Annotated in this window: 92 protein-coding genes and 4 pseudogenes (2 of these 96 cut by a window edge); 11 read left to right on the top strand and 85 right to left on the bottom strand. The window is 42.2% G+C overall.

The features are described from left to right. The 6 genes in view from M1L66_RS14750 to M1L66_RS14725 are tightly spaced (at most 43 nt apart) and all read right to left on the bottom strand, a layout consistent with a single transcriptional unit that may run on beyond the window. On the bottom strand, window positions 1–717 hold the 5' portion of the coding sequence (locus M1L66_RS14750; RefSeq protein WP_434693745.1) for an inositol monophosphatase family protein. 63 nt of this gene lie to the left of the window's left edge; 717 of the gene's 780 nt are visible here — the first part of the coding sequence; its start codon is at window positions 715–717; its stop codon lies off the left edge, out of view. Continuing rightward, window positions 698–1,723: a ComEC/Rec2 family competence protein gene (locus M1L66_RS14745; protein ID WP_434693742.1), complete on the bottom strand. Its 1,026-nt coding sequence runs from the start codon at window positions 1,721–1,723 to the stop codon at window positions 698–700. The genes M1L66_RS14750 and M1L66_RS14745 overlap by 20 nt, the downstream gene beginning before the upstream one ends. Window position 1,724: 1 nt before the next feature. Further along, window positions 1,725–2,600 (bottom strand): carbohydrate ABC transporter permease, encoded by an 876-nt coding sequence (locus M1L66_RS14740; protein WP_434693739.1) that lies wholly within the window; start codon window positions 2,598–2,600, stop codon window positions 1,725–1,727. 43 nt (window positions 2,601–2,643) lie between these two features. After that, a complete protein-coding gene (locus M1L66_RS14735) occupies window positions 2,644–3,963 on the bottom strand; it encodes an extracellular solute-binding protein (protein ID WP_434693737.1) in 1,320 nt (439 codons plus the stop codon). A gap of 42 nt (window positions 3,964–4,005) precedes the next feature. Next, on the bottom strand, window positions 4,006–4,920 hold the full coding sequence (locus M1L66_RS14730; RefSeq protein ID WP_434693734.1) for a carbohydrate ABC transporter permease: 915 nt from the start codon (window positions 4,918–4,920) through the stop codon (window positions 4,006–4,008). Window positions 4,921–4,937: 17 nt separating this feature from the next. Continuing rightward, a complete protein-coding gene (locus M1L66_RS14725; RefSeq protein ID WP_187020686.1) occupies window positions 4,938–5,648 on the bottom strand; it encodes a GntR family transcriptional regulator in 711 nt (236 codons plus the stop codon). A gap of 179 nt (window positions 5,649–5,827) precedes the next feature. On the opposite strand from M1L66_RS14725, the gene M1L66_RS14720 reads away from it, so the two are divergent. Continuing rightward, window positions 5,828–6,004, top strand: a complete 177-nt coding sequence (locus M1L66_RS14720) for a hypothetical protein (RefSeq protein ID WP_434694376.1) — start codon at window positions 5,828–5,830, stop codon at window positions 6,002–6,004. Here M1L66_RS14720 and M1L66_RS14715 read toward each other — a convergent pair. The 6 genes from M1L66_RS14715 to M1L66_RS14690 form a co-directional block, all read right to left on the bottom strand. Then, on the bottom strand, window positions 5,965–6,309 hold the full coding sequence (locus tag M1L66_RS14715) for a GDSL-type esterase/lipase family protein (protein WP_434694255.1): 345 nt from the start codon (window positions 6,307–6,309) through the stop codon (window positions 5,965–5,967). The two genes, M1L66_RS14720 and M1L66_RS14715, sit on opposite strands and share 40 nt — an antisense overlap. Then, window positions 6,192–6,800: a hypothetical protein gene (locus M1L66_RS14710; RefSeq protein ID WP_434694374.1), complete on the bottom strand. Its 609-nt coding sequence runs from the start codon at window positions 6,798–6,800 to the stop codon at window positions 6,192–6,194. The genes M1L66_RS14715 and M1L66_RS14710 overlap by 118 nt, the downstream gene beginning before the upstream one ends. A gap of 27 nt (window positions 6,801–6,827) precedes the next feature. Next, a complete protein-coding gene (locus M1L66_RS14705; protein ID WP_434693732.1) occupies window positions 6,828–8,243 on the bottom strand; it encodes an MBOAT family O-acyltransferase in 1,416 nt (471 codons plus the stop codon). Window positions 8,244–8,876: 633 nt separating this feature from the next. Next, window positions 8,877–9,914 (bottom strand): aldo/keto reductase, encoded by a 1,038-nt coding sequence (locus M1L66_RS14700; RefSeq protein WP_434693730.1) that lies wholly within the window; start codon window positions 9,912–9,914, stop codon window positions 8,877–8,879. A 66-nt stretch (window positions 9,915–9,980) separates the two neighbouring features. Then, window positions 9,981–10,742, bottom strand: a complete 762-nt coding sequence (locus M1L66_RS14695) for a carboxymuconolactone decarboxylase family protein (RefSeq protein WP_434693727.1) — start codon at window positions 10,740–10,742, stop codon at window positions 9,981–9,983. A gap of 78 nt (window positions 10,743–10,820) precedes the next feature. Then, window positions 10,821–11,324, bottom strand: coding sequence for a flavodoxin (locus M1L66_RS14690; RefSeq protein WP_434693725.1), 504 nt, complete (start codon window positions 11,322–11,324; stop codon window positions 10,821–10,823). 124 nt (window positions 11,325–11,448) lie between these two features. Here M1L66_RS14690 and M1L66_RS14685 point away from each other — a divergent pair, with 124 nt between their 5' ends. Then, on the top strand, window positions 11,449–12,336 hold the full coding sequence (locus tag M1L66_RS14685) for a LysR family transcriptional regulator (protein WP_434693723.1): 888 nt from the start codon (window positions 11,449–11,451) through the stop codon (window positions 12,334–12,336). 133 nt (window positions 12,337–12,469) lie between these two features. Here the strand turns inward: M1L66_RS14685 and M1L66_RS14680 are convergent, their stop codons facing one another. From M1L66_RS14680 to M1L66_RS14670, 3 genes are all read right to left on the bottom strand, one after another. Further along, window positions 12,470–12,769 carry a YciI family protein gene (locus tag M1L66_RS14680; protein ID WP_187020699.1) on the bottom strand — a complete coding sequence of 100 codons (300 nt, stop codon included), beginning with the start codon at window positions 12,767–12,769 and terminating at the stop codon, window positions 12,470–12,472. A 490-nt stretch (window positions 12,770–13,259) separates the two neighbouring features. Further along, window positions 13,260–15,815, bottom strand: coding sequence for a hybrid sensor histidine kinase/response regulator (locus M1L66_RS14675; RefSeq protein ID WP_434694254.1), 2,556 nt, complete (start codon window positions 15,813–15,815; stop codon window positions 13,260–13,262). Between the two features lie 35 nt (window positions 15,816–15,850). Then, window positions 15,851–17,503 (bottom strand): diguanylate cyclase, encoded by a 1,653-nt coding sequence (locus M1L66_RS14670; RefSeq protein WP_434693720.1) that lies wholly within the window; start codon window positions 17,501–17,503, stop codon window positions 15,851–15,853. 159 nt (window positions 17,504–17,662) lie between these two features. On the opposite strand from M1L66_RS14670, the gene M1L66_RS14665 reads away from it, so the two are divergent. Continuing rightward, the gene (locus tag M1L66_RS14665; protein WP_434693717.1) at window positions 17,663–19,150 is read left to right on the top strand and encodes a GntR family transcriptional regulator; all 1,488 of its coding nucleotides are present in this window, start codon (window positions 17,663–17,665) and stop codon (window positions 19,148–19,150) included. A gap of 74 nt (window positions 19,151–19,224) precedes the next feature. Here the strand turns inward: M1L66_RS14665 and M1L66_RS14660 are convergent, their stop codons facing one another. The 7 genes and pseudogenes from M1L66_RS14660 to M1L66_RS14630 all read right to left on the bottom strand — a co-directional run bounded on the left by M1L66_RS14660 (window position 19,225) and on the right by M1L66_RS14630 (window position 25,057). Next, window positions 19,225–19,458, bottom strand: coding sequence for a hypothetical protein (locus M1L66_RS14660; RefSeq protein ID WP_187020705.1), 234 nt, complete (start codon window positions 19,456–19,458; stop codon window positions 19,225–19,227). A gap of 60 nt (window positions 19,459–19,518) precedes the next feature. After that, a pseudogene (locus M1L66_RS14655) lies at window positions 19,519–19,647 on the bottom strand (pyridoxamine 5'-phosphate oxidase family protein); the annotation flags it as partial. A 123-nt stretch (window positions 19,648–19,770) separates the two neighbouring features. Then, complete coding sequence (locus tag M1L66_RS14650) at window positions 19,771–20,892, bottom strand: hypothetical protein (protein ID WP_434693714.1); 1,122 nt, start codon at window positions 20,890–20,892, stop codon at window positions 19,771–19,773. 159 nt (window positions 20,893–21,051) lie between these two features. After that, entirely contained in the window at window positions 21,052–21,339 is a 288-nt protein-coding gene (locus tag M1L66_RS14645; RefSeq protein WP_434693712.1) for a hypothetical protein, read from the bottom strand. A gap of 934 nt (window positions 21,340–22,273) precedes the next feature. Beyond that, window positions 22,274–23,083: a hypothetical protein gene (locus M1L66_RS14640; RefSeq protein ID WP_434693710.1), complete on the bottom strand. Its 810-nt coding sequence runs from the start codon at window positions 23,081–23,083 to the stop codon at window positions 22,274–22,276. 8 nt (window positions 23,084–23,091) lie between these two features. Beyond that, window positions 23,092–23,553 (bottom strand): hypothetical protein, encoded by a 462-nt coding sequence (locus M1L66_RS14635; protein WP_187020712.1) that lies wholly within the window; start codon window positions 23,551–23,553, stop codon window positions 23,092–23,094. A gap of 160 nt (window positions 23,554–23,713) precedes the next feature. Then, entirely contained in the window at window positions 23,714–25,057 is a 1,344-nt protein-coding gene (locus tag M1L66_RS14630; protein ID WP_434693707.1) for a WG repeat-containing protein, read from the bottom strand. Window positions 25,058–25,236: 179 nt separating this feature from the next. Here M1L66_RS14630 and M1L66_RS14625 point away from each other — a divergent pair, with 179 nt between their 5' ends. The 4 genes from M1L66_RS14625 (at window position 25,237) to M1L66_RS14610 (ending at window position 28,372) form a co-directional block, all read left to right on the top strand. Then, window positions 25,237–25,692, top strand: coding sequence for a helix-turn-helix domain-containing protein (locus M1L66_RS14625; RefSeq protein WP_434693704.1), 456 nt, complete (start codon window positions 25,237–25,239; stop codon window positions 25,690–25,692). Beyond that, complete coding sequence (locus M1L66_RS14620) at window positions 25,689–26,705, top strand: hypothetical protein (RefSeq protein WP_434693702.1); 1,017 nt, start codon at window positions 25,689–25,691, stop codon at window positions 26,703–26,705. The genes M1L66_RS14625 and M1L66_RS14620 overlap by 4 nt, the downstream gene beginning before the upstream one ends. A gap of 543 nt (window positions 26,706–27,248) precedes the next feature. Beyond that, window positions 27,249–27,938 carry a M56 family metallopeptidase gene (locus tag M1L66_RS14615; protein WP_434693699.1) on the top strand — a complete coding sequence of 230 codons (690 nt, stop codon included), beginning with the start codon at window positions 27,249–27,251 and terminating at the stop codon, window positions 27,936–27,938. Next, window positions 27,830–28,372 (top strand): hypothetical protein, encoded by a 543-nt coding sequence (locus tag M1L66_RS14610; RefSeq protein WP_187021387.1) that lies wholly within the window; start codon window positions 27,830–27,832, stop codon window positions 28,370–28,372. Before M1L66_RS14615 ends, M1L66_RS14610 begins: the two co-directional genes overlap by 109 nt. A gap of 153 nt (window positions 28,373–28,525) precedes the next feature. On the opposite strand, the gene M1L66_RS14605 is transcribed toward M1L66_RS14610, so the two are convergent. From M1L66_RS14605 to M1L66_RS14380, 46 genes and pseudogenes are all read right to left on the bottom strand, one after another. Continuing rightward, entirely contained in the window at window positions 28,526–29,320 is a 795-nt protein-coding gene (locus M1L66_RS14605; protein WP_187020720.1) for a hypothetical protein, read from the bottom strand. Window positions 29,321–29,373: 53 nt separating this feature from the next. Continuing rightward, a complete protein-coding gene (locus M1L66_RS14600) occupies window positions 29,374–29,748 on the bottom strand; it encodes a hypothetical protein (RefSeq protein WP_187020722.1) in 375 nt (124 codons plus the stop codon). 57 nt (window positions 29,749–29,805) lie between these two features. After that, a pseudogene (gene rhuM, locus M1L66_RS14595) lies at window positions 29,806–30,600 on the bottom strand (RhuM family protein). Window positions 30,601–31,149: 549 nt separating this feature from the next. Further along, a pseudogene (locus tag M1L66_RS14590) lies at window positions 31,150–31,320 on the bottom strand (transposase); the annotation flags it as partial. Window positions 31,321–31,397: 77 nt separating this feature from the next. After that, complete coding sequence (locus tag M1L66_RS14585) at window positions 31,398–31,829, bottom strand: SWIM zinc finger family protein (RefSeq protein ID WP_434693697.1); 432 nt, start codon at window positions 31,827–31,829, stop codon at window positions 31,398–31,400. 159 nt (window positions 31,830–31,988) lie between these two features. Continuing rightward, a complete protein-coding gene (locus tag M1L66_RS14580) occupies window positions 31,989–33,020 on the bottom strand; it encodes a virulence RhuM family protein (protein ID WP_195626105.1) in 1,032 nt (343 codons plus the stop codon). A 409-nt stretch (window positions 33,021–33,429) separates the two neighbouring features. Beyond that, window positions 33,430–34,452 carry a virulence RhuM family protein gene (locus M1L66_RS14575; RefSeq protein ID WP_195626104.1) on the bottom strand — a complete coding sequence of 341 codons (1,023 nt, stop codon included), beginning with the start codon at window positions 34,450–34,452 and terminating at the stop codon, window positions 33,430–33,432. Window positions 34,453–34,657: 205 nt separating this feature from the next. After that, window positions 34,658–35,707 (bottom strand): DUF262 domain-containing protein, encoded by a 1,050-nt coding sequence (locus M1L66_RS14570; RefSeq protein ID WP_195626103.1) that lies wholly within the window; start codon window positions 35,705–35,707, stop codon window positions 34,658–34,660. Further along, window positions 35,707–36,312 (bottom strand): hypothetical protein, encoded by a 606-nt coding sequence (locus M1L66_RS14565; protein ID WP_195626102.1) that lies wholly within the window; start codon window positions 36,310–36,312, stop codon window positions 35,707–35,709. The genes M1L66_RS14570 and M1L66_RS14565 overlap by 1 nt, the downstream gene beginning before the upstream one ends. A 439-nt stretch (window positions 36,313–36,751) precedes the next feature. Beyond that, window positions 36,752–38,131, bottom strand: a complete 1,380-nt coding sequence (locus M1L66_RS14560) for a hypothetical protein (protein WP_147335890.1) — start codon at window positions 38,129–38,131, stop codon at window positions 36,752–36,754. 640 nt (window positions 38,132–38,771) lie between these two features. Further along, window positions 38,772–39,518 carry a Qat anti-phage system TatD family nuclease QatD gene (gene qatD / locus M1L66_RS14555; RefSeq protein WP_048931263.1) on the bottom strand — a complete coding sequence of 249 codons (747 nt, stop codon included), beginning with the start codon at window positions 39,516–39,518 and terminating at the stop codon, window positions 38,772–38,774. After that, the gene (gene qatC / locus M1L66_RS14550; protein ID WP_434693693.1) at window positions 39,515–40,783 is read right to left on the bottom strand and encodes a Qat anti-phage system QueC-like protein QatC; all 1,269 of its coding nucleotides are present in this window, start codon (window positions 40,781–40,783) and stop codon (window positions 39,515–39,517) included. The genes qatD and qatC overlap by 4 nt, the downstream gene beginning before the upstream one ends. Further along, window positions 40,780–41,631 carry a Qat anti-phage system associated protein QatB gene (qatB, locus tag M1L66_RS14545; RefSeq protein WP_048931265.1) on the bottom strand — a complete coding sequence of 284 codons (852 nt, stop codon included), beginning with the start codon at window positions 41,629–41,631 and terminating at the stop codon, window positions 40,780–40,782. The genes qatC and qatB overlap by 4 nt, the downstream gene beginning before the upstream one ends. 12 nt (window positions 41,632–41,643) lie before the next feature. Next, a complete protein-coding gene (locus tag M1L66_RS14540; RefSeq protein ID WP_048931266.1) occupies window positions 41,644–43,536 on the bottom strand; it encodes a KAP family P-loop NTPase fold protein in 1,893 nt (630 codons plus the stop codon). A gap of 338 nt (window positions 43,537–43,874) precedes the next feature. Next, window positions 43,875–44,234 (bottom strand): hypothetical protein, encoded by a 360-nt coding sequence (locus tag M1L66_RS14535; RefSeq protein ID WP_240305388.1) that lies wholly within the window; start codon window positions 44,232–44,234, stop codon window positions 43,875–43,877. Between the two features lie 264 nt (window positions 44,235–44,498). Beyond that, a complete protein-coding gene (locus M1L66_RS14530) occupies window positions 44,499–46,163 on the bottom strand; it encodes a reverse transcriptase domain-containing protein (RefSeq protein ID WP_048931268.1) in 1,665 nt (554 codons plus the stop codon). A 206-nt stretch (window positions 46,164–46,369) separates the two neighbouring features. Further along, window positions 46,370–47,578, bottom strand: coding sequence for a hypothetical protein (locus M1L66_RS14525; protein ID WP_434693688.1), 1,209 nt, complete (start codon window positions 47,576–47,578; stop codon window positions 46,370–46,372). Between the two features lie 8 nt (window positions 47,579–47,586). Beyond that, window positions 47,587–49,509: an SIR2 family protein gene (locus M1L66_RS14520; RefSeq protein WP_434693685.1), complete on the bottom strand. Its 1,923-nt coding sequence runs from the start codon at window positions 49,507–49,509 to the stop codon at window positions 47,587–47,589. A gap of 116 nt (window positions 49,510–49,625) precedes the next feature. Continuing rightward, a complete protein-coding gene (locus tag M1L66_RS14515) occupies window positions 49,626–50,996 on the bottom strand; it encodes a hypothetical protein (RefSeq protein WP_002566036.1) in 1,371 nt (456 codons plus the stop codon). A gap of 75 nt (window positions 50,997–51,071) precedes the next feature. Then, complete coding sequence (locus tag M1L66_RS14510; protein WP_002566037.1) at window positions 51,072–51,416, bottom strand: hypothetical protein; 345 nt, start codon at window positions 51,414–51,416, stop codon at window positions 51,072–51,074. 813 nt (window positions 51,417–52,229) lie between these two features. Then, entirely contained in the window at window positions 52,230–53,081 is an 852-nt protein-coding gene (locus M1L66_RS14505) for a phosphoadenosine phosphosulfate reductase family protein (RefSeq protein ID WP_082174022.1), read from the bottom strand. Between the two features lie 219 nt (window positions 53,082–53,300). Continuing rightward, window positions 53,301–53,723: a hypothetical protein gene (locus M1L66_RS14500; RefSeq protein ID WP_048931272.1), complete on the bottom strand. Its 423-nt coding sequence runs from the start codon at window positions 53,721–53,723 to the stop codon at window positions 53,301–53,303. A gap of 299 nt (window positions 53,724–54,022) precedes the next feature. Further along, window positions 54,023–54,757, bottom strand: coding sequence for a DUF5131 family protein (locus tag M1L66_RS14495; protein WP_048931273.1), 735 nt, complete (start codon window positions 54,755–54,757; stop codon window positions 54,023–54,025). A 150-nt stretch (window positions 54,758–54,907) separates the two neighbouring features. Then, window positions 54,908–56,413, bottom strand: coding sequence for a DUF3800 domain-containing protein (locus tag M1L66_RS14490; RefSeq protein WP_118077277.1), 1,506 nt, complete (start codon window positions 56,411–56,413; stop codon window positions 54,908–54,910). Window positions 56,414–56,489: 76 nt separating this feature from the next. Further along, window positions 56,490–56,933 (bottom strand): N-acetyltransferase, encoded by a 444-nt coding sequence (locus tag M1L66_RS14485; RefSeq protein WP_048931275.1) that lies wholly within the window; start codon window positions 56,931–56,933, stop codon window positions 56,490–56,492. Window positions 56,934–57,073: 140 nt separating this feature from the next. Continuing rightward, window positions 57,074–58,696, bottom strand: coding sequence for an antirestriction protein ArdA (locus M1L66_RS14480; protein WP_117634115.1), 1,623 nt, complete (start codon window positions 58,694–58,696; stop codon window positions 57,074–57,076). 53 nt (window positions 58,697–58,749) lie between these two features. Continuing rightward, window positions 58,750–59,211: a hypothetical protein gene (locus tag M1L66_RS14475; protein WP_048931277.1), complete on the bottom strand. Its 462-nt coding sequence runs from the start codon at window positions 59,209–59,211 to the stop codon at window positions 58,750–58,752. 157 nt (window positions 59,212–59,368) lie between these two features. Next, entirely contained in the window at window positions 59,369–61,024 is a 1,656-nt protein-coding gene (locus tag M1L66_RS14470; RefSeq protein WP_048931278.1) for a recombinase family protein, read from the bottom strand. Beyond that, on the bottom strand, window positions 60,948–61,949 hold the full coding sequence (locus tag M1L66_RS14465; protein WP_048931279.1) for a recombinase family protein: 1,002 nt from the start codon (window positions 61,947–61,949) through the stop codon (window positions 60,948–60,950). The genes M1L66_RS14470 and M1L66_RS14465 overlap by 77 nt, the downstream gene beginning before the upstream one ends. A 2-nt stretch (window positions 61,950–61,951) precedes the next feature. Next, the gene (locus tag M1L66_RS14460; protein WP_048931280.1) at window positions 61,952–63,559 is read right to left on the bottom strand and encodes a recombinase family protein; all 1,608 of its coding nucleotides are present in this window, start codon (window positions 63,557–63,559) and stop codon (window positions 61,952–61,954) included. Between the two features lie 77 nt (window positions 63,560–63,636). Then, complete coding sequence (locus tag M1L66_RS14455) at window positions 63,637–63,798, bottom strand: SHOCT domain-containing protein (protein WP_181988625.1); 162 nt, start codon at window positions 63,796–63,798, stop codon at window positions 63,637–63,639. Window positions 63,799–63,944: 146 nt separating this feature from the next. Next, complete coding sequence (locus M1L66_RS14450; RefSeq protein WP_048931281.1) at window positions 63,945–64,355, bottom strand: recombinase family protein; 411 nt, start codon at window positions 64,353–64,355, stop codon at window positions 63,945–63,947. A gap of 94 nt (window positions 64,356–64,449) precedes the next feature. After that, complete coding sequence (locus tag M1L66_RS14445) at window positions 64,450–64,794, bottom strand: type II toxin-antitoxin system PemK/MazF family toxin (RefSeq protein ID WP_048931282.1); 345 nt, start codon at window positions 64,792–64,794, stop codon at window positions 64,450–64,452. Window positions 64,795–65,728: 934 nt separating this feature from the next. Further along, window positions 65,729–66,139, bottom strand: coding sequence for a sigma-70 family RNA polymerase sigma factor (locus M1L66_RS14440; RefSeq protein ID WP_048931283.1), 411 nt, complete (start codon window positions 66,137–66,139; stop codon window positions 65,729–65,731). 2,656 nt (window positions 66,140–68,795) lie between these two features. Further along, window positions 68,796–69,026, bottom strand: coding sequence for a hypothetical protein (locus M1L66_RS14435; protein ID WP_092364917.1), 231 nt, complete (start codon window positions 69,024–69,026; stop codon window positions 68,796–68,798). 36 nt (window positions 69,027–69,062) lie between these two features. Then, window positions 69,063–69,656, bottom strand: coding sequence for a class I SAM-dependent methyltransferase (locus M1L66_RS14430; RefSeq protein WP_117634114.1), 594 nt, complete (start codon window positions 69,654–69,656; stop codon window positions 69,063–69,065). After that, on the bottom strand, window positions 69,653–70,465 hold the full coding sequence (locus M1L66_RS14425) for an ABC transporter ATP-binding protein (protein WP_092364911.1): 813 nt from the start codon (window positions 70,463–70,465) through the stop codon (window positions 69,653–69,655). The genes M1L66_RS14430 and M1L66_RS14425 overlap by 4 nt, the downstream gene beginning before the upstream one ends. Continuing rightward, window positions 70,462–71,508: a FecCD family ABC transporter permease gene (locus tag M1L66_RS14420; protein ID WP_002565657.1), complete on the bottom strand. Its 1,047-nt coding sequence runs from the start codon at window positions 71,506–71,508 to the stop codon at window positions 70,462–70,464. The genes M1L66_RS14425 and M1L66_RS14420 overlap by 4 nt, the downstream gene beginning before the upstream one ends. Then, window positions 71,508–72,692 (bottom strand): nitrogenase component 1, encoded by a 1,185-nt coding sequence (locus M1L66_RS14415; RefSeq protein WP_434693671.1) that lies wholly within the window; start codon window positions 72,690–72,692, stop codon window positions 71,508–71,510. Before M1L66_RS14415 ends, M1L66_RS14420 begins: the two co-directional genes overlap by 1 nt. A 39-nt stretch (window positions 72,693–72,731) precedes the next feature. Then, window positions 72,732–74,057 (bottom strand): nitrogenase component 1, encoded by a 1,326-nt coding sequence (locus M1L66_RS14410; RefSeq protein WP_117634113.1) that lies wholly within the window; start codon window positions 74,055–74,057, stop codon window positions 72,732–72,734. Then, the gene (locus tag M1L66_RS14405) at window positions 74,054–74,830 is read right to left on the bottom strand and encodes an AAA family ATPase (protein ID WP_092364902.1); all 777 of its coding nucleotides are present in this window, start codon (window positions 74,828–74,830) and stop codon (window positions 74,054–74,056) included. The genes M1L66_RS14410 and M1L66_RS14405 overlap by 4 nt, the downstream gene beginning before the upstream one ends. A gap of 40 nt (window positions 74,831–74,870) precedes the next feature. Beyond that, complete coding sequence (locus M1L66_RS14400) at window positions 74,871–75,992, bottom strand: ABC transporter substrate-binding protein (protein WP_092364899.1); 1,122 nt, start codon at window positions 75,990–75,992, stop codon at window positions 74,871–74,873. 1,488 nt (window positions 75,993–77,480) lie between these two features. After that, a complete protein-coding gene (locus M1L66_RS14395; RefSeq protein ID WP_092364896.1) occupies window positions 77,481–77,831 on the bottom strand; it encodes a DUF6176 family protein in 351 nt (116 codons plus the stop codon). A 496-nt stretch (window positions 77,832–78,327) separates the two neighbouring features. Continuing rightward, window positions 78,328–80,050 (bottom strand): annotated as a pseudogene (locus tag M1L66_RS14390) (ABC transporter ATP-binding protein). Next, window positions 80,047–81,792: an ABC transporter ATP-binding protein gene (locus M1L66_RS14385; RefSeq protein ID WP_092364890.1), complete on the bottom strand. Its 1,746-nt coding sequence runs from the start codon at window positions 81,790–81,792 to the stop codon at window positions 80,047–80,049. Before M1L66_RS14385 ends, M1L66_RS14390 begins: the two are co-directional and overlap by 4 nt. A 178-nt stretch (window positions 81,793–81,970) precedes the next feature. After that, on the bottom strand, window positions 81,971–82,411 hold the full coding sequence (locus M1L66_RS14380) for a Dps family protein (RefSeq protein ID WP_082082497.1): 441 nt from the start codon (window positions 82,409–82,411) through the stop codon (window positions 81,971–81,973). Between the two features lie 430 nt (window positions 82,412–82,841). Here M1L66_RS14380 and M1L66_RS14375 point away from each other — a divergent pair, with 430 nt between their 5' ends. From M1L66_RS14375 to M1L66_RS14365, 3 genes are all read left to right on the top strand, one after another. Further along, window positions 82,842–83,132, top strand: a complete 291-nt coding sequence (locus tag M1L66_RS14375) for a hypothetical protein (RefSeq protein ID WP_319638389.1) — start codon at window positions 82,842–82,844, stop codon at window positions 83,130–83,132. A 394-nt stretch (window positions 83,133–83,526) separates the two neighbouring features. Next, a complete protein-coding gene (gene bsh, locus M1L66_RS14370) occupies window positions 83,527–84,501 on the top strand; it encodes a choloylglycine hydrolase (protein ID WP_092364887.1) in 975 nt (324 codons plus the stop codon). Window positions 84,502–85,264: 763 nt separating this feature from the next. Continuing rightward, window positions 85,265–87,022 (top strand): S8 family peptidase, encoded by a 1,758-nt coding sequence (locus tag M1L66_RS14365; protein WP_117634109.1) that lies wholly within the window; start codon window positions 85,265–85,267, stop codon window positions 87,020–87,022. 229 nt (window positions 87,023–87,251) lie between these two features. Here M1L66_RS14365 and M1L66_RS14360 read toward each other — a convergent pair whose 3' ends face one another. The 8 genes from M1L66_RS14360 to M1L66_RS14325 form a co-directional block, all read right to left on the bottom strand. Next, complete coding sequence (locus M1L66_RS14360) at window positions 87,252–87,641, bottom strand: hypothetical protein (RefSeq protein WP_092364881.1); 390 nt, start codon at window positions 87,639–87,641, stop codon at window positions 87,252–87,254. A 1,398-nt stretch (window positions 87,642–89,039) separates the two neighbouring features. Then, window positions 89,040–90,188: an ABC transporter substrate-binding protein gene (locus M1L66_RS14355; RefSeq protein WP_117634108.1), complete on the bottom strand. Its 1,149-nt coding sequence runs from the start codon at window positions 90,186–90,188 to the stop codon at window positions 89,040–89,042. A 47-nt stretch (window positions 90,189–90,235) separates the two neighbouring features. After that, entirely contained in the window at window positions 90,236–91,252 is a 1,017-nt protein-coding gene (locus M1L66_RS14350; protein ID WP_117634107.1) for an ABC transporter permease, read from the bottom strand. A 16-nt stretch (window positions 91,253–91,268) separates the two neighbouring features. Next, window positions 91,269–92,762, bottom strand: coding sequence for a sugar ABC transporter ATP-binding protein (locus M1L66_RS14345; protein ID WP_112482572.1), 1,494 nt, complete (start codon window positions 92,760–92,762; stop codon window positions 91,269–91,271). Window positions 92,763–92,812: 50 nt separating this feature from the next. Further along, window positions 92,813–93,262, bottom strand: coding sequence for an RbsD/FucU family protein (locus M1L66_RS14340; protein ID WP_117634106.1), 450 nt, complete (start codon window positions 93,260–93,262; stop codon window positions 92,813–92,815). After that, a complete protein-coding gene (locus tag M1L66_RS14335; RefSeq protein WP_117634105.1) occupies window positions 93,256–93,960 on the bottom strand; it encodes a class II aldolase/adducin family protein in 705 nt (234 codons plus the stop codon). The genes M1L66_RS14340 and M1L66_RS14335 overlap by 7 nt, the downstream gene beginning before the upstream one ends. Before the next feature lie 37 nt (window positions 93,961–93,997). Further along, on the bottom strand, window positions 93,998–95,467 hold the full coding sequence (locus M1L66_RS14330) for a rhamnulokinase (protein ID WP_117634104.1): 1,470 nt from the start codon (window positions 95,465–95,467) through the stop codon (window positions 93,998–94,000). A gap of 12 nt (window positions 95,468–95,479) precedes the next feature. Then, entirely contained in the window at window positions 95,480–97,273 is a 1,794-nt protein-coding gene (locus M1L66_RS14325; RefSeq protein ID WP_117634103.1) for an L-fucose isomerase, read from the bottom strand. Window positions 97,274–97,485: 212 nt separating this feature from the next. Between M1L66_RS14325 and M1L66_RS14320 the strand changes: the two genes are divergently transcribed. Continuing rightward, entirely contained in the window at window positions 97,486–98,337 is an 852-nt protein-coding gene (locus tag M1L66_RS14320) for a helix-turn-helix transcriptional regulator (protein ID WP_117634102.1), read from the top strand. A 684-nt stretch (window positions 98,338–99,021) separates the two neighbouring features. On the opposite strand, the gene M1L66_RS14315 is transcribed toward M1L66_RS14320, so the two are convergent. The 9 genes from M1L66_RS14315 to M1L66_RS14275 all read right to left on the bottom strand — a co-directional run. Continuing rightward, window positions 99,022–99,354, bottom strand: a complete 333-nt coding sequence (locus M1L66_RS14315; protein ID WP_118077279.1) for a hypothetical protein — start codon at window positions 99,352–99,354, stop codon at window positions 99,022–99,024. 702 nt (window positions 99,355–100,056) lie between these two features. Next, window positions 100,057–101,613 (bottom strand): O-antigen ligase family protein, encoded by a 1,557-nt coding sequence (locus M1L66_RS14310; RefSeq protein ID WP_117634100.1) that lies wholly within the window; start codon window positions 101,611–101,613, stop codon window positions 100,057–100,059. A gap of 640 nt (window positions 101,614–102,253) precedes the next feature. Next, on the bottom strand, window positions 102,254–102,484 hold the full coding sequence (locus tag M1L66_RS14305) for an HU family DNA-binding protein (RefSeq protein ID WP_240305383.1): 231 nt from the start codon (window positions 102,482–102,484) through the stop codon (window positions 102,254–102,256). 40 nt (window positions 102,485–102,524) lie between these two features. Continuing rightward, window positions 102,525–102,953 (bottom strand): hypothetical protein, encoded by a 429-nt coding sequence (locus tag M1L66_RS14300; RefSeq protein ID WP_117634097.1) that lies wholly within the window; start codon window positions 102,951–102,953, stop codon window positions 102,525–102,527. 165 nt (window positions 102,954–103,118) lie between these two features. Next, the gene (locus M1L66_RS14295) at window positions 103,119–103,538 is read right to left on the bottom strand and encodes a hypothetical protein (RefSeq protein ID WP_227146789.1); all 420 of its coding nucleotides are present in this window, start codon (window positions 103,536–103,538) and stop codon (window positions 103,119–103,121) included. 175 nt (window positions 103,539–103,713) lie between these two features. Then, window positions 103,714–104,268 (bottom strand): hypothetical protein, encoded by a 555-nt coding sequence (locus M1L66_RS14290; protein WP_117634096.1) that lies wholly within the window; start codon window positions 104,266–104,268, stop codon window positions 103,714–103,716. 122 nt (window positions 104,269–104,390) lie between these two features. Beyond that, window positions 104,391–108,875: an InlB B-repeat-containing protein gene (locus M1L66_RS14285; RefSeq protein ID WP_118077280.1), complete on the bottom strand. Its 4,485-nt coding sequence runs from the start codon at window positions 108,873–108,875 to the stop codon at window positions 104,391–104,393. Window positions 108,876–108,886: 11 nt separating this feature from the next. Further along, entirely contained in the window at window positions 108,887–115,186 is a 6,300-nt protein-coding gene (locus tag M1L66_RS14280; RefSeq protein WP_117634094.1) for an InlB B-repeat-containing protein, read from the bottom strand. Window positions 115,187–115,221: 35 nt separating this feature from the next. Further along, on the bottom strand, window positions 115,222–115,343 hold the 3' portion of the coding sequence (locus M1L66_RS14275) for a cell surface protein (RefSeq protein ID WP_117634093.1). It continues 1,531 nt past the right edge of the window; only the last 122 of its 1,653 coding nucleotides appear in the window; its start codon lies beyond the right edge, outside the window; it ends in the stop codon at window positions 115,222–115,224.

The raw sequence follows: 115,343 nt of genomic DNA, 5'->3' as shown, positions 1-115,343 counted from the left end.
CATATCATTGCCCGCCTGGGCCCCGTTAAAAGATAAAACACTTCCGCCGGCTTCCCGCACCAGAAGCATCCCTGCTGCAACGTCCCATATTTTTAAGTTTCGTTCAAAATAACCGTCTAATCGTCCGCACGCAACATACGCAAGGTCCATGGCCGCGGATCCGCTTCTTCGGATATCCTGACAATCCATAAACAGGCGCTTGAATATATCAAAGTTCTTATCCGCGGTCTTTTTGTAATACGGGGAAGTCCCTATGGCGATCAGACTATCCTCCATACGCGCCGCACGGCTTACCGCTGTACTCTTTCCATTGAGCCGGCAGCCCCGGCCCTTCTGTGCCATAAACAGCTCCTCACTGTATGGATTGTATACAAAGCCAAGCACTACCTCACTGCGCTCCATCAGTGCCAGTGAAATGCAGCTGGCATGGCAGTCATGAATCAAATTGGTGGTTCCATCCACAGGATCGAGGATCCACACAAGGCTGGATTTGTCTATCTCCTGATTCGTCTTTTCCTCACTCAAAAATTGAACCTGGGGATAATCCGCTTCCAAACGCCTGCGTATAAACTGCTGCACCCTGTAATCTACCTCGGTTACGTAATCCGCCTCTCCTTTTATCTTCACACAGCCAGCGGCTTCCCTATCCTGAAACAGTTCCCCCGCCTGCCGAAGAAGTGCTTCCAGTTCCTCAATATTAACTTTTGCCAGTTCCATCCGTTATACACCTTTCCTGATTATATGCTGCATACAGCCTTCCATCCCGCATTACCCGAAATACTGCTGCTGTGTGCGGTTCTATTTTATCCGCAAATGGGGCCACCGTCGGACAATCGCTGTAATAAACCGATATGCCGGATTTGTAAAGCTGCTCTAAAACTGACGGAGCCGCACTCTCATAGCGCCTGTCACTGGAAGCGCAGATCACGGCGTACTGGGGCGATACCGCCTGCAGTATTTCCGGAGTCAGGCTATTGGCCTGACCATGATGCCCCACCTTAAATACGTCTGCCTTTATATCCCCCCAGCAAGCTTCGTAGTCAGATGCCTCCGCATCGCCAGCCAGCAAAAATGTTTTTTCGCCGCAGGCAATATGCAGAATCATACTGGAGCTGTTCATGCATCTGTCAAGAGCCGGCAGCAGATCCCGTCTTCCTTCCTGGTACAGGGCTTTTAGCTGTGCCGTCTGCCTGTCAAGAGCCTGTTCTGCCGGCCCGAGAATATGAATCTGGATTCCCTTTGCCGGGAACATGGTGCTGCTGTCCGGATAACCTGGTTTCGCCTGAATAACACGGCCTCCCTGCGCTTCCACATAACGGCATAAAGCGGCGCAGCCGTTCAGAGCAGCAATTAGCTTACGGCCGGATTCCTCTCCAGTCCCGTCATTGAGAAGCTTCATGATTTCTGATAACTCAACGGGAAAAGGCTGCCACAGAAATTCAGGACACCATTTTAAAGCAATCGGAAGCAGACCGCATGTATGGTCTTCATGAATATGCGTACATACCATTATGTCGATATGCTTAATGCCTCTTTTCTCCATATAATCGACTGCTCTTAACCTGCCTGTAGACTGATCCGCATACTCTGCCTGCTCTCCGCTTCCACCGTCAATGACCATTACAAACATGCCGTCGCGGCGCTCCGGATCCGGCGCTTCAATCAGAATTGCATCCCCATTTCCCACATTCATAAAAGTGACTTGCGCTGTCCATTCTTCCATTTTATTTCATCGCCTTTTTCATATAAATACTGCTCATAATCAACACAAATACGGTCATAACTATGGCACAGGCACTGGCTAAACCGAATTTCAGGCTTTTTATACCGTATGTATACATGAACTGTGTAATAGTAGTGGTCGTGTTAGCCGGGCCTCCGCCCGTCAGAATATTTACCTTTTCAAACAGCCGGAACGTATCAATCGTACGAAGCATGGCACACAGCGCAATCCCACCGCCAATATTGGGAAGCATAATATGGCGAAAACGCTGCAATGCTCCCGCTCCATCGATACTGGCCGCCTGATACTGGCTTTCCGGCACGCCCTGTAAATGGGCATAGATCAGCAGAAAGGCAAATGGAACATTCTGCCAGACATCAATCACCAACAGCGTACCAAAAGCAGTCTTTCCATCATAAAACCAGTTATATACCGGGAGTCCAAGTGCGGTAAATACATCGGTTATAATTCCATAATTCGGCGACAGCATCATACGCCAGATCAGCGCGACGGTGACGGCCGGAAGCAGGTAGGGAAGCAGAAGAAGGGTTCTGACCACCTTCTGACCCCGCTTTAGACTTTTGACAAAGAGAGCCGTCAGAAGTCCCAGCATCACCTCCAATACCACCGCAATCACTGTAAATTTCACCGTATTTGACACTGCCTGCCGGAAATACATATTCTGAAACAGTGCGGTATAATTGGCAAAGCCGGAAAACGGGTGCGTCCCCTTTAAATAGTTATAATCTGTAAAGCTGTAATATATTGTAAATAGTACCGGATATACCGTCATAACCAGCAGGAAAACAATCGTTGGCGCCGTCATCTGACTGACGAAGATTCCCTTTTCCCTCTTTCCAAATTCCCGTCTGACCATCTATGTATTACCATGCCTTTCCATAATTCTAATTTTGTACGGTTTACTGCATTAACAGTTCCAGCTGTGCCTGTGCATCCGCCAGCCCCTGTTCCGTCGTCTTGACGCCTGCCATAATACTTCCCATTTCAGCGCCCAGAATGTTCGTAAATTCTGTCCACTCAGCGATGGCCGGGCGATAGACTCCACTCTCCAGCGCTTTGCATACGGTTTCCAGGTGTGGGTATTCATTCAGTATCTCTTCATTGGTGAGGCAGCTGTATCTGCATGGTACCCCTCCGTTTGCAATACTCTCCAGCTGTACCTGAGGATCCATGATGTACTGAAGCAGTTCATATGCAAGATCCGGGTGGGGGCTGTTTGCCGGAATACCGATTGTCCATGTGCCATACTCCGAGGTATTGTATACCTGGCCGTCCTTCGCTGCCTTTGCAGGACTGACCATGTAATTGGCCGCACTGTCCGCGCTTGGCACATACCAGCCAGGCCAGCCGATCGCAAGTGCTGCGGAGCCATTATCTACGGCTGCTGTCACATCATCCTTGGACATTGCAGCGCCGGTTTTAATCAGTTCTGTATAGTAATTCACAGCTTCTGCAAATTCTGCTGTATTTACCGATGGCTTATTATTATCATCGACTACCCAGCCGCCGTATGCCAGCAGGATCGGCAGAAAATCAGATACAATATTATCTCCGGTATCTCCTCTGTAGGCAAAACCGTTAATGCCGGATTCCTTCGACGCTTTCGCTACAGCAAGCATGTCCTCTAAAGTAGTGATTTCCTCCGGCTTGTAGCCTGCCGCCTCCACATTTGCCTTATTGTAAAGCAGAACCGTCACATTGCCAAAATACGGCGCCAGGTAGATATCATCTCCTACCATACAGATTCTGGTAGTGTTGGGAATAATATCATCATCAAACTGGTATCCCATCTCTGATAAATTAGCCAGTACATTGTTTTCCGTAAATTCTGCCATCCAGCTTCCATCTACCATACATAAATCGTAAGTTCCCGTTTCATTGACCGCATCCAGTGCGATTCCCGTATGTAAGTCGTCAAATGACATTTCCAGGACCTCAATCTTACAGTTATGATCCGCCTCGAAATCCGGGAGCGCCTTTTTCATGACCTCTGCATAGGAACCGCCTCTTAATATAAGTGTCATCTCTGCTGTTTCTCCCGGAGCCACCTCCTGCGCCTGGCTGTTCTCAGTCTGCATGGCGCTGTTCGTCTTTGTCTCCGTGCTGCTGTCTGCTGACTGCACAGTCTCCCGGGCGCTGCTTCCACACGCGGTCAGCGAGGCCGTCATCGCGAGGCCCGCAGCCAGCAATTTCAAATTTTTCATTTTCATCTTTTTCATATCCATTTTCTCCATTTCCTTTCATGCTCACTTTTCTTTACTCTATTCTTTCACAGCCCCACTTGATAATCCGCTTATGAGGTAATTCTGTGCAAAGATCACAAAGACTGCCACCGGTATAAACGAGCTTACGCCCCCTGCTGCTACCAATCCAAAGTTTGTAACATTATCTTCTGTATTCAGCACCGCCAGGGCCAAAGGTATCGTATAATTGGATGGGGACCGTGTCAGAATCACGCTGTATGTATATTCATTCCATGCATACAGAAAGGAAAGCATGGCAATCGCCGCAATCCCCGGCAAAACCAGAGGCAGTACAAGTCTGGTGAAAAGCTGCCACTCTGTTGCACCGTCGATCTTACCGCTCTCTTCCACTTCCTCCGGCAATTCCTCGAAGAAGGACACCATAAACCAGATAACCAGAGGGATATTAACCAGCATGCACGCCAAGATTATCGGAAGTCTCGTCCCCATCACCCCCATCCTGGTAAACAGGGTATACAGCGGAATGACAAATGCTACCGGCGGCAGCACTCTGATCAGCAGCACCCACCCGGTTACAGGCAGCCTCAGACGAAACCTAAAGCGTTTCCGCGACAATATGTAGGCTGTGGTAAGCCCCAGCGCCAGAGACAGCACAAGCGCAGTCCCCGCATTGATCAGGCTGTTTTGAAGGGCTGTACCAAATGACTTCTGATTAAACAGTTCTGTAAAATGGGAAATGGTAAGCTGTTGAGGAAATAATCCCGCTCCCGAACTGGTTTCCGCCGTCGGACGGATTGCCATGATTATCAGCCAATAGATCGGAAACAGTGTGACAAACAGTAAGACGGACAAACCGATTCCCTTCCATAAAAATATGCATTTTTTTCTCATAAGCCCTCTGTTCACCCGGCTTATATCCCGTTCAGCTGCTGCTTTTGTTCTTACCGGCAGCGCACGCTCTGTCATTTCCATGTTGAATACCTCTCTTTCTACATCTTTCTTCTGAGATGAAGATTCATAATATCTGTTCTGATATAATCATAGGAAAACAGAACAGGGATTCCTTCATCATTTATATGCAGCTGTTCAAGAAGCACTACCGGCTCTTTTAGATACACAAGCGCCAGTTCGTCCCATGCGTTATTGGGATTAACTCCTTTAATGAAGGTATCCGCACCGGCAATTGTGACACCGCACTTATCTCTCAATAACTGAAAGATACTGCCCTTTAACCCCTCATCGAAGATATCACCCACCAGCTTCTCCGGAAATATATTATAGGAAAATACAACCGGCACCCCATTGGCCGTTCTCTCTCGGTTCATCACTACGATCCGATCCTGCTGTGTCAGCCCCAGCCGCTCCGAAACCACCAGATCCGGCGTTTCATGGGTGACGCTGTAGAATATACTTCCCGCTTCATATCCCGCATTTTCAATCATCTGCCCGATGGAGCTTAAAAACATGATTGGATTCTCCATCTTCTGCTTGTTCTCTTTTACATAAGTTCCTGAACCGTGACGCTTGTCCACCATTCCCTTTTGCTGCAGAATATTCAAGGTTTCCCTTATGGTGGATCGCCCCACATGGAATTCTCCTGCAAGCGCTAACTCCCCTGGTATCTTCTGGCCGATCTGCCATTCTCCGTTTCTTATCTTGTTTTCCAGAATTCCTGCTATCTGTTCATAACGGTACTGCATCCTGTACTCTCCTGTTTTCGTTTTATGTCTCGCAATAGTTGTCAGACATCTTTTATGTTTTTAATTATAGAGAGAGGAAGTAAAATCTGTAATCATCTTTACGTAAACTGTTAGTAAAACCGGGCATGTACTGCCAAAGTAAGCAAAAGCGAGTATAATCAGGAGAGGGGAACTAATCAATGAAAGCCAGTGATACTCTGATCTTTATCATCAGCTTATCACTGGCCGGAAGTATTTTATATGGAATTGTATCAAGGATAAACTTACTTTTTAAAGACCAGGAGCATCTCCAGGGAACTGCAGAACATTACGCAGTTCATCCGCCGCTGCGAATCCACTCCACCCATACCGAGTAATATTTCCCCAGAATATGTGCGCCATCAGTGGAATAAGCCACAGACAAATTTCCGTTCTCATCGTCAAAGAGGCTGTTGACATCGATGTAACGACAGCCGGTATCTTCCGCTATATTTTTAATAGATTTATTTAGGGCATCAATTCTCTGGTTATTAAAAATATTGCTTTTGGCGGCTTTTTCCCCTGTTACGTGTAAATTGGCCTCAAGCACCAGGGCTGCCGCAGGCTGCTCTGCGCGGATTCTCTCCACGACAGAGCGGTATTGATTGACAATTGCCTTATCTTCATATCCAAGCTCGTTGATACCCAGCATGAGATAAATCGTTCGATAGTTTTCCGACGCGAACACTTCCTCCAGCGTCTTTTCTCGCCGCCTTTCACGGATACCCGAGCCTCAAAGAGATTAAATACCGACATACCGGAATTCGCAAATACATCCGCCTGCCCTAAATCACCATATTCGGAAAGCCCCACAGTCCGTGAATCTCCTATAAACAACACACTGGAAAAATCTTCATTAATATCACTCACACTTACAGCCGTTTCTCCTGTCTCCGGAGATGATGGTGTACTCTCCTCTGCGTTCATTGCTTCCATCTTTTCCGTCTCTTCCGCTTCCACCGTCACGGATGCCGCCATTTCTGCGCTCTGTGCCTCCACCATACGGTTGTCCGCAAGTATTGCCCCCGTCTCCCGGGCTATCGGTTCGTTTTTCGGTATATCCATTGACAGTTTCGTGGCTGCCATGACAATCATACTGCCTGTCAAAAGAATACTGTACCAATATCTTCTCATCCCACACCTCCGCCTTCAATCATAAATCTAAAATCTGAAATATAAAAACGGATCGTCCATTCCAATACGTATACAATACACACAAGCCCAGAAAACGGCCAGAAGCACAACTGCCGTAACCAGGGAGTATTTATGCCGATTATAAATTCGACAGGGGATATCCGTCATAAACACAAGCCCAGCCGCAATGGAGACCGCGTAAAGTTTTCCATACTTCAAATAATCCCCGCTGAAATAGAAAAGGCTCTGTTTCATTAAAAATGGGAACAGTCTCTGAAAATACAGCAGGATCTGTCTGATGTCCGTAACGGCAAACACAAGCCAGGTCAAAGGAATCGTAAGCATCATATAGAGATGTCCGATTACCCGCCGCCGTTCCAGCACCCGAAGCAGTCCAATGCGCTCGATGGACATGATCAGGAACAGCAGAAGCCCCCATATTATAAAGTTCCAGCTGGCTCCGTGCCAGAATCCGGTTAAAAGCCAGACTGCCAGCAGATTCCGAAAGGTCAAAAGGGCCCCTCTCCGGTTCCCTCCCAGGGGAATGTATACGTACTCCCGGAACCAGCTGCCAAGAGTTATATGCCACCTTCGCCAGAATTCCGTCATGGACAGAGACATGTATGGATGATTGAAGTTATTCGGAAGCTTAAACCCCATCATAGTACCCAGTCCCTTTGCCATAAGTGAATACCCGCAAAAATCAAAATAAATCTGCAGGCTGAAGGCTGCAAGACCGAGCCAGGCCAACGGGGTGGAAATGCTCTCATAACCAATCGTCTGCACTTCAGTCCATAAGCCGCCGACCCGATTTGCCAGGAGCACCTTAAAGCCCAAACCAATGGTGAACTCCCTCAGCCCATCCTCAATGGCGCGGAAGGTAACCTTCCTTCTGCCAATCTGTGCCCGTATAGAGGAATACGTCACAATCGGACCTGCGATCAGCTGCGGGAACATGCTGATATACATGCCGAAGCCAACCATAGACCGCTCATAGGGAACCGTTTTTCGATATACATCCGCCAGATATGAAACAGCCTGAAAAGTATAGAAACTGATCCCCACCGGGAGTACCGGCGCAAAAACCGGCAAATGCAATGGAATCCCCGCTCTTCCCAGAAGCAGATTAACGTTTTGGGCGATGAATGCGGAATATTTAAAAAGGATCAGCCAGGAAAGGTTATAGATTATACCGCAGACCAGCCACCTCTTTCGCATCCTCCCCAGCCTCCGCCGTCCTATCAAAATCCCGATTCTGTAGTTGACCAGAATAGAAAGGACCAGGAGAACAAAATAAAAAGGGGTATCCCTGACCCCATAAAAATAAAAACCAAGGCTTCCCGCAAAAAGCCAAAAATTCTTCCAGCTGCATGGGATTATGTAGTAGATCATCAAAAATAGCGGAAGAAACCGAAATATAAATTCTAAACTGCTGAATACCATGTTTTCCCTCTCATTTGTAAATTCCTGCTTCTTTTTTAGACAAATAATTAGGGCAAAAAGTTGCAAATATCGAGTCTTTTTAGAAAACAATTTAAAGATACATACGATAAACAGATAAGAGCTACTACGAAAATAAAATGTTAAAAGGATAACAAAAACAAACGCCCCGGCAAGATGGCTGCTGGAATGTTCGCACAAACTGCACCATCCAAATCCTTTGCAGCCGCTTTCCGTCAGTACAAATGAAAACAGATGCCCGAATCACTTCTTCTGCTAAATGGATCGATCATCCTGACTAAAAAACATTCTTGGCCTGCTCCAAATCCGACGATCCATCTGACTTCAATCCCACCGTTCCCGGTACATCGCACCTGAATAAATGTAAGTTCCCTTCTTATTCCTTACTGCAATTACAAAGAGTCCGGCAAACCAGACTTGCGCGCCGGAGCGCGGTCGCTTCAGCGGCCATACTTCCTTAGCGCGGAGTGCGCATGCCCGATAAAACGGGGCATCGGCATCTGAATCCCATACACTTTACTTTGAAAAAATGCATTTATGAGAAAAAATACCTTTTGACACCCGAATCTCACCCAATCTTTTTCAAACCTTTATTCGAAAATAAGTGTTCTGTCATCAAATTTTCTGGTCTCCTACAGACCAGACATGTTTTTCGCTGCGGGTATCCGGTCTATTTTGTGCCATTACCCCCACCAGGCGATGCGGCACATAAGCCTCCTCAAGGTATGCCAGTTCTTCGCCCGTCAGTTCTGTTTCCGCCGCTGCTGCCGCGCCTTCTATGTGGCGGGACTTTGTAGCTCCAACAACCGGGGATGCTGTCTTTGTTAAAAGCCAGGCCAGTGCAATCTCCGTCATGGATACATTCCGCCGGTCCGCCAGCTCCGCCACTCTCCCAATAATGATATTGTCCTGTTCGGCTGTTTTATCGTACTTAAGACGCGCATAGTTGTCTTCTTCCAGCCGTCTTGATAGTTCCCCCGGATGTCTTGCCAGCCGTCCGCCAGCCAGCGCGCTGTAGGGAGTCAGCGCAATATGTTCCTCCTGACAGTATGGAACCATCTCCCGCTCTTCTTCCCGAAAAATCAGATTATAATGCCCCTGAACGGATACAAACTTTGCAAATCCTTCCATTTCCGCCAGCGCATTCGCCTTTGCCAGCTGCCATGCAAAGCAGTTAGAGATTCCGATGTACCGTGCTTTCCCTGCTTTTACAATCCGGTTTAATCCGTCCATCATGTCATAAAGTGGTATCTGATAATCCCACATATGATAGATATACAAATCCACATAGTCCATACTCAGATTTTTCAGGCTCTTATCTATCATACGTTCAATGTGCAGCTGCCCGGTGATGCCTTCTGCAATTTCTTCCGTTGTTCGCGGAAGAAATTTCGTGGCGATTATCACCTTATCCCGCTCAGCATAATCCCGCAGCGCCCGTCCCACATACTGCTCACTGGTACCGCTCTGATAAGCGGCTGCGGTATCGAAAAAATTAATTTCCAGGTCCAGAGCCCGTTTGATAATTTCCCTGGAATGATCTTCATCCAGTGTCCAGGTATGCTGGCCGTTCTGTGAATCTCCAAATCCCATACAGCCCAGACAAATGCGGGAAACCATCAGGTCTGAGTTTCCCAATTTAGTATATTTCATGTTCTCAGCCTTCCTTCTCCCCTTCTATATTATCTTCTTTCATTTTTCACATGCTTTCTTTATATCTTACTTTTCAAATGCCTGTCTATACTGCTCCGCATCAACTGGTTCACACCACTCATTGCCCGCATTTTCGCCCGGGACTTCCACTGCCAGATGTGAGAACCAGCTGCCCGGCGCCGCACCATGCCAGTGTTTTACGCCTGTTGGAATGTTGACCACATCGCCCGGTAACAGATCCCGTACCTCCCTGCCCCATTCCTGGTAATACCCACGCCCTGCGACACAGATAAGTATCTGCCCACCACCCTTATCGGCACGGTGGATATGCCAGTTATTGCGGCAGCCCGGCTCGAAGGTTACGTTGAAAATACCCACCTGGTCTGCGGAAACAGGTGCTATGTAGCTCTGGCCGGTGAAATATTCTGCAAAGCTGTCATTCGGCTCCCCAATTGGAAATATCATGCTGTCCGCGTACTCTTCTTTGGCGCTGGCGGTCACCTCACCAGCCGTCCAGACCTCCTTCGCCATGCGGAATGCCGCCCACGCCTTGGGCCAGCCTGCATAAAACGCCGCATGTGTCAAAATCTCGGCGATCTCTGTTTTCGTGATTCCATTTTTCTTCGCGGTCTCTAAATGATATTTAAATGAGGAATCGGTAAGTCCTTGTGCCATTAACGCCGTCACGGTAACCAGTGAACGGTCTCTAATGGAAAGTTTATCCTCCCTGGACCAGACCTCCCCAAAAAGAACATCGTCATTTAATTCTGCAAATTTAGGTGCAAACGTACCAAGTGCCTCCCGGCCTGCTGTCTGTTTTACTGCCATTTTTTCATTTCCTCCTTGAATTATTCGTGGTCATTTGCTGTCATTTTAGCTGTTTGCTGTCATTTCAGCTGCCTTCTGTCATTTCAGCCACCTGCGTATCTCCGGTTCCGCAGATCCAGCGCTTCCGCCTCGGATCGCCAGACCTTTTTTCAGCTTTGCGCCGGGACAAAGGCGGCGGATATCCGCCTCACTGCTGCCCATACCGCTGCCCTCGTGGGTGCAAAACGGACAAATCGTTTTACCAGTGAAATCGAAATGCTCCAGAAATGTGAATACTGCCATCGGCATCGTGCTCCAGTAATTTGGAAAGCCCAGATAAATTGTATCATACTTCTCAAATTCTTCCGGATAATGCTTTAACTCCGGCCTGGCGTCCCGCCTCTGGTCCACCTGCGCCTCCGCAATGCATTCGTTGTAATCCCTGGAATATTCGTGAACTGGCTCCATTTTAAAGAGATCGGCTCCTGTCAACCGTTGAATAATGCCTGCAGCAATCTCCGTATTGCCAACTTCCAGGTTTTTGAGCATTCCGTTCACATAGTTTTGATGCTTTCTTGAAAAATAAGCAATGAGTTCTGCCATATTACCTGCCTCCTTTTTAATTTCTGGCTTAATTATAAAACAGTATTTCTTGACACGGAATCTCCAATATGTTACTTTGGTATTAACTTATAGTTAATACTCTGTTTAATCCAGGAGGCTGACCATGTTTAATCCCCAGCTGACCGTCTTTGTATGTGTTGCCGACTGCGGCAGCTTTACAAAAGCAGCAGAAACTCTATTCCTCTCACCGACCGCTGTAATGAAACAGATCAATGCACTGGAAAAGCATCTGAATCTGAGGCTTCTTCTGCGCAGTGCGCACGGCGTTCATCTGACACCTGCCGGAGAAGTCATCTACAGAGATGCGCGTTTTCTGTTCGATTATTCCAGGCGTTCCATCGAGCAGGCAAGGCAGGCCATGGATGATGCCGACCGCATGTTCTGTGTGGGAACTTCCCTTTTAAATCCAGCTAAACCGTTTATGGATCTTTGGTACAGGGTCAATCGGGCCTTTCCCAATTACAAACTTCACCTGGTTCCTTTTGAAGACAATCACGAAGGCATCCTCTCCGAGATTGCACAGCTTGGCAAAAAATTCGATTTTCTGGTTGGAGTCTGCGACTCGAGACTCTGGATGGAAAAATGCAGTTTTCTCCAGCTTGGACGCTACAAAAAGATGTGTGCCGTGTCCAGAGAGCATCCCCTGGCCTGTAAACAGAATCTGGAAATCTCTGACCTCTACGGAGAAACGCTTATGATGGTTGCCGAGGGCGATTCCGGCACCAATGACTTTATCCGGAATGACTTAAATCGGAATCACCCGGAAATTCAAATCGAAGATACTCCACATTTTTACGATATCTCAGTCTTTAACCGGTGTGCCGAAACGGAAAATGTGCTGCTTTCGCTGGAATGCTGGCAGGACGTGCATCCGGGACTTGTCACTATACCGGTAAACTGGGAATACAGTATTCCTTACGGCCTTCTGTATCCCTTGAATCCTGAGGATGATATCAGGCGGTTTGTCGATGCGGTGAAAGAATTGATTTGACATATTACGTATCCTGTTTAAGGAAAAAAATAGCTCCTGCCGTGTAACTTTGGCTGGAGCTATTAATTATTTAGGATCCGCTTTATTCTGCACATCAACATTTTTTGTTTTATTGAACCAGAATACTTCACAATCACAGCAGATAATTATTTTCCCGATTCGCAACCTGCAATTCAACCAATTTATATGTTGCATATCCACCGGTAACCAATGGCTCTCTGCTGCAAATATCTTCTGCCTCCTCACGACTGTCTGTTTTCAAAATATACATACCTGCCATCCCCGGATAACCTTTAAACACGCCGCAAATTTCCAGCTTTCCCGCATCGTCCAGCCTTCTTATATTCTCAACATGCTCTGTGACTGCTTTCTTTGTCAGCTTATTATAGGTCCTGCTCTTCTCGATCATCATCATGTACATTAATTTTTCCATGCTACACACTCCTTCCATCTATTCCAATTTACCATCTCGGTATAAGAACCAAAAACTCATAAAACTACGTTTCACTCGTACTGCCGATTTCAAGAAGATTTCCCTCCGGGTCGGCAACATAAAAGTTGCAGTTTCCCGTAACTCCACCAACTGATAAGCGTTATTTTTCATCACTTGATCAATTAATGTATTTTCGGAAAACCATACTTTTATTCCCTCTAAACAATATTCTTTCATCAAAACATCGACTGAAACAATATAAACTTGGTTTTCAACGTGAAAAGAATGATTCTCACATACAATGATAACACTCCTCTTATCTTTTACACTGCTTTGCGCTCAGCTCCCGGTTCCACTTTATCATATTACACTGCAGATTGAAAGCATAAAATAATAAAAAATATTAAATGAAATAATTGTAATATCGTGATACGGTACATTCATGGACTAATGCTTAGTTGAATAAAATACCATAAGACTACTATGATAATTATATTAAATATCTTTTTAATAAGCGTTTTAATTCCATAACATCGATAGGCTTTGCTATATGGGCATTCATACCGGACTCCAGGCAACGCTGTATGTCATCAGAAAAGGCATCCGCACTCATGGCAATGATTGGGATGGATAAAGCGTCCGGGTGATTTAATCCCCGAATTATCTTTGCAGCCTCATACCCTGTCATATGCGGCATTCGTATATCCATAAGAATGGCATCGTAATACCCCGCTGGTGATTTTTGAAACATGTCCAGGCAAATCCGTCCATCCTCTGCCCAATCCAGTTCTACACCCAGGTCAGATAATAATTCACTTGCAACTTCCCAGTTAAGCTCATTATCCTCTGCAAGCAAAATACGGCATCCGGACAAATCAATATTTTGATTCAATTTCTGGCCGTGCTCCGTTTCAATGTCCATATACTGACACAAAGCATGATACAGGGTAGATTTGAAAAGTGGCTTGGAAATAAAACCACTAATACCTGCTTCACGGGCCTCCGCCTCAAATTCACTCCAGTCGTATGCAGAAATCAGCAGAATTGGTACTTCATCTCCCAGTTTACGCCGGATTTCTTTTGCAGCCTGAATCCCATTCATACCAGGCAGTTTCCAATCTAATAGAATAATTTGATAATCATCTCTTTTTTTATGGTGTTGGATTACCAGTTCTATTGCCTTTTCTCCACTTAATGCCCATTCTGCTTTTATTCCGATGGATTCTAGTACGTCCATGGCTGCCTTACCTAATAATTCGTCATCATCAACCACCAGCATATTCCAGGAGGGAAGAACCATAACCATTTCCACTGCAGCCGCTTTTTCAAAATCAAACGTGAGAAAAAATTCGGTTCCTTTATCAGGCTCACTTTTTATATCAATGGTTCCTTTCATTGCGTCCACAATGTACTTAGTAATTGCCATTCCCAAACCGGCACCTTCAGTTTTATGTATTCTGGTTTCATCCGCACGGCTATAGGATTCATATATTTTTTTCAGAAAATCCGGCGACATACCGATTCCATTATCCTTGACCTTGATGTGAATTCGGACATACTCTTCTCCTTTTGGAGATTTTTCTTCAGAAAGGGATAATTGTATCGAGCCGCCCTCCGGTGTATACTTCGTTGCATTTGATAAGAGATTTAGTAAAACCTGGTTTAAACGAACACCATCGCACCACACATTTTCTGTCAGGATATTTTCAACATGTATGTCAAAGGTTTGCTTTTTACTCTTAACCTGTGGCTGCATAATATTAACAATTCCTTCAACAACCTCCTTTAATGAAATCTGTTCTGTTGTTAAAGTTAATTTACCACTTTCTATTTTCGACATATCCAAAACATCATTGATCAGCCCTAATAAATGTTTACTCGATAATGTAATTTTTCTAAGGCAATTCTGTACCTGTTCCCGGTCATCTATGCGGGCTGTGGCAATCGCGGTCATGCCTACGATTGCATTCATGGGTGTACGGATATCATGGCTCATATTAGCTAAAAATTCACTTTTAGCTCTGCTTGCCTCAAGAGCCACCTGACGGGCCTCCTCCAATTCATGCAGCTGAGAACGGGTTATGGAGAAATACCATCGAAAGATCAATGTCAGGATCATCAAAACTGATGCACAGGCTAACAATGTCATCACCATACGTTGACTGCTCAGACGGTCTATCGTACCACTCAATACACTGTAAGGCATTACTGCTACCAGATACCACTCAGAATAAGGTAATGGCGTACCATAAATTTGTCGTGCTTCATCGTTTATTTCAAGTATTGCAGCATACTCTTTATGCGCTCTTAGAGCAAGGCCAAATTCTTCAATAGTATTTTTTGCAAATGACTTATCTGTTACAGATGCAAGTTGATTTTGTAATTGTTCAAAAAAATCCAATAACTCTGTGTTGGGATTTTGTATGACAAAACTGCCGTCTGGCCGAATAATATGATAATACATCAATTGATTTTCATCCTCCAGAGAAAGGAAACCAGTGATATACTCCAACGGGAGAGCAGCCACCAAGCCGATACTGTTACCACCGTCCTGCATCGGATAAGCGGCTTCAATGCCAAACAGTACCACTTCATTACCAGTCGAATCAATACCTACAGCGACTTTCTTTTCCCCCTGTGTTAATGATTGTATAAAAGGGGCCGGATTAATCGGCTGTATGGGCTGTCCATAAAGCATTTCAAGTTTTCCCCCGGCTGAACAAAGTGCTACATAGTCAAAATCTCTGACTTGTGCCCTGTAAACAAGTTCCTCGTATAGTTTCTCTTTGTCTCTATTATCCGATGAAACTACGGAAGTAATACCACTGACCTGACTAAAACGTAATTCAATAACACTTTCAAAATGTCCGGACATTTGTTCATTCATTCCAGACATGTATATTTCACCAACTTCACAGATGGTGTCTCGGCTTTTTCGATTCATATAAATTCCCAGCAGGCTGAAAACAGCAATACTAAAGATCAGAAGTCCGATAAAGCTATATATAAGAAATCGTGCTGCAGCATTCTTTTTATCATTACCCATTGATGTTATCAGGTTCATAATCACATTCCCTCCGTTTAGATGAAGTATCTGCTGCCCTTATCCTCGTTAAGGAAACATATAGTCACTTTATTTTTTGTATTTTTTGACTGGTACATCATATTGTCTGCAGCTTTAAAGAGTTTCTTTGTAGTTCCGCTTCCATAAGAGCCACCTAAGCTTACAGACATATGTAATTCAGGACAGTCATCAATTATCAAACTATCAACAGAGTGCCTGATCCTCTCCAGTTTTTTCTCGAATATATCAGGGGGAATACTGAAAAAGATAATTACAAATTCATCTCCACCATAGCGGATTACGGCATCTGTTTTTCGTACACAGGATAAAACAGTTTGCGCAATTCTCTGTAACACGATATCGCCTGCATCGCGGCCATAATTATCATTGATATATTTAAAATTATCTACATCTATTATAACCATCGCCTGAATATCATCTGCGTCTTGAAAATGCTCGTCATAATACCGGCGATTGTAGACGCTGGTTAACGAGTCAATATATAGTAATTGCAGATCTTTCTGTTTACGAGATAGGAAGGTGTATTTTTCATAGGAAAATAACCTGTCATAGTCTATTTTATTTCTTATGTTCTGAATATTTTCAGTCTCCTGTTCAGAAGAGATGTCCATAAGCTCACTTTCAAGTGTATCAGCAATTTCCTGCAGACACCGTAAAAGAATAGGATTAAATGCACCACATTGTCCTTCCAGAATCATTTTTAAAGCCTCTTCATGTGAATAAGCTTTTTTATAGCAGCGCTCACTGGTCAAGGCATCATATACATCGGCCAGCGCTACCACCTGGGCAGCTATGGGTATTTCTTCCCCCTTTAATCCATCCGGATAACCATTGCCGTCATACCTTTCATGGTGCCATCGGCAAATCTCAGAAGCTACTTTGACAAGCGGGGCTTCCTGTTGCTCAATGGGCAAGTCTAACAGCATATTGGCGCCGATCATTGAATGAGTTTTTATCACTTCAAACTCCTCTGATGTCAGACGTCCATGTTTATTCAATATTGTATCTGAAATGGAGATTTTCCCAATATCGTGCAGCCCGGAAGCAGTGCTGATTAAAGAAATATCTGCTTTGGACAAAGAATATTGATCTGTAAGCCGGACCAACTGCTTTAGCAAATATTTTGTAATAGTATTCACATGCAATATATGTAAGCCGCTCTCTCCATTACGGAATTCCACAATATGAGACAGGATTGAGATCATTAGCCTATTATTATTTTCCTGCTCGTGAAACTGTTCTGCGATAATTTTCTCAAGTCGCTGCTGGCGTGCATATAAAAGCATCGTATTAGAAATTCGGCGCTGGACAATGGTCGAATCAAAAGGACGGCTGATATAGTCAAACGCCCCCAAATCATAGGCTAGCTTTATATTCGCAGGGGAATCATCAGCCGAAATCATAATAACAGCCAGGGTATCATTCCAGTGGTATTTATTTATGTAGGCCAATACTTCAAATCCATCCATTTCAGGCATCATAATGTCAAGAAGCAGAAGGGAATAATCTGTTCTATGCCTTGAAAGGAGAGAAATTGCTTCTGCACCATTTTCAGCCTCAGCCACATCATATTGTTCTTCCAGGATATCTATCAAAAGCGCGCGATTCATTTTTGAATCGTCTACAATTAAGATTTTTTGTTTTTCCATGGCTCTAAAGCTCTTTCATAAAAATTATACGGTTTTTATTATACTATTTACCTTAAATATTGACAACAGCCATATTGGTAAGGTGTGCAAATAGGTTAGTGTCTTTTGATACTGACAAAACTGTTTTGCCGTGGTATAATTCAAGAAAGGAGGCGGGTTATGAAACCACAAGAAACAAAATTTACTTTTGTATATAATGAAATTAAGCAGTGTATTTTGGAGGGCCAAATACCTCCTGGAAATACCTTGCCGTCTTCAAGAATGTATTGCGAGCAATTTCATGTTAGCAGATATACGATTAACCGTGTCTTTGACGCATTGCGCGCAGAAGGGCTGGTTACTATTCTGCCTCGCCTTGCACCAATTGTTGCTTCAAAAAAAGAGACTTGTAATTCAACAAGTACTGTTTACGAGATTTTAAAACAAAAGCAGGGCATTTTACAGATATATCAGACTTTCACTCTCATACTTCCTTCACTTATGGTTTTTTCTTTGCAGGGCTGTGATGTGGAGATAATGCCCCACTATAAACAGGCTATGAAAGCGTTGCGTTTGGGATATGCCTCAGGAGGCTGGTCTTCTCCTTCTAAATTAGGATATGATATATTAAGAATAGGTGGGAATTCTTTATTCAGCGAACTCTATTCTACATTTGGTCTTTATAATAAGCTTGCATTCTTTACAGAAGATTGCCCTTATTTCTCTAAGCATTTTGTGCAGGGGTCTGTATCTGTAACCAGTGCTATTATAGATACATTAAAGGACAATGATCCACTCACAAAGTACAACCAGTTATCAACTATGTATCAGGAACTTACGGATTCCATTGAAAAAACGTTAAATTACCTGGCAGAGACAACTCCACATTGTCCTGCACAAACTGGTTTGAATTTTTCGTGGAATCCCATGCGCGGTCAGGATTATTATTACTCAAAAATCGTTGATGACATAAATCTGAAAATCGGTCTTGGAGAATATCCTGTTGGAACGTATCTCCCATATGAAAAGCAACTGGCCAGCCAGTATGATGTCTCTTTATCGACCGTCAGAAAGGCATTATCAGAGCTGGAGCAGAGAGGCTTCGTAAAGACGTTAAATGGCAAAGGCACGGTAGTTATAGAACCGGATGATATGAAACTTCATCAGTTGGCTCTTAATTCCGGGTATGTAGAAAAGGCAGTACGTTACCTTCACGCCTTACAGCTAATGGTATTAATTATTCGTCCGGCAGCTTTAGTTGCAGCTCCACAGTTTACCCAGGCAGAACTGAATGAGTTAGCAGACCGGTTTACTTCTCCAGATTCTATTTATTTAACGGATATTTTGGAATCCATAATGAAACATACCACGTTAGATCCTTTATCTGTTATATTATCTGAAACCAATCACCTTCTTGAATGGGGACACCATTTTGCATATTATCCGTCCAAGAAACATACACTTTCACATCTTAATAAGCAGGTCATTCTGGCGTTTCAGCAGTTAAGAGAAGGGAATGCGGTCTCCTTTGCAGATGGCATAGCAGATTGTTACCGCTTCAATTTGGTTCATATGAAAAAGCGCATGGTAGAAAAATATAAGTTTCATAATGCAGCCAGTATTCGAATTCCAGAAAACTACTACTTTTCCAGTAATGGAAAGGAATAATGGTGGCTGCCGCTTCTGCCACTGTTAAGTAATAACTGAATCATCTGCCATGACATTCTATTCTTTACATAAACTTACCCAGGTTCAGAAAGATTCGAACCTGGGTATGATAATTTTACGATTAATACTGCCAGTACCATTAAATCCACGCCATACTGCTTCTCTCCTCCTTGCCAGTTCTTCATGAATTTCATCAATCTTCCGAGGTGTGAGATCATATCTTTCCATGCATCAGAAAGGGTATATCTGAAAATGCGTCTTTCTTCTCTTTTGCTTTTTGTTTTATCTGAACTTTCTGTATTCATCATTTTCCACCCTTCCGAAATGATTCTTTTATTAAGTTTAATGGATGCAAACTGCTTTAGGGACTAAAACTCATATCTCGTACCATGTGAAAGCAATAGGCCATTGGTTAATTCTACGCATAAAATTATTGTATTTTCATCATCAAAATTGTTATGTTCATTGTCAATCCATTCCCTAAATGCATCTTTCAATCCCACTGGATCGCAGAAGTTTTCAATCAAAAACACGTCAGATTTATCTCCCATGCAATATAAATAGCCGCATAATAAACGGATATATTCAGAACTCCCTTCTTGAAAATGGATAATCTCGTCTTATTCTTCCATCGACTGTTCATTTTGCTCACAGTACCGATGAAGCTTCTGTTCCTGCTTAAGTTCCCTGCATCGTTCCAGAATCGTTAACCAGTCTTTCTCTCTGAGTTCTTCCGGTCGATCCATTTTCAGTACATTATCGAATTTAACCTCCGTATGCCCTACTGCTTTTATCCCTGCCTCCTGCAAAGTCTCATCAAACTCAGAGGTCTGGGACGGGATATCTTTTTCTTCCGAAAAAGCGTGGTCATGATCCATCAACGGATAGAGTCCTTGTAGTTTGCCATTACTATTATCCATAAAAAATCCAAAGTTTGCCCCATGCCGGTCTTCATTTCCCAGAATATAATCTGCCACCTGCATGCTGTAATATCTGTCAGAATCCTTTTTTCTGATAAAATCATACTCATTCTCATCATGATAACTGCAGTAAACCTGGAAATCCTCCCACGAAACGATAGCTGTTTCTTCAGAAGATATGATCTTACACTTAACAATTTTCTCTCCACTATCGTGAATTTTCTTGATATGAGCCTCATCTGCGATCTGTTCAAGCATGTACGAATCTGCTTCCTTATAAGCCACATGAGGAACTCCAATGACATCTAAAATCTTGCTGGCCGCCAGTTCTTTTTTCCCTACTTTGTACAGATAAAGTCCGTCATCTTCCCGGATCCACGCTTTCGCTGCCATTCCCTGAACGGTAAATTCTGGCGTATGAATCTTCTGGATTACCGGCCAGAAGGTCTTGCTCACTCCGAGAAGTGCCGTTGCGGATACCGCCTTTTCTAACGGATTCCGGAACAGGCTCACCTGATCCCAGGTAAGGTTCTCTCCTTCTTCCTTCAGCCAGTAACAGTCTGAAAGCGAGGCAAAATGGAACAGTCTGGCAATCATATAGGGATTGCTCTGACTGATCCGAAACCCTGCCAGCAGCTTCTTGGCATTGGTTTTTCCTATATTCATCGTCCGGTTTTCTGTCCAGCCATGCATCACATCGTCATAATTAACCCCTGGATATCGCAGGGATATCGGAAGCAAATCGTAATCTAAAATCCTGCAGTTATAGTTTTCTATTTCCAAAACCGGTCTTTCTTTCAGCATAATCATAACTTTATCCATTACGAACCACCTCTCTTATTTTACCTGCGTAAAAAGTCTGTGTGTCTCATTATACCATTTTTTCTGCTTATATTCTATTTTTTTATGTTCCTCAAAATGATTTTCTCTCGACAGGAATCAACAGAAGGTTCCTTGAAAAGTTAGTACCCCAATTAAAAGTCACCTTATACCCCGGTCAATCTGAAACCCATAGTACCCCTGATATATTTTCTTTATCCTTGCATTCAGTACATCAGACCATTCCGTCTTTCCATTTTCCGTAAGTGTCCTGTCATTCAACGCTACGATTGTCAGAGGCATTTCATCGATCCCATCTGAGGGCAAATGAACCTCCTCCAGGGAGAAATCCAAAAGTTCCATAAGCCTTATTCCATTAGGTTTGTATGTGTAACCTTCTTCCTCCTGGTTTAATGGAACGAAAGAACGAAGAACTCTCATTTGCTCCACACATACATCTCTAATCTCATTTTTTTCCTGATCACCGGAAGCAGATTATAAAACAATTTAACCAACCAATTATCTTTCTTGATCCATTTTCTATGCTCTAAAGCAGAGAAAACATAAAATCATATGATCTTGCATGATCAACTGCTTCCAGTATATCACGCAGCGGTTCCCCCCCACAGTCAGTCCATCCTCTAAAATAACTTTTGTTTCGCTCTCAGTCAGTGAATTCCCTTCTAATGCGTTAGAGGTCCATGTCAATCCAATCCGGTAATACTTCCATAACATCACCAGCCTCTCATGTTTTTCATGATTATCATACCACAAAGTAACCCCTTCCATCATATCAGCCCACGCCCCAATTGAATTTATCCTTCCGATTGGTCAGCCTTCCTTGCCGGTTCCATCATTTTTTTCGCCATCCTCTCATCACCTTTGGACTTTAAAATGCCCTGAAACTTATTCTTTACTGTAACGGTAGTATAATAATGCTGCTACCGGTCTCCTTTTCTGGATGCAATCTCAATTTAATATAAAAAGTGCTATGGTCAAGGTGAATATTTATGATAATCTTTACCTTGACTTCAGGGAAATTGAGCAAATGCTCACTTTGTGAATATAATAAAAATGAGGTGTGATTTTATTTTTCATCGACGTTAAATCTTGCCACAAAAGAGGATTTTCAAATCACAAATGTGAAATGAAAATCCTCTTTTTTATTCGGACTGTTTCTTCACAGCCCCTTAGAACTTTTAGAGGGCAGCCTGCTATTATTTAATTAAGCTCCACAATGGAAAAGCTCCACCAAATATATAAGATCTCATCAAGCAGCACACACTAACAGTCAAAACCAATCACAACAATACCAACCAGCGCCTGTCCCCCCAGCAAAAAGTACAGAAGTATAACCCATATATCTAAATATATTATTATATTGTCAACTCGTTACAATTTTTAAAATATTTTTTTTTAAATAAAAAATAGCGTAATTAAACACAGCCAGAGCTCCAAACGCTGCAAGATATGGAATAGCAACAATTACCACAAAACCAATAACCAGCAAAGCCACTCCAAGAATAGCGAAAATAATTGTGGGAACAATCCATAAAAGGAAACGGAGAATCATTCCCAAGACAGCAAGAATATTGGCATCACTCAATTTTGCCGTAAATACACTGGAATCCAGTGAAAGAAACAAAGGTTTAAAAATTGTTGTATATAAGCTAAGACAGCTTTCGAAGCAGTGTCGGCACCAGTTAATTAATTCAACATGACCCAGTTCATAATTTTCATAAAAGTCTGTTCCCATTTTTAAAAATAAAAGCTTTGGCGCATCAAGAAAATGAAGGCGGTAAAAGAAGAACCATATAATCGGAAGCACTACAAGCATGGAAAATAGAATATTTATAATTTTATGTTCTGATAAATCACGGACAAATAACCGCATTAGAATAATGATAATTGAACCTACGAAAAATACCAGTTTATTATTCCCTATGAATACCCACGATTTATCAATGAGCAGTGGAATAACAAAAGGGGTCAGTATGATAAATGCTAAAATATAAGCAAATATCATAAATATTGCAAATATCCCGATGCCGATACCAAACAGTCCATCTTCCGGCGGGTCAAACATAAACCCATTGCCGGTTTCCGGATTGTATGTAAAAAATTTAAAATTATCACCTTTCTCATCGTGAATATGGCCATGCCCAGCCCTGTAGTAAATATGTAAAAAATTCATATGGCGCCTCACATCTCGGAAAGCAGTTGATTAATTTCTTCCCATTCTCTTTCTGCCCGTGTCTGAGGATTTCCAATACCGGAATTTTTTTTTGCTGCCTGTCGGGCAAACATTCGGAACGGATTAACGTATCCCAAACTGAAGGCAGGTTCATACAGTTCAAAGAGTGATGGTATAGCGTATACTTCATTTGTAATTTCGCCATCTTGAAGTCCTTTTGCATGCTTATAAAAAAACAGTTTCCAGAAAAGACGTTTTTTGCCCCAGTATGTGATGGAAAAAAGTGATATTCCCAATACCAGTCCCAGCGTCTGGTTGATCGTAAAGGTAACGAGACCAACAAGCATTCCCCAGATCAATCCCATAATGAGTGGGTACTTTTTACTTTTAGCCATAGCTTCTTCAAATAAGCGTTTTCTTGATTCCAAAAAATCTTTGGTACATCCCTCGTATCTATTTTTGTTTTGCATCACTGCATACCTCCATTCTCCTGTTCTTCTACAACTTTATAAAAAGAAACGGTTTTATCACTATTTTCAACCGGTATGACTCCGTACTGAAGTCCGAAGAGATCGCATTCAGGGATCGTTCCGTTTTTGTTGATATAATGACCTGTTTTATCATATACTGTTATGGTATTGTCCCCCCCCCGTAGTATCCCGGGCCATAGTTTGCTTTGATGATATAATTTTCACGAAAAACATATTCACGCGCCATGTAAGGACTGGCTTCCTTGGGAAGTGGTTGAATTTCACCGGTTTCCAGGTCATAGGTTCCGAAAACGTAATCCGCTGGCTCTAGAGGGCTGAAACCAACCTTCTCATAGCTTAAAGAACCAAAAAGGTCATTATTCCGTGCTTTAAATATGATATCGCCCTCCTTATTAATCACGTGCCTTACTTTATCCTGACCGAGAGGGACAGCCGACAGATAATCAGTGCCTCCTAATGGCTGCATATCCGTATATTCAAATTCACCCAGAAAATTGCCGGATGTATCATACAGATAAGTGGATATATAGGAATTGATTTTTGCTTTTACAAAGACATACTTATCAGAACAGCCCACGGAAATATTGCTTATCCCCGCTATCTCAGGCAGTTTATTAATTTCAAGTATAATATTTCCCTCTCCGTCTATAATGAAATATCCATTTTCCTTGGAGTAGGTAACGAGATAGTTTTCGCTGTAAACACCGTAATCGTCATAAATACCGCCGAATTGTTCGTTGTTATATTTTTGATACATAGTATCATAGATACCGCCAACGGAAAAGTTTGTGATATATCCTAGTTTCCTGATATAATTCCCACTATAGCGGCTTATTGTCTCAATAATATTATTATCCTTATCAATAAGCAACCAGTCCTGATTAGGGGTATCCTTCTTTTTTACCAATGCATATCCGTCTACGAATCCCCGGGTAGAGATGTTATTGAAACGCTGACCTACCTCAACATATTGAGGGTCGATCACCATAGTACCTTCCGTGTTAATAAATCCCCATAAACCTTTTACATTAACAGCGGCAAGGCCTTCTGAAAAGTTATAAGCATCAAAAAACTGAGGTTCAATACGATACTGATTCTTACCATTCCGGGGATTCCAATTGACTGAATCAATAAAACCATATTTACCCTGTCCGGAGCCGCCAGCCTGGACCGCAGCCATTCCGGATTCATTAAAACCGCGTGTGGAGACAAAAAGGTTAATGCAATTATTGATTGAGACAGTTGGTTCAGTCTCCGCTATATCCGATTCCACTGTTTCAGTAGAAACAGGTTCCGTAAATTGCTCTTCTGAACCTGCCATTTCCGTAATAACTTCTGCAGGCTCAGTTTCTCTCCCCTCAATAGTTTCGTTTCCTATGACAGCCATTGCCTGTGTTTCCTGTGATATACCAGCCGCGTTTTGACAGGCTGATAGTAAGCAGGCAGTTAAAGCAGTAACCAATATAAGAGACAGCTTTTTCATGAAATCCTCCCATGCTTGAATATTTTATTGTACAGCATGTAAGAATCATATATCACACATGTAATTGCTTCAATATGTGCCTGATAATTGTGCCTTACATTTTTTGCAATATTTTATAAAAGTGGTTGAGTTTCACAGTTATCTTTTTTATAATAAATAAAAACAGTCCTGGAGGTTTTATGTCAGAATTCAGTGAGTATTGTAAACATTGCATGAGAGCATGCGGTACGAATATTTATCAGATATCCAAAGCCTCCGGCCTGGATCGGACCACGCTTCAACGAATGGTTAACGGAACACGCCTGCCAGGGGAAGAATTTATTGAAATATTCAGTAGATATTTACGCCTTTCTCCATCTGAGAAGAAGCATCTAACTACCTTGTATCAGATAGAAAAGATAGGCCGACCTGTATATGAAAACCGCTTATATATAAAGTACCTTCTAACGCAACTCGATGCGATACAGCGTGAAATTGCGGAACCAGGAATTCTGAATACATTAGTGGCTGATAATACAGAAACATATGAAGGAACTATACCTCAAATGCTATCAAGTCCTACCCAGGTAAAGGCGGCACTATCTCATCTGGTAGGATATGAGTTTTCAAATGAGGAGAGACCGTCCTTTTTATGAATCTCGTATTTGAGGACTCCTATATTTATGAACTTCTAATCAGACAGAGCCATAATTGTAAAAAAGAGGTAGCAATTAATCATCTGTTGACATTGAACAAAAATACCTGTAATGAATCGGATAACTATAATTTAAAACTGGTAAAAAGTATATTGCCGTACGCCCTGTATTTTACAAACAGCTATAACGCCTATTACTGCTACAGTAGTAATCCTTCTGAATATAATTTAGCTACACTGTTTCCATTTTTTATAATCACGAAACACCACGTGCTAGTTATGGAACCAGAATACAAGAGGGGGATCTTATATCATGATCAAGCCGTTGTCATTGCCTATACATCTGGATTTAATCACTTAAAAACAAATTATGTACCATTTATTAGCCAGGACTATGCACGGCTGGAGAGCCTAAATCAATTTGTCCAACTCATGGCAACATCTGAACCGCTTACCTATGCGTTAGACAGCCAACCATGTATTACATCAATGATGAATCCAGAGGTTATTTCTAAATTAATCCATCACGGTATTCCTGACCGTGAAAATTTTGTTAAACTGATTAGCAAATGGTACGGATATGTACTGGATCCTTCAAACCGCAGTCCAAAGCCGCCTGTTTTTTATTTTCCATTGAAGGGTCTATGGTATTTTGCTGAAACAGGGAAATTATCAGGCCAGCTTGCGGCATTTACAGAGGAAATTGGGCCGAAGATGAGGATTCAGATGTTAAACCAAATTCTTAAAAATAATGAAGATGGAATTATGAAAACACTTATAATTGACCATGAGCAGATGACGCTCCCCTCTTTTTTTACGTTGGAGTCCCATAATCAAAATCACTTGATACTGACCTCCCTGGATCCAGAACATCCTCTTGCCATCATAGATTTTCAGGAGCCAAGTATCGGTGAGGCTTTTTATGATTTTTTAGATAGTCTGCAAAAAAGTAATGTGACATTTTCTCATGAGAGGTCATTAGAATTAATCAGAGAGGCCATCCGAAGCATCTAATTCTGAAGTCATTTTTTAATTGCCTCCCTGTGACCCAGCGGTTTTCGGGCCACGATGCCCCCACAGATTATGGAAGAATATCTGGCGGTTGTAACCAAAGCAATGATCGATGTATGAAGCTCAACCTACCCAATTTCACTTTGATATCGAGGCTATATATGATTATGCCTTGGAATTTCGCGGTCTGTTCTGTGCCCCAGGACTCGCTTGCTGTGTTACGTCTTATACCTTATCGCGGGGCTTTCACCTGCTGAACTTCAAGTTTTTGACGGATACACACTAAATAAGTGCAGGATGGCTAAAGGCATCTTTGAATTACACTTTCTCCATCTCAACCTTTCTCACTTTTTTACCGTCCACAGGACTACTGACTTCATGATACGCAAGATATAGCTCTCTTCTGCTTCAGGCTCCATCTTCTGTATTTCTCTTGCTAACCTGTTCATTAAAGATAAATTTATTTTATAGAGCCGATATTCTCTGAAAAAGACGGACTCAGGTGCCTTTAATTTGATTAAACATTGTTCCACTTGATCAGCACCTATGCAGCGTTGTGCTCTTGCAATACTCTCCGCCTCAGTCGGAAGAGGGATACGAACTGTTTTGAGATTAATTAGGGATATGTGCACACGCCACAGGCTCCGCTGTAATTCTACCAGAATAGCGTGTGGAAATATACTTCTGGCATGTAATAAAATTAAGAAACAGTTAAAGGTTAATAAGGAGGTCAAATTATACCAGTCTAACCTTTTCAGTACCCCATTTATTACTGGGATTTTCCGACCGATTATTTTTGTTCCTGAATATGATTTTTCAGCAAAAGAATGGGATCTAATTTTAACTCATGAGCTTATTCATTTAAAAAATAACGATATTCTTTTCAAAATGTTGCTTACGTTTATACAAAAGCTACATTGGTTTAACCCGATCATCTATTTTTACACAAAAAAGTTTTATGAGTTTTGCGAATGTACCTGCGATCGAAACGTGTCCGCTGTAATTAATAAAGAACAACGCGCTGTATATGCGCATCTGATTGTCAAATTGGCTCGCGATATTCCAGCCAGTACAATATCTGTTAATGCTTTTTCTGATAAAAATAACAAATTAATAAAAAGGAGGATATGTTGTATTATGAAAAAAACAAAAAAATCAACGCTGCGTTTATTATTACTCTTGCACTATTTACTATTCTATCACCAGTCGTTACCTATGGGGCTGTCACTGAAATAGTTAGTGCACAAAATCATCTTGTTGCTCAATTTGCATCTGCTGATCTAAATGAAATAAACAATAACGCTTCTAGCGTTCTAAAAGTACAAGGTGAAAGTAATAATACCTCTACAAACATAGGAACGTTAAGTGTAAGAGGCAGTAATCAAGTTGACTATATGGTACCCGGACAGGGATCCGTAAAGTTTAATTCAGTATCTTTGCAAAGCGGTTCCTCAATACGCGTACTAATTGGTGCCGATAATACCTCGGATAAGTTTGATGTAAGAGTTTTAGACAGTAATGGAAATGGTAGCAAGTTAATCTCTGATTCAGGATCGGTCAACGGCACAATTGATATAAACGCTGCCGGAAACTATACAATTAGTATTGTTGGTAAAAACAGCAGTAGTACTAAATTTCATGTAACAGGAACTATAATTATAAATTACTAAAAGACTCTATATCACCAATTTCCAAAACTTTTTGGTTATCACATTTCTCCTTAAAACGTAGCAAAACCCCGGTTCAAAATCCTCGAACCGGGGTATGTCATCCACACTTTGCCATTTTCAGCCTCATAAAACACAGCCGAAAAATTCCATGATTTAAGCCCATTTCCGTAGATATTTAAAATATTTACTTGTCTTATGCTTTATTAAATCATCTGCCAATTCCTCTAATTTTCCACTTTCCACCTCTTCCGGCGGCTCATCAAACACTTCCAGAATCTCCACTCCCGAATTATCCGCCCGAATGCACAATTTAGATGACAGAAACAGTATATCATCGCAAAACACACAGTTTGCATTTACTACATTTCCAGATTTTCCCCCAAGAAGTCTATCAATCACACGTACTCTGGCATACTTGATTTTTCTTATCTGTTTTGCCTGCGCCATTGTCAATTTTCCCTTGTATATCTGAACCAGAAGTTCCAAATTGCAGCATTTGACAACGTACCGAATGACAGAAGTATCATAAAAGGCTGTGATATTGCAAGCTGCTGATGTGTGGTGCATCTCTTTCGGTTTAATGTTCCAATTATGTACCAGCCAACGAAAAAAGCGGACTGGATAATAAAAACCATTTTGATGCAAATCCACCGACGTGATCCGCGTCAGTGGCTTGAGTCCACGTTCATATGCCCGTTTTGCATTTATGCTCATACTCCGCCCTATATATCCGTTCCCCCCAGACACTTTCTTCTCTATTGTATATTTTTTCAGCACCTCATAAGCATCTTCCATGGTAAGGCCCTGTAAAACAGAGGTTCCTTTACCAAGGTATAGATCGGCAAACTTCCCATGAAAAGTGATTCTGGCCGCTGGACGTTTATAGATTCTTGTATAGTCATAGAAAAGATTAATCAGTTTTGCTTTTGTAATTTCCGAATTTTTCAAATAACCTCCTGCCTTCATCTTATTTCAATGGAAGAATAAATCTATATAGCTGCTTACAATGCGGCCTGTATTGATTTCTTTAAATCCAACGTGTCTGCATGCACACCATACTTTGTCCTATACCTGTTAATCTGTTTATAATATCCATGGTCATGACTAATAATAAAAATACAGCCTCTATTTTCCTGATTTATCAGATTACCCAGAATCCCTTTAATACGGTTGTCCACCGCCTCTTTCCCTGGCTTAACCACAACTACTCCAACATTTTGCCGGACATATCCTTTTTGTATCAGTTTGCTCCGCAGGGCTTCATCGGAAACCAGAATCAGGATTTTGTCTTCGGGATCTATCCGATTCATTCCATTCAAGGCTTGATAAACAAAACTGTCACCGTCTATAAGAAACAGTCTTTTATATTTCTTCATCTATTTTACAATATCCTTCCAATTCAGAATATTTCATTTATCAGCAGTTTTTACTTACTACAAGTCAACTTTCATTACCAACTTATCGAAATCTGACTCATATAATTGATCTTGTATCACCCTGTATTTTTCAAATTCACTTTCTGCAAAGGCTTTTGCTATTTCATGCGTAACTTTCCCCTTATCCATCAAAATGTCCTCATCATTCATTTTAAGAAAAACTTCCAGCTTAGTTGCCCAATCCTCCATCGTCATAGGAATGCGCTTTTTAGCCTGCCTTTCCGCATAATCCAGATACATTGATACAAACATACAAACTGATTCAAATCCTGTAGTTCACTCTGAGACAAATAATTCTATAACCTCCGCTGCAGTATGACCATGAATCGCATAGTGCAGCCTGTTCTGCACGGTCTTAAAGAACTCCTTTGTAGTAACTGCATCTTTTGAATAATCGACTGCGGTCGCGTAAATATCGGTTATCTTTTGATAAAACTTTCGCTCACTGGCACGGATTTCCCGAATCTCATCCAGTAAATGTTCAAAATATTCCTCGTCAAATATTTGTCCATTTTCCAATCTTTTCTTATCAAGAACATATCCCTGTATCGTGTATGTTCTTAATACCTTCGTCGCCCATTGGCGAAACTGGGTTGCTCTTAATGAATTAATTCTATATCCAACTGAAATTACAGCATCCAGATTATAAAATTTTGTTTTGTATTGTTTTCCATCAGAGGCAGTTGCCGAGGATTCCTCGATAACTGTCTCTGGTACTAGTTCCCCATCCTTAAATATATTTTTTAAATGCAGTGAAATATTATCAATACTACATTCAAATAACTGTGCCATAGATTTTTGCGTCAACCAAACATTCTCATCATGTACTCTAACTTGAATTGAATCTGTTGAATTCTGTTTTGTAAATACAAGGAAATCTATTGTACTATTCCTAATTTAAAAATCCTTGTCCGCCATAGGAACCTCCTTTTTCATATCATTTCCATACCACTTGTATCCCTGCCTAATTATTCTATCATGTCGAACAAATGTTTGCAATATAAAAGACACCCATTTTCAGAGCGCCTTTTAAACTTTTTACTATACGGTATTTTTTAATTGTCCTAATTAACGCAATTCGGTACTATTCGACATCTATATCTCTGGTGATTGGATGTTTTAGATGTTTTGAGTGCGTAAAGAAATCTCTGTAAAAGCAGATCTTCTATGATAATGGCAGGGCTGAAAGCTTCTCTATGAGCGTTCAGCCCTTGGTTTATATATATCGCACAATACTGCGCGTATGTCAAGAACAGGCGGATTTTCGCCTGGCCTAAACGCTTCCAGATTCCAATTACAGGGCTTTTAATAGGGCTGTATCGCTTGGTAACACGCTCATTGGCTATTCACCTGTTTGGTTTTATAGCCATTGCGATAGTCATCGCAACCGGAACGTTCTGACTTGCGATAGCCAAGGTGCTCGTCCATCTCGAATTTCATCATCTCTTTGATGGTACCGCCCAGTAGATCTTTGAGAGCATCCTGAATGTCCTGGGCCGATTCAATCTCATACTATATCTTATCTATATGCTCGGCAATGGAGGATTCAACACATTATCACAATTAAGCTCGTGGCTGGCATCACATTCTCAGTAATAACGTCCTCTTTCTTCCAATTGTACAAGTGCGTTAAGAAGCTGTTCCTGAAGCTCTGATTTTGAAAGGCTTTTCACATACTTCTTCAAATCTGCACAGTGCTGTTGTGCTCTCTTTTCTTCCTCTGCTTCATACTTCTCTACTTCTTTCATAAAATTTTCAGCAGTTTCAGGTTCTGCAGTAAATAGAAGTGCTACCATATGCTTACAAATCACACGCATTCCATATGCGAAAGGGCAATTGCAAACAGACTTCCTCGGATGCTGCCTATCAATATGAACGGTATAAGGTTCCGCACGATTTCCAGATACCATGCCACTGTAAGAATCTGGTCCAGTCTTTTCCCAGGAGACCACCTTCTTCTCATTATAATAATCCATTCCGCGCCATATAGAATTACCACTGGCAATTTCAATTAGTCCCATATATACTCTCCGTTTCCAGACCAATTTGTATCGTATTTAAATGAACTGTAAAATCGCACATTATTAGTCGTATCAACTTTTGATGAGTGGATGATAATGATGGCGGGAAAGCGCACTTCTCCCCAAGCGGAAACGGTATATTTATCTTTACACGTCACTTTAATCCGCTTGATGTTCTAATTCTATTAAATATTTATCATAGTCTGACATAAATAATCGATCCTGAACAATACGATATTTTTCAAACTCAGTCTCTGCGTGAAGCTTAGCCTGTTCCGCACTGACTTTTCCCGGTCCCATTAGCAGTTCGTTCCCGTTAAACTCCAAAAAACCATCAAGTCGCTTTGCCCAGTCCTCCATACTCATCGGTATTCTTCGTTCCGCCTGTAACTCTGCATAGTCGAGATACAGTGAAACGATTCTCTGTAAATAAGACATTTCCTGTTCGCTCAGATAGTTTTTCGCCACAGTAACATCTGCCTTAACAATTTTCCCATCCGGCGCTGATTCCCACGTTGTCAGGCCCATATGTTCTTTTTCGGCATTTGCACGCTCTACAATCAATTCCGCTGCTGTATGCCGATGTACAGCCCAGTGCATCTTATTCTGTACCATTTTGAAAAACTGCCGGGTAGTCTTGGCATCTTTGTCGTAATCAAACGCTGTGGCATAGAGATCTGTAACCTTCTGATAAAATTTTCGCTCGGACAGGCGTATCTCACGAATATTTTCAAGCTGACGTTCAAAGTATTCATCGGTGAACATATGCCCTTTTTTCAGGCGCTCTTTGTCCATCGTCCATCCTTGAATTGTATAATCCTTGACAATCTGACCAGCCCATTTGCGGAATCTTACGGCACGGTCGTTGTTCACTTTAAAGCCAACGGCAATGATTGCCTGTAAGTTATAATGCTTCGTACTGTAGGATTTACCATCCGAGGCAGTTATTAAGTATTTCTTAATAACTGATTCTTCTATCAGCTCATTATCTCCAAATATCCTTTTAAGGTGCTGATTGATTGCCGATACAGAAACATCATATAAGGTTGCCATCATTTTCTGCGTCAGCCAGATATTCTCGTCCTCATAGCGCATCTCAAAACTATCTGAGCTACTACCTGTAGATGCTACATATGTTAAATACTCTGCGGCTGAACTGTGGATTGTAATCTCTTTCTTCTTGTTTGTCATAATTTCTTTTCCTCAATCTTTATTTCCTCAAAAAATTATAGGTTTAAATATTCCCTAGTCCATTAAATATCCTTATATCGTATTACATCCAAATTAACATATTCAATCTCACGATTCACGAACCAGACACCTTCTTTTTCAACTACTCGAAATTCTTAAGCAGTTACCTTCCGCTCTAATTTCCAGTTATTAAAAATTCTGCAAATATATACTCCTACAAATCCCAACCAGCCCATTAAATCTGTTTATTGTTTCACTATTTTACACTTTTCTTCAACCGTACAATACTTTCCGTATTTGTTGAGTGGATAATAATGATGGCGGAAATATATAGTTGCCCCTTGGCGGATTTCCAATAATAACTGCCCGCTCAAATACGCAGCAAGCCACTGCATAACCTACTAAATATTTACTTTCTATTTCCTCTTTCTTTTCTTATTCTCTTTTTCGCATTCTCACCAACGTCCTTAATAGTTTCCATATATGCCTGTTCCACTGGTGAGAGTGTATTTTTTTGGTATTTTCTATACTCTTCCTTTGCTTTTTTCACTGCCTGATCATGACTCACTTTTCCATATCCCGCAAGCAGCTTTCTATTACCTGATAATAAAATAGCATCCAACTGGTCAACATAATCTTTCATGTACATTGGCTTATGCTCGATTGCATTAATTTCGGCCAAATCAAAATAACCAGAAACAAGATTATTCAGAACTTTTAATTCTTCCTCATTCAGATAATTTTTTGCAATACTAATATCCTTTAATGCCGGAAGTTCTCCCGAAAATGTAGTAAGTCCCATAAACGGCTTTTCTGAATCTGCCCGTTCGTATATCACTTCTGCCGCTGTATGACCATGAGCCGCGAAATGCAGCTTGTTTTGCACTATCTTAAAGAACTCTATTGAATCTTCACTACGAGGATCGTAATCTACACTTGTGGCATATAAATCAAGTACTTGTCGGTACAATACCTTTTCGGATGAGCGTATATCTCTAATGCGTTCAAGCAATTCACGCCAGTAATTGCCACCGCCATTACCTTTTAGCCTTTCATCATCCATGGTAAAGCCTTTAATCATGTATTCCTTTAAGCGCTCTGTCGCCCAACGCCGAAATCTCGTGGCAATCGATGATTTTACTCTATATCCAAGAGATATAATCATGTCAAGATTATAAAACGGTATATTCCTTGCAACCTCTCTACTCCCCTCTTGGCGAACCTGTCGGAAATTCCGACAGGTTGACTGCTCATCCAGTTCACCCTCTTCGTAAATATGTTTTATGTGCTCAACCACATTAGTTCTGGAGGTTTGGTACAAGTCTGCCATTTGCTGTTGACTCAACCAGACGGTTTCATCCTCAAATTTTACTTCTATGTGTGTTAGACCATCTTCTGTTTGATAAATAATAAATTCACTTTGATTCTCCATTCAATCACCTGCCTTTTATCATTTAATATTGTCTACTTCTTGACCAGCATATATCATCACTTGCAGATTATAATGATGATTCATTTCAAAATTCAACTATCGAAAACCTTAAGTTCGAACTATCCGGGATTTCCGAATAATTCGCTTTTATGTCAATTAAACGCTGGTGTAAACTTTTCAATTTACTCACAGATTATATTTATCATCAAACCGTTATACTTTTTATGATATTATTTAATGCTTCGAATCTCAACTTTCTACTTCCCAAGTCTGTTGAAGCTCTTATCCCAGATGAGTAGTTACGTATATTCATATCTTTTTCATCACTTGCTATATCCTCTTTAATTGCTTTTTGAAGATTAGTGACTTTATTACTAAAATCTATTAATACAGTGTTTAACTTTTCCCTTATATCCGAAGAAAATGGCACTTTATTATTATATTGAGCCATTACTAAAAAAAGCGTATAAAAATCTGTCATATTACGCCACCTGGTTTTTTTTATATTAGGTAATACTTGTAATATTTCTCCTATCACGCTATCAAAAACATGCTTTACCTCATCACCTTCACTAAACTCTTCTTCATACAATTTATAGTAATAATCTAATTTTGCCTTTTTATTTTGATGACCATTTAAAAATGCTATAGCTAATTCACTTATAAATTCTGAATCTAACATTCGACGTATTTTTTGTGGAGTGAATAACCCTATATCTTCCCAATATGTTCTATCAGCAATCTCATTTATCATTATAATAAACTCACCAGAGTAGGTGGCCTGTCTAAGTTCTTGTTGATTTAGCCTTTCGTTATTTTTGTTAATTCGTTTAAATATATTTCGTATAGTTTCTTCATCTATATCCGGTAATAATCTTATAACAAATTTGTATTCAAAGAACTTCTTTTTATCATTTGGGGATAACTCATCAAATGTTAGATTCCCCCACTCTTCGCTTGTTTCCGAAGGAACAAGCGAAAACTCATTGTTAATAAAATCTAATACTGCCCGCAATCTTTGCTGTCCATCTACAACTACAAATTGGCTTTCTCCCTTGTCATTCACTTTTTCTTGAAGATATATCTCAGGTATTGGATAACTTCTTAAAACTGAATCTATTAAATAACTTTTTTGGTTAACCGTCCAAACGGGATTTCGTTGGAACGTTGGCTTAATAATTAAACCATCTACTTCCTTACTCCTTTGATTAAACCATGCAATGTTTTGCTGGGTACTTCCCAAATAATCCTTCATTATGCATCTCCTCCTAAAATTATACTTTGGCATTCTTTTATGCTATTAATTTGATAGTCCCGAAATGATTTATTATCTTTATAAATTCTAAAGTTTATTTCTCTACTGTCTATAGGTGGGAAATTCCTTAATTCAGTAATGATAGCATTCCATTGCTTTCCGAAAGATAAAAGTGGCAATATTTTATCAGTAGCTATAGTTCCCCAATAAATCAATCTATTTTTATGCTCTTCTAAAGCATTTTTCATATTATTATCTAGTTTATAATACTTCTGGTTGCGAAGTTCATGCCAAGCTATATCAAAATAATAATTTGATATTATTCCTACATCAATGTCCGAAGTTTTTCTAAACTTTCTAAAATTTTTCCTGGGGTTCAAACTATATCCCACACATGCTGAACCAGTAATTATAATATCCCTAGCATCTACCTGAATACCCGATGCTAATTTATGTTTCCAATCATAGTATTTCATACTATCACCTTCAAAAATATTGGGAATCCCCTCCATTATCCACTTGGAAACGAATACATCTGGCGGTATTCTAATTATATCATTTTTAATTTCTTCTAAAATTTCGTCTATATTTTTAGCTTTATCCATTGTCAATTTTTCCAAACTTCTCTAAATTTTCTTTAAAGTGACTTTTCAAAATCATCATTATATTATGGTATATATTTTCTACATCTGGTTTCAATCACTAGATTTTCTTATTTTGCAGCACCTCTCTCATTCCGGCACAATTCGACACATACTTCGCAGTTTGTTGTGGGGATAATAATGATGGCAGAAAGGTATGTTTTCCCCTTGGCGTAAACACTATTACACCCGTTTCTGTCCATGGCCTCTATAGACATTTTTCAAGCCACCTATAACAATACTAAGATTATACTACAAATTCCAAAATTTTGATATGCTAATACATTCACGAATAATATTAAGAAATGCCTAAAAAGAAATGTTATCGTTGGTAAAAAAACTGCCAACAATAAAGCCCTCGAGTTTTAGTCTCTCAAGAGCTTTATTCTTAACACTGTATTTTTCACTCCAAATATTGAATAGCAAGCGCAATTAAAGACAGGCAACGGTTAAAAAAATAATCGTAATAGCGGATGTCTGTAATATCTGTTCGATCCGTTTCATGATGACGAATTCGGAAGCTATTTCCAATATCTGTAAGTGCCTTAAATTCCGTATCAAATAGCTTTACAAAATCTTCTTGTCCGCCCGCCATGTCATTAATAATTCTCTCCACTGATTTCTTCTTATCCAAACCAGTATAATATGTTTTCAAGCGTTCCAATACACCCCAAATTTTTTCAACCGCATCCTTATGAGATTGTGAACTTGGCTGCATATGTTTCTCTACTGCTATATCAAACAATTCTCTTAAACCAGGTTCTTTTATTTGTTCAGTCATTGATATGAGTTCTGAAGTCAACACCTCATGATCTGGCAATTGCTCAATAAGCCCTCTATCGATAAGGCGAAAAGATACATTGTCTTTCTGCAACGATGCATTAATTTCTTCTTGAAATCCACATTTTTCACCTTCAGATAATTCATCATACTGAAATTCTATTACATCAAAAATAAACGGTGTAAAATAATTTGCAAATATTTCTTCCTCAGAAGATAAAGAGAACATTGCGCTTTTTAAATCAATGACAGGAGTATCCATAAATTCATTTAGTCTGTTAATTGCAACATCTAATGCATCTGTTTTTTCTGTCCAATTATGATATCGGTTGGGTTGATACTGTATAGGCTCTCTGAAATTCTGCATAATTCTACAGATATGCTTTTTAGCCCTATAATCAATATTATTGCTAATATTATCAACTGCTTCTCCATGGCCATAATCAATAAGGTCTTTATATCGCTCTGAAAATAAATTATCTGGTAATAACGGTTTATCCGGCACGCTATATTCTCTAGCTTTATAAATATCACGACCAGAAATATGATGTGCCGGATATAATTCATAGCCATCTACTCGAAGCAACTCATTAAATTTATCTAAATACTGTTTCCAAGGCGATTTTTCTCTCCGTACCGCCGGATGAACCATCTCACATATAAATCGCAGTAAAGGTTCATCTCCATCTTTTTGTTGCAGCTTGAATCGCTCATCTTGAAAAAACCAGCATTCCTCTTCATAATCGTCCCATCTAAGATGGCAACTAATATCATCAAGAGCATTTTTATAACGACTATCATGAGATGGTAATTCCTTTAGATTGTATACTCTTGAAAGGAAATCAATTTCATCAAGACGTCCATAGTACGGCATTTTTATAGTACGCTCTGTAACATACTCGTCAGACTTATCATCATATTCTTCTTCATCGAGTATTACTGTAAACCCCTCTCTGATAATATCTATAATATCTTGTCTTGTTACCTCAGATATTTTATTCATATTTTTAGTCATTCCTTTCGCTTCGCTCAGGCACGAACAAGTCATGAAAAGTCTTGTCCCCCTCCTCTTTTAGTTTTAAAATGTTATTATGGAATAGCAATACACTACAGAGCATGGGAGGAGGAGTGGCGAAGTTTATTCGGCCCCGTATATTTATATGTGCCGTCATCCTTACAAGCACAAACAAGTGGGACTTTGAACCCGGACTCTTATCACGGGTAATAAACCATGTTTATTTAGTCGTAAGATGACAGTCAATGTTGCTATTCCTATCTTTAGTTAAGGTGGTGATACTTATGATGAGGCTCATCTCCCCCATCTGCTGTGGACTTGATATCCATAAAAATGTTATCGTTGCAACCATCGTTACTACTAATAGTTCTGGAATATCGAGTGTGTGAAGAAAAGTCTGCAGGAAAGATTTATGATATCTTGGAGTGTCTCCGATTTCATCATCTCAATCACCCTCATGTCAATCCCATTACAAAAAATATTTTTTGTTTAAAGCGACTTTAAAACTATTATTTGTCCAAAGCCGCTTTGTTATCGTCATAATATTCTTACACCAAGACTCTTTCAAAAAACAGTATAGTAAGCACTTGACTAAATAGTAAAATCGTTGTTTTTACTAGAATTTTTCTTAGACTTTTTTTAATGCTGTCGTACCATTGATTACTTCTAATAAATTGTTTTCCATCTGTTTTTTAATTTCAATTATAGACCTCCCATATTGTACAGCTAAAAACTCTATCACATCCATATCCCATGGCATATACAACATTCCATTCTTTTCAGTAAACGGTGCATCTGTTTCTGGCAATATTTTATTTAATGGCATTTGCATGATTATATCTCTTCCTGCTTTTGAATAACACATTTTAGGATTTATACTAAACCAACAACCTAACGATAAAGCCTTTTGAAGTTCTTTTATATTTCCGGTAAACCAATGCATTATAGGCACATTCTTATCTAAAGTTTTTTCTATACATTCTAATACATCTTTAACTGCACATCTTGAATGTATACTGATTATTCTTCCATGGTGCTTCTCAGCTTCACTTAATGCACCATAGAAAAAGGTTTTTTGTACAGAATATGAATGCCTATTTCTGCTAGTACCATCTATACCTACTTCTCCAATATATCTGGACTTTGAAATTTGTTCCATAAATAGATCAATTTCATTCCTTCTATCTGCCACTAATTCCGGATGAAATCCTAACGCAACTCTCACATTATCTGTATTATTAAAATACTGGGATGTTTTTAGATAGGCGCGCGGACTTGTCGTAACCGCTAACACCTTTACATTTCTTTGCTTGACTTCATCAAATACTGCTAACGGATTCTTGTATAAATCCAAATGACAATGGAAATCTATCATATAACACTATGCTCCCTTAACAATGCTCCTATTTCTAGCCCCCCACGTTCAATAACACCTAAATATAAATTTCGTTCTTCTCCTTTTGCAAAAGACAACATACCTTTCACAAGACTTTCAATGCCATTTTTTTTCAATTGAACAACAGCCAATGCTGCAGCTGCTACATCTTTTGAATACGAACATTGTAAATTTTCTTTAAAATACCCGCCTTCTGTAACATCACACAAATTATTTTTCAAAAAAGCTGCTCTCCTTACTAAACAAGGAACACAGACCCCACAGTGCTGTAATTTCCGTTGATATTTTCCACAACTTGTCGAACCAAAAATAAGTTTTTTCATCAAATCCTGATTCTTACAATCCATCAAAACTTCACCTTTTGTTTTATATTTGTATGGTAATACAAAATCAATATTTATTCCCACATCATTCCAAATTTCCTGCATTGCTTTCATATATACAGGATGGGTTGTTTTTGTACTAAGACTACCTGTTCTAAGTGGATCTAATGGCATATTCAAACTAATATATCCATTTTCAGGTACGAATAATTCTTTCCTGCCTTGAGCATTGCAATCAATGCCACAAGATGCCAATAATGCAAAAGCAAAAAAGACCATTGATCTTGCTCTGGTCGAAATTTCCGATTCTCCTTTTTTCTTTATATTATTGCTCCATTGGCACAAATTATTTATTCCAAACTGCATGGCATATTCTCTTTGATGTTCAGCATCTCCCCTAACTGTTTGAGATACAAATAAAGGATTTCTTCCTTCTTCATGCAAATCAATTGCTCCCACTAAACTGTCCATACCTCCTGACAACAAACAAATACAATCCTGCTGCCTTAAATCATATTTTTTCTGCGGAACCAGCGATTCTGGTAAAGCATTTATATTTAAAACCCAAAAATCTCCGCTGAGGAAACGAAGCATTTCCTCTAACTTCCTTTTTTCCTGTCTCCATTTAGGCGCATCATGCAAATATATGCAAAGCTCAATTTTTCTTGTCCAACCATCAGCACTCTTTTTCCTCAATACTGCTTTATCTGCTGCAACTACAGCCATAGCAATAATTGTAAAATCCAATGCCTCTACTGTTGGAGCTATTTTTGATTTTCTCAATTCTTTAAATAGTTGTACTCCCACATGCCCTACATTGTTTATTTTCTGTTCAGGAACTGTAAACATTTCAAAATAATAATCATCATCACTATAATACTTTGGGGTACAGCATCGTGGATAACAAATCACTTTATTCATACTTCAACCTCATACACTTCAAACGTGTTTTTTATAGCTGTTTGAAATAATTTCTGCATATCAATCGTCTTACTACCAGAGTTTCTAAGCCTATTTAACTGCGATGATATTTCTGATTGTAAATAATCTTTCATTTCGTTCATACGATTAACACGTTCTACAGCTGATACTTCTTGTTTTTCAAAAGCTTGTCCTATGTCCAATTGGATACGACTAAATGCCTCATTGCCAAGAAATGTACCGGTGAGAGACCATATCTGATCATCAGTCAATTTACTAATATCTGTATCAGGATTTTGACTCATAAACTCGCTCAATGCAAATCTTCCTGAATCTCTACAAGATACTTCGTCTAAGCTTCCACCAGTTGGGCATACATTATCAATTATTGTATCAATAATTTCATTCGCATTAGCACCTCGTCCTTGCAATTCTGATAAAATTTTACCCAATGGGAAATTCTCGTTATCCCTTAAGGACTGAAATGTCTGGAAGAAATTCGCAGCTGCTTTGGTTGAAGTACGCATGCGTTTGGAGAGATTTTTCGCTCCGCCCATTCCTGTTTTAGAATAATGCCCCAGCGATTTTCTCAAAGAGTCTTTACTCCCAGAATGAACGTATTCACCCATTCCTCGTCTAGCACTTGCAAAACGGAATTTGGGTGCAATAACAAGTTTTTCATCATCATCCGGTTCTTTTTCATCAGATTGATTATCATTTTCACTATCGTCATCATTTTGACAATCCGGTTGCTCATTATCTTGATTAGGCAACTTAATGTCATCTAACCACTCCGGATCTAGTGAAACCCCTGCACCTGGTCCCATACTTGAAGCTGATGTTCCCATATGTTTTCACCCCTACTTCTTTTGTGTATTTTGTGTTATGGCCCTTTTTACACTATCTGGTGTTTCTGAATCGTCAGCCCATTGTTTCAACATATCTTTAGCCCATTCCTTTTCAGCAATAACAGGAATAATGGGAGCTTTTCTAGATTTTGCCGGTATCTCACACAAAGCCAAAGCTAAATTACGACCTAATTCGGGAAAAGCTTCCGTAATATGTACTGCTGCAAATAAAGCATTTACATTCCATTGTTCATTACGTCCCAAACTAATTATTCTTTTCAACAATTTCTCAGCCTCTCTTATTCCTAGAGATTTAATTGATTCAACAAGTTCCCTAAGGTATGTACCATTCTTTACTTTCTTTAACGCAGTTAACAATTCTTTGCCTTTAATAGAAAGTTCGTCATATGCAGCAAACGAAAGCGCCTTATCTCTGCTAAGATACAAAAGTGGACGCAAATCAAGTCCACCTAGTTTCGGTTCAATTAATACCCATTTCTGTACAAAATCATTGTTCCATGTAACATCTGGAAATTCATATTTTTCACCACTTATTAAGCTATCTTCTAACTTTTGTATAAATTCCGGTTTTCCTTCCTCTGCGTTTGCAACTTCTTTAGCCAGATAATCAAATGCCCCTTCTGATGCACATCTCTCAAACAATAACATCTTTATTAACACACCGGAATCTAACATCATTCCATTAATTTTTGCAACTTTTTTTCTTATCTCAAGAGCATTTAATAACCGTTTTATTAATCTAGGATTACCTTTAATATTATCCGCACTTACAAGAATACCTGCTAATTGATCTGCAATTGCTACATATTCCTTCATGGTTCTTTCTGTATCATCATCAAAAACCCCTTCTATTTTTTCTGCTGTCACATCATCTTCCCATGCTTTATTCAAAAGCTTGCTTAATTTATTTTGCGCCTCTAAAAATGCTTCTTGTCTCACTCCGTTTCTTTTAACTTCTAATTCCATGAACAAGAGAACTATGTACACTTTTACTTCTGCAATCCCCAAATGCGGTATTTTTATTGGAACTTGAATCAACTTATCGAAATAACTTGTAACTAACTCATCTGACAATTCAACTCCATTAAAATGGGCACGTACTCCATTTCTTATCATCTGTTCATCTGCTGCGATGATAAAGGCTGTTCGCTCTACAAATAATAATAATCTCATTGCTTCAAGAGTCGAAATCGCTGTTTCAGGTAAGCACCGATCTAAATCATCTACCAAAACAACAAGTTTCACTTTTAGCTGTTTAAGTATTTCTTCAAATTCCTTCCTAATTTCCTCAATCTGCTTTGTTGCCGGCTCTGACATCTCTTCATTATCATTTAAAAGATTTTCCAATTCTGGAGTCAGTCCTTCAATCGCAGTATCTATCGCTTCACTGTTCTCAGACTTTTTATCACGATTATTCCAACTGCTTTTTATGACATTTGCAAAATTTGCAATCACGCCGACAGGCGCTGCTCCTGGAATAAAGCCAGCCAACAAAGGTAATGCCAGTTTTGATACCTGAAACCAATTAATACGTTTCAGGAATTTCTTGAATTTCTTTCCAAGCTCACCATCTTCATCAATTCCTTGTTTTTTCATTTCTTCAGTCAATTTCATCGTCACCGACTGGAGCAAGGCGGATTTCGCATCTTCATATCCCTGATATAACCATGCATTGAATTCAAGAAAAATATATTTGTTATCACTGGACTGGTCATTCAAATCTTTACCAATCATTTTTACCATGGAGGATTTCCCGGCCCCCCAGCTTCCAGATATTCCTATAGATATTGGATTATCCCCTGACTCAATTATTAAATCTGCAACCGTCTTAGATACAACTGAGAAATGCAAATAGTCTGTAGTAGTTTCAATATCATTCCACATATACTTTTCTCCTAAATCTTTGATAGATAGTTCAAAGTTTACTTTTTTATTTTTATTGAAAAAATCCGGATTATGTAACGTCTCCCATAGTGCTAAAAATTCAATGATGTAACGGCTTCGCATTCAGTTATGGATTGTGGCGGCCGAATCTTCACCTATTTATTTTGCAATATCAGTTAAAGAAATATAGTCATTATAACTTCCATTCGACACAACGAAAATTTGCATTCCCTGGATATTAATTTACTTTTAAGACCTTTTACTACTTTGTTCTCAACCTCAACCACTTTCCTCATTATATCAAATTTTGTGTAAAATGTCTTGCTCTTAACACCTATTTAAAAATATATTCGACATTTTATAATACTAACTCTAATCATATTCAAACATAATTTCCCAGATTTTGTTGTCACAATCTCCGTCTCGGTTCCGAATACCGCCTCGTCCTGGCTGTCCATCCATTTCACACGATAGGCCAGGTAGTTCAGTTCCTCCAATCTTTTTTCTGACACTGGGACCTCATACAGGTACTGGCGCAGATTTGGAATGGATGATTCTACATAGGTGGTAGCTGTTTCCAACGGAACTGTATCCGTTCCATTCAGAAGAGAATAGGCTTCTCTCATTTCTTCGATTGTAGCCGGCAGACTGATACCTACACCAGGGCTCACTGTCCGGCTCAAATAAATCTTAAACATCTAAATTCCCCTCTCTGTCCTTTCACATATAGCCGTTTCTATTTTTGATACTCTATTAAAAGAGGCCCGCCATTTTTATCTGGCTGACCTGAAATTTTACCTCATATCCTCTTTTCCCCATCTCACATCTATGAAAAGGCCAAAAAATCGGGGTCAAAATCGGCCATTTTTTGCCCGATTTTTTTCTCGATTTTTCGCCAAAACCACTATATCTTGTGGTTAAATCCCTCTATTTCCCTTCCGAACCACAATTCCGCATCATTATTAACTCTTTATATCTTTCATAATGTCATTTATAGGTATAAAACCGTGGTTATTAGTTGTATCAGTTTCACAATAAGACACAACACCACACCTTATCATTCCAATCACCTTATGCTCTTCGTTTAATACAACACCCCCACTTGCGCCATGCACAATTCTGCCACTTACTGTTATTAACTTTTGTCCCATAAAAGTTCGCTCTCCAGTAACATATACAGTTTGAACATCTGGTGTATTTCCTAAATTATAATCGGGATAGCCAATCATAATAATTTTACTACCTATTTTTATATCATCCGAATCCCCCAACTCCCATGGAATTAAATCTTCTCTACCAAACCCATTATAACAAGCATAATCTATATTCTCATTTCTTTTTAGGAACTTAATATCATTAGATATAATGCCTATTTGGTCTTCTTTAAAAGTTGTTACCTTATAGAAGCCTTCTTTTTTTGTTACATGGTGATTAGTAAGAAGTAAGTCCGGATCAAGCAAAAAACCACTGCCTTGTATGTAATCATCAAGAGCATTAATTTCAATTATGAATACAGATTTTTCTATCTGCTTTATAAAATCCAAGTATTCATCTACACGAAAGAATATTTTGCCCGAAACTCGATTCAACTCAGAAGCATATTTAAGATAGGTAGGATTATTATCTCCCCTAATACTTTTTATATATTCAATTTTCCCTTTTAATACTTGTAAAAACCAATTAATAATCTCATCTTCTTTTTCACTCTTTCCTGAATTGACCGCTTCAATAATTTTAGGATTTTTGCATTTTCCTTTCTCAACATATAGCTTCGCAGACTCTAAAAGACCTTTAACTTTACAGCTATATAATAATGCCCTAATTTCCTTTATATAATCTCGTCTCAAATTAACAAATTGATTAACAACTAAACCGGTTACTATCTGTCTCTGTCGATAATCAGATATTCTAACCTTATTGTAATTTATCAAAAAATTATTTTTTTTAATAAGTTCTTCCAAGACAGTGCCCACATGAACCCCATTAAAATCCACATAAGCAATTTCCACTGGAAAATCAGCTTTATATGTTGAAAATGTAATATCGTCTGCATATCTACTATATTGCAAATTATATTTCTTTGCCAGCTTAGTCAATTGAGTATCTAACGGTGCACATACCATATTTGTTAAAATTGGTGATGTAGGGGCTCCTTGAGGAAGTTTTCCTTTATAACAAGCAATTTGCGAAATAACTAAGGCAGCTTCTTCACCCAAATTATATGGCGGCTTCATTAGCATACCTCTGACTCTACCAAAATGAATTTGGTCAAAGAAATTTTCCAAATCAATGTTGAAAACATACTTCTTTTTTACATGTCCTTTGGCATTAGTCGCCACATTTTTGTCCAAAACAAATCCATGAGCTGCTGGCTTCGTTTTATATACCATATTCAATATAACTGCTAATTTCCTTTGAATAGCTTTGAGTTTATCATTTGGCGCACAAATAACTCTTTCCCCGCCATTCTTTTTTGAGATTGAAAACTCGACATACATATTATCTGGTTTTATGCTATATAAAAAATATCTTAAACTTTTTTCTTTTATACCCAATATGTCAGCCACATCTTCGCGGCTTTTCATATTAAAGAATTTTTCTCTTACCATATTAGGTTCTTCAAGCATAACTTCCTCCAAATAAAATAGGAGAATTCTACCTTATCCATGCCCACATTGTGATTATTATAATTCACATATAGTAAAGTGAGATAGTCAGAGGGATATCCCCCTAACATTATAGTACATCGTTGCAGTAACACTAACGAATATAAATTCTCCTATGTAATAACTATATCATAATTTTTTGAAATATCAAATACTAACTATAATCTCTACATGAAATTCCTATAATCATATACCACACCTTCATACTGCGATAATAGCCAGCCAACTCTTGCTATAGCATTGGATGACTGAATTGTACATGGTAACTTTGAATACAATCCAAAACTATTCCAATTCATTTTTGATAACCCCAATATTTCTGTTGCTATTTGAGCCAGATCACCATTACCATAATGTTTAACAATTTTTAAAGGAGCCGGTATACTTTTTCCACCTTGAATATATCGCAGGTTAGCGTTTTTTACCGAAGGGGCTATTCCATGAGTATAGAGATATGCCGTATTTTCATTAATAGCAAAACACACGCCTCTTCTTACTGGGTACCCATCAATTTGTAATCTTCTATCATATTCAAAACATCGAAATCTATCTTCAAGAGTTATCTCTATTAAATCAATGTCTTTAACCCCAGCACTTCCTAAACATTTTGTTAATCCATCAATCTCTTGTTTCTGGAATGGGAACCTTTTATGTATAACCACTCTTTGAGGAAGCGTTTTAAATGAATCAAAAAATAGTTCTTTAATATTTAAGCCCAACTGATAAGCTTCATTTTCTGATAAATATGGATTATTTTTTGAATCAAATGTTACATCCTTAATTTTTGATAATTTATATCGGAGCCCTTGGCCGTCTGCTCCATAAATATGACTACACCCTATAAGTGTTTGGTTATCCGTTTTAATATGATCAACACTGTAACCTATTCCCGCGAACGCGGTGTCAGTTCTTAAGCCACTTAAAATCCAAGGTGTTCTTCCAGCTTTTACATAAATTGCAAGAGATAAAGCCCAGGCAATTTGACAATCCAACTCACTATCAATTGTTTTTTCTCTAATAAACTGTGTCGAGATATGTCTTTGAACAGAAAAAGCTTTTACATAATCATGCAAATCATAATGAATATTTCCATCATTAAAAAAAGTAAATAACTCATACTCTTTGGGAATATAAATAATAATAACATCTACACTATCACGTGATTTTAGATATTCAATCTTCTTCTTAATCTGATCACCAAAATTCAAGCATGACTGATATAAGTTGGCTTTATTTAGCATTTTATCATCTAATAGAGCCCATTCCGCAATTAGCGGAACACTGAGTCCAACCCCATAGACGGACTGAAATCCAGGATAATCAATAACGTAATCAACATTATAATTAACTTTGTGTTTTTTATTAAGTCGATCCAAAAAATCCTCTAATTTTTTTCGGATCCTACTGGGCTTATCACTCCTAAAGATATGTTTGATTTAAACAATCTATTATTCATATAGAAATCATACGGTTTATTATTAATCAACCCTCGCATAGGATGAAAATCTGTATGCATCGCATTCTGGGCAGGATTATAAAATTTTAATTCTGTATCTGCAAGTTCTGCGCCTCCAATGCATATTCTTTTTTTCATATCATCATCAGGATTGTGTAATGCCTGTCTTGATCTCAACCCAACAAGTAGACTTTTATTGACAATTGTAAACTCGAACCCTGATTCAGAATTACATGGATACATTGAAATAATCGATTTACCATCTGGAAAAATTATATTTATCCAATGTTTAATATAAGCCGCATAATTCTTATTCGCTTGCATTTTACATATTTGTTCCATAAATCTATCCGAAAATTCTTTATTTTCTTCCTTGCTAACATTATTTCGATCTTTATAATAAAAAGCAGGCGTTAGTGTCAAATATGAGTACTTCCAATCCATGAATAATGAAAACCGTATGCCCTGATATGCTTCAATATTTTTTCCGTTTATAGTGTAGTTTATTTTTTTTGACTCTCTCCATATTTTGTTTCTATTATATTTACAATTGCTATGCTTTCCAATAACAATAAGCAATGTTTTTAAAAGCATACTTTTTAAAGTGCCATTGTCAAAAAAAATTTTTCTTGTCAATGGTACTAGTTCTATCGTTCCATTAACGTTAGGGCCACACATGTTACTAATCGAATTTCGATTTCCCCAAGCATAAATCATTCCATTATAAGGTACTGCAACTATGTTATAATCAATCAGCTGCTTGCAATAATCCCATAGGTTCATAACTGAACTGTTTTTCACCTCAAATTGGTAACATTTATCTGGAAATTTAATTGGATAAACATTTGTATCTACAATTTTGTTTACACCCTCCTTATACGGTGAAAACGTTGTTGTTCTACACTCATACCCAGCACCCAGATCAGCTTTTAATTTTTCAACTTCTTCTTGTAGTTCCTTGTCTTCAAAACACATATGCGCAATATTAAGCATTGTTTTATCAAAACCATCTGTAGGTATATAAAACGCCTCTCGCCCATACAAATTGAGTTTCTCAATCAGAACTCTCACTTCTGGTGCAATATTCCTACCATATCCACACCAATAAAGCCTTCCAGCACCACTTCTACAAAAGCTACGCTCTATTGCTTGCATTAGTGATTTATCTCTTCCGCTATACCCCATTACAACAAAATAACGTTTTGATGCTTCAAATGATAAGGCATTAACAAAAATATCACTCTGGCTATCTAATTCCTCTTTACTGTTTTTTAGAGGACCATATTTGTAATCGCCATGTAGAGCAATACATAGCAACTCCTTATTAGCATCAGTACGATATATCCTGTCTTGTGATTCCAACGTAACCTCAATAGGAACTAGTTGATATTTATGCGCAGCTTTAATAATTAAGCCATCAAAATTGGTAGTCCAAACACTTTTAATTATCTCTCGCTCTGCTAACAAACATAATATATGATATCCCAAACTTGGCGTCTTTCCTGTTATGTTTCGTTCAAAATATTTTCTTCTATCGTCTGGAATTCTAAATGCTTTCTCAATATAATAAGAGTATTCAATATCTTCGCCTTCTTTAGGATATGTACCCTGATTATCTAACCAATTTTGGATTGACCGTTTTATATTTTGTGATTTGATATTATTATGCATTTCTGCCAATGTAGGATTTTGAGAAATGAATATATCTCTTTTCCATTCCCAAATACATTCGCTAGCACAAGGTATCCCTGATTCAACTGATGCACCAGCACCCAACAAAAATGAATACTTTGTATCTATATTTTGTTTAATAGAACGAATAAATTCATCAAACTCTAAAATATAGTCCATATATCTCTGTTCCTTCTCTCTCAAAAAATTATAAATAATATTTCACATTATGATACTATTATATAACTAACAATCTTCACATTATCTTTAATTATTAATATTAGTAGATGACACATTTACCAACCATAAATACTGCTCTGTTTTTTCTTGATTATCATCTTATCTTCATCTGACCGTGAATGGTCCCTTTTCCCCAAATACTCATCTTCCCTAGCGACAATTGGATCATACCAATCAGCCTTCTTCTTCGCCCATTCAATCCATTCAAAATCAGCTTCGGTCAGCTCTCCTTTATTCAGTATTGCAGTTATGTAATTTCTAATCTCACAAGCAATCCGATAATCTTTTGCTATATTCTCCAGTGCCTGCGTTTTTACCGCTTCCTGCTGCCGTCTTTCTTTCACTTCCTCTTCACGGAGTTTCGCCTCCAAATATAAACGATGCTGCTCTTCTCTCTTTTCCCGTTCGATTCTGTGTACATTGGAAATTTCATAAAGACGAATTATTATTTCATCCAAGTGCTCCTCTAATTTTAACTCTACACTATCTTTAATATACGAGCTGTCGTCAAACACAATACGAAGCTTACCATTGTATACATTATCGTATTTTTTTATTTTAGGTTCGCTTGCATATCTTTTATATCGTTTGGCCTCTTTATACTCCAGTAATTCTTTTGCCTCCTGCTTTGTTATTTCATGGGGTACCTTATCCTGGGCCTCTGCAAACTTAAAATGCACAACATCTTGTCGTATCTTTACAGACAAGTCTTGCTGCACCTCTCCTCCCAGTTTTTCTACTGTTTTAAATATGACATCCATAATTAAAATAGCCCGGCTTAATCCATCCTCAGAAACATCATTTATAAATCGAGGTGGCTCAACTGTTTTTCCTCTATCATAATAATTTCGATTCCTTGCTGAGAAATTATGTTCCTTGAGATAATCCTTATACTCTTTTATTGCTCTCTTATATACAACTAAATTCTTATGTAGGTGAGCATTTTGTTTAATTTCCAAACTATTGATTGCTTCAATTACCTTCGCTTTTTCATCAGTCGTTAAAAAGTATAAAACCGTATCCGGTATATCTAAATTTGTAGAAAATGGTATCACAGTTGGCGCTTCCTCTTTAAGCCTCTCCATCGCTTCTATACATCTCTCTTCTGGCTGTACTGCTTTTTCAACTTTTTCTTCCTCTACAAAGCTTTTCTTCCGTTTTCTGGTTACTACAGCACCTGCCAGCGTCAACTCTACAGACACATCTACATCACCTGATAAAGGTACTAAATCTGTTGATACATCCTTTCCAAAATCCACTCTTGTCCAATATCCAGAAGGAGGATATGGGACGTTCGCCTGTTTTAAACTGCTAATTAACCGTCCATAGTGTAGATTATATTTTTGGGCAACCTTTACAAGTGACTGTTTCCAAACTTCATCATAAAGCTGTTGCCTCGTTAAGGAAATCACTTCCTTACCTTTCATGCCAACTCCTCCCCCCTTCGTATTTTTTCTCTTCATCTTTATACTTGGACAGCGAAAACGCGTACTCAAACAGCTCTATTTCTTCGGTTCTGCGTCTTCGCTTAATATAAAAAGCAGGTCTTGTTTCATTTCTTCAAACTTTTCAATTATTGTGGTCAGGTTCTTTTCGATATTCTGAACCTGGATTTCATTTATTTTTCCATGATTATATGCAATTAACCGTTCAGCAATAATATGATATGACCAACTTTCTGAGTATCTTCTGTCACGCTCCTCATTATGAATGGCAAAACCAATTGGCAAAACACCATTTCTCATACCAATGCTTACTGCCATTGATGATATCCCCAAATATTCACCAGCAATCTTGCAAGTTATTTTCGATATACCACGTATCTCATCATCCGTATATTTCGCCATAGTTTACTCCTTCCATCCACCTTTTTAATAGCAATAAATATTGATTTAAAACACTTACACCATTGCAAAGCTATACATACATAATTATATTCTGATAGTACCATTTCAACTTAAAGCCTACCATCAGATTCAATATAATCTTTTATTCATTTTAACAACCTGTTCTTGTAGCATTCGCAAATGTCCTTTGACTACCATTAGGAACATATATCTACATATATCATTTATATATCAGGGGCTACTCCAAAGCAAATTGCTAAGCAAAATTAAAGGTGTACAAAGGATTTGTAAATGTCAAATAGAAATAAGCAAATCTCCTTCGAGGACAGTAAGCTACCAAACAACGCCTTCATAAATATAGGGTGAGTAGCCCAGTAAACTACTCTTTTTTAACCTACTAGATTTGCATATAATCCACTTAACTATATTAAGGTTATTATAACATGGAATGGATTATTTTCCCACAAAGCTTTATAAATTCATATCATCTCATTATAAACCCATTCTCCTCCTACTGGTTGGAGTTCATACTCAGTGCTTTGGCTGCGTTTGACGAGCATATGAAAGCTGGACGTTTTTGTTATGATACTGCTGTCTGTTTCGATTCTCCGTAGACCATCAGGAATTCTTTCTCACCTATCTCTTTTTCCGTCATGCTCTGTTGAACCTTAAAACCCTCTGCTCGATAAAATGATACTGCTCCAGTGTTTCTTTCGTATACATGCAGGGACAGATATTTCTTCAACCTTACTGTCTAGCTGGTGTCAATTCCCATGCCCCAAGGTTGACTGCTGCAACTCCTGTTATCTCATTCTATGTTTCATTTACATTTTTCCATTCCGTAATATCAAACAAACTCATCTGACCCTTGATGGTCTCCTCCTCCATCCACCACGAAAAAACATCCTCCGCCGTCTTCCACTTTGTCTTGCCCCCGCCAGCATGAATTACATCAAGCATTTTTCCAAAGGATCTTATATATGCCCGCTGGTAGGTCGGGAATAGCCGAAACTCTGTCCAACGGTTCTTCCCTGCCATAGGGCATCCCAAACAGCCGACTCGGTAGAATCCCATATCATAAAGCGGATTAATCTCCAGACGCTCGCTGCGTATATATTCCCACACATCTGAGTCCCGCCAGTCCACAATCGGGTTGCAGGTTCTTTTCCCTTTTAATGTGCAGTTCTCAAACAGCATCCGTTGCTCATCATTGTCATTATTCAGGATAATCTTCTTACTGGGATCCGAGACAAAGTTCTCAAAAACTCCCCGGCTAGTCTTCCTCTTCGCACTCTCCGCCCATCGCACACCGGTAGTAATAAAGCGATCCTGGCAGGAGTTCTCTTTACAAATTTGGCAGCAATATCTCTGCAGCCTTGTCGGTGGGAATTTTTTCATAGGGATCAGAGACCACATGGTAACTCTCTGGCCTTTGTAAATCGGATAATTCACACAGCAGGTAATCCCCTCCAGTTCCAACTTGCGAAAAATATCTCTCACATAGTAAATGGTCTGAGGTTCATCTGCTGTAGTCAGGTTGTGATGAATCTCAAATGGTATCCTGGCACGTCTGACAATTTCCCTACATACTGCGCTGTCTTTCCCTCCACTGTCTGTTACAACCAAGGGGCGTCCGTATAGTCTTAAGGACATCTCGGACGCCATCTTCACCCTTTCTATCGCTTTCTGTTCTAAATCCATTCAAAAAAGAGTCAGATATCTTTTCCCGGCCGGAACTCTGCCTCCTTCTTTTTGTCTCTCTTGCAAAAGAAAAAAGACACTGATTTTCATCAGTCTCTCCCTGTCATAACAATCTGCTCTTTTCTATTTACACAGTGAACACCATCACCTCCTTTACAGCAAAGCCCCACCATATTCCTGGATTTACATATTAATTTGCGGTCCCTGAGTTATTTCTGCCTCCTGAAACAGTCCGACATATTGACTAATCTCATCCGCCAATATCTGGTAATCCTTCTGGTTCGGCTTATAGACATACCACTCCTTCTCCTTGTTTTCCCAAATATGCGGGATAATCCCTTCCTTGAAATTGGGATTGCTGACCGCCTTCCTGCCCCAAATATCCCGGAATTTCAACGCATTGGTATCAATCATTCCCTCTTTTCGGTTAAACATTGTCATAACGATTCCGTCATATGTTGTAGTAGAGGATCTGGAAAACTCCAGACGCATACGAACTTCCTCATTTACTCTCACATAGCCACAGCTTCCGATATATGTTGCATCTTCGCTGTATCGGGTCACACCAAGCACCTTTTTTAACTCCATTCGTAAAAAATTCACCATTTAACCTCCTCTGTCCCTTTTTACAATTTAATCCGCGGCCCCTGTAAGGTTTCTAGCTCTTGAACCAAGTCTGCATATTTATCAACCACCTCCGCCATTTTTTCTTAATCGTTTTTTTCGAACAAATAAAATAAAGGCTATTACGATAAACAACGTTTACTAACCAACGCCCTATCATAACAGCCTTCTAGCTTGTAATTAACAAAAATGACCAGTCAAGTCCAATTTTATCGGTCATTTTTATTATGTATTATGATGCTTAATTACTCCTTAAATTTATGCAAGCTTGTATCTCTTATTTAATTATTTCTTTCGTATCTGTAATTCACCCCAGCCTTTTCCGCTTGGTGCATCTGGTCTTTCCGCTCAATATGATAGATACGGTTTCCTTTTTTGAATTTAGCACCTGTCTGTTTGAACCAGAAAGGAATATCATACTCCACACACTGCTGCATGATTTCTAAGATCCATGCGTAATCACAAATCCTGGCCTCTGGGCCAGACTCCCCGCCACAAGTAACTTGTTCAATTAATCCGGTTGCCAGATACCTACGAATCTCAATCCATTCCAGCATTGGTTCATGAATAATCGTCCGGTGTCTGATTGGTAAATTCAGAAAAATGGGGAGCCGATAGTCGGCCATATTCTGATTCTCACAGGTACAGCAGATTGTTACATTGTCATATCCTTCTCCCCAGTCTTTTGGAAGTCCAACCTGGAATCGATGGATTCGTTTTGTAATGATTACAAAATGCAGGTCATCCCTCTCCCGAATCATCTTCCATGCTTCAGGCCGCCATTCATCCGCTTCTTCTACAAAAAAGTCTGAGGTCATGCAAGTATACACGGCCCCCTCGTCCGGCTGTAATTTATATATACCTTTTCGATTCCGCTTTACCGGCAGAGCAAAGCTGGATGTCCTGGCTATGATGCTGCTGTCTTTTCCAAATTCGGCGTCTCTGCGGTACACATAGCAGTTCAGACACCCCGAACTTACTTTTCTACATCCGTGCCATGGATTCCAGGTTGCCATAATGCCACCTCCCGCATATTTAGAAGCCTTATGGTATGTTTCAAAAATGGTTGATCCGATAACATCTCCCTTTTCTATAACTGGAAGTTATAGAATTTCTTTTCATTATCTTCCTTTGCTTTTTTCTTTTCTTCTTTTTTTGCCTTATATTCAAAGTATATCCACATAATATCTTCCATTAATATTAGAAAAAGTCACTTTGGTAGGGAAAAGGTTCATTCCCCTGGCAGCCATTCCAACAACACTACAAACCCACTCACTTAGTTCATTTGGAAGTCGAAAGCACTCAGATTCTCCATCTTTTAGAATTGTTATTATTGGAGTGAATTTCTGATCCACCCCAACCGATAATACATCAAAAGTCTGAGAACCTTCATGCAACGGCAAAAGAAGTTGGTTCACCGAATCAAAATATACCTTCCCACCCCTTGAGTTCAAATATGATTCTTCATCAAAGGGAATTACAGGCTCAATGGGCAGTTTGCATCTTCTCCGCTCAAAATACCTTGCCAACTGCTCACAAGCAAACGCATTAAAGTATTCGCCCTGCATATCTATATCAGCCCGGATCTGTTCGACAGATTCAAAATGGTTCATAAAATTAAGCAAAGCATTGAATACAACCAAATTATCAGAATAAATGCCAGAGTACGATTTGTACCAAGCTGGTTGCCATTCGCAAATAAGACGATATAGCTTTTTGTAAAGCTCTAATTGAACTTCACTCAAGCAAAACCAACCTACGTCCAGAATCTTTTTGTTGGTGCTTTCATCAAGAGATTGGTATCGTAAGGAATCGCATAACCCCTTCAACAGCTTAGAAATTATTCCCGCCATCATATCTGCCATACGAAGACCTGAATGTTCCATAGAACCGGCTTCATCTGAATTATCCAGTCCTATTTCACGGGCAGACTTTAGAGTTTTGCTTTCTTCCTCCGCTTTACCTTCTTTATCAATAATAAGTGAATAGTTCTGTAAATTTTTCTCCTGTAGATACTTATAGACCCCATCAAAAGGCATATGATAATCCCAATCAAGCTCTGGAGCATCTGAAATTTCATCTAATACGAGTAAAATTTCTTGAAATGCCGTCGTCTCTGCTTGTTTCAATTCCAAATCGTTTTTATTAAATTCAACCCTATCTCGGAAAAACTTCTTTAGTTCCTCTAAAAAGTCTTTGGGTGATTCGTAGAGGCATTTAATGATTTCCCTCGGGTGATATATAACGAGAGCCTTTGTAATGGAATACTTCATAAAGTCTGCATCAAAGAGAAAACTGTTCTCGTACCCTTGAAAAACCTGCAACATAAGGTATTCGATCTTGCTGGAAACAGAAAAGTAAATATGAATTTCCTCGTCAAAAAGCGACAGAAAATCATTTATAAACTGAGCATTCTGCTTATTAAGGGAGGCAAAACCATACTTAAATTGTTTTTGCTGAAACATCGTACTTTTGATTTCACCATTACGATCTTTTCTATCTGCGTACTTAGCCTCAAAAGAAGCATGCCGTTGCAGAATATCATCCTTCTCGGCTGACCATCCTACAATCATGGTTACGAAATTATCATAATAATTAGAGGCACTTACTGTCTGATAGTTGATTTTTCGACTATGCTCAGACTCATCATAGTAGAAATTATATTTAGACATTTTGTAACTCCTCCTTCATAATAAATGACAATTTATAAGTAACTGCCCAAAAAGTTATTTCATCCACCTTATCAAGCTATGTTCCCTCATTTAATTCGCTGTCCTCATGAAACACCATCAGGTACTCCTGCTCCCCAGTTCCTTTCTCTGTCATGCTGTTTTCAACACGGAATCCTTCCGCCTGATAAAATGCCACAGCGCCTGTATTCTTCTCATATACATGCAATGACAGGCGCTTTTTCCTCTTTACCTCTGAAATCAGCTGATGGCCGATCCCCTGCCCCCGGTGTCCCTCCGCTACAAATATTCCGGCAATATACTCTGCGTCCATGCCAATGAAGCCTTGGACCTCCCCGTCTTCCTCAAACACATACACCTCTGCATTTGGCAGCACGGAGCGGACTGTCTCGAAATTCTGTCTCCAATACTCCTCTTTTATAAATGGATGAGCATTTAAGTTTCCCTCCAGCCAAATCTCCATAATCCTATCCAAATCCCGAAACTCAAATAACCGAATCATCTAATCTGACGCCTCCTCGTTCTACTGCTATTATACAGGAGCAGACATGATAGCGCAATATGTTTTCAGAACATTTGTTCTTTTCGTGCTTAACCACTGTTCTGGGCTTGCATTGAAAACTTGTATTCAAAGACTTACTTTTAAAGCTGCAGCTCCTGCCCAATCTGACTTCCGCCCAGGTAGTCCCGCCGAAACTCCTCCTCTGTTTTTATAAACAGGTTGTCATTATTGTCTGTATCCCAGAACCCAATATAAATCTCACCCATCTCCGTCTGAATAGGCCGGTAAAACAGTTCTTCTCCCCAGCCGCTATCTGCCATCGCCTTCCACTCTTCCATCACAGCCGCCAACTCCCGGTCATTTAATTCTCCGTATGTTCTTACTGTAAGCACACCCCAAAGGCTGCCGGCATATGCCTCTACATCTGGCGTCATAGATGCAACCCGTTTTTTAAGCAGTTCAGAAAACAGATATTCCGCCAGACCTTTCTCGGGGTAGCTTTTTAAGCTGGCCTGAATCTTTTCCCGGATCATGTTTTCATACGAGAGAAGTTCCTTCCCTCTTAAAAGCTCCGGCACAAAGGATTCACTTCCACTCCAATAGGCGGTTACAGCCAATGAATTGTATAGGCGGAATTCATGAACAGACGGACTCAGTTCCTGTATCGGATGTCCCTTATAGATGAGCGTGCCAAATGTTGTCTCCACCGGCCCATTCGCTTTCATTTTCTGCAAACCAAATTCTTCGAGACGGACATATGGTTCCAGTTCCTTCTCGATATAAATCTGATGTAAATTCAGCAGATACTTTGCATAGCACTCCGCTGACAACTCCTGAACCGGGAGGAATTCATAGTCCTTATAATTACGAATAATCTGACTTGCTGCATCTGCATCCCTTGGAACCTCAGCTTCTAGTGAAGCCAGAAGTTTCTTTCTCGACACAGTGGTTTTATCCGCCAAGTTCTGTATCTCCATTGCAATCTGGTTCAGCTCCCTAAATGTGAGCCGTGGAGGTAAGAACTGATCCAACTCCCAGATATTGCTGAGATAGTCTGCCACCTCATAAACGTCATATATTCTGCATTTCTCCTCAAGGGCCTCCAGCTGTTTCTCCGTCATAGGGAAATAATAACAGTTCTTTTCCGGATACTTCTTATCAAATACCAGATACACCCGGAATACTGCTGTCCCAGGCTGCACCACTTCTGGATTCTGCGTCTTTCCTACTTCCGGTTTTGGTGCCTTGATTCTTGTAATAAGCCCCTCATCTGTCAACCTCTCACTGGCTTTCATATGGAAACGGCCATACGCCTCATAATCAAAATAGCCGGTCAGTTCCACCGGCAGCGTTCTCCCTTCCCGCTCAAACAGATCATGTCCATACTGTTCTAGGGATTTTATCTCTGGATGGCATTCGTACTGGTCTAAATGCTCCATTACCTCCACAATCCGTATCAAAGAATCCGGCTTTTCATTCTGCAGCACAGTCTCGAAGACAGCCCGCTCCTGTTCCGTCCAGGAACCAATCTTTGCGGCAAGGTAGTTTAACTGTCCAAGGTTTGAATCCTGAAACACAAATTCTCCAATTAACAGATGTGCCAGACCGGACACCGGCGCTTTCACATCTCCTATGAATGGAATCATCCTGGAAGGATGGTACCCGGCCAGTTCCTCCTGGACCTGTTCTGCCTGTTCCTCCGAAGCCGGCAGCTTCATCCAAATTCCGCCATCCCAGTTTTCACGCTTCACAAACACTTCCATTTAAGCCCCGCTCCCTTCCTTATTCCTTCTATATTAAACATGGTTCCGATGATTTAAGTAAGGATATTACCCGGCAGCGCTCCCGACTGTACTTCCTGCCCCTGAGACTCGTCCTCCTTCTGTCCCTGAACCAGTTCTTCCGACTGAAACAGAGACAGATATCCATTGACCACCTCCGCTATCTTCTGGTAGTCCTCCTCTTCCATCTCACAATTCCACCAGACAGAATCTTTATACGATCTCAGTTCTGGCCCTGCCATCCGTTCCCCTTCCGTTTCTTGTTTCAGACCAGTCACATCACTGATCAAAAACTTCATCTGATCCACCAGCCCATTGGTCCGCTCCAGCACTGAGACGGTAAGCCTGGTATACCCACTGTCCATAAAGCCCTGTCCCAGCTCAATCTTCCCTCTGAGATTCTCCTCCAGTCTCCCATAGCAGGCTTTCCCCACATAATGCATATCCTGCATCGCAATCCGCCCTTCAAACATCTTTTTCAGCTCTTCCGATATCATTCCGCTGTTCCTCCCCGTCTATCGTTCTTACTCCTCCCTGTAATACCAACAATAAAACCCCCAGCTGTGATAAGGATATCACACGGTGTCTGGGGACTTTATTCTTGCCACTGTCAGGATCCCGGCAGGCAGGAATCCGTTGATTCTGCCGCCGGTCTTAGTCATATTCATTGATTCTCTGGGTCATCACAATCCCTGAGTGGAACTGTATTTCAATCTTATCTTCGCTGATTACCATGATGGCCTTAATCAGTCGCCTGACCAGTTCGTCATCAAACTGGCGTTTTAGGTAGTTGGTCTTTTGGATGTACTGACCCATACCTTCCACTCTCTGGTCGTAGGCTTCGGCCAGCTGCTTTTCCCGGCTCAGCTCTGTCCTCTTTTTCTTGAAGGCCCGGATCTGGTCCGTGATCTCCCGATACGCCCGGTCGAACTCCTCATCGGCGCTCTCCGTTTTAGCACTATCCTCGATTAGGGCCAGCATCTGTTTCTGCAGTGCATCGATCTTCTCATCATATTCGGTTGGCTCCACGTTGTCCGAGTAGCTGCCCAGGATCCGGATGACATTATCCCGGAAGGCATCGATGAACTCCCCTTCATCCTTTACCACGGAGTTGATGGCCTCCATAATCGCTTCGTGGAGCGCTTTTTCTTCCAGGCTGGGGGAATGTTTACACTTCTTGGTTCCGCTCTTCAAGCGGCTGTAACAGCGCCACACCGGCTTCTTTGTACCGCCGTTCACCCATACCTGCCTGCGGTAAGGCTGTCCGCACTCTTTGCAGTACATGATGTCGGCCAGCACATACTTGGAACTGTATTTTCCCCGGATGGTGGTTCCCTTCTTTTTTGCCGGGCGGTAAACATTCGCCCGGCGGGCCCGTTCCTCCTGTACCTGGTAAAACAGTTCCCGAGGGATAATCGCTTCATGGTTGCCCTCGATGTAATACTGCGGTACGATTCCTTTATTGACCGCCCTCTTCTTTTCCAGGAAATCCACGGTATAGGTTTTTTGCAGCAGCGCATCCCCCATATATTTTTCATTCATCAGCATTTTGGAAATCACCGTGGCATGCCACACGGTGTTTCCTGTCACAGTCCGAATTCCTTCCTTTGTAAGCGTCTCTGCAATTTTGTTAATGCTGTTTCCTTCCAGGTATAATCGGAAGATTCTGCGGACCAGCTTTGCCTCATCCGGCACGATGACCAGATTTCCTTCTTCATCCTTGGTGTATCCCAGAAATTTATTGTGATTTACATACACCACTCCGTTTTCAAACTGCCTCACATACCCCCAGTGGACATTTTCACTTAAGTTCCGGCTTTCCTCCTGGGCCTGGCTGCTAAGGATGGTAATCAGCATTTCCCCGCCATCCCCCAGGGTATTGATGTTCTCCTTCTCGAAATACACGGCAATATTCTTTGCCTTTAATTTTCGGATATGGGTAAGGGAGTCTACCGTGTTCCTGGCAAAGCGGCTGATGGATTTTGTGATGACCATATCAATTTTCCCTGCCATACAGTCATCAATCATTGCTTGAAAGTCATTCCGCTTACGGGTCATGGTGGCGCTCTTCCCGTCATCTGCATAGATTCCTGCAAACACCCATTCCGGGTTGCTGTTGATTTTTTCTGTATAATAATTCACCTGTGCTTCATAGCTGGTCTCCTGCTGTTCCTGCAAGGTACTGACCCGGCAGTAGGCGGCTACCCGCAGCCGCTTATATTGAGCCCTTGTATCACGGCTGAATTCCGGATTGGCTGGAATTACAGAGATGTTTTTCTTTACAACGGTTGCTGTTCTGGCCCGTCTCATCCGGTTTCCTCCCTTCTGCTGCTTCCTGGATAGGAAGCTCAATTTTTACACCATTCATTAATTCATATTCGAACCGTCTGTCCTTGTGAACGGTAATCCGATGTATCGTTGCCTTAAAAAGTTCACTATTAAATTCTTTTTGGAGTGGATTTTCTTCCAGGACTGTTTTCAGTTTTTCTGTCTGGTAATTCTGGTCCTGAATTCTGGACACCCGGTACTGTAATCTGGCCCGCTCATAAATCAGCCGTACCATCTCCTCGGATGGATACTCCGGCTTTTCCTCCAATTCCTGCAGCTTTCTGGTCAGTTCTGCCGCCTCACGGCTATATGGCAGGCCCTGCACGATGGTTTCCGGCTCTATCTGGAACCTCCCCTCCTTCACCCCTCTCATCAGTTCCATAAATGCTTGGATGATCTGGCTGTCTACCAGGAATATGTTCCGGCAGCACACCCTGTTTTCATTTATGTAGTGCTTACATTTCCAGACGATTTTTTCTCCCGGCTGTCCGCAGTGCTCCACGTACCGGCGGTAGGGCTGCCCGCAGACTCCGCAGATCAGACTGCCTGCGAACATAGAGCGATTCCCGAAGCTGTTAGGCTGCATGACACGCCCCAGCTCCCTGCTCTTTTCTTTCCTGCGCTCCTGTACCTGGGTGAACAGTTCTAGTTCTATCATTGTTGGATAAAATTCGTCTCCCAGATACTTTCGATTCTCCAGGATTTTTCCAACCGTCCCATGATTCCACACCGGCTTATGGTTTGCATTGAGTGCCCCCTGTTCTGTAAGTTTTCTCGCAAGCTGGTACAGGGAAGCTCCTTCTGAATACTCCTGGAAGATTCGATTTATAATCTCTGCCGTTTCTGGATCAATTACTATTTTTCCTTCCGCCATCCGATACCCCAGCGGCATATGGCGTTGTCTCATACTTAGCTCACCTCCTGTTCATTTTCTTCCAGTTCCAGACCATTCTTCAGACGGAATACCAGCCGGCGTCCGGGCAGCACTGTGATACGTTCCACCAGCAGTAGGAAGAGTTCCTCGTCATACGCTTCCAGGATGGCAGGACGGTTGCGGAAGACGCTTATCAGATATTCGGTCTGGGATATCTCCCATTCAAAGGCTTTCTGCCCCTGCAGCTGCCGCAGCCGCCTCCGGTCCGCTTCCAGCTGTGCCTCAATCTGGTTCTGTCTCTCAATAAAAATGGCAGAGCTTATGCTGCCTTCGGTTAATACCCTGCCCAGCCTATAGCCCTGCCGTTTTAGTTCCTGAATATTCTGTTCTATCTCCTGCATTTCCCTGTCTTGCTCTGGGTTGCCCTGGATTGCCTTCAACGCCGCCAGCATGGGGATCAGGATCTCCTCATAATTGCTGGCTAGCCGGTTCCAGAGCCTAAGAAATGCAGCCTGGATGACGTCCTCACGGACTGCCTTCTGGCTGCATTTCTTACTGTCTTTAATATGCTGGTAGCAACACCACTGGATTTTTTCATATGGCTTTCCGATGTAGATTTTCTGCCTGCGAAATTTTGTCCCACACTCCCCGCAGAGAATCCGGCTGCTGAATGCATACCGCTTCTGATATACACTGGTATCCTCCACACACTGCTGTTCCCTCCGATACTCATAAATCTGGCGGATAGCCGCAGCCTCCTCTCTGGTAATGATGGGCTCATGGTCATCCGCTATCAGATACTGGGGCAATTCTCCCCGATTGTTTTTGCGAGTGAATGGGACTCCATCGGTCGTATAGGTTTTCTGAAGCAGCAGATCCCCTTCATATGCACAGTTCTGAAGAATCCCCTTTACCACACTGTCCAGCCATTCCTTTGCTCCACGGATCGTGGGAATCCCTGCTGTTTCCAGTTCTGCGGCAATGGTGTAGGACCCTTTTCCTCCCAGGTATTCATCAAAAATCCAGCGCACGATCTCTGCCTCTTCTTTTTTGATAACCAGCTCTCCATACTCATTATTCTCATAACCATACGGTGGACTGCTTATAATGAATGTACCATTTCGGAATCTCCGTACTACCGACCACTTATTATTGGTGGAAATACTCTCGGATTCTCCCTGGGCGATAGAGCTCAAGATGGTTATCATCTGTTCGCTCTTTTCCATAAGGGTGTTGACCCTCTCCTTCTCAAAGTAAACGCCTATCCCAAGGGCCTTCAGTTCCCGGATAGCTTTGATGCTGTCCAACGTGTTTCTGGCAAACCGGGTCACGGATTTTGTCAGGATCAAATCAATTTTTCCCTGCCGGCAGTCCTCCATCATCTGCTGGAAGTCATCTCTCCGGTACAGCTTTGTGCCGGTCCTGGCTTCGTCTGCATAGATACCGGCCAGCACCCAGCCCTCCTTCTCTCCAATCAGCCGGGTATAATAGTCTACCTGGGCTTCAAAGGAATTCTTTTGGTCCGCTGAGTTCGTACTGACGCGGCAGTAGGCGCAGACACGTTTGACTTCCACCGCATTGGCGGCGGAACCGCTGCTAACAGGCTCGATTTTTATGATTTTCTTTACAACCTTCTTCTCCATAGGCTTCTCTCCTTCCTTTCTTTGTTCTCCTGTTAGCACCACACAATACCACAAGTTTTCAGATATATCCAGTGTTTTTACCCATATACTTTCGACAATTCCGGAGAAAATGTTTCCCGATTCAAGGCATCGATTTTTTTGTATTCCTCCTCTGAAATAAAGCCATTTTCCAGCATCAAATTCAGCAGTTTCCGTGCTATACTGTACCGGACTTCGTTTGTTTCTTTCTTCTGTCCCATGGGTCTGCCTCCTAATGAATGGATAAATTCAGACCGTATTCCGGTATCGCTAATGCCGAATCCTTTAGCACAGAAGTGCAAAGCATTTCCGGGCCACACTATACCGGACCTCGTTCGTTTCTTTCTTCTGTTCCATGGCCTGCCTCCTAATGAATGGATAAATTCGGACTATCTTCCGGTACCGCTAATGCCGAGTCCTTTAACACAGAAGTGCAAAGCACTTCAATCTTCCCCTGTTTCGGCGAATAAGCCTCCACACCAAAGTTCTGTAAAAACTCTGCATAGACAATGATGTCCTTTGCATTGCGACTCAGACGGTCGGGACCGCTCACCACCAGGATATTCACACCCCCTTGTGATACCGCATCGGTCAATGCCTGGAGTCCGAGCCGGTTCATATCCCGGCAGGAACCAATGTCCTGGGAATGACCGACTACCTCCCACCCCATGCGGGAGGCATATTCGGTTAGCTTCTGGTCCTGCCGCTTCAAGCTCCCATACCGGTCCTCCGGTGCATCGATCCGGGTATATACCCATGCTTTTTGCTTTTCGTTCATAAGATCCTCTCCCTCCTATTCTGGACTACAACGTTCAATCGAACTTTAAATATATATACGGCTCGGCTCTTTCTGTGGTTTCGTTGTTTTCCGTCTAACTAAGGCCGATGCTGATCCGCAGCGCATGATCTACCTGCTCCATATCCTCTTCCGGTAACCGGCCTATGCACTCTCTCAGGCGGACACGGTCAATGGTCCGGATCTGCTCTAACAGTACAACGGAATGTTCTTTCAGGCCGCAGTGGCTTGGACTGATTAGGACATGAGTCGGCAGCGGATGCTTGTCCTGTCTGCTAGTTACGGCCGCTACGATCACGGTTGGGCTGAACCGGTTGCCCATGTCATTCTGGATCATCAGCACCGGCCTTATGCCGCCCTGTTCGCTGCCGGTTACCGGTGTCAGGTCTGCATAGTATAAATCGCCTCTTAAAATATTCACTTTGGTTATCCTCTCTCATGTCTGTTTTTCTGAAAACAAAAAATCCCCTCACTTGTATTTAGCAAGGGGATGAAACTCTATGTAGTTTTATCCCGTTCTCTTTTAAAACCAGACTTTACTCAAGGGATAGTTTTCCTGCTCCTTTTGGTAATCCTCTCACTGCTGTTTCCAGTCGATGCTGTCATGCTTGCAAGGGTTGTGATGGACCGATTCTGCTCTCCCAAATCGGATATACATTGCTACTGTCTTTTTGCTATCATTTCTCATGATCGCTTCCTCCTCTGATGGTCTATTCTTTCTGTACCACATCATATCTGGCTTATCATAAAACAGCTATCACCATATCTAATAAGTACGCTTTGCCAATCTGACAAAGATTCAGCGTTTCAGTAAAAATATATCTGATGGCGGCGCTTAAGATACAGCTGCCGCCACACAATATAAAAACGTACTTGTTCTTCATTTCATTTTTATTAAATACTTTATGCTCCTATTCGGCACACCTCCCCGGAGCCTGGCAGTCGATTACAACCAGCCCTGGCAAGGCCGTCATAGGCACAGCTTCTTTTGCTGCCTCAGCCGGGATCTCCGGCTGCCGCCCTCATTGCGTGATCCCTCGGTCAAGAGGGGCTGTGACTAGACGGAAGTATCATCATAGGCTGCCCAGGTCATGGCGGTATGGCCCGGCCACGGGCCATTTAAAGAACAGAAAAAACCGCTCTGCACCTTCGATATGATAAGATTAACAGGACACTAGAGATCCTGCAGGTGGTCGTGGCGTATCTTTCTATGCCGCTTTCGCTTTCGCGCTGGACAACTAACGTATCGTAATCGCTGGATATAAAGTTTTCAAAGAACAACGGGGACTGAATAAGCCCCTTCACTCCTATAAAGGAAAAAGTGAAGGGGCCCACAACCTCAGAAAACAAAAAATTTATTCTATTTTTTCACGGAGCTTTCTCAGAAGCCGTTTCTTCCGCTTACTCACTGCCTGCTGGGTAACTCCGAGACGGGCTGCCAGTTCGCCTTCCGTAATCCCAGAAAAGAACAAAGCATCAATCAACAGCCGTTCTTCTACGTTCAGTTCTTCCAGCGCCTGATACAGTCTGCGGTTATCTTCGGCCCGGATCATTTCCTCCTCAATTCCCGGAGCCGAACGGACCACACGGTATTCCGTGTTCACCCCTTCCTCCTGGAACCGTTCCAGCGACATCTCGATCTGCCGGATGACACGATTCTGATATCGTTCCGCCTCACGGGCTTTATGATAGGCATAATAAACTTCTCTGCTCACTTCCACACGTTCTCTCTGTACAATAATGGTATAATTCCTTTCTTCCGCCATAGGGCTTGTCCTCCAATTCTTAAAATATGAAATGAAGAACAAATCCGGAGGTGAACGACACCTGGTATTTTGAGCAAAAATGCAAAGAAAATGCTGATTGAGTAAATTATCAGCCCTGGATTCCTGCCTTTTTTTCTTATCTTTTGTCTGTTTTAAATACATTCAATTTTCAAACATTAGACATCTCTATATCTAACAGAAGCAGCGAAAAACCAACATATCAAACTTCCCGTACATCAGCTGTACTCAAGGAGATCTGTTCTTTATGACCATGTCAGTAAAACCTGTTCTTCATGTTTTTTATCTACTAAATCCAATGTATGAAAAATGACCAATCATTACAAATAAGGTAAGGAGCTCAAATTAAACTTTTTTAACTACTATATAAATAAGCCACCTACCTAATTATATTTCCTACTTATTATCGATTCTTTTATATGTCAAAATCACATTCATTAACATTTAAAAAACCTGTTTTTTACTCTAATCTGTTATTTATAAAACTTGAATAACGGTATAACGATCGCTCAGACTAAATATTAACAAATAATGCATCTCTGCAAACTACTATATAATCTTCATAATAAGATGACGAATTCTATATTTTCATATTACTTTTTAACAAATGGCATAACTTTTCGTAGTGAAATTATTCTGTCTCAATCTACACATATAAATAGAGTAACAGGACACCATAGCTCCTGTAAGCTGACAGAGAAGTCTTTTTTTCTATACCAATTGCCGTATTCGCGCTAGACAGCTAACGTAGTGAAATCGTTGAATATAAAGTTTTCAAGGAACAACAGGAACTAAACAAGCCCCTTCACTCCTATAAAGGAAAAAGTGAAGGGGCCTACAACCTCATATAACAAAAATTTAGTTTTATCACGGAGCTTTTTAAGTCTTTTCTTAATGCCTACTCACCATCTAATGGGTTATTGGAGGGTAGTGTACCTTTCATTATCCCTGTAGAGGATAGTCTTTTATTTAACAATTGCTCTTTTAAAAATTTGATAAGGTCTGTAGTTATTATACGGATTATTTTATCCTGCATTCCCAAAGCTAAATGCAAATACGTAATTATAATTTTTTATTTTAGAATCATTCCAGATACATTTCCAGCCCAGAAACTTTCTCTGGCTATGGAGTGGCAAAATAGTATTTTGTTAAGCAAGGCGCTTATAAATCATTATACTTAATAATAATATTTGTTGCGCAATATATAAATGTATAAAATCTCAAAATTATGTATATATCAACCTTTTTACTCATACCAATGTCTTCATAGATAAAAATAATTTTTGTAGAGCAACCTGGTAATTATCAAGAAAAACAGTATAACCTTCCCTACTATTATGGGATAATACTCCTTGTACATTGACCAAACCAGCACTACACTTGCTCTCCAAATCATCTAAAACCTTTTATTCCGCACATAAAACAATCATCCTTTTTATGTACTTGTTTCGACCATAAAAATTCGTAACGTTGTATAAATGATTCCATAAATTTTTTTATCTTCCAATAGATTTTAAAACATCCATTCTTCTAAATTCAGTTAGCATCATACCATCCACAACAATAAAAACTGTCATATCAATAATAAGCGTTATGGAAAATACGCTATATACACCAAATCCGGCAATATAAGGCATGATGATAGGCCGCAGGTTGTAGATGGCTATTTGGCGAAAAATAACCAGAACACTCGCGTAGCTCTGCCAAGAGACTGCATCAGAGGCAGAATCACAGTTCAGACTCCCAATAAAATATATTACAGTAGAAACAGACGGAAATCCCCTACACCCAGTTCCACTACGGACGGCGTTGTAATAAACATAGAGAGAATTGTCTTCGGTACTAACATAATCGTCAGTTAGCAAATAAACACTAATAAAATTGCTGTGATTGCAAATACTTTCGTAATATCCTTTACCCGGTCGCACTGTTTTGTATTGTAATTGGTTCCGAACGCTGGCTGATATACCTGAGAAAGTCCTATAAAGGAATAAATGCAAAAGGCACTACCCGGTATGCCACGCCGAGTATAATCTGCCATGTATCTCCGCCATGCTGCGCCGCAAGATTATAAAGTACAGTTTGCTATACCAGTATCGTCACCTGCATCAGCATCGCAGAAAAACCTACTCCAAATGATTCCCGAGAAAAGCGTTTTTTCAATGCGAATTGTATTAATTCTTATTTTTTCGCTTAAAATACCAAAGAGAAGCCATTGCATACGCGCTCTGCGAAGCCACCGTTACATATGCAGCTCCATCAATTTTCATGCCATAACGTTTTGAAGTAAAATGAACATCAGAGCTTCCCCAGAATATGATTTATTGGAAACTATTCGTGTAATTTTAAAAATCGGAGTGTTTGCCTTTAAAGGAGCATACTGACGTGATCATGGGAAACGGATAGTTCAGTGAGGCTGTGTTAATAGATTTGATCGTGCTCAGCCAAACTCTCCCGTCTCCATTGTGATCAATATTGCCAGATATATAAGCGGTCAGTAACAGGATTACCTGGATTCATCTGCACCACTTTGGTTATTGTTCTTCCCTCTTTTCTGAACTTGCTAATCGTGGCTTCAGCGCTACGGGAATGGATCACAAAACGACCGTTCCAAGCAATTTTACGAGGAGCCAAAACATCACTGTTTAGTGTGAGCATAGCTAACGGAGCTTTCTATGATATTGGATACCTTGATAGCAGGCACTAACGGTACAGATATGCATCCTGTAGTATTCTTATCCTGTTGCCGCTCTTCAGCACTGGTCATCACAAATTTATCAATCGCGCGTTCCCACTTCTCCTGACGAGCATGATCGCGGATATTTGATACAATATCTCCTATCTTGTAATAAAAAATAAAAAACTCCATCGGTGTCGGACAGAGCTCCTGAAACGATGGAATTTTCTATTTTTTTACTTCCAACCAACACCCTTTGGATATATCATCCTCGAGAATGATGCGGTAATCCGACAGCATGGCCTGCCGGGCAAAGGCATCGTAATCTTCAAGAGTATATTGGCGGGGGGAAGTTGTTCTATCTGAAGCAGACATGGACCCATAGATCCTGCGGCGCATGGTTTCCGGCATATACCGTCCGGCGCCCACGCCGACAATGGCACATCCACCAGGCTTCAGTACCCGATAAATTTCAGTTATTCCCTGGACGGGAACCGGCCAAAAGCCGATAGAACCACGACACATGATAAAATCCGCCAGGTTATCCCGTAAAGGCAGTTTTTCCACATCAGCGCACAGGGTAGAAATTCGGTTATCCACCCCCAATTCACACAGGCGGTTCTGTGCGGTCCGAAGCGCTTCTCCGTCAATATCCACCAAAATCAGGTCCATTGCTGTTACTTTTGCCAGCTCAACCGCCAGATTTCCAGGTCCTGTTCCAATATCTAAAGCCACACCGGCAGACAGATTGTAATCGTCCAGAAATTGCTGGATCAGGAGCGGATACATTGGTTGCATAAAATCATAGCTAAACGGAATCATGTTATGCCACCTCCTCTGCTGTGAGAAGCAATACGGTAAGGAAAAATGTTCTGGTGTTCCTGGCCATCTGCTTGAAAAGAAACAATTTTGGAACGCACAGAAAAGAATCGCTCAATATTTTCCTCGTTAAGCAAATCCTTTGTCGCACCAAACAGTTTTTTCTGTCCCAGTCCCAGCATTAGAGTCTGATCCGATATATTAAGGGCATGATTTGGAAAATGCGTGTTGATCAGGCAGGCGGCGTTCATTTCACGCGAAGCACGCTCAATGGCATCCAGAATGCGAAGTTGGTTTTTCATGTCCAGATTGGATTCCGGCTCATCTAACACCAAAAGCTGAGGTCTGGAAATTAGCGCTCTGGCGATCATCACCATCTGAAGCTCTCCTCCCGAGAGCTGATTGCAGTATCGGTCAATAAGTTTCCGACACCCTAGCAAGTTCAGAAGCTCCTCTGCCTGATCGTACTGCGATTGATCAGGAACCTTAAAAAAGTTTTGGCTCGCGTTCAGGCCCATTACCACCATGTCGAGCACACGGTAAGAAAACACGCTCCGCTTCGCCTGCGGTACATAGCTGATCACTTGCCAAAGTTCCTTTTCTTTATAAGTCCGCAGGGGTTGGCCCGCAATAAAGGTTTCCCCTTGCTTCCAATGGAGAAAGTCCATAATGCATTTGAGCAACGTGGTTTTTCCAACTCCGTTTGGCCCCAGAACCGTCATGACCTTATGCTCTTCCAGCTCGAAGGAGATATCGGACAATATAGACCGGCTGTTGTAAGAAAAGCAACCATTTTTTACCTCTAAAATCATGTAGAACCTCCTGAAGTCTTTCGTAGCATCCACGCAAAAAAAGGCGCTCCAATGATCGCGGTTAGAATGGAAAGCGGGATCTCCGCCGCGGTGGCAGTACGGGCAATAGTGTCGATCAATAGCAGGTAGAGCGCACCAAGAAGCGCGCTGGCTGGTAATAATGCACGATGGTCATTGCCAACAAGCATCCGTCCAACATGAGGAATAACCAAACCGATCCATCCGATCACACCGCACAGAGAAACCGTCACACCGGTCATCAGTGTGGAAAGCACGATAACAACAGAGCGCAGACGATGAACATTGACCCCCAACGAACGAGCCTCTTCTTCATCCAAAGACAGAAGATTCATTTTCCAGCGCAGCGTCAGAAGTACTGCAATGCAGGGCAGGATGATCACGCACGAAACGATGATATCTTTATAAGAAGAACTGGCCAGACTTCCCATCAACCAAACTGTAATGGCTGGCAATTTTTCCTGGGGATCCGAAACATATTTAATAAGGGAAACCAGTGCGTCAAACAATGCCTGAATAATAACACCCGAGAGTACCAGAGTAAACAACTCCGTCCGACCATTTACTTTTGAAACCAGAAAAACCATAAGTACAGCCAGCAGTCCAAACGTTAAAGCGGATCCCTGAATAATGAGGGTGCTGGTAGACAGGAGAATACCTAAAGAAGCTCCAAAACCCGCGCCGGAGGAGACACCCAGAATGTCCGGGCTAACCAGCGGATTCCCGAAAATAGCCTGATATGTAGCTCCCGCCACAGAAAGCCCCGCGCCAACAATCATCCCCATCAATAGACGTGGAAGGCGTGAGCCCAGAATAACACTAACCCCAAAAGGATTCTCCGCCTTCAACGCCTCCAATGCCTGTCCATCCCGAAAGAGGGCTACTCCCATAATTCGGAAGGCTTCCAAAGGAGGCACCGAATAGCGCCCCACACATAACAAAATCAGAAACACGCCGGTCAATGCCATCGCCAACAGCAATACCATAGCACATTGTTTCGCTCGACTCAGTTGCGCACTTCTCATCACACGCCCTCCCGTAAAGCGGCATCCAGCAGTTCCAGGAACTTATTACCAAAGGGGCAGACCTGACTGGTCCATCCAAGGCGACTGGAGACTGCAACATGAGGAAGTTCCACATAACCGGTGGGGCTGTCGGCCCAATCCAATTCTCGGAAAAAGCCATCACCGATAACCAAATCATAGCGCCCAGAACGAATTCTTTCTTCAAGCTGCGCTTCGCTGATATGAGCCTGATCTCCAGAACGCATCAGCTGCTGGTCTGCGTCAAACAGGGTGCAAACGTCCACGGAAGTAAATTCTCTATCCAGTTCTAGGGATTCCCGCACACTGTTTGCCAAGAGCTGTTCACCGATGACCAATGCACAAAGTCCTTCATATTTTTCAACAGTCTTCTCCTCTTCTTCCAGAACAGGAACCTCGGATAAGAGATTTTCCAACTGAATCAGGAACCGTTGCAAGGGTTTCCGGCCAGAGAAACTTCCCGCCAGCCAAGACATTGCATACTTGCTCTCCAAGTATCGGCAGACGGGCAAGGCTGAAACCGTAAGAGCAATGTTGCAGGCCGCACTTACACTACCGCTAATCTCCTCCAAAGTGCTACCCATAGCCCATACAGAGCAAACAGTGAATCCTGCATCTTCCAAAACCTTGCGAAGGACATCCACATTCCGCTGATGGGTCAGGTCCAAAGGAGTGGCTCCAATGAGATTTACTGAGCGAGGAAGCACGTCTGTCCGGTGTTCAGGCAAAAAGGTTTTAGCCAACCTCAGAAGCGCCATTGAAACGCCGCGATCGTAAAAATCCGTCCCTTTGGTAGGAAAACTCATTGCTTTCTTGCCTGTTCTGTTTTCAACCAATTTGGCAAGAGCACGATAATCCGTTCCTAGAACGGCAGGAGAAGGACTACCTAGCAGTGCAAAAAACTTGCTGTCCAACCATTCATCTGCAGAAAGAAGTTTATTTAAAAAGATGCTATCATCTCCGAATACTGCCTCGGCGTCATCTAAATTAGATGTAAACACCCGGCTGCGCTGGTCAAACCATCGAGGTTCATCATAACCAGTGTAAGTGCCTGTGCATCCACCCGCATCATGGATAGCTAAAATACCACCCAATTCAAACAGAGTGCTACATACGCCAGAAAAATCCGGAGACAGCGTGGGTAAAATCGAATAAAAACCTCGCATAGAGAACCTCCTAACAATTGTTTATGAAAACAAATGGCTTTACACCACAAGTCCCTTGGTGTAGAGCAAAGCCCGGGCAGAAATATCACTGTTCAAAGCATCCTCCACGCCCTGAAGGAGAGCAGTAAACGCTTCAAAACCGTAGTGTTGGTCATCAGCGTCCAACGTAAACAATTTTGAAGACGGGCACACATAGGAGGCGGAAAAACCAATTGTAACATCTGCTTCTTCCGGGACAGCTTCCGCCATAGACATACTCGGATGATAGCTGGTATATACTGGCACATCGGGAAAACTCTGCTTCAACTGAGCGATCGATTCCCATTCATATTCCATAATAGCATCACTGAGCAGGAAGCTGATCTCCACTCCACATAGAGCCAGTGCCATGGCGATTTCAAAGGGAGAGCCGTTAACTCCAATTCCAACGCCTACCCGCAAGCCTTTCAAACGCCTCCGCCACTGAGAGATACTATCCATGCAACTCTCGTAGCAGGACTGCCAGGAAACTTTTCGTTCCAGGAAGGCTTCCAGCCCTTCATAGCCACGGCGGATCCCTTCCGGATGGTAGCGGATGAACTCTTTATGCCAGGGAATACCCAGATGACGCTCCATCTCCTGGCAGGCGACCCGACCAAAGGGCTTGATGAGCAAATTGTGACTGCTATGTCGCATTTCCATAAACTGCTCAAAGGTCTGGCAAGCGCTGAGCTGAAGCACCTTTTCGAACCCCGCCTCATTCATCAGGGAGAAAAACTCACCGTTCGGATTAATAGGCGAAAAGTGTCCAATCACATTGAGCGTGTCTTTGGGAACACGCGTATTCTTCTCCTTACAGAGAAAATCATAAAGACTGCGCTGTATATTCAGAGCTGGCGGCATACTGCTATTGGCTGTGATGGGATTCATGTGGCAATCCACAAAGGGCATCCCATACCGTTCAGTTAGACGGCGACACAGATTTTTGTAATCAGAGGCCAATAAATCATCGATGCAGGAGGCACAGATAAAGAATGCAGGAGGACGCTTCGATAGACAACTCAGAATGTCTTCTACAACAGCAGGAATGCGGTCCATATGGCTACCCAAGACCAAATCTTCCTCGGTAATATCCATGTAACGAATGCGGCTGCGCAATCCCAGCTGTATGCTGGAAACGGAGCCATGTCGGCCACAACCATGCGGCGCCACGAACAACAATACACTTTCCGGTACCAGCATCGCGGTTCGGACAATTCCCCATCCTCCCGCACTGGGTGCGCTGTAATGAAGGCAGGGTCCACTGACCACTTTTCCTTTAGTGCCTAATTCCGGCGCGGCGGGGTCAAGATTCGCGATCGTCAGGTGATATAGTTCTTTTTTCATACAGCACCTTCCTTCTGTTCCTCCACAGGTACCATAATGCGTTTGGCGATGTCGATGATGGTTTGAGAAACAGGAAGTTCAGAATCCATCTGGACCACGGTCATATTTTGCTCCTCGGCTCGCTGAATGTCGGAATCTCTCGGGACAACACCAATGATCTCTGTTCCGATCCGTTGCACAAAATCCTCAACAATGGCAATCTCATCGGGGACATTTCGACAGTTAAGAACGATTCCGCGAAGCTTAGCGTAACCGCGTTCCTGGAAGTTGTCCAAGGCCTTCTTGATATTAGCAGCGGCATATAGCGCCATTTTCTCGCCAGAGGTCACAATCACCACCTCATCAGCATATCCCTGTCGAACGGGAACTGCAAACCCACCGCATACCACATCGCCAAGCACATCGAAGAACACATATTCCGGGGCATAAACCTGAAATGCATTAAAATCGTCCAGAGTATCAAAGGTCTTGATAATGCCGCGACCAGCACAACCGCTTCCGGGTGTGGGGCCACCAGCTTCTACGCAGACGATCCCCCGATACCCCTTGACAGAAATTGCATCAAGACTGGGGCAAAGTCCGCCGTATGCCTGCAGTACGTCCATTACCGAGGTAAGTTCCTGACCTGCTCTCAAATTTAAAGTGGAGTCCGCTTTGGGATCGCAGCCGATCTGCATGACCCGTTTGTCCATTCCTGCAATCGCCGCGGCAATGGATGAGGTCAGGGTAGACTTCCCAATACCGCCTTTTCCGTAAAACGCAATCTTTCTCATAAATTCACACTTCCCTGCATAAATTTTCATTAAGTTTTATTTAACTCTGAGTATCACCCAAAATCTCAGCTACCATCTCATCTGTCAGCGTGAATCCGTACATCTCCTGATAAAAGTCACGCAGTTCGGTCTCCATATCCATATCGCCAAAAAGCTCAGGATGCTGAATTTTGGCCATCCATTTGATCGTCAGAGGAGTTTCAACTCCAGGGGGATCCCAGCGGTATCCACCGATAGGAATTTTATAGACCTCGCCATCCTTGACAGCCCGAACAAGGGACCAGTCCTGACCTTCCAGCTTGTTTTCCAACAAGTCGGAGGGCTGCAGATCGGTGAAGTTACCGATATATATGATCTCAGGGTTCCACAAATAGATCTGCTCCATATCAACATTCAGCTCTTCGCCAGACAGGTCTCCCGCAGGGTTGATAGCACCGCTGTTGTCCCATAAGTAATAGCCGAATCCCTGACCAGCAACCTTCAGATTGTCGGAAAGCTGTAGGATGCTTCTGAATTCAGAAGTGTTCAGAGTGGCAACTCTATCACTTACCTCCGCCACCTGAGCATAGAAATAATCGATCAACTCTTCTCCGCGTTCTTCCTGCTGATACAGAGAGGAAATAATGCGAATCCAGGTTTCCAGATCGTCCATAGTGCCATATTGGAGTGCAATGACTTTCAGACCTGCGTTTTCCATCTTTTCGATCTCTTCGGTCATATAGTTCCACTGAAAAACCACATCGGGTTTCAGCTTCAGCAACTCCTCTATATTGACTACGAAGCTAGTGTCCACCCAACTTGTGTCAACCTTAGCCATAGTAGGATACATATGCCGCAGCGCACTATCTTCGTAAGCAATCACGGAAGAAGGATTACAACCGACCATGTAATCATTATTCCCCATTACAGCGTAGAAGATATAAGGGAATGGCATGATCGTTGTAGCCAGTCTCTGGGGTGGTTCATCAAATTCAATGGTGCGTCCCAGTTGATCAGTGATCACAATTTTATCACTCTCTTGCGCGGACCTGTCCTCTTTATCAATTGTCTGAGTGAACAAATCCTCTGCTGTCGAAGTTTCCATCTGTCCTCCATTGGAGCAGGCACACAGAGATAGTCCCAGTACACACGCCAATAACAGAGATAATACTCTTGTTTTCATCTATAGTCCTCCTTCTGTCAATTAATCAGTTAGTTTTAACTAACCATTCTGTTAAAAAAGTCTCTCACTTGGAATGCGAAATATAAACCCCGTCAGTTAGTTTATACTAACCTTTTTCGACTTTACCACTTCCATCCAGAAATGTCAATACCTAATTTCATTTTTGACCAAATATCTAGTATACCGGCGCACGAATTAATTCTACAAAACAATCCCGGAACCGTCAAAAAACTCGGGATGGCAACATTTAAGAACGTGGCATCTCTGCGAGAAAAATTATCATGTTGTCAGATTATATAAAAATTGCTTACTTTTATTGATTTCAGCAACGCAAAATATACAAACCAGAGCAGCCATAAAAACTCCAGACTTATACTGGTGAGTAGTTTTACTTATATGTGGTTGGCAACAATTGTATGATTCTTTGAAGTTTCTTTATGTTTACTGCGTTAGCTCTGTCATTGACAAACACAGCGCTCATTCTCTGTGCTCTCAAGTCTCTTATGTCTGATATATAGGTATTTCCATCAATCATGTTGGCAATTGCTTTTTTATTACCGATGCTAATGTCGGCCACGTTTATTAAAAGAAGGGTTAGTGTTTCATAGCCCAAAGGTACGAAGATGTGGTAGTGGAAAATACCGTACTACGAGAAGGTCCTCACAAAAATGCGATTTCCAAACATTATATAGGTTGCCAAGAACAGCACAATTCTCTTTTTTGTATCCAACTTTCTGTGCTCTTGCACAATAGCACAGAGACCATCAATGGACTTCATCATGTAGATGCAGACACAGACAATGCAGATCTTTACAGACCGTAGATATCTCCTAACACGGCAGCATCTTCAGTAACTTTATTGTATGTGTAAGGAGAATGGGATCTGTATTATTCGTGAGCCAGATTATAATACCATTTACAATAACCTCGATCATATGTGAATTGTCAAAGTTCAATGGAGTCTGCTACTGAAATGCTGCAGCCGATTCCAGAACTACATCCGAAACTATATCAAGACTACATCCTATTTAGGCAGAGGAGTCTCATGGTGGCCATAATTAGGTTCCAGGATATCAGTGGATTCTTTACAGCATTTGCTAACCCAGTTGTAAAAAGTACTTAGCACAATGCCTTTTTTATGACACCAGTCAGTGCGGCATTCATTAATAAGTTTTATCTGTTCCTGCATAAGAACACGTTTGTTATGAGTAGTTGTCATAACCTATACTCCAAAATGAGTCAAACAAGTTGAGCGCTAAACTTGTTGACTGTTTTTTGAATTATAATGGGTATGCTATCTCCAGACTTCAACTGCAATTGAAAGGTACTTTTACAATGTTCCAAAGAGTAGAGTGTGTTTATTTTTCTGAGGATATCTGGCAACGGTATAAACTCTTCTAAATGACATTTTCGCATCAATTACCGTAGTAGCTTTTGCATATAATTAAACAACGGACCATCGCAAAAAAGGATGATCCGTTGTTTTTATCATTTTTTCGAATGAAACACAGAAAAATCTCCCAAAACCAAGACAGGACTCAATTGTGTACAATCCTCCAAATCGACACAAACGCTCATGTATTCCATGTGTTTTGCATCCAATGGATTGCCGCTGTTTTCTGCAGTCTTAGCGGCATAGTCCAAGTCATCGGCCAATACAAACATATAGGCATATGCGGCCCCATTTTCTTGATTTAAAAAATAAATCTCCAAATGCTCTTTTTCATTTTTTAGTGTTTTATTTCCTTCCTCCTGATGTTCTTGAAGAAAAGCAATCCACTCCTGGGCCATTTCTTCCTTGCCATCTTTGATTCTCATACGCCATAACACAATATCCATGGAAACACCTCTTTCTATATTGGTTTTAACTCTTTGTTTGATATGTTTTCTTCCCTCAGAATGAAAAACAATATTTACAGCGCTCTTCCATAACCCTCGGAGCATGTATGAGCACAGTTTTTCATTTCTACTAGCCACTTTCAATGCATCAGACAAAATAGCCAGATGTACAATGTGATATTCGTACAGCCCCATATTCTTTAATAGCAACCGTATCTTCTCTACTCGCTCCTCCTACAAAGGTTGCATCAAATTTCTTGGTATTATGACAATGCCTCTGTTTCCATAAAATGTTTCACTGAGTAACCCGATAAACATACAAAATCTTTTATTTTCCCCGCTAACCATCCGCATGTAAACCGGAGTACTGAGGAACATGAGAATTTTAACGGACAGCACCCTGTTTAGAAAACCATTCACTATGCAGATGGTATCCACAACGAACTAAATACTAATAAGCGCCGTGTTCAAAAACAGTCACCCTGTCCCCTTTACGCTAATATTGGAATTCTTCCGTCAGTTTTGCTTTCTCCACCAAATTGTTATAGGTTGGAGAAGTTTTGAGCAGTTCAAGATGAGTACCGGACGCTTCCACTCTCCCGCAGTTGATCACCACGATTTTATCTGCATTTTCAACGGATTTGAGACGGTGGGAAATAATGATAACAGTCTTATCCAGAATGAGGCGGTTCAAACTGTCCTGGATCTTTTTTTTCGTTTTCCACATCCAAAGAGGCTGCAATTTCATCCAGAATGATAATAGGTGAATCTTTCAAAAAGGCTCTGGCGATGGATAACCGTTGACGTTCTCCTCCGGAGAGTGTTGCTCCGTTTTCTCCGATCATCGTTTTGTACCCCTCCGGAAGCCTCCGGATAAATTCTTCGCAGTTGGCCAATCGTGCCGCCCGGATGACTTCCTCGTCTGTGGCCGTCTTTTTCCCAATGCGGATATTTTCCAGAACAGATGTATTAAACAACGTTACATCCTGAAACACGATGGATAACTTTTCAAACAAGGATTTTGTAGAGAGCTCTTTGATATCCAGCCCGCCAATCCGGATGCTTCCGCCGTCATGATCATAAAGTCTTGACATCAGACGCAGGATACTGGTTTTCCCGCAACCGGACACACCCACTAAGGCAGTCACTTCGTTTTGCTTCGCGGTGAAACTGACGTTCTTGAGCACTTCTGTATCCTTATCGTAAGAAAAAGACACCTTATCAAATTCAATATCATAACTTGAGATTGTCTGATCCTTGCCCTGCTGTATCTTTGTCTCCCGAATCTCCCGGATACGCTTGACCATGGAATCCAGATAATACAACTCTTCCACATTCATATTGACCGACTCTACACTCTCCCTCACCTTAATGGAGGCCAGTACATATCCCAAAAAGTACAGGATATCGATCTCTCCTGTATGCAGCATTTGAACACCGGTCAGGATTACAATCACAAAGGCAAATTGCAGAATGACATTCGAACACAACATAGGAAAGCCCGCTGAAATCTCTGCACGAAGATGGATTTTCTCACTTTCTTCCATCTTTTGATAAAGAGTCTGCCGAATCTTCTGAGTCAAGCCAAAACTCTTGATTTCCTGCTGATTTTCAATGGCCTCCTGAAAACTCTCAGAATTGTCCCGGAGCTTTTGATAATGTTTGAATGACTCCCGAATCTGAAGGTTTTTCGACAATAAAAGAAGCCCGAATCCAAGCAGAATCGGTAGAATGATAGCAAGCCCCAATTTAACATTGCCAAGGAGCAGCAGAACCGAAAGCAACGGAAAAAAGAACAGGAATCCCACCGCCTTTGCCATAGCGTGGCTCATAGCATGCTCAATAGCTGCCACATCCGCCATGATGGTTTGCGCCAGATCCGAAAGGTCATGCCTGGAAAAGTAAGATAAAGGCAACTTGGTCAGAACATCTGCAATCTCCGTGCGAAGATTCGCGCTCTCCTGGTAAGTGGTGTTATACAGTGCATCATATTCAATTCGGAGCAGAATCCACATCGCGGCCAGAACCAGAACGGATCCCCACAAATACAGCCCCATTTCCTTGACATTGTTCAACAGCAACTCATCCACCAGGAGAAGCAGCAGCATTGCGGGGAAAAAGTTGATCACATAGACAAAGAAGGAGGCCGCGCTCGCCTTTTGCAAATCTTTGGCCCCCTTGTCGGTCAGGGCAAAATGCTTTTTAAACAGTTCTCTCATCTCACAACCCTCCATTCATTTGCCTGTTCATAGAGCGTTTGATATTTTCTGTACTTGGTATCGGTCGCCATCAACGCCGCGTCCGTTCCTCGCTCTGCTATTTTCCCGTCCTCCAAAACCAGAATTTCATCCACATTTCGAATGCTGGACAGCCGGTGTGCAATCATAATGACAGTCTTCCCCTTCATTAAGTGGGCAAACGCCTTTTGCAGCTCATGCTCATTCTCCGGGTCGATTGCCGCGCTGGCCTCGTCAAGGATCACGATCTTCGCATTCTTTAGCATTGCCCGTGCGATTGCGATCCGCTGCTTCTCACCGCCCGACAGGTATACGCCTTTGGAGCCAATCACCGTATTTTCCCGATCTTTGAACTTATTCAGAATGCTGTCACAACCTGCCTGATGCAGCGCTTCCATGACCTCCGTTCTTTGAGCGCCTGGGTTCGCCAGACGGACATTCTCGTAAATACTGATGTGAAACAAACGGACATTCTGGAACACAAAGGCGATATTGCGGATTAAGGCGTCCTCTGTATAGGCTTCGATGGGCTCTCCCCCAATCTTGACCTCTCCTCCATCCACTTTGTAAAAACCAGAAATCAATTTGGCAATCGTGGACTTTCCTCCTCCAGAAGATCCCACCAGAGCATAACTCCGGCCTTCTTTCAGAGTGAAGCTAACATCCTCCAACACCATCTGGTCTGTATACCCAAAGCATACCCGTTCAAATTCAATGTCATAGTTTTTGAATGTGCTCTTGTTTCCAAATGTAAGCCGATCCTTTTGCATATCCGAAAACACTTGCTCCAGTTTCTCAACCGCCGAAGTTCCCATGAATGCATACATACCTACATACATCACTTTCATAAAGGCGGTAAACAGTACTCCACCCAGGAATAATGTCATAATGAGTTCCACCGCCAACACGGCAGGGTCTTGAATCCGATTCAGCGTTAAGGCTGTCACTGAAACGAGTATGGCAATAGAGCCAAATAGGATCATCTGGAATAACACATATGGCCTGCGGCAACTCATAGAATAGTTCAAGGCATGTCGTGCATAATCCGTGATTGCCCGATGCAGCGTCTTGAAAGATGTAGCGTCTATGCCAAAAATCTTGAGCACCTGTATCCCGCGTATGTACTCCACGGCCTCGCTGCTCATTGTCTCCAGCGCCTTTTGGTAGATTTCCATAAACTTCTTTTCCCCGGTCATCAGGACAAGGAGCACGCCACTCAGCATGAACAGAACCAATAGAACAATGCCTACCCTCAGACTGATCAAAAAGCCCACCACAAGCGCCAAAAGCGGTGTCAGAATTGCTCCGACATTGTCAGGAATCAGATGGGCTACAATAGAATGAGTTTGGGCTGCGTTGTCATCAATGAGTTTACGTGTCTTTCCCGATGAGTTCAGATCAAAGTAGCGGAAGCTGGCATTGGTCAGGCCGTCAATTCCACGCTTGCGCAAGTTGGTCTCCAGTCGGAAGCCCAACATATGCGTTAAAAGCACGGCTGCAAAATACAAGAGCGAACCGCCAATCAACAGCCCCGCAATCAGGAACACATTATATTGAGCATGCCCCATATCTTCGTCTACCACCAATCGTTTCAAAAACTCATAGAGGTAGTAATAAGCGCCTACATTGAACAATGTGGATACCACCGTCAGGCCGATTGCAAAATAGGCCAAAGGTCGCTGCTTTGGTACATAATATAGCAGTTTTTTGTATACCCCAAACATAGATACTCTCCTTTCTAGATGGATGCTGAAATCAATGTTAGTTAAGGATAACTCACGTATAATATTATCTCATTTATTTTTAAAGAAAAAAAAGAACTAGATGCAAGATTCAATCATTGACAATCAAATAGAGAACTATTCACGTTCTACGATAGTTCTCTATTTGAACATTTGCTTATTACTTCAACATAGATTGAATGAACCAAATTGTTTTGTTGTAATTTGCCACATCGTCTTCCATGTGGGCAACCACATCAAATTGATTCTCCTTGTCGGCCTGCTCACGAATGAAAGAAGCCTGGGTTCTGAGAGATTCCATATCTTTCAGAACCGTCTGCATCGCACTCTTGACATCCAACTCGACACTTTCCAACTCTGGAATTGTGGCAACTGACAAGTAACCCTTCATACTTGCCAAAGGGGCTTCTCCGTTCATTTTTAAAAGTTCTGCGATAGCATCGAGCACATCTGCAAGGGCATCATACAAGGTTTCCAGATATTCATGTGCCGCTTTAAACTGGCTCCCTACTACATTCCAATGAAGATTGTGTAATTTGATGTATGAGACACCAATGTTTGCAAGATATGCATTCACCTGAGTTGCAAGTTCTTTTTTCAAAATAACAGCCTCCTTTGATTTGAAATACATGGTTAGTCTAACTGCTCTTATGAAGTTAGTATAAACTAACCAAAAGAAAATGTCAATTCATTTTCCTATTCACGCTATTTACCCTATTATCCATATTGGGGCAAGTTTTTCACCTTTTATTCGCTAAAATAATTTTATAGAATGGGCCACAGTAGGAACGGTCAGGAAAGGTGAACGTCCCCAATCCAAAATAGCAGCGTTACCTTGATTCATACCGCTATCCATCACTTTCCCCGTCCACACTTTCGTACTCGTGAAACTGCTATCGAAAATGTAAAAAAGATGATTTATTGTGACAATCCTGCCTTCTGTGGTATCATGTATGCCTGCCTTTTCTATAGAAATTTATGTTTGACCAAAGTTGAGCAATTGAAAAATTATCCTTTATGAAGAGGCAATTATGTCATTTGACTATAAAAAAGAGTATAAATATTTTTATATACTGCAGAACAAATCATCTATCGTAACGGTTGCGAAAATAAACTGTATGGCTGTGAGGGGCAAAGATAATCTCAGCGATGAAAACGGTGAGTGTGTAGCATCCCGCAGTTTGCTGTGCGATATTGCATTTACCATTGTTCTTCCCCTTGATGGATTTTGGTTTCAGAACGCCATTACCAGAATTGACTATGCCCACAAGGGTAATTTTGAATTTATTTTATTTTTATCATTTGTTTGCCTGATTTCGTAACAAAGGCGGATTTTGATTGGGAGATTGAAGAAACAGCTTAGAAGAACAAACAAGATCTTACAAAGATTGAGTTTTTACCTATGACGAGGGTTAGTGTGTGTAATGTATTCACCTCAGTTCTTATGATGATGAATCCGAAACCATTTCCGCTAAGCTTGAATATACCGGGAAATATGATTATACTATTGACATTACGGATACTCTATCACCATGAGATTGATTTGTCCAATCCTCGCAAGCTAGCAACCGTGAAACTAAAAACCGTGGGGCACTATTCGATAAAACGAGTTAAACAATTTCCAATTCAGTGAGGCAAACAAGTCAGGATTTGCGATAATTAGGCATACGAATCTTATGATGAAATATTATGTAACGCAATGAAGGAGGAAGAATTATGTGTACAGCAGCAACTTATAAAACAAAAGATTTCTATTTTGGACGGACACTAGATTACGAAATCTCCTACGGTGAGACTGTTACAGTCACACCAAGAAATTTCAAATTGATGTTTCGAAGTGTGGCAACAATGGAGCATCATTTTGCCTTTATAGGAATGGCTCATATAACAGAAAATTATCCACTGTATTACGATGCTGTAAACGAAAAGGGTCTGTGTATTGCCGGTCTAAATTTTGTGGAAAATGCACATTATTGTGAAAAAGAAAAAGGTAAGGACAACATTGCCCAATGGGAATTTATTCCTTGGATCATGGGTCAGTGTACAACGGTGAATGAGGCGAGAAAACTGCTTGACAGAATCAACTTCTTGGCTGAACCGTTTAGTCCACATTTTCCTATAGCACAGCTCCATTGGATCATTTCGGATAAAAACAGCTCCATTACGGTAGAAAGTGTTAAGGACGGTATCTTTGTTTATGATAATCCTGTAGGTGTTCTCACCAATAATCCGCCTTTTCCGGTTCAAATTTTCAACTTGAACAACTATATGGGATTATCCATCGACACCCCTAAAAATTGTTTTTCCGAACATCTCAGTCTAAATGCATACAGCAGGGGCATGGGCGCTATCGGGCTCCCCGGAGACTTGTCATCTATGTCAAGATTTGTACGTGTGGCTTTTACAAAAATGAATTCACTATCCGAGAATGATGAAAAATCAAGCGTAAGCCAATTTTTCCATATATTAGGCTCCGTTGAACAGCAAAGAGGATGTTGCCGTTTGGCTAACGAGAAATATGAAATTTCCATTTACACTTCTTGCTGCAATGCCGACAAGGGTATTTACTACTATAAAACTTATGATCATCACAGCATTGTTGGTGTAGATATGAATCGGGAGGAGCTTAACGGTGAGGCACTCATTAGCTATAAGCTTATGACGGACAAAGCGTTGGAAATGCAAAATTGATAGATTCCAGTTTATCGAGAAGAGAGCAAAGCCCGCAAACAAGTGATAGGAAAGGTTAAGCGCCACTTTCTCTTCAAGCTTGCCTTCTGATTTGATTCTATAAAATCAGAAGGCAAGAACCAGCACTTATCTGAGAGTACTGCGACTCAGACAGATATGGGCGGAAAGAAACATTTGTTATTCTAAAAACGAGAACACAAACTGAATAATATACAGAAAAGGGGCTTTCAAAAAGCGATGAAAGAATGCCTCTTATCGGTAACATCATTAGGCCTTAAAAGACTGATAAAACGGTATAAGTAACCTTGTTTTGCCAGTCTTTCTATTTTGTTCCGTGAGAGGAGGAATGCAAAAATACCTCATGAAATGGATTTATCAACAGATACCTCTAAAAAGGCGTATTTTGACGCAAAACTACATCAGATTTTAAGTTTATGACACCATGCGAAACAGGTGGTTTTTTGTTTCGCGCATCCCCATTCCTCACTTCAGAAACTCCAACGAGAACTTGAAGTATGATGGATAAGAATCCCCCACTGTAATCCATAAGTTGTACTACAGAAAATAAGTCTTTAATTAGCAGTAGAAATATTGGCTATTAGATGGATCTCTGCGGCAAAAGAAACACTGGAGGCCATTGGGCAGTAATGCCAGATGGCAGTTTGCAGGTAAACTCTATTACTTGTTCGCTCATATTGTTAACTTATGAAAGGTTTTTTAAATTCAGCATATACTATTATCAAATACCTGAATGAGGTACATCATGGCAAGTTGTCCTTTTAACTCGGCTTCAGAGACCATCGCTGACTTTATTTACCGTCACGGGAGTCAGCAGCAATTTCCTGTCGATTCTGAAAATAATTTCTGCATGGATTTTGTAAGTACTGATTTTAGTATTATATACACTCCGCTAGATACTGTAAAGCCCCTCTCACTGAGCAAGTTTACCTATTACAGTATCCCTGGTCTGTACACACTTTTAGACAGTACCAGCATAGATGCTTCCGGTATTATGGCAACCCACGCATCGCCTGCCCTGAGCAATCGAGGACGAGGCGTTATAATCGGCATCATAGATACGGGAATTGACTATACCAATCCCCTTTTTCGCAATTCAGATGGTACCACTAGAATTATCAGTATTTGGGATCAGAGTCTTCCAAATAATAAAAGCACTCTTCCTGCCGGCGTACCTAATCGCTATCATACCAGCGGGGCAATCTACGGCACGGAATATATTCAGAAACAAATTAACGAGGCATTGGAATCTGATTTTCCTCTTACCGTGGTGCCTTCTACTGATACCAACGGACACGGAACTTTTTTGGCAGGTATTGCCGCCGGAGGAACCCTGCCCCAGCAGGTTTTTACTGGAGCTGCCCCAGAATGCGAACTAATAATCGTCAAATTAAAACCAGCCAAGCAATATTTGCGTGATTTTTACCTTATCAGTAGTGACGCTGATGCTTATCAAGAAAATGATATTATGATGGGCATTAAGTACCTGCGTGTGGAGGCAATTAGACATAGAAAACCTCTGGTCATTCTATTGGGAATCGGGTCTAACCTGGGTAGTCATGAGGGAACATCTCCGCTTAACATGATGATTCAGGATATTAGCAGAAATCTGGGAATGTCCACAGTAATGGCAGCAGGCAATGAAACTGGCCGAGGTCATCACTACATGGGCTCTATACCTACGAGTGAATCGTCCATTGACGTGGAAATCCGAGTTGGAAATCTGGAATCTCAGCGAGGATTTGTAGCTGAACTCTGGGCTGGTACCGCTGATACATATTCCGTAGGATTTATCTCACCCAGTGGTGAATCCATAATCCGTATTCCTATTATAGGCAGAAACGAAACTTCTATCCATTTCCTTTTAGAACCTACGGTCATTACGGTTAATTATCAATTAATTGAGACGGGGGCCGGTAAACAGCTTGTTTTTATGCGTTTTGAAGCCCCTACGAAGGGAATTTGGAAAATACGCGTATATAGTACCCAGTCTCTAACAGGACAATTTAATATGTGGCTTCCAGCCCATAACCTAATTTCTGACGAAACCACGTTTCTGTCCCCCAACCCTTATACTACCTTAACTCTACCAGGAGATTCTCCCTCTCCAATCACAGTAGGCGCCTACAATCATTCTAATAACAGCATCTACATTCATTCCAGCCGTGGGTACACAATAGGTGGATTAATTAAACCAGATTTAGCGGCTCCCGGAGTTAATGTGAACGGACCAGATATTGGATATAGAAACGGAACCTCTATCCCCATGACTACCAGAACAGGAACCTCGGTCGCTGCTGCCCATGTTGCTGGGGCAGTCGCTAATCTTTTAAGCTGGGGTATTGTAGAAAGACATAACACAACAATGAGCGAAGCATCTGTTAAAGCTTTTTTAATACGAGGAGCAAAACGAAATCCAGCCCTATCATATCCCAACAGGGAATGGGGATATGGGGCTCTGGATTTATATGAAACATTTTTACGGTTAAGAGAAGTAAGGTGAGTCCTTTTATTAAATGGAATGATTGGACACTAGGGGAAACGAGCATAACCTTTAAGGAAGTCAACCCTCTCATGTTTGATTGACTTCCTTGTATTCCCATCCTAGAGTGTATTTGAAAATCATCCCCCTCCAAAAACAACCGATTGTAGACACCGAATACACCTTCCACATTTTCATCACATTTATGATGTAAGACAGGCTACAAGCGATCATTCAGAGTTAGCATCCATTACTCCTTTGTAACAGAAACTATAGTTCCTGTAAATGCTTCTACTTGTTCCAGATTTCCTGTATAAACTACCGAAACCATGTCTCCGTCCTTAACCGCAGACAGTCCCTCTGGTTTTTTACTTTCAAAAGTAAGTGCATATTCTACTCCATCCTTATCAGTAATAACAAACATAAAATCCTTAATATCGCTAATTTCTCCTGTTATTACAGACTCTTCCTCTGTCATGGCATCACTACCAGATGGTTGAACAGCGGATGTATCTTCCGGGCTCTGAGAATTAATCATCTGTGATGGTTCGATAGAAGGAGTTACACTTCCCTGCCCTGAACACCCTGTAGCTAGCATTAAGGTTGCACAAATTGTGAAAAATACATTTCTTTTTTTCATAGTCTACGACCTCCCTTTTGAGTTTCATACTATTAGACGAAATATATATTTAAAAAGTTGCAACCTTTTTGTTTTGAATTGAAAACTATAAAATTAATAAATTAAAAATCATTACTGAATTAGGTCGTTTGGAAGGCGTTACAAATATCTCCAAAATGGAGCCGTTGCAGATAAATTGAATCCTGCCAATTATGAGGTATCATTTGGCTATGGTTTCCGCAAAATTATTGAAAACATTTATTTAAACATACCAAAGCATACTACATGTGCAATTGTAGCCCCGTCAGGAGTCGGAAAACAACACTATGCAATCTATTCGCACGTTTCTGAGATGTTCAAGAAGATTCTATTTGCATTGGTAGACAAAGTGTGAAAAATTATACTGCTGACAGTGTGCTTGACTGTATTAATATGGTCTTTCATAAGATTTATCTATTCAATGACACAATCAAAAATAATATTAAATTCGATATGCCCAAAGCAACACTTGATGAAGTAATGGAAGCAGCAAAAAAGCTTGCTGCTATGATTTCATTATGTCTTTGCCTGATGAATATCAGACCGTGATTGGAGAAAGTGAAGCTACATTATCTTGCGGTAAAAATAGAGACTTTCTATTGCCCAGGCAATTTAAAAAAATGAACCCATCGTCATTTTTGATGAAGATACTTCCAGTGTTGACTTGATCAAATCATTGTAATTTATAATGGGCAAGTCAGACAAAAGGGCACTCACAAACGGCTTAGACAAGAGGATGGTATTTACAAGAATTTCCTTAAATTTCGTGTGGAAGCAAGCGGTTGGCAATTATAAAAATTTCCTTTGCACTTTTCTTATAAAAATTAATCAATGAAAAATTCTATGCTACGTATACAGGAATATCGGTTCATTGATTCTGCATTATCAGCGTACTGTCAGCAAAAATACTTACGCCAATCCTCTTTATGAGATTTCCAGTTTCTATTGCTGTAAGTAGAAAAAGTTTATTTGTTAACAGCTCAAAATTGAAACAGACTCCAGTTGACAACTATAATGTAAATTTCCGCCTATTTGAACTTGGCCCTATCGAATTAAGATAATTATTAAAAATTGAGAAGGCAATAATAATCCGATAGTATCCCTGCTCTCTCTTTTTGTTTTATTGTATTTTTCATCCACATTGTTGATTCATGTTTTTTAGCAAATCTGATTTCTCCGCAATCTGCTCAAGACATTTCATTTCCTTGTTTGATAGCTTACTATAACCCTATCTATTCTATCTTTAGCTCTAATAAAACGTTTCTTCACATAGGACGATTATCTGAAAAATTCGAACACTTAGAATACCGCTATATACCAAACGGTACAGCCAGCCGTCTAATCAATTTATGATTAAACAGCTGGCTAATACAATTTTACTTATTTATAGAGACACGGAGCTACTTCCGCTGAATCCATGTTAGTGCTGTCATACCACAGTGCACCAGTATCAACATCCTCTACCGGTTCTCCTTTGGCTGCCTTGGCTGCCAGGGTAACCGCCTGATATCCAATCTGTACCGGATTCTGCGTGATGGAACCTGCTAAGACACCACTCTTGATAGCATCAAGCTGGATGGCGCCTGAGTCAAATCCAACGCCGATTACTTTATCTACCCCCAGCACCTGAAGACTCTCATTAGCTGTCACCAGATTCTTGGCTGTAAATTCGTTGGACGCATAAATGGCAATCAGATCATTTTTATTCAACAGGGTATTGGCCACAGTCACACAAGCCGCATCATCCACAGTTGCCGGAATGCCTACATCGATAATCACCTTTGCTCCGTCAACTGCCTTATTATATTTATCATGGCCTACTACCATGCATTTATCCTCGCCAACCACGGTACGCATTTTGTCTATGAAACCGCCCGTCCGTTCTCCTATAGACTGGGATGTCGCATCTTGGGAGACAACGCCGATTCTGACCTCTTCTGCTGGATCTGTTACCTTATCCTTAATCATTTCATACAATTTCTCCGCGGCCAGACCGCCCGCTACATAGTTATCCGTAGCAGCATTAGCCACAATGGAACCTACAGGGGCATCCGGCACACCGGAATCAAACCCTACAATCGGAATATTTGCTGCCTGAGCATTGGAAATTGCATCCAGGGACGCCTGTGTATCCAAAGCCGCCAGGCAGATGGCGCTTGGAGCCTTGTTGACCGCATTATTTAACTGCTCAATCTGCTCAGCGACTGCACTCTCACTGGCTGGCCCTACAAAATTGGTGGACTTAAGCCCCAAATCCTTTGCAGCCTGCTCTGATCCCATCTTTACCGCTTTCCAAAAATCATGCTGGAAGCCTTTTGCCACAATCTCAACCGTGACATCACTGTAGTCCACAGCCCCATCTGCCTTGGCTGCCTCCGTATCCCCTGCCGTTGTGTCTTTTACCTCTGTCTCCGGAGCGGCCGCTGCTGCAGCTGTCGTGGCAGGCGCGCTGGCTCCACTGGAGCAGCCCATTACCATCGTGGAAACTATTGCTGCGCAGATGACTGTACTTAATAATCTTATCTTCATGAATAAACCTCCTTTTATTATCCCACTTTGCGGGTTATTAGTGTGTATCAATCCTTCCCCTGTTTCCTTCTATTCAAAACATCTACAAATACGGCTATGATCAACACAAATCCAGTAATCAGCAGCTGATAATGTGGCTGTACTCCCACAAAGGGAAGGCCTGTCTTCAAAACGGACATAATAAAAACACCGATTAAAGTCCCCGATATGGAACCCACGCCACCTGCCAGGGATGTTCCGCCGATTACAACTCCGGCGATTGCATCCAGTTCAAATCCATTTCCGGTTCCAGGCATGAGTGTGGAGTATACAGCTGCATAAGACACACCTGCCAGCCCGGCAAACAGACCGCTTATGACATAAGCCAAAGTCTCCCACTTTACCACATTTACACCGGAAAGCCGGGTCGCCTCCTTATTACTCCCAAGAGACAGTATATAGCGTCCCGGACGCGCCTTGTTGAGAAGGATTGCCATCAGGATTGCAAGTATAATCAGCAGTATGAATCCCGTGGGGATACCTGCCTGCGGAAGCCCTGCCCCTTTTAATTTAAAAATACCTCTGAATGAGCCGCCCGGCGCCGAAGCCTGCGGAAAGGTCACGGTTGCCGTATTTGTCACAATCGAACCCAGGCCTCTGGTAATCATCATAGTTCCCAGTGTGGCAATAAAGGCCGGAAGCCTCATGACAGATACCATAAGTCCATTGGCAAGTCCGAACAGGCCTCCCATCAATATGGCCAGGATAACGCACAGCGGCATAGGCAGTCCCAGTTTTGTATACAGCGTTCCTGAAATCAAGGAACAGCAGATACAGACCGTACCAATGGATAAGTCGATTCCTCCGGTGATGATTACAAATGTTACACCTATGGCCATAAAACCAATATAATAGGACGAATCAAAAATGCTGACCAGTGTGCTGTATTTTGCAAAATTGTCCCCGAAAATCCAGAAGAACATGAATAATACAATCAGCGCAATGACTGCCACCAATTTCTGAGTACCGATGGCTTTGAACAATCCATTCGGCTCCTTTTTTACCTGATTCCCATTATTTGACATGTCTTTAACCTCCCATTTAATCTCTCAGTGTAGCGGCATGCATGATTTTTTCCTGGGTAGCTTCTTCTATGCTAATTTCTCCTGTTTTACGGCCCTCACACATAATCAGGATACGGTCACTCATTCGCAGCACTTCCGTCAGTTCAGAGGATATCATGATAATGGACTTCCCCTGCTTTACAAGATTATTCATCAATGTATAAATCTCGCTTTTTGCTCCTACATCGATACCCCTTGTGGGTTCGTCAAATATCAGGATGTCGCAGTTTCTGGTAAGCCATTTTGCAATGACCACTTTCTGTTGGTTACCTCCCGACAGGTTGCGCACCTGCTGTTCTACGGATGGTGTCTTGGTCTTTAATGCCTCCACATATTGTTCCGCGGTTTCTTTTTCCGCTTTCTTATCAATAAACAGGCCTTTGCAGAATGCTTTCAGAGAAGCCATTGTCGTATTCTCGGCTACCGTTTTCTCAATGATCACACCATAGCGCTTGCGGTCCTCCGACAGATATCCAATCCCGGCGTCAACCGCGTCCTGTGGGTTCTTGATATCCACCCGTTTTCCATTCACATAAATATCACCGCTGTCTCTCCTGTCAGCACCAAAGATAGCCCTGGCTGTCTCCGTCCTTCCGGCTCCCATGAGTCCTGAAAAACCCAGGATTTCTCCTTTGCGAAGTTCAAAGCTTACATCTTTTACTGTTTTCCCAACATTCAGGTGTTCAACCTTCAGCACCACCGGGGCATCCGGCTTTACATTGCTGAAACTCTTAGGCTCCTCATACACCGTGCGTCCTACCATCATCTGGATGATGTCGTCTTTCGTGGAATCCTTGGTTGTCAGCGTACCCACATATTCCCCGTCCCTCATAACCGTTACCCTGTCAGTAATCTGGTTAATCTCATCCATGCGGTGGGAAATGTATACAATTCCGATATCCTTGGCTCTTAGGTCACGGATGATTTTGAACAGCTCGCTGATTTCTGAATCTGTCAGCGCGGCAGTCGGTTCATCAAATACGATTATCTTGGCATCTGTTGAGATTGCCTTGGCTATCTCACACATCTGCTGGCGCCCCACCGTCAGCCTCCCCATTGTTTCCCTTGGGTCAATCCTGATATTCAGTAATCCGAACAGCTTTTCTGCCTCTTCTACCATCCTGCGGTCATTAATCAGCTTTCCATTCATTTTTTCTTTGCCGATAAAGATATTCTGGGCCACCGTTAAGTGGTTCATCATGTTTAATTCCTGATGCACAATCACAATGCCGGCGTCCTGCGCTTCCCTGGGACTTTTAAACTCCACCTGGCGCCCCTCATACACAATAGTACCGCTGTCTTTGCTGTAGATTCCCGTCAATATCTTCATGAGGGTGGATTTTCCGGCACCATTCTCACCCATCAGTGCATGGACCTCGCCCTTTTTAAGTTCCAGACAGGCATTTTTTAACGCATGCACCCCTACAAAGGACTTATCAATGTCTTTCATGGTCAGAATTACTTCTCCCACATCATCACCTTCCATTTCTTTACTAATTGCACTGTTTTGACGGAACCCATTTACAGGCCCTGGTCGGTAACTACCCCTTTTTGCAGCATGATATTGGCATAAAGCGCTTTCTCGCTGGTGGCGATAATTGCATAAGCTTTCTTTGCCTCCTCGTAGAACGCGAACCGCTCTATATGGCCAATGGCCCTTCTGCCCCTGCTGTCACACGCTTCCACCAATGTCATGTATTGATCCCAGATCGGTGTTTCAACCGTATCCCCGTCCGTTACCGACATCAGGCAGACAGGGTGTTCTGTGTAGGTGTCCAGGGGAAAAAGCGAGAGAATTGCTTCCAGTATCTCCGGCACGCCGTGGCCTTCCATATGTATGACATGGGCATCCCTGCCCATGGACTCTGCCGGGAAATTCCCATCGGCAATCACAATCCGGTCGCTGTGACCCATTTCACATAATATCTTTAACAGTTCAGGAGATAATATATGGGGTATTCCTCTTAGCATCTGTTTTCCCCCTGTTTACTGTATTTTTTATAACCGGGGTGCCTGCCGGTTACCCCATATCCTTTCCTCATTGAGATAAGGCGGTCAATATTTTCCCTGGATATTTCCTGTGCACCTCCCAGCATTCTGGCGTTAAGGCTGATTTTTGCAAAGAGTTCCAGTGTTTCCATGCGGTAATAAGCGGTAATCACATCAGCCCCCACGGTCAAAGCTCCATGATTCTGAAGGAGCATTGCATCATGTTCCCCCAGATAAGGCGCTATGTTATCCGGTACTTCGTAAGTGGAAGGGGTTCCGTAAGGCGTTACCGGAATTGAACCCAGAGCAATTACCGTCTCAATCATAGAGTACTCGTCCAACGGCACATTGGCTACCGCGTATCCGGTGGCCACAGGCGGGTGGGCGTGAAGCACGGAATTTACATCCTCACGCTCTTTATAGCAGCGGAGATGCATCTTAATCTCTGAAGAGGGCCTGTATCCGGGAAGGCCTTCCAACACCTCGCCTTTCCCATCGATACGAACCAGTTTTTCCGGTGTGATGAAACTTTTGCTCATTCCGGTGGGAGTGGCAAGAAAGGTTCTGTCATCCAGCCTGGCGGACACGTTGCCGTCATTGGCTGCCACCCAGCCAAGCTGCCACATCTTATGGCACACATCGCAAATCTGTTCCCTTAGTTCCATATAGCTTAATTCCATAATACCTCCTTATTTTCCAGGTTGCCCCGGCCTTTGGTCATTCCAGCATTTTTTTATATTGTCCGTATACCTGCTCCCATTGAGCTGCATCTTTCGGCTCATAGATATTTACCTTGGCGGAAGCCCCTACGACACTTCTCACCTGAGCCAGATCCCTAAGTTCTCCTGTCGCAAGCAGCTGCATAGACGCGTTACCCAGTACGGTAGCCTCCACCGGTCCGGCAATCACCGGACAATGACACGCATTGGCCGTCATCTGGCAGAGAAGTTCGCTCTGTGTTCCACCACCCACCATATGAATAGCAGGGTACTCTCTTCCGGTACACATCTTAATTTCTTCCAATGCCATGCGGTACTTAAGTGCCAAGCTCTCATTAATGCATCTCACAAGCTCTGCCTCATTCTCAGGTGCCTTTTGCCCGCTTTTACGGCAGTAACGCCGAATTCTTTCAGGAATATTTCCAGCCGGAACAAACTCTGGTGCATCCGGGTCAATCAGAGCTTTAAATGGCTTTGCATCTGCCGCCATTTGCTCCAGATGTCCGAAACTGTATTCCTTTCCCTCACGAATCCACTGTCTCCTGCTTTCCTGGATCAGCCACAACCCGATAATATTCTTGAGGAAGGAAATCTTTCCCTGGCATCCACCTTCATTTGTAATATTCAGCCGTTCTGACAACCCGTTGATAACAGGTTCGTCCAGTTCTGTGCCAAACAGCGACCATGTCCCGCAGCTGATGAAGATGAAATCCTTATCCCTGGCAGGAACAGCCGCAAGCGCACTCTGCGTGTCATGTCCTGCCACAGCAATCACTTCTGCAGGCTCAATCCCCAGTTCCTGGCAAATCCCGTTCTTCATGAGACCAAGCCTTGTTCCGCATGGAACGATACTGCCCAGGATCCTTTTCGGGATACCGAGACTTTCCAACACTTCCTTTGACCACATTTTAGTACGGGCATCCAGCATCTGCGTGGTGGACGCAATGGAGTACTCGCTGACCTGCGCCCCACATAGATAATAATTAAATAAGTCCGGCATCAACAGAAGTCTGGAAGTTCCCTCCAGAAGCCCGGGCCGCTTTTCCAGCAGAGCCAAAAGCTGGAATACCGTGTTAATCTCCATAAATTGGCTGCCCGTAATCTGATAAAAGCGTTCCTTATCCATCTTTCCAAAACTCTTTTCAAGCATCCCTGCGGTCCGCGCATCTCGGTAGTGCACCGGATTTTCTAAAAGATTTCCCTCCTTATCAATCAGGCCGAAATCCACGCCCCAGGTATCCACGCCGATGCTGTCAATCTTTCCATACTTCTTTGCTTTCATCAGTCCCTGCTTCACTTCATAAAACAGCCGCAGGAAATCCCAGTACATGGTTCCGTTTAATATAACCGGATCATTGGGGAAACGATGGATTTCCTGTATAGATATCCGGTTCCCATCAAAGTTTCCCAGCATTACCCTTCCACTGGAAGCACCGAAATCCACTGCCAGTACATTTTTATGGCTCATAGACACACCGCCTTACTTATATAAAGGCCCATAAGCCGCACAGGCACGGAAATCCTGTCCCTCTTTGTCCATTCCAAATGCGTTCCAGGCTGCAGGACGGAATATTTTTTCCTCAGGCACATTGTGCATGCTGACAGGAATCCTTAAGATTGAGCAGAGTGTAATAAGGTCCGCCCCAATATGTCCATAGCTGATTGCACCGTGGTTAGCTCCCCAGTTATTCATCACGTCATACGCGGAGGCAAATGCTCCCCGGCCTGTCACCCTGGGCGCAAACCAGGTGCACGGCCATGTGTAGTCCGTTCTCTTCCATAAGATGTCAGTTACATCGTCCGGCAATTTTACGGTCCAGCCTTCTGCAATCTGCAGCATAGGCCCCAGTCCCTTTACCAGGTTTAAGCGGATCATCGTACATGGCATCTGGGCTTCTGTAACATATCTGGAAGAATAGCCGCCGCCTCTGAAATACCCAAAATCAGCCTCATTCCATGTGGTTGCTTCCAACATTGCCTTCTGATCGTCCGCCGTCACCTCATACCATGGCTTCATGACCGGCTGTCCGTCTTCATCCAGGGCTTTACCCGTGGCATCCAAACAGGCCGCTCCGGAATTGATCAGATGCAGGAAACCGCCTGCTTCCTTTGCGACCCCTTCCAAATCATATCCGGACGCTTTCTTAACAGCCTCCGGGCTCCAGTACGTACGCACATCCGCGAAAATCTGCGCCCTGTTGGTGAGCAGCTTCATGAACAGCATACCCAGCCCATTTAATGTGTCATTTTCAGTAGCCAGTATGTATGGCTCCCTTGCGCCGTTCCAGTCAAAGGAGGAATTCAGCATGGACTCAGCGAAGTCACCATTGGGGTAAAAATCTGTCCACTGTCTCTGTCCCTGGAAGCCTGCGGCAATGGCATTGTGTCCGATCCGCTCTTCCTCCCGCCCCTCTGGCAGATTGGGATTCCCATTCATCAAATCCTTGATGATGCACATCATCTTAACTACGAATTCCCAATCCCTATCCTTCTGTTCCCGGGTCTTCTGAACTTCGGGAGGGTTCTTGTCAAAACCTTCCTTACAATTTGCCTTTGTCCATGCAAGGGCCTTTTCAAACTCTTTTTTATCGTATATTTCCTCACTCATACGGCGGATCAGTTCCACTTCGTCTACGGATTCCACCCGCATCCCGAGATATTCCTCAATAAATGCCGGGTCTATGATGGAACCTCCAATTCCCATGCAGATAGAACCTATCTGGAGATATGACTTTCCCCTCATGGTAGCGGCAGCCACTGCGGCGCGTCCAAAACGGAGAAGTTTTTCTTTTACATCCTCAGATATACTTGTATCATCAGCATCCTGAACATCATGTCCATAGATACCAAAAGCCGGAAGCCCCTTCTGCGCATGGGTAGCCAGTACAGAGGCGAGATATACGGCACCGGGTCTCTCCGTTCCGTTAAATCCCCACACGCCCTTGATTGTATGCGGATCCATGTCCATGGTCTCTGCACCGTAACACCAGCATGGGGTCACAGTCAGGGTAATATCCACTCCGGCTCTGCGGAATTTATCCGCGCAGGCCGCGCTTTCCCCCGCCCGTCCAATGGTGGAATCCGCAATCACTACGTTTACCGGTTCTCCATTGCTGTAAAAAAGATTTTCCCTAAACAGGGCCGCCGCGCTTTTGGCCATGTTCATGGTTTGTTCTTCCAGAGATTCCCTTACTTTCATATATCCCTGTCTTCCGTCTATTGTGGGTCTAATGCCGATAACCGGATAAGACCCAACCAATCTGCTTGCTGCCATAGAGTTTTCCTCCTTTTTAATTTTAGATTGTTATTATTCTAATTTCTTTGCGCTCTTTTTACATAATTGGATTATACTATTGATATTCCCCTATTTGCTGTGATATAATGGCAAAAAATATAATAATATTCATTTTTTTAGTCATTTTATCCATCTATTTACTTTACCGTTCTGTATTTATAGTTATTTTTACACTTTCAGGAGGGCGCAGTATGCACTATTTGGACTATAATGAAAAAAAGCAACATGGGACTCTGGATTTTCCTATCGAATATTATCATGTAGATAAGCACCATCCCCGTTATAACATGCCATTCCACTGTCATAAAGAGTTGGAAATCATCCGGATTTTGGAGGGTATCCTCTATTTAAAGTTAGATGATGAAGAATTTGAAGCTCAAGCAGGGGATATTATTTTTATTAATGAGGGGGTTATTCATGGCGGTTTGCCTCATAATTGCATTTATGAATGTATTGTGTTCGATATCCAGCGTCTCCTCATGCACACAGATACCTGTCGGTTTTATATCCGCCTTATTACAAAGCACCAGATTATCGTACAGAATCATTTTACAAAAAACAATCATTCCTTACATCGAATCGTCAACCATCTTTTCATATCCATGCAGCATAGTGAGCCTGGAAGCGAATTGATAACCATGGGCACTTTATTCGAACTTTTCGGAATCATCTACCAGAAAAGGCTTTATCAGGATAAGGTTGATGATACAAAATCTTCCAGAAAGATGATGCAGCTCAAACCTGTGTTGGAATACATAGACAGTAATTACGGGCAGACCATTACACTGAATGAATTGTCCAGAATCGCCGGGATGTCTCCCAAATATTTCTGCAGCTATTTTCATTCTATCATTCACAGAACCCCCATTGATTACTTGAACTACTATCGTATTGAGCGCGCCTGCAGCGAATTAAGTACCTCTGATTTAACCTTGACAGAAGTAGCCTATAGATGTGGTTTTAGCGATGTATGCTATTTTATCAAAACATTTAAACGGTATAAAGGAATTACACCACACCGGTATTGCATGAATATTAGATAGCCCCCCAAATTGTCCGAAAACTTCTTTTTAAGCATAAGTTAAGCCTCTTTTCCTCCTTGTGTCATTGCAAGCATAATAAACACATATTTTAAAAGAAAAGAGGCTTCTGTCCCCAACATTAACTCCATCATTTTTCCAAATCCCCAAAAAAGGGGAGACTGTCCGAAAACTAAAAATCAGACAGATCGAATCACAAAATATAGTAACAGGTAATATAAACAACAACGAAGTGATGTGGTCTGAAAATTTTAAAAAGGAGTTTTCGGACAGCCTGATTTTTGGGGGTGATGGGGGTATTCTTTCTATATTGTGTCCCACACCAAAGAACGCAACCTCTCCTGTTACCTTCCTCAGTCCTCTTAAGAGGAAGTATGTGGCTCCCATTGATCTTTTTATCGTTCCAAACAGATAATCCGACAAAACACATCTTTTGATACATCAATTCTATACTGAGCTTCAGGAATAACTTTACTACTTTTACCTTTCTAGAACCGACTTTTGGTTCCTGGCTAGCCTTCTTACATTCCTGCTCCTCTGCCTTCTACACTCCCTACATGGCTTTTTCAGCTTACCCTTTGGAAAAACAATTTTTTTCCATTCGTCATTTCCCTTATAACTCTTGTTTCTATTCTTACAGTGTTTACACACACTTTTGTTAGCATATCGGATATTCCCATCTTTCCATTATGTGGGGATAATCACATTTTCCAGGCAGCAGATTAGGGCTTCCTCCTGTTCATAGCCCTTGTCCGCTGTCATTTCAAGGATTCTTTCCGGCTTTTCTTTCAGGATCCCTTCCGTGGTTGGACCCAGCAGTTCATGAACGGTTACCTGGTTCGCCATTTTAAAATACCGGATCAGATGGTTTTCTAAGTTTACTGCTTTTGGGAGATTGTATGACACCGCAAAATCATTTTTCATGAATCTTTCATCTGCATTCGTCACGAATATCTGAGATTCACCCGTTTCCTCCATGATTTTCTGGTAGATTTCTTCTAATTCCTCCTTCTCATCCATTTCTTTCAGAATCCACAGATACTCACCTGTATGTCTGTTCAGCCATTTGATTCGGTCATCCAGCTTATTTTTTCTTATTAAACAAACACGAGACGCGGTTATAAAACCTCTCAGGAAAGCGAACCGCCATAGGGGGCTGTAAATTAAGCCCAAAATGAGGTAGCCGCTATGACTGAGAAGGCAAAAAATGAAAGCGCTATTAATTTCACCTGTACATGCTGTATACAGGCAGTAATATAACAACCAGAAACAATGGTAACACTTATTACATTACAAGAATACTATGCGTAGATACTACAAAAATGCGAGCTGCAGTGATCACCTTCCGGCTACCGCGTCCCGCATTTTTGTATTAACCGATAAATCTATTAGCCTTCCCCACTTCATCGAATCATACTCTGTTGCAGAGCGTTTTTGTCCATTTAAATCTCCATTCCGCCGCCCTTCAGTTGGCGCACAAATAATAATGAAAGTGATTCACACCTCCAAGTTTTCGTGTTACAATAGACTTGATTATAAAGGCATCCCGGCATCAGTATCAGATGCACCCACCCGTTTGTTTATTGATGTGCAGGTGCGCCTCTCTACTTAGGTGGGAATACTCTTTAATGCGGTTCATTATGTGAGCCTATTTTTTGTGTCTATTTCACGATTTTGGCTCAATTTGCTTTCTTTCACACTACTCCTCTTGTAGTCTCTCTATTACTCTGATATTTTATCCGTTCCGTTTTGAACGGATATTCCCACCACTAAAAGTGTAAACGTAACTGGAAATACAATCGGGACTCCTATATTTACAACTGCCTGGGCCGCATAGCAGCTAACGGCATATACAATTGACATAACTGAAGTCTCCCTTTTTGAAGCCTTTATTATTTCGATTATAGAAGACACTAATAAAAAAAAATAGGAAACTAGCCCGACTATCCCAATAGTGATTAGATATTGTAAATACTCATTATGGGCACTATCAAATATTTCATTATAACGAGCAATCATTTCTCTATAATAGCTTTGTGTAACAATTCCAAATGTATCGGGACCGGAGCCAAACATCTTTCTAAGAGGTAAGTATTTCATGTAACATTCAATACCAATCCTCCAGATGTAACCCCTATGTGTTCCCCATTCATCATTAATCAATAAATAATCCTTTAATTTCCCATACTGTTGTCCATTCCCCATTCGTGTCGCATCGAACGTCATATATATAAGTGCAGCTATCGCCAGGATTAACATCATTCCCCAAATTCGTCTGCATGTACATATTCCGCACACGTCTTTGTATTTCTTCCGAATAAATCTCTCTAATATATATAGGAAAATGGTGCATCCCCACAATGCTGCCACTACGAAAACAAGCCAATCACCCCCGACTATCAAGCGGAATAAACCACCTATCGGCAACACATGCAATGCATACATTTTATCAATCACGCCAATTGCCATAAATTCTGTACTGATCATAGATATTAAAAGCATATATTGTTTTAAGCCATACATATCACGAAACGCGTATAATGGAAGAAAAAGCACTATGACTCCTATTGTCAAATATGCATTATCACTATTCCCCGTAACCAATGCAAATAATGATAGAATAACTGTAAATACATACCATGATTTTCTGGCTATATTTCTCTCTCTTACAAATAATGTAGTACTCATACCAAATATAAGTGCTACATAAGAGGCATATGTATTAATATTCCCAACTGTAGAGATAAAAGAAGTGTAATGGTTTGCATGAATATCTTTTTTTAACCCAAATGGATCGAGAAGAAAATATTGCATAATTCCAATTGAGCAAACAACCATTCCCGTAACAAGAAAAGCCTCCAGATACCATCTCTTAAATTTCAAACAATGGCCAAGCGTAAAGAAACTAATACCGCATATCAAATACAAAAAAGTCCCCATAAAACGGCCCTCTGTCCCCCAAAATGCCTCGAAACGATAATCAGACAAAACGCAAGATAACACAACCGAAAACAAAAAGCTAATCATTGCCCAATCAGATTTTCTGAGCTTTGGCGTCATTTCAATCGTTCCTTTATTTAGCCAAAGAACGATAAGAGTCAATAGCAGCATGACTGTTGCCATGCAAATAACTGTGCCACAATAAAAATAATATTTTGTATCTAATATATCAAAATAGTAATCATGAAATACCAGAGGTAGTATCGAAATAATGATTACTGTAGTTATACAGGCAATCACCTCATTTGCCAGTTTCCATCGTTTCATTAAATCCTTCATATACACACCCTCCTAGTATTCGGGCGCTAACTCGCACCTTCTACACGTTTCATAGTCCCAATTCATTCACCTAAACCAGGGATGCAGCTGCATTACAGAGTAGCCCCGTGATATACCATGATCTTCTTTTTTATACTCCCTCTGTCTACTACACCTGTCATTATGTATGCCAATGTACCATGCCACCTTCATCTTGTAGTTCTATAGCAGCTATATTTCTCTTTCTCATTCTTTCTTCTCTTATTTTGTATAATGTTCAATGATGTAGTTCTTCCGCAAAATCTACATGTAAATACAATCTTACTTGTGAAAATATCTCTTCCCGTTCCCTCTATCGTTGCCAGATTTTTTCCACAATATTGGCACTTAATATTCATTCCCTCTCCTTATTAACTTACGTTACAAATTCTACGGTCTTACGAAGGCTTCCGACACATCTTACTATACCATGCCATAGATGCAATATTTAAAGTCACTGCTATGACTCTAAATATTGCATCTATTATTTGGCTAAAGAATCTACTGAAAAATTGATACTCGTTTCGTATTTACCAGCTCACGCAAAGCACCTTGTCACCGATATGCACTACGTTCTGCTTCTCCACTTGCAAAAATCTATGATATGGTATGCGGCCAACACCTATCCTTGATTTCCCTGATTTACCTCCCTCTTCAATATGGAACCCGCGCGGATTATGGGAACCCTACGCGGTTTAATCTCGATTGCTTCTCCGGTTCTGGGATTTCTTTCCTGACGTCCTGCAACCGCAAAAGTTCCAACCCCCATCAAGCGCACATCCCCTGTTTTTAATTCCTCAAAGATAGAGTCAATGATCCCATTTAGTGCATTCTCACTTTGACAGATGGTCAAGCCTGATTTCTCAGAAACTTTTTCAACCAGTTCTTCCTATTCATTTTGCTGCTCCTTTTTCACTATTTTTTGTTATCATATCATCCATTTTTTCTTTCGCTAAGCTTTTTAGCTGTTCCCTGCCAGGTACAAATAATGCATGTGGGTACAGTTTATCTGAAAATTCTATGCCCCTATCCATTTGAAACAAGATTTTCACTTCTGCATTAAACGCAAATGCCTTTTCTGTCATTTCCAAATAAACGAAACCAGGCAGATGGTCCGTCACAATTATGATGTCAAATCCTCCAGGAACGAATGACATCACCCGCAGAAGCGTTTCTTGATTTTTTGCCAACATCATGCTAATCTTGTAATCTAATTCAGCTTCAAGACCAATCAAAAAATCTCTAAATTCCCACAAAACATCATTCCTGCTTCCAAGCACCCCTATATTAATTTCTGCCTCTCCTGTAGATTTCCACCTCATAAACCATACCTCTTATATAAAAATTTGCAATCGCTGCATGCACTCCTTCCTGACCAGTTAGTCTTCCAACCTACACACCTCTGTTTTGCAACATATTCTTTTGACTTGGAGCCATCATTTCTGATTACCAGTCCATGAGAAGCCGGATCATAACATTTGATTATTTTAGTCTTTATGATCGTTTGAGGTATCTGGCTCTTGCATAGATGCATCTGAAGCAGGCTTATATTGTATCGTACAAGTCAGACCGAATGCCCTATTTACCAATTTAGATGCTATGGGAATTCTTGCATCTGAGTCTTTTGACACTTTCCCTATTGCGATAAGTCCAATGATTAACAAAAGAAAAGAGAGAATGCCGCTGATAAGACCAACGATTCCAGAGAAAGCAATTCCTAAGATAGGTATAGCATATAGCCCTGAAAAAATATTCGTTACGCATGATATGATACATTCCACAAGAGCAAGAAAAAATGCCTGCATGACCTGTTTTGTAAGCCATTCATCCTTTTGAATCACAATAACAAAACCAAGCAACATACCGCATAATAAAGTTTGTCCTAAAATTGCTAATACAAATGCCAACACTGCATAAAAAGAAATTCAAATATTAAATCTGTCTTTTCTCATTAAAAATCCCCTTCCTTGCTCAAAGCGATATATTTTGACGAATAATCCATAGTTCTGTATCCTATTTATGAAAACCAAACAATACAGTCCCATCCTATTTTTACATATGACTATAAATAGCCATTATTCATCATGGTGTCTCTACTGTTTCCTGTTCTTTTCTGGTATTCCCATTATAACCTCTGTTCTTATTCTTTTCATTTCGCATATACTCATATTCACGCAGCATTCTCATCAGTTCCAATGCACTCCGAAATGAAACGCCGTTTCCGCCGCTGCATTTTCCTTTTATGCGTCCCTGCATACTGGAAAACTGACGCTGATGAATTTCAATAATCAATGTTTCACACGCGCTTATACCTAAAGCCATAAAGCTATCCATATTTTGAATATTTGTACAGTATTTCATTGGAATATGCTCTTTGTCCAGTTCTCGCTTCTCATATGCTCTTTTCATATAAGCGGTCAAAAACCTTGGTTCTGTTGTCGCCATAGGCCGTTGAAATTTCGCGCATAATGTATCTATTTTCAGTCCCAAATCCAGTATGCCGGTAAATGCCACGGGTTCCTTTAAATAAAAATTTACAATGTCCCCACTTAATTCTCCCTGTTTATTTTTAATACAAATGAGAAATATACCTACACGGTCCGTGTTTTCCAGTGTATAAAAATCACTTTCTTCCATATCGATCACCTCATCATATTCCTTTCATCGGTCATAGCTTCATATGCCTCATCGCATAACAGCATAGGATAATTCTGCCCCGTAATGCCATCACAGCACTACAGGGCAGAATTGAATCTCACTTAAGGTGTTTCCCGAGTCCAGGCTCCGTTTTCGTCAACCTGGTATCCATCTGGTGTCATCTCATTTATGTACAGAGACCCCAATGGACGGCCATTCTGATTCGTATATTCCCATCGTTTCGATCCCTCATTAAACGTCCAGGTCTTCTGCTGGCTATCAGCGGTTAGATAATACCATATTCCGTCAATCTTCTGCCAACCCATCAGCATAACTCCGGTAAACGGACTCAAATAATACCATCTGCCATCGTCATCATCATAGTGCCATCCCTTTGTCATTCGGCCAAACCAGCCATCGTGTACATTGGACAGGAAATACCAGTTATCTGTATCCTGGTCCAAAAACCAGCCACTGTCCATAATACCCTCACGGTCAAAATGATAGGTGGCAATCTGGCTGCTTCCATTATAATTGTATCGTATATTGGCCCAGCTGTCTTTGATACGTGTTCCACTGTTTAATACAAAGGCCCACTTATGGTTAGTCTGATCAACATTATTCCATATGCCCTCGGTGCCATCTAAATACGTACGGTAACTGTTTTCTGCGCCATCACTGCCCGGTCCATGTCCTCCGCCGGAAAAACCTTTTGAACCGCCTGAGCCACCGGCACCGCCGGAACCACCAGAACCGCCGGAACCACCAGAACCACCAGAACCGCCAGAACCGCCGGAACCACCAGAACCACCAGAACCGCCAGAACCACCAGAACCACCAGAACCGCCACTGCTAATACTGTCTACCAGTGCTTTCAGTGTATCAAAGGCACTTTCCAGGTCGTCAACTGAAGGTCTGGGCAGACGGTTCAGCACTTCAACAGCCTCATCCACAGCCTCAGTAAGGGCATCTCTGTCTTCTGCGCTTACAGACCCATTATTCTTCAGGGCATTGGCGATATTAATCTCCTCCTGCAGCCTTTCTTTTGCTTCCTGCCATTGGGTATCGTCTTCAGGTTCATAGACAGCATACAGTTTCAAATCTCTTGTCACAGGATCTGAAGTATCATACATCCCTCCTCCAGACTGACGTTTCGACAGGCCTGTAAACTCATACGCTATGCCTGTAACGGAATCCGTATAGCCTTCATGAATATCTAAATCCATATAGTCTTCCGTATCATCCAAAGACCTGCCATCCCTTACCTTAAATGTATGGACCTGCCCCTTTCCGGTATCTATAATGGTCACTTCATACGCTTTATAATAACTAAATACCAGAGTATCACCGATATTAGCTTCAAAGGCAAAGCTTCCAGTAAAGTCTTCATTTTCATTCGGGTCAGGTGTCATCAGGACTTCTTCACAGGTCGTATCACCATCAGCCTCTCCAAAATCAATTTTCCATAACCTGTATTCCAGATTTCCCAAAAGACTGGTGTCTATTTTTCCAAACACTTTAATCGCTGGAGTCAGATTTGCGTCCTCCACCAGTGGTTTATTGGTTCCATCCACCTTTCGCGTAAGTCCGATATCCAGACTCCATGGTGTCTTAACGCTCTCCCCGTCATCCACTTCCTGCCTCACAGCTTCCGAAGCAGATGCCACCGGTGCATGTCGGTCAAACTTAACTGTATAAGCTATCCGCTGCCCGTTTGAAAGCGCTGTGCTATCCTCATCGTTATCCACCAGTTCTTCCTTTAATTCCTGAAGCGCTTCCTCTGACTTGTCCAGGGCAAATATCCCGTTTTTGGGTGAATAATCCACTGTTGCGTTGGATGCAGTCGCTACCGGAGACGGTTCATACATGGCCTGTAGGATTACATCTCCCGCTGTCATTTCCACGGTCTGATTTTTTCTGGTCAGGTATGACATATGCAGATTACCAATCTGTACTTCCCATTGTTTAAATGCCTGTCCAGCAGGATTCATATCCTCCGCAGATATCCTGATCTGGTCCCCTGCCTTTACCAGGACTTCATCTGCATGTTCTTCCACATCCAGCGCTTCCCCGTTTCTTGTCACCGATTCCACATAACCTCCGTTCAGCAAACGGAAGGTATAAACACGGTCCTGCTGCGAAGTGCCTGTTACCATTATCTGGCTTCCGTTTATCATACGGTCTGAAGGCGCATCGCCGTTATCTGCCTGTTTGGCCACGATGGTATAGGATACATTGGGTTCAAGTCCTGCAAGTTCCGCTGTCCGCGGACTGCCGGACGGGCTTACCCATCCGTCTTCGTTCCCATCCTGACTGACCACATTTCCATCCATATCAAGAACCGCATACACAGTATTTTCTCCTGCCGGGCGGATAACAATCTTCCTTAGTCCCTCTGTCGTATCATCCGCGGTGGAATAATTCCCTCCAATAGCAGGTACCATGACACGGGCTGGCTGACTTATTAAGGATGGATCCACTGAATCTGTCAGTATGTCTCCAACAACAGGAGCTGCGCTTTCCGCCATCTCATACACGTAGTAGCTGTCACAGGGCGGCAGTTGTTCAAAGCAGCCGCTGCCAAGCTGTTCCCCTGTCATTACTGCCAAAAGCCGTCCGTCACTGTCCGTCAGGGCATATTTACGCGCCTCATTTGCTCCGCTTATCTCAATCTTACCCATACCGTCATTTCCTATCGTTCCAGTTCCATCTGGAATGCACAGGATTCCATCATCTCCTCCCACAGGTGTAAAGCGTGCCCTGTAAGTCTGATCCGCCAGAATCGTCATATTCGGGTCTGTAACCTGATTCCCGTTTTCATCAAACCAGCCAGCAAACATATAGTTACTGTCCGGTGTGGTCTGGGGCAGGGAAATCTGAGACCACAGAGTCCCTTTCGGCACATGCATGGAATTGGTTCCTGAAATAGAGCCGCGGCTTCCGCTTTCAAATCTTATATCACACCATTGTCCCGGATCTTCCACAAAATCCGCGTAAAGTTTAAGGTCACCGGTCAGTTCAATATCTCCGGTCAACACGGTTCCTACTTTACCTGTACCGGAAGCATTGGCTTTATACCAGCCGTTAAACATATAGTGCTGTTCAGGAGATGGCGTGATTCCCTCTGTGATTGTATCAATGGAGTGGGTACCAAGCCGTAAGGAACGTGGGCTGCTGTCTCCTGACAAGCTTCCATGTTCGCTGTTGTAATAGTTTATCCTGGCCCAATGTGCTGTATCATTCAGATCTTCATTATAGGTAATCGTAACAGTGCCGCCTGTAAAGTCTGTTTTAAAACTCAGCGTGGCTGCTGTCTGGTCCATACTGATATCGGTAAATGTTCCATTCCATCCAATGTTAGGCGGATACGTATACCCGGCTTTTCGCTCTACATTTACCGTCACTGTTTCATTCGGAGACACCTCCCTTGTTTCCGGCTCAGCCAGCACATTGTTATGGTTGTCTATCCGGTTAATGGTTACATGGGTTACATAGGAAGGGTCAATCTCGTAAGTATATACCACGGTTACCGGCTGATTGGGCATCTTTCCGGTAAAGTTCTTTTGGGCATCAAATGTGCATCCTGCTGTCTGCGCCGAATATATCCCTCTTCCCGACAAATCATCTATATCCCCGCTGCCTGTTTTTATCTGAGCGCCGGTAAGGGTATAAGCCGTAATCTGTGCCGGTGCGGCAGAAACCTGCGACTCCGCGGAATAGAGATAGCTTTCCGGGGTACGGATCGCACGGCCACTCCCATCTGCATATTCTACACGCAGGGCAAATTTCTTTGAACTGTCAGGCTCATATCTGTATGCCACAGTCAAGTCATCATTGGGCATATTTCCGCGGACAGACCGGGTAGACTCATTAATGGTCGCGGCCTCCCCCAGCGTCCCATGGCCTGAGGCGTCATCAAAACGGCGCGTTTTGTTGTTCTTAATAATCACAGAAGATACCTTATAGCCCGGTATATCCCGTTTGTAGGTAGCGGATACTGCTGTATTGGCCGTCACCTGGGTTGTCCAGCTTCCGTCATCAAAAAACTTATATATCTGGCTGTCATCCGCTCCGGGCCATGCATTCGGGTCTTCTCCATTCATGTTTCCATTTCTGTCCTCATTCAGGTCCCGGTAATGCATGACTGTAAAATCAAACTGACTGGACGCATCACCATTCCAGCGTGCCTCATATGCCGTGGTTGAATTGTAAGGAAACGCAAAGGGCAGATACAGTATCTTATTACCATCTGCATTATACCAGCCGTCAAAGGTATATCCCGGCCAACTCAAATCCGCGTCAAATGTAGGCAGCACCGGCCTGTCACCAGAACCCAGATTTTCCACGGCAATTCCATTGAAATCACTTGCTTCAGCCAGTGGATGACCAGCCCGTCCGGTAGCATACGTAATCCGGTTTCCATCTCTGGGAACATTCATATAGTTTGAATGTGATAAATCCGGGCCCTCCTTGGGATCAAACCGAATGACTGCCGGATCCCCGTAATTCAATGCATACGCCGGCGCCGGAGGCGCGGCCATGGTGATCACCATGGCCGCGGCTAAGACACGGGCCAGATATGCCTTAATCTTATTTGTTCGTTTCATAAAACCTCCTGCTATTGTAAAGCTCCATCAGCGCCTACCTGATAACCGTCCGGTGTCTTCTCGTTGCTGTACATGGAGCCAAGCGGCCTTTCCTGATTCTGCATAAACACCCATTTCCCGGTGCTGCGGTCATATGAGTATGTCTGTGCCGTATTCTGAGGTGTAAAGAAATACCATTTTCCTTCAATTTCCTTCCATCCCATTACCATCTGGCCTGTAATCAAATCCAGGTAATACCAATGCTTATCTATCTCATCATAATGCCATCCTGTCTTCATCTTTCCCAGCCAGCCGTCTTTTTTCGCATTACAGTAATACCAGTTCATATGCTCGTCCCTGAACCAGCCATAATCCATGAGTCCGCTGGCATTAAAGTGATACCAGCCATTTCGATTCACATCACCGTTGGCATAATCAAGTTTGGCCCATATGCTGGTGAGACGGATTCCTCCGTTGAGTACAAAAGCCCATTTATCACTCTCTGGGTCAACCAGCTCCCAGTTTCCATTGGTGCCTACCACATAACTCTTACTGGTTTCCGCAACATAAGGCGCCGGAGTTGTGACTGGCCCGCCTGTGCCGGCAGACCTGGAACTGCCACCGCCTCCTTTCGAGCCACCTTTGCTTCCTCCCGAACCGCTTCCTGAACCGCCATGGCTTCCGCTTCCCCAGCCGTCTCCGCCGGATGTACCTCCGCTGTTTCCTCCACTCTGGATTTTGTCATAATGATCATACCGGTCTTCCAGAATCTTATCGAAAGGTTTGCAGGCTTCCTCCAAACGGTTCAAGGCCTCCAAAAGTTCATCAAGAGTTGCCCGGGGGCCCGTTCTGTCGAATACATCCATAGCTTCTTCTATGGCTTCCCTTATCTTTTCCGTCTCCTTCAGCGTCAGGAAGTAATCGTCTGATTTTTCGATTGCAGCTTCGATTGCATCCTCCATCTGTTTTCTGGCATCATTCACTTCACCGCTGTTATCATCGTAAAACGCATATACATACGTCTTCCTCTTGATTTCCTTGTCCGGGTCAAATTCCTTTAGCCGGTCTTCCCGGTAACTCCAGCCAATATAATTAAATTCAACCCCCTCATTATCAATAAATGAATCGATTGGTGTCTCCACTTGGCTGTATTCAAAGGAATAGTCTCCACTATTCGGTGTCTCACCCCGGCGCACTTTAAAATAATAGCGGTACTTTGGTTCTTCTTTATTATTGATAAAATAAATCCTGTATGCCCTGGAATAGATGAGCACATATCTCATTCCGGCCTGAGCCGTAAATGTAAACAAACCGCCGGTCTCTTCCGGATCATCAGACATAGTAACCGGATCAATGATCAGCTCCCCATCATCATCCTCGGAAATAGCAAACAGCTGATAGTCCATCATGTCTACATCTTCTTTATCCAGTTGCACATATGTATTAAATGTTGCTTCTGATGGCGAAGCTACCCCTACTCTCCGCCCGTTCACATACCGTTCAATATCTACATTCAATCCCCAGGCTCCATGGTACGCTTCTTCATGGTCACTGTCATAATAAGACGAACGTTTAATTGCATTGGATTCAGTCGCCTTTACCACATTCTTTTTATATACTACTTTATAGGTCACATCTGCATGGTTCACATCCATAAGGGTCCGGTCTGCGTCTGTGGTAAGCTCCTCCTCCAGGTTTTCAATTTCATTGGGGTCCAGAGCCATCTCATGCTTATTACCTCCCCGTACTTCATCCGTCACCGTTGCATTGCTGGGTGTCGCTGACGCACGCTCATAATAAGCTGTCATAACCACGTTGGAATCCGGCATCGTAAATGTCACATCCTGACGGCGTATGGTTTCTGTCATTCCCGGAACTGCCCCGATTGTCACCTTCCAGTACAGGAAATTCTGTCCATTTCCATCGGTTTCTTCCGCGTGAAGCACCACTTCATCGCCTTTATGGACCTCATCATATCTGGGGATATCTAATTCTACTCCATCAACAGAGTGGACCTGGCCATTAATCGCCTCCACTATATAGTTGGGAATATCCAGTTCGCCGCCCGGATCTGTGCTGATGTGAGTCCCGTCTTCCAATTTGCTTTCCGCAGTGATGCCGGATGACCCATGAGGCCTTGCCACTACCACATATTCCTCATTGTAATCCAGTCCGGAGAAGGTCAGGCTTGCCGGTTGGCTGCCGCCAGCTGACTGCCAGCCCCCATCTCCCGTCTCAGGAGTTGTGACCGCATTTCCGTCCTTATCTAAAATAGCATAGTCGGAATCCGCATCCGCCGGCTTAATCACGAAAACAGTCTTCCCCTCATGTTCCTCATCGTAAAGAACCTGGTAATTGGTCTCCACTACCGGGACCAGAACCTCAGTGGCACTGCTCATAATTCCAGTCACACTGTTTATGGGCCGCCCGGTCTGTGCCTGTGTCGTACCTGTTGCTTCATATATTAAATACCGCGTACCAGGATACAGGTCTTCAAAATATACCCGTCCTGATATATTCCCGAGTACCACATCTATTATATTGCCTTCCATGTCCGTAATAATATACTGATATCCCTGGGTTGTCCCATAGACTGTAATCCTGCCTTTTCCCTGCGTATCAATACCTGCTGATGCATCCGGTGCTTTCACATCCGTGCCGAATATGGCCGGGTCCGGATAGAACCGTATGGTATAGGTATTTCCATTCACAAGTCTGCTCTCATCTTCCACAGGCATTCCGCCATCATACCAACCGTCTACCAGATAATTGACCTCCGGTGTATAGGCGGGCAGATTTCCCGTGATGTCGGCCCAGGTACGGTCATATTGGATATGGAGATTTACGTTTTCCCCCGCATCTATGGTTCCATGCTCTCCTGCTGTAAAATGAATATCAACCCATTGGTCAGGATCTTCCGCAAAGTATGCAGTCACAGTAGCCGAACCTGTAAACCGGCTGTCGGCTGAAAGCAGCTCCTCACTATTATCCTTGATTCCGTTTCCATTCTGGTCGATAAACCAGCCTTCAAAACGGTAATAGATGTCTGCAGCCGTTTCAGGAACCAGTCTCTTTTCCAGTATGTCATTCCATGTATAGCTTCCCGAGGTGCCTTCTACGGTTCCGTCATTTATCAGTACGGAAGTTTTATAAACTCCTCCAGTCATAGAGATTACATCCGGTGATGTATTGCTTCCCCGGCTCAGGCTTCCATGTTCTCCTGCCCGGTAAATCAAATCCGCCCATTTTGACGGGTCTCTGTCATAACGATAGGTGACAGCCAAACGGTCATTTGGCATAGTTCCAGTAAAATTATGGCTGCTGTCAAAGGTTCCTGCAGATGCAGGTACCGAGCGTTCATCCTGGAACACATAACCATACATATTTTTAAATTCAGCGGTCACAGGCGTATCCGCTGTTACATTTTGGATGTCCGATCCTGTAATGTTTCTCAGCCTTTCATCCTGCGTGCCATTATCCAAATAATGAATCTTATACTCATAGCCCTCTTCCGTGGCTTCATATAGGTACGTTATCTCAACCGGCTGGTTCGGCATGGTTCCCGTAAACCTTCCATTGCTGTCAAAACCGCCCTGGACAGCACTTACTAGATGCCCGTCCGTATCATCTGCAGTATTTCCCGCTGTGATGCTGCCTGACAGGTACCGGAAGCCATAAACATCCACCGGAGCCGCTGCAATCGTATCTTCCGGGAAAACATCCTGTATGTCAGCTGTATGGACAACCGTACCATTAGCAGTCACGTATTTAACTGTAAATGCGGATTTCGCATTTGGATTGCTGCGGTCTACCTGATAACCATATTTCACGGCCGCATCCTGCCCTGGCATCTTCCCCGAGAAATCACCGGTACTTCCATTAAAGGTTCCAAACGGAACGGCCCCGTTCCCATCACCGTAATTGTAGACGGCCGGGTTCGTGGAGGAATTTGCCAAACTCCAGGTATAGCCGTGGATGTTCTTCTTCCCTGAATGAACCTCTGCCTCCACGCTGTAGGCATCCTCGGCCGTGGTCGACTGGAACACGATGGAACCGTCCGCATTGACATAGTCAACCGTATAATCAAACTTCACATTACTGTCCGGTGAGAAAATTGCATAATAAGTAACCGGATCCTCCGGGAATTCTGATGGCAATCCGCTTATGAGATTTGGATTCGTCCTGTCATTCACCGTGCTCCATCCCACAAACTGATAGCCGTAGCGGCTGATATTAGGCAGCAGCGCATTGACGCTTTCTCCAACAGAACCGGTCAGAGCCTGAGGCTCCGGCGTCCCTCCATTGGCTTCAAATACAATGGAACCGCTGTTTCTGGTATATTCATACGTGATAACAACATCCTGGCCCGGCATGGTTCCCGTTACCTTGCCAAAATCTGCAACACCGGCATCTGCCTGGGCGCTCAGAGTGCCACCTGTCCCCTGGTCAATGGTTACACCTGTAAGGCCGTATCCAGTAATGGCGGCGGGCGCGTTCACCTCAACCGCATCTCCTCCCGCATATGACAGCGGGGCGCTTGCCGGCGCACCATTCACAGTTCCGCCTGTGGCAGAATCCCGGTATACAAAGGACACCGTATATCCATTCCGCTTTAATACTGCATTCCGCCCATTGCCAAGAATTTCCGTTCCCGCGCTTACATACACACCGGAATTTCCCGCCTCTTGGTCTGCTTTAAAATTATCCGCAAAGGGGCAGGAGCCTGCAGCCCCCGGATAACTACTTGACGGCACAGCTATCTTTACTTCCTGACTAGGCTGGGATGATATCCCTCCCGGTGATGCCAGAGGAAGCTGCTCTGCTGTAACGCCTATCTGGGACGTGTCCAAATCGCTCATAGCTGTTATATATTTATCCTGAGCCAGATATACGTTTGCCTTCTTCCCGGACGGAGTTGTGTTGTCCGATATCTGATTCCGGTTTCTGATTTCAAATGCACCTGACCCATTGTAATAAACAGCTCCCTTTCCAGCAGACACATTTCCGGAAACCGTTCCAAAATTCATGGACAGTCCCGCGCTTCCCGTTACATTTACCGCACTTCCCTGGCTAGACTCACTGCCGCTGCAGTTAGTAATTACCGCGCCGCTGTTAATCTCCAGCTTTCCGGATGAAGCGGATATCAGGGGATCCTGACTTTCCGCATTGTTTCCGTCCAGGACAATGTCAGTAAACTTTAAAGTGGGGCCTGATACGTTAAACAGCGGACCCGTATACCCGGATGCGCGCGTCAGGGTTTTAATATAATCACCATCCTCATTCATAGGATGACCCTCATGGTCATAATCCGTACTGGCAATGGTAATATCCTTTTGGCTGTTTCCCGACACATCAATGGCGGACGAAATATCCGAATAATCCATTACATAAATATATCCCTTATTATTTCCGATTTTATTAAGCGCATATTCAATGGTTTTAAAAGGACTGCTGTAGGTTCCTTCTGCGTTGGAAGAATCCTGACCGTACTGGTCCGATACATAGTAGGAGGTATCTCTGATGGCAAATGCAACCCTCCTGTGAACCGTCTCATATGGATGAAGCTGGAACTCCCACGAATAGGCCATTCCCGAATCAGTGCTGCTTACCACATCATTGGAACTCTCATTAAATACATTGCTTCCCCAGGAATTGTAATGACCAATCCACCTGGTATCAGGAGGCGTCACCCCAAGGCTACTGTCATTTGTGATACAGTCAAAGGTGGTTTTGACATGCTGGTTGACCATGTGAAAACCCCGGTCATTTTTATATACCGTTGCATAGTCATCTTCCCGGGTGCCTCCAATCATGACATCGGTTCCGGTTCCCATTTTTATGGTCCTGCCAGTTGAGCCGCCCTGACCATTTTTATCATAGACATAGTAATCAACAAACACATACTTATTATCCGGACTCGGGGATACGGCGATCTTGACCTCTATGCCATAGGTGTCCAGAGACTGTACCCCGCCGTTTGTACTGCCCCCTATCAGCTGTTTGGCATTGGCCCCAACCTGAAACCAGGTTGCATATCCTCCGTTACTGTAAGTTGTTTTAATACCGGCTTGAGCATAATTATGCTGTCCTGCCTGCAAGCCTCTAAGGTCAAAACGCCAGGAATTTCCTCCTCCTCCCTGGCCAGTCACAGAACCATTCTTCCAAGTATATGCCGTTGCTTCGCTGGCCCCCTCTCCCAGGTTTTCATCCAACAACTCCGTGGATGCATAGGAAAGAATACTGGACTGCCCCAAAACAATCCCTGTTATCATGCATATAGCCAGCAGCATGGCGGTCAGACGTTTATAGAAGCTATGAATACCCCTATTCATTTGTTTCATCTCCTTTGTACATTTTTCATCTCCTTTTAAAAATTCAGCCGTTCTTCCTCCGGCAAACCGTCAATGTCAGGCTCCATGCCCGCAGCCGCAATGAGTCCTCCGGCAAAGTGGTCTTCCTTGTTCCCCCTATCATAATGGTAAAATCCGG

The organism is Hungatella sp. SB206 (genome assembly GCF_051132295.1).
In the GTDB taxonomy this organism is placed as follows: domain Bacteria; phylum Bacillota; class Clostridia; order Lachnospirales; family Lachnospiraceae; genus Hungatella; species Hungatella effluvii.
The sequence above is the reverse complement of the archived record's forward strand: the minus strand, read 5'-3'. Positions and strand labels throughout refer to the sequence as shown.

Excerpts from the sequence above, each read along its gene's own strand:
- M1L66_RS14745 (WP_434693742.1), bottom strand. The coding sequence starts at position 1,723 with ATGGAAGAATGGACAGCGCAAGTCACTTTTATGAATGTGGGAAATGGG.
- M1L66_RS14565 (WP_195626102.1), bottom strand. The coding sequence starts at position 36,312 with ATGGATAAAGCTAAAAATATAGACGAAATTTTAGAAGAAATTAAAAAT.
- M1L66_RS14735 (WP_434693737.1), bottom strand. The coding sequence starts at position 3,963 with ATGAAAAAGATGAAAATGAAAAATTTGAAATTGCTGGCTGCGGGCCTC.
- M1L66_RS14320 (WP_117634102.1), top strand. The coding sequence starts at position 97,486 with ATGCACTATTTGGACTATAATGAAAAAAAGCAACATGGGACTCTGGAT.
- M1L66_RS14725 (WP_187020686.1), bottom strand. The coding sequence starts at position 5,648 with ATGCAGTACCGTTATGAACAGATAGCAGGAATTCTGGAAAACAAGATA.
- M1L66_RS14335 (WP_117634105.1), bottom strand. The coding sequence starts at position 93,960 with ATGGAATTAAGCTATATGGAACTAAGGGAACAGATTTGCGATGTGTGC.
- M1L66_RS14710 (WP_434694374.1), bottom strand. The coding sequence starts at position 6,800 with ATGAGAAGATATTGGTACAGTATTCTTTTGACAGGCAGTATGATTGTC.
- M1L66_RS14540 (WP_048931266.1), bottom strand. The coding sequence starts at position 43,536 with ATGTGGAATGATATTGAAACTACTACAGACTATTTGCATTTCTCAGTT.
- M1L66_RS14425 (WP_092364911.1), bottom strand. The coding sequence starts at position 70,465 with ATGATTTTAGAGGTAAAAAATGGTTGCTTTTCTTACAACAGCCGGTCT.
- M1L66_RS14505 (WP_082174022.1), bottom strand. The coding sequence starts at position 53,081 with ATGGCGTCCGAGATGTCCTTAAGACTATACGGACGCCCCTTGGTTGTA.
- M1L66_RS14695 (WP_434693727.1), bottom strand. The coding sequence starts at position 10,742 with ATGGCAGTAAAACAGACAGCAGGCCGGGAGGCACTTGGTACGTTTGCA.
- M1L66_RS14720 (WP_434694376.1), top strand. The coding sequence starts at position 5,828 with ATGAAAGCCAGTGATACTCTGATCTTTATCATCAGCTTATCACTGGCC.
- bsh (WP_092364887.1), top strand. The coding sequence starts at position 83,527 with ATGTGTACAGCAGCAACTTATAAAACAAAAGATTTCTATTTTGGACGG.
- qatB (WP_048931265.1), bottom strand. The coding sequence starts at position 41,631 with ATGGGAACATCAGCTTCAAGTATGGGACCAGGTGCAGGGGTTTCACTA.
- M1L66_RS14290 (WP_117634096.1), bottom strand. The coding sequence starts at position 104,268 with ATGGAAGAAAGTGATTTTTATACACTGGAAAACACGGACCGTGTAGGT.
- M1L66_RS14325 (WP_117634103.1), bottom strand. The coding sequence starts at position 97,273 with ATGGCAGCAAGCAGATTGGTTGGGTCTTATCCGGTTATCGGCATTAGA.
- M1L66_RS14700 (WP_434693730.1), bottom strand. The coding sequence starts at position 9,914 with ATGAAATATACTAAATTGGGAAACTCAGACCTGATGGTTTCCCGCATT.
- M1L66_RS14435 (WP_092364917.1), bottom strand. The coding sequence starts at position 69,026 with ATGGAGTTTTTTATTTTTTATTACAAGATAGGAGATATTGTATCAAAT.
- M1L66_RS14560 (WP_147335890.1), bottom strand. The coding sequence starts at position 38,131 with ATGAATAAAATATCTGAGGTAACAAGACAAGATATTATAGATATTATC.
- M1L66_RS14675 (WP_434694254.1), bottom strand. The coding sequence starts at position 15,815 with ATGGGTAATGATAAAAAGAATGCTGCAGCACGATTTCTTATATATAGC.
- M1L66_RS14580 (WP_195626105.1), bottom strand. The coding sequence starts at position 33,020 with ATGACAAACAAGAAGAAAGAGATTACAATCCACAGTTCAGCCGCAGAG.
- M1L66_RS14685 (WP_434693723.1), top strand. The coding sequence starts at position 11,449 with ATGTTTAATCCCCAGCTGACCGTCTTTGTATGTGTTGCCGACTGCGGC.
- M1L66_RS14530 (WP_048931268.1), bottom strand. The coding sequence starts at position 46,163 with ATGCTTGAAGAACCTAATATGGTAAGAGAAAAATTCTTTAATATGAAA.
- M1L66_RS14670 (WP_434693720.1), bottom strand. The coding sequence starts at position 17,503 with ATGGAAAAACAAAAAATCTTAATTGTAGACGATTCAAAAATGAATCGC.
- M1L66_RS14440 (WP_048931283.1), bottom strand. The coding sequence starts at position 66,139 with ATGGCGGAAGAAAGGAATTATACCATTATTGTACAGAGAGAACGTGTG.
- M1L66_RS14405 (WP_092364902.1), bottom strand. The coding sequence starts at position 74,830 with ATGAGAAAGATTGCGTTTTACGGAAAAGGCGGTATTGGGAAGTCTACC.
- M1L66_RS14570 (WP_195626103.1), bottom strand. The coding sequence starts at position 35,707 with ATGAAGGATTATTTGGGAAGTACCCAGCAAAACATTGCATGGTTTAAT.
- M1L66_RS14385 (WP_092364890.1), bottom strand. The coding sequence starts at position 81,792 with ATGTTTGGGGTATACAAAAAACTGCTATATTATGTACCAAAGCAGCGA.
- M1L66_RS14600 (WP_187020722.1), bottom strand. The coding sequence starts at position 29,748 with ATGAAGAAATATAAAAGACTGTTTCTTATAGACGGTGACAGTTTTGTT.
- M1L66_RS14330 (WP_117634104.1), bottom strand. The coding sequence starts at position 95,467 with ATGAGCCATAAAAATGTACTGGCAGTGGATTTCGGTGCTTCCAGTGGA.
- M1L66_RS14535 (WP_240305388.1), bottom strand. The coding sequence starts at position 44,234 with ATGTTTAAGATTTATTTGAGCCGGACAGTGAGCCCTGGTGTAGGTATC.
- M1L66_RS14355 (WP_117634108.1), bottom strand. The coding sequence starts at position 90,188 with ATGAAGATAAGATTATTAAGTACAGTCATCTGCGCAGCAATAGTTTCC.
- M1L66_RS14665 (WP_434693717.1), top strand. The coding sequence starts at position 17,663 with ATGAAACCACAAGAAACAAAATTTACTTTTGTATATAATGAAATTAAG.
- M1L66_RS14640 (WP_434693710.1), bottom strand. The coding sequence starts at position 23,083 with ATGAATTTTTTACATATTTACTACAGGGCTGGGCATGGCCATATTCAC.
- qatC (WP_434693693.1), bottom strand. The coding sequence starts at position 40,783 with ATGAATAAAGTGATTTGTTATCCACGATGCTGTACCCCAAAGTATTAT.
- M1L66_RS14635 (WP_187020712.1), bottom strand. The coding sequence starts at position 23,553 with ATGCAAAACAAAAATAGATACGAGGGATGTACCAAAGATTTTTTGGAA.
- M1L66_RS14365 (WP_117634109.1), top strand. The coding sequence starts at position 85,265 with ATGGCAAGTTGTCCTTTTAACTCGGCTTCAGAGACCATCGCTGACTTT.
- M1L66_RS14430 (WP_117634114.1), bottom strand. The coding sequence starts at position 69,656 with ATGATTCCGTTTAGCTATGATTTTATGCAACCAATGTATCCGCTCCTG.
- M1L66_RS14415 (WP_434693671.1), bottom strand. The coding sequence starts at position 72,692 with ATGCGAGGTTTTTATTCGATTTTACCCACGCTGTCTCCGGATTTTTCT.
- M1L66_RS14455 (WP_181988625.1), bottom strand. The coding sequence starts at position 63,798 with ATGGGACAGAAGAAAGAAACAAACGAAGTCCGGTACAGTATAGCACGG.
- M1L66_RS14285 (WP_118077280.1), bottom strand. The coding sequence starts at position 108,875 with ATGAAACGAACAAATAAGATTAAGGCATATCTGGCCCGTGTCTTAGCC.
- M1L66_RS14620 (WP_434693702.1), top strand. The coding sequence starts at position 25,689 with ATGAATCTCGTATTTGAGGACTCCTATATTTATGAACTTCTAATCAGA.
- M1L66_RS14630 (WP_434693707.1), bottom strand. The coding sequence starts at position 25,057 with ATGAAAAAGCTGTCTCTTATATTGGTTACTGCTTTAACTGCCTGCTTA.
- M1L66_RS14420 (WP_002565657.1), bottom strand. The coding sequence starts at position 71,508 with ATGAGAAGTGCGCAACTGAGTCGAGCGAAACAATGTGCTATGGTATTG.
- M1L66_RS14495 (WP_048931273.1), bottom strand. The coding sequence starts at position 54,757 with ATGGCAACCTGGAATCCATGGCACGGATGTAGAAAAGTAAGTTCGGGG.
- M1L66_RS14280 (WP_117634094.1), bottom strand. The coding sequence starts at position 115,186 with ATGAATAGGGGTATTCATAGCTTCTATAAACGTCTGACCGCCATGCTG.
- M1L66_RS14730 (WP_434693734.1), bottom strand. The coding sequence starts at position 4,920 with ATGGAAATGACAGAGCGTGCGCTGCCGGTAAGAACAAAAGCAGCAGCT.
- M1L66_RS14310 (WP_117634100.1), bottom strand. The coding sequence starts at position 101,613 with ATGAAGGATTTAATGAAACGATGGAAACTGGCAAATGAGGTGATTGCC.
- M1L66_RS14690 (WP_434693725.1), bottom strand. The coding sequence starts at position 11,324 with ATGGCAGAACTCATTGCTTATTTTTCAAGAAAGCATCAAAACTATGTG.
- M1L66_RS14395 (WP_092364896.1), bottom strand. The coding sequence starts at position 77,831 with ATGGATATTGTGTTATGGCGTATGAGAATCAAAGATGGCAAGGAAGAA.
- M1L66_RS14660 (WP_187020705.1), bottom strand. The coding sequence starts at position 19,458 with ATGATGAATACAGAAAGTTCAGATAAAACAAAAAGCAAAAGAGAAGAA.
- M1L66_RS14515 (WP_002566036.1), bottom strand. The coding sequence starts at position 50,996 with ATGAAAGGTAAGGAAGTGATTTCCTTAACGAGGCAACAGCTTTATGAT.
- M1L66_RS14740 (WP_434693739.1), bottom strand. The coding sequence starts at position 2,600 with ATGGTCAGACGGGAATTTGGAAAGAGGGAAAAGGGAATCTTCGTCAGT.
- M1L66_RS14400 (WP_092364899.1), bottom strand. The coding sequence starts at position 75,992 with ATGAAAACAAGAGTATTATCTCTGTTATTGGCGTGTGTACTGGGACTA.
- M1L66_RS14475 (WP_048931277.1), bottom strand. The coding sequence starts at position 59,211 with ATGATATCGGAAGAGCTGAAAAAGATGTTTGAAGGGCGGATTGCGATG.
- M1L66_RS14520 (WP_434693685.1), bottom strand. The coding sequence starts at position 49,509 with ATGGACTATATTTTAGAGTTTGATGAATTTATTCGTTCTATTAAACAA.
- M1L66_RS14650 (WP_434693714.1), bottom strand. The coding sequence starts at position 20,892 with ATGGATAAAGTTATGATTATGCTGAAAGAAAGACCGGTTTTGGAAATA.
- M1L66_RS14360 (WP_092364881.1), bottom strand. The coding sequence starts at position 87,641 with ATGAAAAAAAGAAATGTATTTTTCACAATTTGTGCAACCTTAATGCTA.
- M1L66_RS14340 (WP_117634106.1), bottom strand. The coding sequence starts at position 93,262 with ATGCTAAGAGGAATACCCCATATATTATCTCCTGAACTGTTAAAGATA.
- M1L66_RS14410 (WP_117634113.1), bottom strand. The coding sequence starts at position 74,057 with ATGAAAAAAGAACTATATCACCTGACGATCGCGAATCTTGACCCCGCC.
- M1L66_RS14490 (WP_118077277.1), bottom strand. The coding sequence starts at position 56,413 with ATGTCTAAATATAATTTCTACTATGATGAGTCTGAGCATAGTCGAAAA.
- M1L66_RS14485 (WP_048931275.1), bottom strand. The coding sequence starts at position 56,933 with ATGATTCGGTTATTTGAGTTTCGGGATTTGGATAGGATTATGGAGATT.
- M1L66_RS14375 (WP_319638389.1), top strand. The coding sequence starts at position 82,842 with ATGTCATTTGACTATAAAAAAGAGTATAAATATTTTTATATACTGCAG.
- M1L66_RS14300 (WP_117634097.1), bottom strand. The coding sequence starts at position 102,953 with ATGAGGTGGAAATCTACAGGAGAGGCAGAAATTAATATAGGGGTGCTT.
- M1L66_RS14465 (WP_048931279.1), bottom strand. The coding sequence starts at position 61,949 with ATGAGACAACGCCATATGCCGCTGGGGTATCGGATGGCGGAAGGAAAA.
- M1L66_RS14460 (WP_048931280.1), bottom strand. The coding sequence starts at position 63,559 with ATGGAGAAGAAGGTTGTAAAGAAAATCATAAAAATCGAGCCTGTTAGC.
- M1L66_RS14470 (WP_048931278.1), bottom strand. The coding sequence starts at position 61,024 with ATGAGACGGGCCAGAACAGCAACCGTTGTAAAGAAAAACATCTCTGTA.
- M1L66_RS14575 (WP_195626104.1), bottom strand. The coding sequence starts at position 34,452 with ATGGAGAATCAAAGTGAATTTATTATTTATCAAACAGAAGATGGTCTA.
- M1L66_RS14585 (WP_434693697.1), bottom strand. The coding sequence starts at position 31,829 with ATGGGACTAATTGAAATTGCCAGTGGTAATTCTATATGGCGCGGAATG.
- M1L66_RS14625 (WP_434693704.1), top strand. The coding sequence starts at position 25,237 with ATGTCAGAATTCAGTGAGTATTGTAAACATTGCATGAGAGCATGCGGT.
- M1L66_RS14510 (WP_002566037.1), bottom strand. The coding sequence starts at position 51,416 with ATGGCGAAATATACGGATGATGAGATACGTGGTATATCGAAAATAACT.
- M1L66_RS14705 (WP_434693732.1), bottom strand. The coding sequence starts at position 8,243 with ATGGTATTCAGCAGTTTAGAATTTATATTTCGGTTTCTTCCGCTATTT.
- M1L66_RS14480 (WP_117634115.1), bottom strand. The coding sequence starts at position 58,696 with ATGGAAGTGTTTGTGAAGCGTGAAAACTGGGATGGCGGAATTTGGATG.
- M1L66_RS14500 (WP_048931272.1), bottom strand. The coding sequence starts at position 53,723 with ATGGTGAATTTTTTACGAATGGAGTTAAAAAAGGTGCTTGGTGTGACC.
- M1L66_RS14680 (WP_187020699.1), bottom strand. The coding sequence starts at position 12,769 with ATGGAAAAATTAATGTACATGATGATGATCGAGAAGAGCAGGACCTAT.
- M1L66_RS14315 (WP_118077279.1), bottom strand. The coding sequence starts at position 99,354 with ATGGATGAGAAGGAGGAATTAGAAGAAATCTACCAGAAAATCATGGAG.
- M1L66_RS14610 (WP_187021387.1), top strand. The coding sequence starts at position 27,830 with ATGTTGTATTATGAAAAAAACAAAAAAATCAACGCTGCGTTTATTATT.
- M1L66_RS14450 (WP_048931281.1), bottom strand. The coding sequence starts at position 64,355 with ATGAACGAAAAGCAAAAAGCATGGGTATATACCCGGATCGATGCACCG.
- M1L66_RS14615 (WP_434693699.1), top strand. The coding sequence starts at position 27,249 with ATGCAGCGTTGTGCTCTTGCAATACTCTCCGCCTCAGTCGGAAGAGGG.
- M1L66_RS14350 (WP_117634107.1), bottom strand. The coding sequence starts at position 91,252 with ATGTCAAATAATGGGAATCAGGTAAAAAAGGAGCCGAATGGATTGTTC.
- qatD (WP_048931263.1), bottom strand. The coding sequence starts at position 39,518 with ATGATAGATTTCCATTGTCATTTGGATTTATACAAGAATCCGTTAGCA.